The sequence below is a fragment of the Pedobacter hartonius genome, from assembly GCF_900107535.1.
In the GTDB taxonomy this organism is placed as follows: domain Bacteria; phylum Bacteroidota; class Bacteroidia; order Sphingobacteriales; family Sphingobacteriaceae; genus Pedobacter; species Pedobacter hartonius.
Genome location: NZ_FNRA01000001.1, coordinates 346,030 through 461,372, shown reverse-complemented (window position 1 = coordinate 461,372; position 115,343 = coordinate 346,030). Strand labels below are relative to the sequence as shown.

The following is a 115,343-nucleotide window of genomic DNA, read 5'->3' as shown; positions in this document are numbered from 1 at the left end:
ATCCCTTCCAATTTTTTAGTGGCTCGGACCGTTGCCATCCACACGTTTGATCTGGGCGCCTAAGGCACGCAAACGAGTGTCGATGTCCTGGTATCCGCGTTCAATCTGTTCGATGTTATAGATGGTAGAGGTTCCTTCTGCGGATAGGGCGGCGATCAGGAGTGATACACCTGCACGGATATCCGGGGAGGTCATGCTGATTCCTCTGAGTTTATATTGTTTATCTATTCCGTTTACGGTTGCCCTGTGGGGATCACACAAGATGATCTGGGCACCCATGTCGATCAGTTTATCAACGAAGAACAGGCGGCTTTCGAACATTTTCTGATGGATCAGAACGGATCCTTTGGCTTGTGTAGCAATCACCAGGACGATGCTCAGCAGGTCAGGAGTGAAGCCCGGCCATGGAGAATCTGCAATGGTGAGGATAGAACCGTCGATGAATGTATCGATGATATAGTGTTTCTGGGAAGGAATATAGATGTCGTCACCTCTCAGTTCGAAATTTATCCCGAGTTTCCTGAATACATCAGGGATCATTCCCAGCTCACTGTAACATACGTTTTTAATGGTGATCTCTGACTCGGTCATGGCAGCAAGGCCAATGAAGGAGCCGATTTCGATCATGTCAGGCAGCATTCTGTGTTCCGTTCCGCCCAGTTTGGTTACGCCTTCGATGGTTAGGAGGTTAGAGCCTATTCCGGAGATTTTGGCGCCCATGCGGTTCAGCATTTTGCAAAGTTGCTGCAGATAGGGTTCGCATGCAGCGTTGTATATGGTGGTAATGCCCTTTGCCAGTACGGCAGTCATTACGATATTTGCGGTACCTGTTACTGACGCTTCATCAAGCAGGATATAGGTACCCTGCAGGTTGGTGGCATCCACGTTGAAGAAGGATTCTTTGGCATCGTATACGAACTTTGCACCTAGTTTTTCAAATCCGAGAAAGTGGGTGTCCAGTCTGCGGCGGCCGATCTTGTCACCTCCCGGTTTAGGGATTGCAGCTTTACCGAAACGGCCTAAAAGGGGGCCTACGATCATGATTGAACCTCTCAGGCTTCCTCCTTTAGACTTAAAAGTATCTGATTTGAAGAATTCGAGGTTGATATCTTTGGCTTCAAAAGTATAGGTATCCTTTGATAAGCGCTCCACTATAACGCCGAGATCACCTAAAAGCTCTATCAGTTTGTTGACATCTTTGATGTCCGGGATATTGCTGACAGTGATTTTCTCTTCCGTAAGTAAAACGGCAGAAATGATCTGCAGGGCTTCATTTTTTGCACCCTGTGGATGGATTTCACCCTTTAACTTCTTCCCGCCTATAATTTCAAATGCGTTCATGTATGCTTAACCTGTAAATGTATGTGTAAATATGCCCTTAGTGTCTTTGCTTCGCGTTATTATTGTTACTGCGGGGGCGGTTGTTGTTACTGTTATTGTTTTGTCTTCCTTTGTTATTATTGTTATTATTGCGTCCGCGGTTGGCATTGGCAGCCGGCCTGTTTACAGGAGGCCTGAATTCAACTTTCGCCAGGTTGACGTTTTCTTCCAGTTCCAGCTGCCCGCCGGATAGCTCACGGAGGTTTTTGAAAATGGTTTCATCGGCTACGCTATCCTTATTCCAGGTAACATAGGCCATTTTCATAAAGTTGGCAATGCCCTGAACCATGGCAGCCCTGCGTTCAGGCTCGTCCACGGCCTTAGCCCTTTCAATCAGGACCTCAACCGTTTTACCATAATGTTTGTACTTGATCTTTTGCTGTGGATAGCCAATATGTGCAGGTTTTACCAGGGCAGCTTCAGGTGTTGGTTTTGGATATGGGCTGTCTACTTCTATCTTATATCCGGAGATAATATGTAAGTGATCCCATAATTTATGCTTAAAATCGGCAACATCTCTTAAATGTGGGTTCAGAAAACCCATCAGATCAATCACTGCCTGTGCATATTTATTACGCTCTTCCAGATCGGGAAGTTCAATAATATACTTCACCATGTTCTGTACATTACGTCCGTATTCTGCAAGAATTAGCTCGTTTCTTGTGGTGTTATAGTCGAAATTCATTCTATATTATTTCTAATGGCCTTCGCTGAAGGGGGATATAAAAGCGTTAATGGCCTGTTTTAGTATATTTTGGTTAAAGATAAACCTTATTTTACAATCCGCAATTTAGCAAATTTTAATAACAATTGTTTGTTTCCCAATCCCTGGAAAAAAACTGTAGCTTTTACATCAGGTAAAGTACCTTCCAGGTTGATGATTTTTCCAAAACCAAACTTCTCATGTTCTACTTCCATACCATTCTGAAATGCATTTGCAGCATCAGGCCTGAAACCGGGAGTAGGAATATGCGCTGTTGGTAACATCGTGTTCTTGGGCCTTGCGGAAACGGAAGTTGCCGTACCGGAAACTGAGGGTTTTGGCTTGCTGAAAGAATCTGAGTCCCGCTGCTGTGACCATGACCTGCGCTCACCGTCAAAACTATCCGAACCAATGCTGGTCTTGGGCGCCTTTACGGTTTCCAGTTCCAGGTATTTTGCATTGATCTCGCTGATAAAACGGCTTGGCTCACAGTTGGTGAGGGTTCCCCAGCGGTATCTTGAAGTGGCATAGGTAAGCGTTAGTTTTTTCTCGGCACGTGTGATGGCTACATAAAAGAGCCGGCGTTCCTCTTCAAGGTCTGTTCTCGAATTCAGTGACATTTGTGAAGGGAAAAGGTTCTCTTCCAGTCCTACCACAAATACATTCTTGAATTCAAGTCCTTTGGCGGAGTGGATGGTCATCATCGATACAGTATCTTTCAGCTTGTCATCTTCGCGGTCATCATTGGTGAGCAGTGCAATATCCTGCATAAAGATAGCCAGGCTACGGTCTTCAATATCTTCGCGCTCTGCGAATTCTTTGATACCGTTCAGTAACTCCTGGATATTTTCGTACCTGCTGCGGCCTTCAATACTGTCATCTGTATGGAGTTCTTTCAGAATGCCGGAATGTTGTGATATATATAAGGCGGTCTCATAGGCGTCCAGTTTTTTAGATTCTGCCTGGAAGCTTTTGATCAGCATCGCAAAATCGTTCAGCTGGTTAGCGATACGGCCTGCGATATATTTCTGCGGGTCCTGGATCACTTTCCACATCGTGATGTTGTGCTGATCTGCCGCAACGATGATCTTGTCAACGGTGGTATCCCCAAGTCCCCTGCGGGGGTAGTTGATGACCCTTTTAATAGCTTCCTCATCGCTTGGGTTAAAGGTTAAGCGGAAATAGGCGATCAGATCCTTGATCTCTTTCCTTTGGTAGAAGGATAAGCCGCCGTATATCTTATAAGGTACGCTTAATTTTCTTAAGGCTTCCTCCATTGCCCTCGACTGGGCATTTGTACGGTAAAGAATGGCGAAATCATTGTAGTTTAAGCCGTTTGAAGACCTGTCCTGTACGATGGCTTCGGCAACGATCTTACCTTCTTCATTGTCTGTAAAAGCACGTGAAACCTTAATCCTGTCACCGGATTCGTTTTCAGAGAAAACATTCTTCTCCAACTGGTTTTTGTTGTTGGCAATAATGCTGTTTGCCACCTCCACGATATTTTGTGTAGAGCGGTAGTTTTGTTCCAGTTTATAGACTTTCAGATCCGGATAATCTTTCTCGAAGTTCAGGATATTCTGGATGTTTGCCCCCCTGAAACCGTAGATACTTTGCGCATCATCACCCACCACGCAGATGTTCTGGTAAGCGGCAGCAAGTTTTTTTACGATGGTATATTGCGAAAAGTTAGTATCCTGGTACTCATCTACCATCAGGTATTTAAATTTCTGCTGGTACTTATTCAGTACATCAGGATGGTTCTTTAAAAGCACGTTGGTCTTGAACAGCAGATCATCAAAATCCATTGCCCCGGCCTTGAAACAGCGTTTGGTATAGGTTTCATAGATCACACCCAGCATCGGGCGTTTATTACTGAGGTCTTCAGCCTGGATCTCTGCACTCTGCATATATTCTACATGGCTGACCAGGTTATTTTTTGCAGAAGAAATGCGGTTATAAACGAAATTAGCATTATACAATTTATCATCCAGCTGCATCTCGCGCAGGATAGCCCTGATCAGGCTTTTACTGTCATCAGTATCGTAGATGGTAAAATTTGAAGGATAACCTATCTTTTCGGCCTCCACGCGCAGTATTTTTGCAAATACAGAGTGGAAAGTTCCCATCCAGAGGTTTTTCGCCTCGGGGCCAACTACCTTTGAGATACGCTCACGCATGTCTTTGGAGGCTTTGTTGGTAAAGGTTAATACCAATATATTAAATGCGTCTACACCCTTTTCAATCAAATGTGCCACCCGGTAAGTAATTACCCGGGTTTTACCTGATCCTGCACCTGCAACGATCATTGCTGGTCCCTGGGTGTTCTCTACTGCTGCACGTTGCTGAGGGTTTAATCCTGCTAAGTAATCCAAATTGAATCTGTTTTGCTTTAATAAAGCTACAAAAATAATAAAACTCCGGGTTCTTATGGTAAGATGTTAATAAATTGAACGAAGAACATTTTTCTTTAACCGGTGCTGGTTTTTCCGTTACGGGAAAGAGAGAACACAATGGCGTAGGTCTCAACAGTATCCTTAATATAGAGCGCTATAGCCTGGATCATCTTTTGAGCCGTTTCTATATCGAATACCCCTTCCAGGTAACTGATATTGCCTTTGAAATCCTGTTTGAACCCTGAAATGAGTTGCCTGGTCACCCTATTGACATCTCCATTATTCAGGTCCAGCTGTATTTTCAGCTCCTCGTTGCTGCAGGCCCAGCTCAAAGTTAACAGGATGTGTTTCTTTACATAGGATTCAAAACCTTCATTATACTGGTCAATCCAGACGTAAATTGCTGAGAATGATGCTTGTCGTACCATTCTCGTTTTGAGCATGTGATCTTCCATAATTGTTTGTACTTAACGGAACCTGATAACCGGAGAACAGAACAATGCGGAAAATGATCTCCCCAGGGTTTAATTAAATAATTATGACAATTCGTTCCTTAATTACACTTTACGTGTAAAATTTATTTATGGTTAAGTTATTCATAAACAGCTATTTGATATGTAAATATGATGAAAACTGTGCGTAATAGCGAATTGTGTATCAAATAATTTATAAAATGTAAAATATTTTCTCGGTTTAGTCCGTTTAGCGTATAACAGGGATGTGAGCATCTTTAAGTTGTCGCGAAAATAGAAGAAGGGTAGGGAATACAAAACAGATTTTCAATTATTATATATTTGTCCAAATTCAATTGTTATGCAAGAGATTAAAAGATATGTAGAAGAAAACAAGCAGCGTTTTCTGGATGAGTTGTTCGAACTGCTGCGCTTTCCATCGGTAAGTGCAGATCCAAAATACAAGGACGATGTGCTGAAAGCTGCTGATTTTGTGGCCGAAAAGCTAAGGGAAGCAGGTGCAGACCAGGTGGAAGTTTGCCAGACTGCAGGATATCCGATTGTATATGGTGAAAAGATCATTGACGCGGCACTGCCAACAATTTTGGTGTATGGTCATTATGATGTTCAGCCGGCAGATCCGCTGGAATTATGGCATACGCCTCCCTTTGAGCCAACCATTCGTGATGGAAAGATCTATGCAAGGGGTTCTGCAGATGATAAAGGGCAATTCTTTATGCATGTGAAAGCTTTTGAGCTGATGATGAAAACCAATACACTGGCCTGTAATGTTAAATTCATGATTGAAGGCGAAGAGGAAGTTGGATCGGTTAGCCTTGGCCCTTTTGTAAAGGAAAATGCAGCGCGTTTAATGGCTGACGTGATCCTGATCTCGGATACCTCGATGATCAGTATGGAAAACCCTTCAATAGAAACCGGCTTACGTGGTATGTCATACCTTGAAGTGGAAGTTACCGGGCCGAACAGGGACCTTCACTCGGGCATCTATGGCGGTGCAGTGGCCAACCCGATCACTATCCTCTGCCAGATGATCGCCTCTTTACATGATGAAAATAACCACATTACCATTCCTGAGTTTTATACTAAAGTAGTAGAACTGACTGAAACCGAAAGGACGGCTTTGAACTCTGCACCCTTTGATCTGGAGCAGTACAAGACTGAGCTGGGTATCGCTGAGGAATGGGGTGAAAAGGGTTATTCTACTTTGGAACGTAACGGTATAAGACCAACATTAGAAGTAAACGGCATTTGGGGCGGTTATACTGGTGAGGGTGCGAAAACGGTACTGCCGTCAAAAGCACATGCCAAAATCTCTTTGCGCCTGGTACCCAACCAGAGTTCTGCTGAAATTGCCGTCATCTTCCAGCAACATATGGAAAGGATCGCACCGGCATCAGTAAAGGTAAAAGTGATCAATCATCATGGGGGTGAGCCGGTGGTTACGCCAACAGACAGTCTGGCTTACCGTGCTGCTGAAAAAGCGATTGAAGATAGTTTTGGTAAAACACCTGTCCCTACAAGGGGTGGAGGCAGTATACCTATTGTAGCCTTGTTTGAAGATGTACTTGGTATCAAATCTGTATTAATGGGTTTTGGGCTGAACAGTGATGCACTGCATTCGCCAAATGAAAAGTACGACATTTTTAATTATTATAAAGGAATAGAGACCCTGCCGCTGTTCCACAAGTATTTTGCGGAACTGAATAAATAATTTTATTAATTTTATGATAAAGGGTGGCTGTTAAGCTGCCCTTTTGTATTTTTACGCCGTGCCTCCACCGATAAAGAAGAAACCTACAGAGCTGTTGAAAAGAGCAACAGCAGCAAAGACATCAGGTACGGCCAAACCGGCTGTAAGAAGAAAAAAAGCCCCTGTTAAGAAAAAAAGAGCAATGCCACTGCAGTTCAAGATGCTGATAGCGGCACTGTTGCTGATCCTGTTCTCCCCCTTGTATTACGGATATGTGCTGAAGCTCTTTAGTTCTTCGGTCAGCTGGATCAAAGACATCGGGGGAGATCCGAATTACCGTACCTATAAAAGTTATGCGATCCGTATTCCAAAGAATTTCAGTATCCATGGGATAGATGTGTCTTCCTATCAGGGAAAGATAGACTGGAAGAAGGTAAAGGTGATGAAAGAAGACAGCGTGCATGTCACATTTGCTTTCATCAAGGCTACTGAAGGCATCTCAAATGTAGATCCTTATTTCCAGAGAAACTGGAGGGAGGCACCCAAGGCGGGTATTGTTTGCGGGGCTTACCATTATTTTATCCCGAGGAAATCTGGCTTATGGCAGGCCCGGTTCTTCCTGCAGACCGTTAAGTTTGAGGAGGGTGACCTGCCCCCGGTGATAGATGTGGAGGACCTCAGCGGTCAGTCGCCCGAAAAAATGCGCAAAGAACTGACGGATTTCATCAGCCATGTAGAAAAGAAAACCGGGGTAAAGCCGATCATTTATTCCGGGCTGGTATTCTATAAAGATTACCTTAAAGGTCATTTTGATGGTTATCCGCTATGGATTGCGCATTATTACCAGGCAGAACTGAAGGCGGGGGTAGGTACCAAATGGCATTTCTGGCAGCATTCCGATAGAGCCAGAATTACTGGGATCAGCCATGTGGTAGACTTCAATGCTTTCAAGGGCGATAGCCTTGCTTTTCAGCAGATGCTGATCAAGTAAATTGATTGAGCGGAGCGGGATACCCGTTGTATCTCTGCGCGGGCTGTATCAAAGAGCTGCTTTTTAAGAAATTTGTAATAACAGGAACAAATTCCAATCTTCCTTTGTTAGGATAGGCGAAGCAATTGGAACAAAAAATCTATATTTGCCGAAATAAATCAAATCAGCTGTCTGTAATAACAGCTGAACAAGCAATAAATTATTTAACTTAATAAGATTCCAATGAGTATTAAACCCAATACAGTGGTTTCATTAACGTACGAACTGCATACGACTAATGAAGAAGGACAACAAGTTTTCGTAGAAAAAGCTGATGAGCAGAACGCCTTGGTTTTCTTATACGGTACCGGCATGATGTTGCCTAAATTTGAAGAGCATTTGGCTGGACTAAATGTTGGTGATGAGTATAAATTTGAGTTAAGCGCAGTTGACGGTTACGGTGAACAAGACCCGGGAGCTTTCGCTGATCTTCCAAAAGATATGTTCAAGGATGTTGACCTGCCAAACGTGGGCGATGTTATTCCTTTACAGGATAACGAGGGAAATCACTTCAGGGCTGGTGTTACCGGTGTTCATGAAGATACGATCTCTGTAGATTTAAACCACCCTATGGCTGGTAAAAACCTGATCTTTGGCGGAACGATTCTTGCTGTTCGTGATGCAACTGAAGACGAATTAAGTCATGGTCATGCACATGGTGCAGACGGACATTCAGGTCACTAGTCTGATAAATAAATTCATAAAAAAGGTGCAGAGATGATCTGCACCTTTTTTATTGTCTGAAATTCTTAATTTTCTTTAACCAGTTTGCTGCATTTTTCACAGATGCCATAGGCTGTGGTATTTATCGTTGACGCTTTAAAACCTTTGGGCATCGCCATTTTGGGTACTTTAACTTCGAGGCAGTAGATCTTGGCGCAGTTCGTACAGTTAAAGTGCACATGTTCATCATGGTGGTGTTTCTCTGAGCAGTCCGCAGAGCAGATGGCATAATTTGCGGTTCCGTTCATATCCATAATTCTGTGCAGGATTCCCTTGTCCTCATAGATATTCAATATCCTGTAAAGGGTAACCCTGTCTATTTCTTTTCCCAGTTTTTTCTCTAATTCGGGCTGCGATATCGCGACGGTGTCCAATGCAATCTCCTCTAAAACACGAACTCTTTGTTTCGTATGTTTCAACGAATGTTCTTTTAATATGTCGGCTGGATTGATTTTCATAGTTATCGGGTAATATACAAATATACCAATAGCCTGAGCCTGTAGCAAATAAATAAATACAGGATGAGTAAAGCAGAAAGCACGGTAGCTGGATGTATCACCTCGTTACCGTGCTTTCATTTTTATGAGAATAAGGGCAAACTTAGTTACTTTCGAGGTAGTCAAGGCCCTTTTGAGTGATGGTTACAGAGGGGTGCGCTTCATCGGGGTGATAGGCGATAAAACCCATTCTTTCCAGTTCGTCATAAGTTTCTTCCATTCCACCAAGAATAGAAGAGCTTACCTGTTTTTCGATTGACGCTAATAGCGTTTTAATTTCTTCTCTTTCCATGATTATAGCTTAATATAATATAAACAAAATGGGCATGATAAAGTTTAGCATGCCCATTCTTATTTATATTATAAATAAAACTATTTATACATTTCTGCTCTCAGCTGGGCTACATCTTCGCTATTGATATATTCGTCGTAGCTCATCATCTTGTCGATCGTTCCTTTTGGCGTGATCTCAATGACCCTTGTAGCTACGGATTCTGTCAGTGCATGATCTCTTGAAGTAAACAATATTGTTCCCTTGAAGTCTTTCATACCATTGTTCAGCGCGGTGATGGATTCCAGGTCAAGGTGATTGGTTGGCTCATCAAATAACAGGAGGTTTGCATGTTTCAGCATCATTTGGGAGAACATACACCGCATTTTCTCTCCTCCTGACAGTACTTTCACATTTTTCAGCACTTCCTCTCCAGAGAACAGCATCCGGCCCAGGAAGCTTCTTACAAATTGCTCATCCTTATCGGTATCAGAGTATTCCCTCAGCCAGTCTACCAGGTTCTCATCTTTACCCTCAAAATATAAGGAGTTATCATTAGGGATATCGGCGATATTGATCGTTATTCCATATTTATATTCTCCGGTATAATCTTTATCACGGCCGGTAAGTACTTCATAAAATGCGGCAGTGGCTAAACTGTTTTGTGATACGATGGCAATCTTATCCCCTTTATTTACCATAAAGTTGATGTTTTTGAACATCACTTCACCGTTGACGATTTTAGAAAGGTTTTCTACCTGCAGAATCTGGTCTCCGGCCTCCCTGCCCAGGTTATTGAACATAATTGCCGGGTATTTACGGCTGGAAGGTTTAATTTCTGTGAGGTCAATTTTATCCAGTGCTTTCTTACGTGAGGTAGCCTGTTTGGATTTGGAGGCATTTGCACTGAAACGCTGGATAAATTCCTGCAGTTCCTTTACTTTCTCTTCCAGCTTTTTATTCTGGTCGCCACGCTGTTTTAATGCCAGCTGGCTGGACTCATACCAGAAGGTATAGTTACCGGAATAGATATTCATTTTGCTGAAGTCGATATCCACAATATGGGTACATACGGCATCTAAAAAGTGCCTGTCGTGAGATACCACCAATACAATGCTCTGGTAATCGGCCAGGAAATTTTCCAGCCATGCGATGGTTTCAATGTCCAGGTCATTGGTAGGCTCATCCAGTAACAGGATATCAGGATTACCAAAAAGGGCCTGTGCAAGCAGTACGCGTACTTTTTGTTTTCCATCCAGTTCTTTCAGCTGTTTATAATGAAGTTCTTCTTTGATACCGAGGTTGCTGAGCATGGTTGCAGCATTACTTTCCATGTTCCATCCATCCATTTCTGCGAACCTGTTTTCGAGTTCACCGGCGCGCTCGCCGTCTTTATCGGTAAAATCCTCTTTCAGGTAGATCGCATCTTTCTCCTTCATGATGTCATATAATTCTTTATGACCAATCATTACGGTTTCCAGAACGGAAAATTCATCAAACTCATAATGGTTTTGTTTTAAAACCGCCATGCGCTCGCCGGGAGTGAAAGCTACGCTGCCTGAAGTCTGGTTGACTTCACCGGAAAGAATTTTTAAAAAGGTTGATTTACCTGCGCCATTCGCTCCAATTACACCATAACAGTTGCCATGGTTAAATTTTAGGTTAACATCTTCAAATAGGGTACGTTTTCCGTAACGCAGGGATAAATTAGATACTGAAATCATATTGCACAAAAATAAGCCGCAAAGGTAACGATTATTTAATAAAATGCCCGGAACAGATCGGATTCATTAGTTCGGCTTTAAATGTTATTTTTGTATTTTCAGATACTATGGCAAGCGAAATAGAGATACTCAGTTCAATCATACAGCGCCGGAGAAGTGTTTTTCCGCCGAGCTACACACAAGAGGAAATTCCTGATGAATTTATCCTTCAGGTTTTGGAAAGTGCCAATTACGCACCAACCCATAAATTAACGCAACCATGGCGTTTCATTGTCCTGCGGAAGGAGGCAAAACATAAATTCGGACTGGAGCTGGCCCGTTTGTACCAGGAGCAGACAGCGCCACAGCAGTTTCTGCAGAAGAAGTACGAAGCTCTGGTTGAAAAAGCAGATCAGTCCAGCTGCATTATTGTGCTCAATGCGCAGCTCCATCCGGACCTGATCCCGGAATGGGAAGAAATTGCGGCTTTTGCCTGTGCAGTGCAAAATATGGCACTGACCGCCGAAGCGCTGAACATTGGTGCATACTGGAGTTCGCCGGGGGGCATTAAACAGCTCCCCGAATATTTTAACATGGAAGCAAACGAAAAGTGCTTTGGCCTGTTCTTTATGGGTTTTCATCGGGAGCAGCCCCGCCCCGCCAGACGCAGTCCGATGGCAGATAAAGTGAGGTGGATAGAAGAATAAATATGGAAGATTTTAAATCCAGGTTATACCAACGCTGCATGGACTTTGTACTGCAGCGGATCGATACTGCTGAAACTGCATTGAAACAGGCACAGGAAGCGAGTAATGACGACACCAAGAGCAGTGCGGGAGACAAGTTTGAAACTACCCGCGAGATGATGCAGCAGGATATTGCCAGGAATAAGAACTTGCTTTTTGATGGTCAGCAGAATTTACAGCTACTGTCTTCTCTTGAAAACACGCCCTCTGCCGGTGATACGGTGCGGAACGGAAGTCTTGTGAATACTTCCAAAGGCATGTTTTATATCAGTATCAGTGCCGGGCAGTTGAATGTGGAGGACCGGCAGGTATTTGCCATTTCAGCGGCTTCACCTATAGGAAATCTGCTGATTGGGAAAAAGGCAGGGGAGTCATTCAGTTTTAATCAAAACGAGTATACTATCCAGGATATACTTTAGTCCTTAGATAGTTGCGCGGAAACTAATGATGGTGAGCTCAAAAAAAAGCCCTTCAAATCCATTGAGGGCCTTTTAAAAGAATTTTTTTTGTATAAATTGATAGCTTTTAAAAGCTATTTTTAATGCTGTTGCTCAGTGTTTTTGGGGTCCAGTATCCGCTTGCAATGATCCTCCTGATGGTAAATAGGGGATCGTGCTCGTCACGTTTTGTACCTAAGATAAAAGCACTTTTGAACCCTCTTTTCCTGAGTTCAGGAATAGCTTCCGGATTCCACAACCCGAAAGGATAGGCGAAATGGTGGATGTTTTTACCGGTAATTTCCTGCAGTGTTTTTGTTGGTTTGTCAATCTGGATCTCCCAGTCTTTACCCTGGTATTTTTTTACGTTGTGGTGGTCCCAGGTATGGGAACCGATATCGTTTCCTTTATCAGAAAGGTCTTTCACCTGGGCCCTGCTCATGTAGTGTGGTCTGCCTAGAGAAACCGTCATTATAAAATAGATGCCTTTGTAACCATATTTTGTAAGGGTAGGCTCTGCGATAGTGTATTGGTCTACATCTGTATCATCAAAAGTAAGTACAATAGGTTTACTAGGCAATGCGGTACCGTTGTTCAGGTAGTCATAAAGCTGATCGGCCAGGATGGTATGGTACCCGCTGTCTGCGAGCATTTTCATCTGGGCTTTAAATACTGCGATAGGTACGATATAATCTTTGGAAGTTTTTGAGTCTGTAGGTTTCCAGTCGCGGATCTGGTGGTAACACAGTACCGGAACCTGCTTGCGGGCCAGGATTGTCTTTGCATCAGCCACTTTAACGCCTGAAATATCTACAGCTTTAGCTGTTGACACCGGGGCAGCGGCAGGGGATTTTGATGTACTGTCTGCCGTGGCATCTGTAGTGCCGGTTTTTGACTTAGACTGGCAGCCGGCACTTAACAATAAGGCAGCCGCAGTAATGGATAGAATATAGTGTTTCATTCAGGTAATTGATATATTTTATATGTTGGCTGCAAAACTATGAAATCAGCAGTCAATATTCTGTATTAAATCACAGCAATAAACAAAACAAGACCCGGCAGCATACCGGGTCTTGTTTCAAAAACTAAAAAAATGTGTAAAGTGCCTACATATTATAAGTAGAACTGAACACCAATTTTTGGAGCAAAGAAGTTTGCACCGATGTTGAAGTTTTTGCTTCCGCCATTGTCGTTGTCATTGCCATCTTTTCTGCTGTAGTCATTGTAGCTGATTCCGTTCACAGAGAATTCAATACCGAATTTTTTGCTTGGGAAGAATGCGAAACCTGGTGATAATGCAACACCAACGTTATTGTCTTTGCTAACTTTTGCGAAGTTATCTCCGTTTACATCGCCAACTTTTGTGTTACCAAAAGACAATGGAACTGACAATTGTCCGAAAAATTTGAACTGGTCAGTGATACCTTTGTAAGCACGTGCAAAAGGGGAAATCACAAAAGCACTTGTTTTTGTAGAGAAACCAGTTGCAGGGTTGATCGTAGTATAAGTATAGTCTTTAGAGAATTGGTAACCGATACCAGTACCTACCGCGATATTATTTGCGATGAAATATCCTGCACTTGGAATTACAGAAAAATCAATGTTTGATTTTGGGTTTCCGTCAGTTTTACCTGAGTTGAACTCAACGTTACCGCCTAACATAAAGTTTCCTTTTTCAGTTTGTGCCTGGGTAGTAAATGCTAATGCAGAAACTGTTAATAATGATAATAGTAATTTTTTCATTTTGTTGCTTTTTTAATTTATAAAATGTCAGGCTTTTTTTGGTTAGTACCTGACTATGGTTCGCATATAGTCAAGACTGGTGCCAAAGAATAACCAGCGCAGTTTTCTGGAAACGCGGTTTTTTATAAATCGCTAATTGATAGACTGATAAATTGATTTAGTTTTGGCCTTATTATTTTAGGATGACAATTAACAAAATATTAACATGGAATTCACGCTGACAGGTTTTAGGACAGTTTGACTTTCTTTGTTGATGTGTCAGGTTTTCCTTGATAATATGTCAGATTTTTTAATCTTATTTTAATTTTCAATATTCGAAATAAATAATAATTAAGTGGTTTGTAACAAAAAAAATCTAAATTCATTAAACCTTTATGAGGCCTAAAAACGTTACTATAACATGAGATTATTAATTGAACGAAAACCAATAAAAGTATATCCTGATCCCAAGCGTGTAATCGCCAGATTCTTTTTTAACGGAGATGAAAGGGCTAGAGAAGTCATCAGGAGAGTTGTAGCTTTGCCGGCCAATGAAGTTTTTGGTCTCATTTCTCCTATCCTGCAGGAGTATTCAAAGCGGCACAGGAACATTACAAAGATTCTGGCCCGCAACTGTAAGAAGATTAAATATGCCCTTGATGAGCTGGATATTGATTATGAAGGACTCAGCAGGTATCAGCGCTTATTGTTAGGCTCGTATTTCACCCATGAGTATTCTATTGAATCAGCAGCCTTTTTTAATCCTTCAGTAGTGGAAGATCCAGATCAGTCCGAACTTGTAGAGGGCGAGAAAAGGCTTATTATCAGTTTCAGGGCAGTGGGAGAAGGCCACATTTCATCCGTAGTCTTCAGAAGGGCCCTGGTAGACAGTAAAGGAAACATTACCGTTCAGCCGGCAGGAAACTACATTGACGAGGCTGAGGTGGTACGTAACGCAGTGTACAATAAAAAGTTATTCCTTAAAAAAGCAGCAGATTCGAGGATCGACCTGAACATTCTTGATGAACTGGGTACCAAACTGGATGATAAATTCGACTATACCATCCTGCGAAGGATCATTCTCGATTCCAGGAACCTGCAGGAAAATGATTTGAAGAAGCTGGAGTATGACAAAGTACTTTGGTTGTCGGATACCTATCACGAGATCAGTTTCTCCAGGGATACCGATATATCAGACCGTGTAATCTTCCCCATTTCAGAGTTTGAGCGTAAAGGTATTGAAGATGCGCGTTTTGTACGTTTTGTAAAAGAGGACGGCAGTGTGATCTATTATGCCACTTATACTGCCTTTGACGGTGCGATGATCATGCCTAAGCTATTGCAGACTACAGATTTCTATGATTTTAAAATCAGTCCACTGCATGGCGCAGGCGCAGCAAATAAGAATCTCGCCTTATTCCCGCGAAAGATCAATGGTAAATATGCAATGATATCCCGTATCGACGGATGGAACAACTACCTGATGTATTCTGATAAACTTACAGTATGGGACCATCCTGTGAAATTGCAGCACCCGCAATTCCCCTGGGAATTTATCCAGATCGGTAATTGCGGCTCGCCGATTGAGACGGAAGCAGGCTGGCTGGTCATCACACATGGTGTGGGTCCTATGCGACGGTATTGCCTGGGTGCGAGCCTGCTTGACCTGGAAGATCCTTCTAAAGAGATCGGCCGGTTGACGGAGCCTTTGGTTATTCCCAATAATGATGAGCGAGAAGGGTATGTACCGAATGTGCTGTATTCCTGCGGGTCCATTATCCATAATGGAGAGCTGATTATTCCATACGGCCTATCCGACTACTGTTCTTCCTTCGCGACGGTCAAAATTGACCTCCTGCTGGAAAAACTCCTGAGTTCAGGAGCAGCTGCTCAGGAAGCTGAAGTTGTTCAGGAACCGGTAAAAGCGGAAAAATAAAAAATCAGCTCAGAAATGAGCTGATTAAATTATACTATCTGATGGTAGAGGGCGAGATAGTCTTCTACCATTTTTTCTTTCGAAAATTGTTGTTCTGCCCATTGGCGACAGTTTTTCCTGTTGATGTTGGCTAATGTGGCCACTGCAGCAGTAGCATCCTCCACGCCTTCCACCAAAAAACCTGTCTTGCCATTCTGTATCAGCTCTGGCATAGATCCCTTGTTAAAGGCAATCACAGGCGTTCCGCATAACATAGCTTCCGCTACGCTCAGGCCAAAAGGTTCCGCAAAGTTTATAGGGTGTAATAGGGCAGATGCGCCACCCAGCAGTTCGTTTCGCTGTTCAGGCCCTGCAGAGCCTATAAATACGATATCTTCATTCAGCAGGGGTTCTATCCGTTCCTTAAAATACTGCTCGTCCTGAATAATTCCTGCGATAATGAGTTTTCTTTTGCTATTCTGTGCAATCTGGATAGCCTCGGCCGTGCCTTTGTCCGGATGTATTCTGCCAAAGAACAGCAGGTATTCCCCGGCTATCGGGTTAAAACTGAAATTAGCGGTATCCAGCCCATTATAAACCGTCCCCAGATAATTTAACAGGGGATGGCGGTTGGCATCACTAATGGAAACATAATAACCCTGGCTGTTGTATTTCTGATAGACAGGGATGATCCTTTCCGAAGAAAAACCATGTATGGTAGTAATCACAGGGGTTTTGATCAGTCCGGAGTAGGTAAGCGGAAGAAAATCAAAATGGTTGTGAATGAGGTCGAAATCACCGGCCTGTTCCATCAGGTTACTGATATGCAGACATTCCAGTACTTTGGCATCCTGCCCGCGTTCATCTTCATATCCCTTTTTTACTACACTTTTGAGTACAGCGCTGGTCAGGGATTCTCCTGTAGCAAATAAAGTAACTTCCATACCTGCGGCCACCAACCCCTCTGTGAGGTTGGAAGCCATTTGTTCCCACGGGCCATAATGGCGTGGGGGAGTTCTCCATGCAACAGGCGATAAAACGGCTATCTTCATTAAACAGCCTGTTCTTTCAATGGTTGAGTTGTTTTATTTCCGCTGAATTCATATTCAAATTCCAGGGATTTAAGTACTGTAAGGTGTGATATCCAGTAGGCCAGCGTGCTTTCTGCTCCCTGGTTCCTATTGATGCCATAAGGCTGTATCCCGTCACCGCAACCTTTGGTTTCGTAGTCATACAAAGGCAGTCTCAGGCTGTTCTCTCCGAGGAACCACTGGTAACTCAGGTACATCTGGCTGATATATTTCAGGTCGTGCGTGATCTCATAGGCTTTGAAGTACATCAGCACCATGGCCATCGTTTCGATAGCCTGCTGATCGTAAATTGCCATATCCTTATCGCGGTGCAGCCATCCGTCATTTCCTACAGGGTTTAGGTAACCTTTATCCAGCGTTTTGGCCGTCAGGTATTCCATACTTTCAAGGCCGATGGCCAATGATTCCTGGTCTTGTGTAGTTTCATAATGAGATAACAGCGCCAATGGCAAGATCGCATTGTCGTAGGTCAGTTTTTCCTCAAACCAGTGCCAGTTGTCGCCTTTATTCGCGTGATAAGCTGCTTTTAATGGTTTTGCCAGCTTATTCAGTTCGTCAATAAAGTATTCATCAAAGGGCTGTGACTTCAGGTAGCTGCTTAGTCCTATCATCGTATTTGCCAGTCCTCTTAAGTGTCGTAACTTATCAAAGTGGGGTACCGACTTAATAAACAATTCTTTTGCAAACTCTCTGTAAGAGTTATTCGGGGCATTGTTGATGAGGTAACCTAAGGACCATATCGTTCTGCCGAAGGAGTCTTCAGTACCTACTTCATCCAGATACTCACGTCTGAAACTCAGGAAATTCCTGAAGTTACCGTCGTCAAGCTGCATATATTGAATGTAACTCAGGTATACAGGCAACAGTTCAAGCGCAACCTTACTTTTATTCTGCTGCCATGCCATGGTCACCATAAGCAATGCCCTGGCGTTATCATCTACACAGTATCCTTCTTTCAAATTAGGAATACCATATTTTGCGTGCTGCACAATCCCGGTATCATCTGTCAGGCGCTGCACATGTGCCATACTGAATGCAGGCATCATATCAGGATCTACGATTGGTTTGTTTTCATCTGGAATCAGCTGCGCATCAAGAATCGATTCCTGCAAGGTATTGATAAATACACTGCCGATATTTGGCCAGCGCAGGTGTAATCCATAGTTATAGGCATTGGCCTTCAATTCGCGTAACTGCTCTTCGTTCTCAAATAAATCGTTAACGATATCGGCAAGTCCGTCTGAATCTTTAAAGTCGAACAGTTTTCCCCTGTTTTCGGCCAGCAGTTCCTGTGCATGCCAGTATGGAGTAGAAATTACCGCTGCACCTGACCCCACTGCATAAGATAAAGTTCCGCTGGTAATCTGCGCTTCGTTGAGGTATGGCGTGATATACATATCGGCAGCTGTCAGATAATCGAACAGTTCCTCTTCAGAGACAAACTTGTTGATGAAGATCAGGTTTTTGTCAACATTCAGTTTTTTTGCCAGCCGTTTCAGGCTGTCCCTGTATTCCTCACCTGAGTTCTTAATTACTCCAGGGTGGGTAGTTCCGAGGATCACGTATAATACATCGGGGTTCTGTGCAACTATTTTAGGCAGTGCTTCAATGGCTGTTTCCAGTCCTTTGTTGCGGCTGATCAGTCCGAAAGTAAAGAGTACCTTCTTACCTTTAAATGCCAATGAGTTTCTAACCTCGTTGTGTGCTTTAGGCTCAAGATCCGGAACACCGTGTTCAATCAATTTGATCTTTTCTTCAGGAATACCATATATGCTGGTCAGGAAACCTACAGCACGGTGACTCATCACTACAATTTTTGAAGAATATTTAGCAATTTCCCTGATAATGGTCAATTGCATATAAGACGGGTCTTTTAATACAGTGTGCAGAATAGTGATCAGCGGTTTTTGCAAACGGGCGATCAGTGGTAAAATATATACACCGCTTTCGCCGCCATATATTCCGAACTCGTGTTCTAAAATGCATACATCTGTAAGGCTGGTATTGATATAATCTGCAGCCCTGATATAGTCTTTCTGGTTTTCCTGTCTGATGACATATTGAACTTCATCAGGAAACTCGTAAGTACTTAGATCTTCTGAATCTGTCATTGCCACCACAAAGCTATCTGCTGATACCGATTTTGTATCGTGGGCAATTGCTTTTAAAAGGTTGTTGTTAAATGTAGCAATACCGCATTCGCGAGGAGGGTAAGTTGATATATAAGCTATTTTCATTGGGATATATATTGTTTTTTAATTGAAATGAAGCTATCAGAAGTAGCATGGCCTAGAAAATACGATATGTAATCTCCTGATGGTTTCATCTTTTATATATTGTTTTTTATTTGGAATGAAGCTTTCAGAAGAGGTTCTTCTGATACGGAGGATGTGTAATCTTCTGGTGGTTTCATATACAAGATAAGTGAATTCTACAATCTAATCAATTATTCAGCCATATTGTTTTATATCTTCGTCTCCGCGTGAAAAAAAAGCTATTATAACGTTGCCGAGAGTCAGAATTAAGTAAATTATTTAAAAACGCATAAAAAATCCGGCTATTCTTTTGGAATAGCCGGATTTTCACGTATTTACTTATAATTCAGCCTTTTCAGCTGTTGTATTAAGGAATACAAAATGCTTGTCGAACATGTCCAGCCTGATCTTGCTGTCTTTGCTGATCTTTCCGGCAAGTATTTCTTTAGACAATTCGTTTAAAATACGTTTCTGTATCACTCTTTTCAGCGGCCTGGCGCCAAATTGCGGATCGTAGCCTAATTCCGCAAGCCAGTCCAATGCCTCCACAGATGCTTCAATTTCCACACCCATTTCTGCGAGTGTATCCTGAACATGCCTGAACTGAAGTGCTGCAATATTCCTCACTTCGCTGCGGTTCAGCGGGGTAAACATGATCAGTTCGTCTATCCTGTTTAAGAACTCCGGCCTGATCGTTTGTTTCAGCAGTTCGAAGAGTTCATTCTTGGTTTTGGCGATCACTTCATCCCTGTTATTGTCATCCAGTTCCTTAAAGTTATCCTGGATCAGGTGAGAACCAATGTTCGATGTCATGATGATGATCGAATTCTTAAAGTTCACGGTACGGCCTTTATTGTCTGTAAGGCGGCCATCGTCCAGCACCTGCAGCAAGATGTTGAACACATCGGGATGGGCTTTCTCAATTTCGTCCAGCAGCACCACAGAATATGGTTTTCGCCGTACTGCTTCGGTTAGTTGTCCGCCTTCATCGTATCCCACATATCCGGGAGGCGCACCGATCAGACGTGACACTGCATGTCTTTCCTGGTATTCACTCATGTCAATACGGGTCATTGCATTTTCATCATTGAACAGGAATTCGGCCAAAGCTTTTGCCAGTTCAGTTTTTCCTACTCCTGTTGTTCCCAGGAATATGAATGATCCTATAGGTTTGCGTTTGTCCTGTAACCCCGCTCTGGAGCGGCGGATTGCATCCGATATCGCTTCAATAGCCTCATCCTGACCTGCCACGCGTTTATGAAGCTCATCTTCAAGATGTAACAGCTTCTCGCGTTCACTGGATACCAGTTTGGTTACGGGGATGCCTGTCCAGCGTGCTACCACACCGGCAATATCGTCTGCTGTAACTTCTTCTTTCAGCATACGGCCTTCACCCTGCTGACTTTCCAATGTTACTTTCAGCTGCTCTACCTTATCCTGTGTTTCTTTTATCTTTCCGTAGCGGATCTCAGCTACCTTTCCATAATCACCCGCACGTTCTGCCTGGTCGGCCTCCAGCTTATAGTTCTCGATTTGTTCCAGTAGTGTGTTGATGCCGTCTACAACATCTTTTTCACCCTGCCATTTGGCTTTCAGTTCATCACGTTCAGCGGAGAGGTTTGCTATTTCTTCGCCCAGAGATTTTACTTTTTTATCGTCGTTTTCTCTTTTTATAGCTTCCCTTTCAATTTCCAGCTGCATGATCTTACGGTCAAGCTCATCCACATTCTCCGGTACGCTGTCCATTTCAAGGCGTAGTTTGGAGGCCGCTTCGTCCATAAGGTCAATTGCTTTATCCGGTAAGAACCTGTCGTTGATGTAACGCTGCGACATTTCCACTGCGGCTATGATCGCCTCGTCACGAATCCTGACTTTATGGTGCGTTTCATATCTTTCTTTCAATCCGCGCAGGATAGAAATTGCATCCTGGGTATCCGGTTCATCTACAATTACCTTTTGGAAACGGCGTTCCAGGGCTTTGTCTTTTTCCAGGTATTTTTGATACTCATCCAGGGTAGTGGCGCCGATTGCGCGTAATTCTCCGCGTGCCAGAGCCGGCTTCAGGATGTTTGCAGCATCCATTGCCCCCTCGCCGCCACCTGCACCTACCAGGGTGTGGATCTCATCTATAAAAAGAATGATGTCGCCATCACTTTGTGATACCTCTTTCACTACTGCTTTCAGGCGCTCTTCAAATTCACCTTTATATTTTGCTCCTGCAATCAGGGCTCCCATGTCAAGGGAATATACGGTCTTTGTTTTCAGGTTCTGAGGAATGTCACCTTTGATGATCCTGAAGGCTATACCTTCGGCGATGGCAGTTTTACCAACTCCGGGCTCACCGATCAGGATAGGATTGTTCTTCGTCCTGCGTGAAAGGATTTGTATCACGCGGCGGATTTCTTCATCCCGCCCGATTACGGGGTCTAGTTTTCCGGACTCGGCATATTCGTTTAAATTGCGGGCATATTTATTCAATGCATTATACGTTGCTTCGGCATTCTGGTCCGTCACTCTGTTATCTCCCCGCAGGGCTGCGATTGCTTTTTTGAGATCTTTTTCGGTCACGCCCTGATCTTTTAATAATTTCGAAGTATTGTCGTTCACTGCAAGCAGTCCTAACAAAACATGCTCTACTGAGACGAATTCATCCTTAAATTCTTTCAGATAAGATTGTGCCTTTTGCAGCGCGGAATTTGATCCCGAAGATAAATATCCGTTGCTTCCGCTTACTTTGGGGAACCTTGCAATCTGTTCATCCAGCTGCTGGTTTAAGTTATTCAGGTTCACGTTGAGTTTCTTTAATACATAAGAAACTACGTTTTCATCAACAGTAAGCAGTCCTTTAAGCAGGTGAGCTGTCTCAATAGCCTGTTGCTGGTTGCCCTGGGCTATTTCAGAAGCCTGTTGAATAGCTTCTTGTGCTTTTATGGTAAAGTTGTTGAAGTTCATGCCTGACTGAGATCAAATCAGATGCCATCTTATGTAATCGCGGCCTATCGGAAATTATGTCCTGAAATTTTTGGATCAACTGAATAAATGGCTGTTCCTAAGTATATTGAGCTGATTTTTTGTCTGGATTTGCTTTTTACTTTCGCAATTTTACAGATGAATCACCGGTTTGATAGGCAGGATATAAGTTAGGAGGGCTTTCTGCTGTATTATCCTCCTGGTGATCATGGACCAGCATAAGGTGTTTGAAGCAGAAAGCTTTTAAAGGTTATCCGAAGACTTCAGTCAGACGTTCGGTCTGATGATCTGCCAGTTTCTGTAAAGGACCTGAGGCCAGCATTTTCATCATCATGTTTAAATCTGCTGAAAGAATATGTTTGACGGTAGTGGTGCCATCACCATTATCTGCCACTGTCCATTTCAGTTCAATATCAAAGGGGGCTTTCTCGGACGGAATCGCTGTCACTTCCTGATTTTCTATACGGCTGGATATTTTGATCGACAGTTTTGCCATATTTTGAATGGTAAACGTAGCTTCGTCAGCAGTGGATGTCCAGTTATAAATATTCTCCGGCATCAGCTGCTGATGGTTGTTAAGGTCGGCTAAATACGTGTATACTTGTTCTACGGGCTTATTTACTACTGTGGCACTTTCAATAATGGTCATACTATACTGGGTTTTTATCTTAGTTTTGTCCCCATTCTGATGGGTTTCTGCGCCATTGGTTCAACACATCGACATCGCTTTGGGCGATAAAGCTGTTTTCCGCTGCGTATTCTATTAGGGTATTATAGTTAGATAAGGTTGCAAAGCGGCATTTCGCTTCTTTGAAGTTTTCATCGGCAATATCAAATCCATAAGTAAATATAGATACCAGGCCGGCAACAGACAACCCTGCTTCCTTCAATGCATTTACTGCCTGTAAACTGCTCTTTCCGGTAGAGATCAGATCTTCTACCACTACAACGCGCTGGCCTTCAACGATCTCTCCTTCAATCAGGCTACCTGTTCCATGTTCTTTGGCTTTAGCTCTTACATAGGCAAATGGCAATCCTAATTCCTGGGCAACCAGGACACCTTGCGGAATACCTGCCGTTGCAACGCCTGCGATCAGGTCTACAGATCCGAATTCTTCCTGTATCAGTTGTGTAAGTTTTTGCCGGATGTATGTTCTTATTGAGGGATGGGAGAGCGTTACTCGATTATCACAATAAATCGGAGATTTCCAGCCTGAAGCCCAGGTAAAGGGGTTATTTGGCTGTAATTTTATTGCTTTAATTTGAAGTAAAAATTCAGCTACCTTTAATTCAACATCACTTTTATTATACATGTTACAAAATTACTTAAAATAATGCCTTTCTTGTATAGACCAATTGTCCTTTTTTTGCCAACAATTGATACTCAATGCGATAAATAGAAAGTAGTGGGTTTAAAACTAAATAATCGTGTAATCCTCTTTGTAAAGCTGAGATTTTTTATACTTTTATTTCCGGAAATATTCGATAAAACCTGCTTGGGAGGATATTTTTAATAACGATCATACTGATGAAAATATACAGGATTTACATTAACGATAATACACTGATCATTGCGGATAAATTGCCCGGGCAAACGGAAACAATTCAGGGTATTGAAGAGAAAGGGTTTAACTTTAAGGCCTTTTACGAGAAACTGGGGAAGTTTTCTGCAACACCCTATGCGATCATCAGTGAAGATCCAAAAGCTCTTTTTCAAAAGATAAAAAAGACACTTACCATCATTAAGGCTTCCGGTGGCCTGGTGCAAAATGCAAAAGGGCAATACCTGTTTATTTTCAGGAATAAGAAATGGGACCTGCCAAAGGGTAAAGTTGAAAAGGGCGAGGGAATGAAGGAAGCCGGACTGCGTGAGGTAGAGGAAGAATGCGGTGTGAAGATCGCTACCAACGATGAAAGGTTGTGCAAAACCTATCATGTGTATGAAATGAGTGGTAAACTTGTACTGAAGCGGACGAACTGGTACAGTATGACCGTTAAGGGAGTGCCGAAGCTGATCCCTCAGAAGGAAGAGGGGATCACCAAAGCAGAGTGGTTAACAGCATCAGACCTGAAATCTGTGCTCAAAAATACCTATCCTTCTATCGTAGACGTACTGAAGGCAGGTAAACTCATCAGAGAAAAGGTTTAAAGGAAACGCAGCGCTTCCTTTGGAAGAAAGGGCGTAACATCACCATGGTTACGGAGAATATCCCGTACTATGGTGGAACTGATGGCTGAATATTCGGGTTTGCTCAGAATGAAGATGGTCTCCATTTCGGGCATCATGGTCTGGTTGATCTGCGCGATTGCCCTCTCATATTCAAAATCTCCCACGGAGCGGATCCCGCGGATCATGTAGGTGGCATTGATCTTTTTGCAGAAATCTATGGTTAATCCCTCGTATGATTGTACCGCGATGTTATTATAACCTGCAAACACAGACTTTACGATCTCTTCCCTTATTTCTAATGAGAGGAAGCTTTGCTTGGAGCTGTTCAGGCCTATGCCGATGATCACTCTGTCGAACAGAGGTAAGGCTCGTTTAAGGATATCTGCATGTGCGATGGTCAATGGATCGAAAGATCCCGGGAATAGAGCTATCTTCATGATTTAAGGGGTATAGTTAAAAAAGCTGAACGAAGAGTTTCCATATCTGCGTGTTTCGGAATATCCCGGCTGGTCATTTAACTTGAGGAGCGAGGGGTGTTCCACTACCAGAACTCCGTTTTCAGTCAGCAGCTTATTCTTTGCTACCAGCTGAGGGATAAGCGGGATCGTAGGGAGGTCATATGGAGGGTCTGCAAATATGATCTGGTAAGATTTGGTATGCTGCTCGAGGAATTTAAATACATCTGCCTTTTGCAGTTCTATTTCTGTCAGCTTGTATTTATCTACCACCGATTTGACCCAGTAGATACAGCCGGAGTGTTTATCTACTGAAGTAACGTGGCTGATGCCGCGGGAAGCAAATTCAATACTGATGTTCCCTGTTCCGCAAAACAGATCGAGCGCTTTACAGCTGTCGAAATCATAGGTATTATAAAGAATATTGAACAGCGCCTCTTTGGCCATATCCGTAGTAGGCCTTACAGGAAGGCTGGCAGGCGCATTCAAGCGGATACCTTTAAGTTTACCGCCAATTATACGCATAGGTCGAGGGCTAATAAGCTGCTGTAGTAATGAGCCGGCATATCATCAAGGATAGCGTGATCAATATCAACGGCAGGAGGAAGGTTAAAACGGATATTATCAAAATATTTGCAGAGGCAGTTATAGTAACTATCGTCCTGGTGAATAATTCCGCTAAGCAGTACCGTTGAGCAAGCAGGGGCAAGTTTTAATTCCTGAATCAGCAGCAGCAGGTAATAATTGAATTCGTCGGGTGTATCGATCTGAAAGCTGTTCTGAAAGATCACTTTATGGTTTTGCAGCAGCAGCGCATTGAAAGAGCCTGCAGTAAAATCCAGCAGGAGGGCAGTTCCTTCAGCATCAGATGCAAGGGCGAGCAAGGGAGCATGATGTTCGTACCTGGCAGCACTGGCCAGAGAAGTATTCAGGGTTTCCTCCGTAAATTGTTCCAGTTTAAATACTGAAGTAAATCCAAATTGGGCAAAAAGGGAGGTATTTACTTGGGTTGAAGTTGCGTCAGCAAAGAAATTGGCATAACTTTCCAACTCACTGCCATTGAAAATCCCGTTAGGAACGGCAATTGTATTTGGTGTATATACCGAGACTTTGATCTCGCGGAAAGGCAGCTGCAGATAACTATCCTTTTTCAGGGCAGAAGCCAGTTCAGCGGCTGTATCGTCACATTCCTGCTGGTCAAAAACAGCTTTCAGCTGCCTGCTGTTCTTGTCTATTACTGCATACGAAAAGCTGTCTGCGGTAATTTTCAATAACAAATTACAGTCTGCGGCAGTATTGGGATCAAACTCTGGATCCACTAATAGGATGCTGTTTTTACTATTGTTCATCTTAGCAAAATTAATTCTTTTTTCTATAACCACACCATTGCATATTTGTAAAATGGATAAAGCCGTAATAATTGCCCAGTCTTATCAGTTCCAGCCCACGGCTGAGCAGCTTGTTTTCTGCCGGCAGATGGCCGAATTTTTATCGGGCGACCTTGATAATGGCTGTTTTATTTTACGCGGATACGCCGGTACGGGGAAGACTACTTCGGTTGCTGCACTGGTAAAAGCGCTTCCGGGATTTAAACTTCGTGCTGTTTTGCTGGCTCCAACAGGGCGTGCGGCGAAAGTGATGACCAGCTATTCGGGCAGAATGGCCCTTACCATTCATAAAAAGATTTACAGAAAGCGGTCTGCCGTCTCCACAGATATGGCTTTCCAGCTGGCACCAAACCTGGCTGAGCGCACCCTTTTTATCATAGATGAGGCATCTATGATCGCAGATGAGTGGAATAGCCGGAACGGCTCATCTTTTTTGAAAGATGTCATGGAGTTCATTTACAATGGCAAGAATTGCGGCGTACTGTTCGTAGGCGATACGGCGCAGCTGCCACCTGTGGGCAGTCTTGACTCACCGGCATTAAACAAAACCTATATTGAGCAGAGCTTCGGGCTACGGGTAATGGAGACGGAGCTGCGGGAGGTTGTCAGACAGGGGCAGAAATCGGGTATACTTGCCAATGCCTCGATGCTGCGGGACCTGATCAATACCCATATAGAAAAGGTTGAAGAGGGGCTTGAAACAGAAAAAATGGCTTTGCCAAGATTTATCACGAAAGGATATAAGGATATTTTCCGCATGACGGGACTAAAGCTTGTGGAGGGGCTGGAATATGCTTACAGCAAATTTGATATCGAAAACTCGCTGGTGGTATGCCGCTCCAACAAATCGGCCAATGTGTACAACCAGCAAATCAGGGCGAGGTTATTATACCGTGAAGAAGAGCTGACGGGCGGAGATCAGATTATGGTGGTACGGAACAATTACTTCTGGCTGCCGGATAACGAAGCGACATCCTTTATTGCCAATGGTGATATGGCGCGGATCGTCAGGGTGAGAAATGAAGAGGAGCGTTATGGGTTCCGTTTCTCGGAAGTACAGCTGGAATTTTTGGATTACCCGGATGCGGGGCATGTTACCTGTAAGGTGATGCTTGATACGTTACAGGGAGAAACGCCAAACTTATCTTATGAAGATAGTAAAAAGCTGTTTGAAGGGGTATCAGAAGATTATATCCATATCGCTAATAAACGTGAGCGCATGCTGGCCATCAAGGAAGACCCCTACTATAATGCGTTGCAGATTAAATTCGCGTATGCAGTTACCTGTCACAAAGCCCAGGGCGGTCAATGGGATGCTGTATTTGTTGATCAGGGTTACCTGACTGATGAAATGATAGACCTTGAATTCTTAAGATGGTTGTATACTGCGGTGACGAGGTCCAAAATGGAACTTTTCCTGGTGAACTTTGCACCAAACCTGTTTGCCGAACCGGCGGAAGAAAGCTATTGATGAATAGCTTTCCCTTGATTGAATCTGTGGGAAAAATTGATGCATATCTTTTATTCCTCATGAGGAGCCATTTGTCAACGGTCTCATAAAGCATTTAAAAGAAATGAATAGTAGTGACGTGCTTTTAGTGGTTATCTTCTGTATTTTTCTTTTTGATTAAAAAAGAAAGAGAGTAAGCCGCTACCGCGATTATGATACAAAGAATAAGTATGATGGTGGTTACTTCAGTGTTGGACATATGATATGATTTTATTGGTATTTTGCTAATGAATGTATTTCGGATCAAAAGTAGTAAAATATGGGAAATTTAAGAACAATGTGGGTAACAAAATCAACAGTTTATCGATGTGGAAATTAATTCAGCACCCCCAGGTTCTCTTCTATTGCTTTACCGATAGATGTTAAAGGCAATTCTGCCGAGTGATCGGTTTGTACTAACAGCTTCCATTTTCCGCTAAATCTATTCCTTGTAATCTCGTAGAAACCCTTTGAGTGAATGATTTTATAGATATTGATGGTTGAAACAAGTTGTTCCACTTTATAGATTTCGTGGTTCACTCTGATATTTATACTTCTCATGATTCTTATTTTAATACGCGGATGTAGTTTACATATGCACTAATCCTGCCATTAAACAGGAAAGTTTTGCGCAGGAACACGCGGGGTTGTGCATCAGCATTCCGATAAAATAGGGTCTGATTTTTTTCACCGCCAGAAAGCATAAAAATACGGGAGATCATCTTTCCTCCTCCTAATATTTAAACACTGATGATGTTTTTTGGGGTATGATAAAAAATATATATTTGTTTATACGCAGTTATTAACGTTAAGCTGCGGTTTTCGGGTATGATCAAAAGAACAGGTGCTCTACTTTTTTATTTGTTTATGTTATGTTCAGCTAGTCTGCATGCGCAGCATTTGGATTACTCTTTTAAGGTAATTCCTCTGGGCACCATGGGAGGGCTTGATGAAAGCAACCTTTCGGCTTATATGATCGCAGCATCGGGAAGCGATAATTTTATTTGTGCAGATGCCGGCACCATCAGACATGGGATTGATGTGGCCATCGCTAACAAGGCAATAGAAGGTCCTGCTGAGATGGTGTTGAAAAAAAATATCAGAGGTTACCTGGTTTCACATCCACATCTCGACCATGTTGCGGGTCTGATCATGAATTCTCCCGAAGACTCACCAAAAAACATCTATGCGCTACCGTCTGTTGCGGCAGTATTGAAGGATAAATATTTCACCTGGAAAGCATGGGCAAATTTCACCAATGAGGGAGAGCTTCCCCACCTGGATAAATACACTTATGTATATCTCCGGGAAAAGGAAAAGATAGCGCTTATGGGCACTGAGATGGAGGTGATAGCCTTTCCGCTAAGTCATGGCCCTTCTTATGAGAGCACTGCTTTCCTCATCAGTCATGAGAACAAGTACCTGTTGTATCTTGGTGATACAGGTGCTGATCAGATTGAAAAGTCGGGCGACCTTCAAAAACTCTGGGAGCAGATTGCCCCTCTGGTAAAAGAAAACAGGCTGAAAGCAATATTTATAGAAACATCGTTTTTTGATAAGCAGCCTGAAAAACTGTTGTTCGGTCACCTGACCCCACATTTGCTGATACAGGAGCTGGAAAAACTGGGGAAACTGTCGGGGCTGGAAAAATTACAAAAGGTACCCATTGTGATTACCCATATGAAAGCTTTCGGCCAGGAAAAACAGGAATTGATCATGGAACTTAAAAAGGATGACCAGCTCCACCTTAATCTGGTATTTCCGGTTCAGGGGAAAAAAATGTTATTTTAATAGGTTTGGCTTATTGCCCGATGCAGAGATAATAGAATACACTATTATTAATCCGCTAAATCCCATACCGCGAAATGTAGGGGCAAAGCACCCGGGGTCGGGTAGTGGAACTCAGGTGTCGGCGGACAGGCAATTCCGTACAGATCAGCGTAAGAGATAAAGGTATCTGCATTCGTCCGCAGGATAAGGAAAAATTATATGGGCGCTTTTACAGGGTATAAATTGCTCATAATAAAGCATATTTCCGGATTTGGAAGCGGCTTGTATTTGTCTGCTGAAATCGTTCAGTATATGGCTGAAGGATCTGGCTTGAAAGTGAAAAAGGGGTGGGTTATACTTTCTTTTTCGGCTTGCTGGCCGGGTAAAAGGGACTGTATTTTCTTTTTTATGTCTGTTCTGGCATAATTTTCGTATTTTTGTAGCATAATGGTTGGAAAGGATTAGTTAGCCACAACCATTATGTGCGTACTGGGGCCGTTTTGGATTTGACAGGGTGGAGGTACGTATGTTAGCATGCAGTGCGTTGTACGGAGAGCACTTTAAAGAGAACGTTCACACTTTGATTGGCGAAAATAACTACGCCTTAGCTGCTTAATTTAGAATTAAATAGCTTTTGTCCCTCTGGTTGCTGCGTTTTTAGGCCAGAATCTGGGGCATCGAAATAATTACGCTGGCAATTGTAAGGTACGGTACAGTTGTGAGATAAAGTATCTAAGGAGAAAGGCAAGGTAGGTTTCCGGCCCGTCTGATCCCGAAAATAAAGTGGAAAATAAGCATGTAGAAGGCATAATTTGCCACACAACTGGACAAGGGTTCGAACCCCTTCGGCTCCACACAGGCCTTTGAGATCATCTCAAAGGCCTTTTTTTATGTTAATTATTTGATGATTTTAATTTAATAATGGTACTACGATAGATGTGTTACTGCTTCAATATTTCAAATAATCCAATGTTGATATAAATAGTCTCTTTCCAAATTTTCTTTGACTTTAGTAGTCCAGTTAGTTCTAATCCTTTTAAATATTTTGCCGCTGTCACCCTTGATATTTGTAACCTATCAACTAAAAATTCCACCTTACAATAAGGCTGTTCAAATAATAATTCAAGAAGTTCTTTGTTATATAATTTTGGTGCTTTTTCTCGTATTTCCGCCTTCATTGCATTAAAGAAGTAATTGATTTCTTCAATCTGTTTAATTGTCTCCTCAGCAGTTTCTTCTACAGCTTTTAACATGAAGATTATCCATTCTTCCCAGTTATTCTTTTCACGAACTTCCTGGAGTAACCTGTAGTAATCGGTTTTGTGCTTAATAATGTAATTACTTAAGTAGAGTATGGGGCTATTTAGCATTCCATTTAAAATCAAATACAATACATTTATGATTCTTCCTGTTCGCCCATTACCATCATAAAATGGATGAATACTTTCAAATTGGTAATGTTGAACGGCAAGCTTAATTAAAGGCGATAAATCATCCTGATCATTAATATAGTGCTCTAGGTTTTTCATTAAGTCCAGGATTTTGTCTTTGTCATCCGGAGGCGTATATATGACTTCACCTGTTAGTGCATTTTTTAAGGAAGTACCAGGTAGTTTCCTTAATCCTGCATTATTTTCTTCCAAGACCTCCTGAATATCAATAATTGAATTGGTATTCAAGAAGCCTTTTTTCTGAATCAGATTGTAGCCCATCAATATTGCTTCACGGTATCTTAAAACTTCCTTTGTAGCACTATTAACATTCAAATTATTTGTTGACAAGGCCTGATAAAGCTGATCATGTGTAGTTATTACATTTTCTATCTCTGAGCTGACACGAGCCTCTTTCAAAATAACAGCATTAAGGAGAATGTTTGGGTTTGGTAATGTTTGAGCAAGTCCTTTTAGTTCTGCCAGTCTTATAGACGATTTATTTACTTGTCGAAGTATCAATATGCTTTCAATATCCTCTATTGCTGGAGGTAGTAATGGTAAGTTATTATAAGGCTTTTCGTTAATCTGTTTTATCTGCTTTTTCATTCACGGCCTTTAAGTCTTCGTGGTTGTCATGTAAAGATAATCAATATTTTTGTACATGATAAGACTCTCATGTACAAATTCTTTACATGATGAATTTTGATGGTGCTTTTAGATGATATATGGTCTCATGTAAATATTTATGATTTTTTTATACATGATAAGGTTCTCATGTATAAATTCTTTACATGAGAAATCTAAGTGATCCTTTAAACAGATAGGGTTCGATACAATCCCTCTCATCTCTAAAAACCGATCAATATTCAATTTCTTCCTTCACCTCTTTTTCCAAAACATTTTCCTCATTAACCGCCCTAACCAGCATCAAAAGCTGCACGAGGGGTTCGTCTAAATCATCCCAATCTCCACAGAGGCCTTTGTTTATTAGGTTGGCTCACATTCTTACGACTAAATCTTATTAATCAGTTATTCGCCAATACCCTCCATTTGCAGGGCCAACTCTTTCGATCTTACCAGAGCTTTTTAACTTATTGAGCTGATATTCGACTCCTCTTATGGTTAGGTTTGTAGCTTCTGCCATCTCCCTGCTAGACGCTTTAGAATTCATTCTTATAAGTTGAAATATGATTTCTTCCACAGTTTTTACCACAGTATCATCTGGTTTTACCACAGTTTTTATCGGCCGCTTGAAAATTACTGTAAACATTCCTTTAATCCTGTATTCCGGTTGCGGCAATGCTGCCTCATTCATCAGTTTATTCATTCTGCTGATGCCCGAACCAATTTGCTCAACCATGTTCATTCTATTAAATAGACCAAATATAAGTGGGTTTCTGGAATGGCTGCGTGTACCAAAATCCGCCTGATCGATTGCGCTGACCAGCCCACCAGGATTACTGATCTCTACCCTGTCATCAAAAATTTCTACCGTTATAGTAGCCCCCTTGTCGTAATAGTCACGGTGAGATAGACTATTAATAATAGCTTCTTTGAACGCATTTTCAGGAATTTCCCATATTTCTTTTCTTGGACTTGAACCTTGTCCTTCTATATCGTAAGCAACATCAAGTTTACCTCTGACCCATTCCATAGCTTTAAGAAATTGGAGGTACAATGGTCCGCGGTAATTTTTATCGTCAGTAATGAATCTTTTGTCGGTACCACGGAACGCTACACAACGTATAATTGCTTTATCGAAATAATCTTCAGGTGCCTTACCAAAAAAGAGAACAGAGCCATTTTTAAAACTACCATTTCCTGCCAGCATTTTTAAGCTATTATAAATCTGGTGTGCTTGGTTCTAATTTTGCTGCATGCCTGAATTCACTCAGCATATGCTGGTCAATGTCATTAAGAGGGTTAAATTGCTTGCAAGGTATTTCATCGAAATGAATTTTGTCCGCCTGCTGAAAAAAATCGCGCATCTGCTCTGCTGTGGTCAGCTTCTGCGAGTTTGGCCCAACTCGAACATAGATGGCCCCAGATAATACATATGGTTTGTTCATTCCGGATGGAACCTCAATTACTGCTATAATTTTTCCATCAACTTCTACTAAAGAAAAACTAGTGTCCAGCATGGGTGTAATCTCACGTATACTATTTTGTATAGCAGACCGCTTCGCATTATCAATATGAACACCTTTAAGTTCATTATCATCATTCACCCCAATCAGTAAAGTGCCGCCTGCGGCATTAGCAAAAGCACAAATTTCCTCCGTAAGCTCTTTTACTTTAGAAGGTACAGATATTTTAAATTCTGCATTGTATCCTTCTCCGCCGGCAATAATGAGTTGTATATCTGAGGCTGTTAACATGTTTCTTTAGTGGTCGATAAGGACTTTTGACAAATATAGATTATATGCTTGTAAATTTGGTGAATAGGAAAGGTTAGGTGGCGTGTAATATTTATTGATCTGACGAATTCTGCCAGTATTCTGCACGGAAGCGCTTTTAGATCAATTTGATAATAGTCTTTTATCGAGTATAATTCGCTTCAAAAAGTTGGTCGAATAGTTCTGATTTAGTTATGATCAGTTGATCTAAGTAGGAAATACTATGATCCTTTTTACGCTCAATGGTTACAAGCCCAAACCAGTTTGCAAAACATTCAAAGAAACGAATGTTATAGGCACGTTGATAATCTTCAGTAGCTTTTTCTTCTTTGGCTTTCTGATGTGCATTCCATAAGTCTCTTTCAAATGCCTGAATCAGCTTAAAGCTATAGAAATCGCTTTTCCGGGGGCTATCTCCATATTTTGCCAAAAGTACCAATGAATATGCCCAGCCCATTTGACCGGATTTTCCGTCGTCTTGAAGACCATAGAAATTACCCCAATGGAAGCGTGTGACTACATAATTGAATATTTGGATAAAACGAGCAGCCGTAGACTCTTTGAGCATTTTCTCTCCGGTTTTTGTCAGAGACAAAGCATTGTTTCGTTTTTTCACCATCCCTGAATCCAATAGGTATTGCTTTAATGGCCAGAGATATGGTATCTCTTCTTCACGGATTCTTTTCACAAATTTCATGTAGGGCCAGTAGATCAGGTTTTGCTTACACAATAGTTCGCATATACGCACAGGGAGATTACCATTTACAGTTAGTTTTAAACTGCCTGCCTGTTGTATTTCATTTACGAGTATCTCTGAAAGCTTAAAAAAAGGTACTTTACCAAGATGGACATCTATATTTTTTCTAAACTGCAATAAACCTCCTGGGGAAAATGGGGCATACAGCAGAAAGTTCATCTGCTCCGGACTCAAACCATCGAAATCATCAAGCGGGCTCTTGTTTATCTTTTGTTGATGTTTTTCCATGAGCCCGTTAAGTTCTTCCATACTTAGCTTGCCGTCACCCGCTTGAGGATAGGCGGCAAGGAATGAATTCATGAAGTCATCTGCTATACCCATTTTAATTGTGTTGATATGTGATAATTTACAAATATAGAATTATGAATTCTACATAACTAGCTCCTGAAAGCACTCAATGGTACTTCTTATCCCAACTATCAGCGCTCCCAATTTTTGGACATTCATTTGTTGGAAAGTCGGTCGTGTTCCAAAACGCTGTATTATTACACTCAGCAATACACTGATCGTTCCCCCATCCACTGAATCATTTTTTGCCATTAAGTTGACATTGAACGTGTGCAAACGATCAAATTGTGATTCGGTAATCGCTGTAACTTTTGCCATAGGATCGGTCTTGAAGAACTCCCAAACAGCAACATATAATTTAAGTACTTCATCCATTTCTTGTGGTGGCAAATCAAATTTATAGCCTGCCATCATTGAGGCGAGAAAAGGCTGGTGAACCATCAATTCATCAGTAATCTGATTGGCCCATGCAAAATCATATTCAAGCCTATTCATTTTTTCAAAGATATTCATGATAAGTTTCAGGTCACGGAGCTGCAGATCGTGGCTGCTTTTATTATTTGCAAGTATCATTAAATGAAAAAAGTTAGTAGTACCAAAAATATATAATCTTAAGTAATTGTGGAAAACTAATCTTTGTCTTGAAAAGGGACAATTTGCTCTTGATAAATTTAGTTGGTGTTCGTTGGAATCCCTCTAACCTATCAAAACTGCTCAATATTCAATCCCCTCTTCAACCTCTTTTTCCAAAACATTTTCCTCATTTACCGCCCTAACAAGCATTAAAAGCCGTACAAAGGGTTCATTTAAGCCCTCCTCAGCTCCACAGAGGCCTTTGAGATACTTTCAAAGGCCTTTTTTATTAGAGAAAAATTTAGCTAAATTTGTTAAAGGCATAAAGAAAATATTATGATCGCAGTAGAATTATCATTTGGACAATTAAAAGATGCGGTGAAAAAATTATCACCTTCTGAAAAACTGGAACTTAGTGACGCAATCTGGGCTGAGGATATGAATATCATGTCCCTTATAGGTTCTTAAGGGCAGGCTGTAAAAGTTACTCTTTCAGCTGATGGTATTGTCTTTACGGACTGTATAGGGGATATAAGCCTCTTCTTCCATTTCCCTTGCGGGTATTCTTTATAGTGGTTCCGTGTGCCAAGGCATTCGCGGTACGTGCAAGCCAGGCATGAGCCTCCTGGTTGAGCGTTTCCAGATCTTTAAAAGACCTGCCTGCCAGAAAGTTTTGTTTTACATATTTGACCATATTCTCTGCTTTTCCCTTACTTTGAGGATCAGCGGCTCGGCAGAAATAGGTCTTGAAGCAGCGCTGGGAAACATAGCTTCGAAAGCGTTCGGTTAGCATCAGCTCTCCAAGATTCTCATTGACCAAAAAGAGCCGGTCCTGATCATACACCACTTCCTGCGGCATACCTCCAAGGTACTCAAATGCCTGTTCATGGGCTTTGAGTACTGTTTCACTGGTGTCACAGCATCAACTTGGAAATGGATGTCAATTAAATTTTCGTTTTTTTTAATGACAGAACTGAAATTCAACCCGATTAGTTATATTCGTTATCTATTCTGACAAAAATTGATGTACGCAGATAAATCATACGATGAAAACCTGGAAAAAGAACTATTGCACAAAGTTGCTTCAGGTAACCAAAAGTCTTTTACCGAACTATTTGAAAGGTATCAGACTTTGGTTTATGACTATGCGCTCAGGTTAACGCGTTCAAAATCCCAGGCTGAAGAGATCGTTCAGGATATTTTCATTAAAATATGGGTAAACCGCAGAGACATGGAGAACATTCAGAATTTTGGCGGATACATCAACCGGATGGCAAGAAACCAAAGTTATACTGCCTTAAGGAAGATTGCTGCAGAATCGCTGCGGATGGCAAAATTGACGCAGCCTGAACTAGTTGGGTCTAACAGTTCAGAACACAGGATCTTATACAATGAATCTACTAAAATATTAAAAGCAGCGGTAGATGTTCTGCCCCCTCAGCGCAAACTGGTATATGAGCTATGCCATGAGCAAGGGTTGAAGTATGATGAGGTTGCCGCAAAATTAAACATCTCTCCCGGGACAGTTCATACACACATGAAGCTGGCACTTAAATCCATCAGAACATATTTTCATTATATGGATGCCACAATCATAATTTTTATCTTCTTCATAAAGAGGTGATTACTCCTTTTGTAAATTTATTTATTTTTCCGTTACCCCTGTTTCCCATTCTATGCGTCAAGCAGTAGAATAGTGGAAATAACGTGCTCTAATGAATATTGATACAAGACTGAATTTTTTGTTTAAACAGTATGTAAGCGGATCCTCCACCCCGGAGGAAACTGCTGAGTTTATGATGATGATAAATAACCCGCAGTACAAAATTCTTTTGTATAAACTGATGGATCAGTATCTCGCGAAAACAAAATTTAACAACGGACTGGATGAAGAGCAGAAAACTAAAGTTCTAAGCCGGGTTTTTCAGTTTTCAGAACCCGAAATTTTAGCACCAGCGCCGCCGGTACAAAGCTCAGCGGCTGTCCGTTTGTTACCTTTATGGACAAAAATGATGGGGGCCGCAATCGTTCTGATTGCACTTTCCGTTGCCTTCTATTTCTCAAACAGACAGCAACAGGGAAAACGGATAGCGTATAGCAGTTACAAGGGAGAACTTAAACCTGGAGGGAACAAGGCAATTTTAATATTGGCAAATGGCACAAAATTATGCCTGACCGATGCAGCGAATGGTCAACTTGCAGAGGAAGAAAATGTACGTGTCAGTAAAACAGCAGATGGCCGTTTAGTCTATCAGGCCAAGGAAGGTACTCAGGAAACCAGGCCAGGAACAGATGCGAAAATCCAATACAATACGATCTCAACACCTGCCGGTGGTCAGTATCAGGTTCTTTTGCCGGACGGTACACATGTCTGGATGAATGCGGCTTCTTCTTTAAAATACCCCATCTCATTCGCTGATTTAAAAGAACGCAGGGTTGAACTAACAGGTGAAGCCTATTTTGAAGTTTCAAAAATACACAAGGCTGATGGCAGAATGCCTTTTATTGTGACCAGCAGGGGGCAGGAAGTAGAAGTGCTCGGTACTCATTTTAACGTCAACGCCTATAGAGAAGAAAAAACTTCAGTAACAACCCTATTGGAAGGAAGTGTACGCGTGCGCAGATCTGCTGTATCTGAAGAGATTATTGCTCCCGGTGAGCAGGCCGTAGTCAATGAGCATATAAAAGTAAGCAGAGTAGATACAGCCATTGCCGTAGCTTGGAAGAATGGCATCTTTAAATTTGATGATGCCGATATACATACCGTGATGAACCAGTTGTCAAGGTGGTACGATATAGATGTAGCATACCAGGGCAAATTGCCCGCTAATAAATTTAATGGTGAGGTGTACCGCAATATGGATGCTTCAAAAGCATTCAGAATTTTAAGCCTTGCCAAAATTAATTTCAGGATAGAAACGCCAGTAAATAACCAGGGAAGAAGGAGGATCGTCATCACACAGAACTAAGAATGCGCTTAAATTAAATAACACCACTCTCAATAACCAAATTATAAACTTAAAATCAGTATGAAAATGAAAATACGTCTACGATGTTGTAGTTGATGCTACACGGGACTTAAATGAAGCCGGACAATGTTGGAACCATTGCCCGGCGGAAGATTTGAGCTAACCCAATCCGATCATGAACCGGAAAAAATCTGAATTTCTGCATTAACCCAAACCCAATCAAAAGTATGAAAATAAATGCTTTCAACCCTGGTATGTCTAAACTAAAGATATGCCCTAAACTGCTATTGATCATGAAACTTACAACTTTCATTCTCATGATAGCCCTCGTACAGGCAAGCGCTTCCGTCGTGGCGCAAAGAATTAATTTAAAACAAAATAATCAGCCGCTTTCTGCGGTATTGAAGAGTATAAAAAATCAGACCGGCTATGTTTTTCTCAGCAGTGATTTCGACCCGGCTAGAGAAATGGTTTCGGTAGACTTACATAATGCAACGCTTGCAGAGGCGTTGACAGCTTGTTTAAGGAAACTCAATATTAATTACAACATAGTTGATAAAACGATTCTGCTGACCAAAAACAGCACATTTTCTGAACAACCGGCTCAGATTGTCATCCGTGGTCTCGTAAAAGATGAGAAAGGACTGGCGATTCCGGGAGCGAGTGTGAGGGTAAAAGGAACACAGATCATCGTTGCTACTGATGTAAACGGAAGTTTCAGCATCAATGTACCTTCCGAAGAGGCGGTACTGGTGATTACTTATGTTGGATACGATACCAGAGAAATCACAGTAGGTACCCAAAAGACGATTGCAATACAGCTCAAACCCAATGACAACGCGCTGGAAGAAGTTGCTGTAGTGGGATTTGGAACTCAGCGTAAAGTATCGCTGATCGGTGCACAATCTACCATCACCGGAACAGAACTCAAACAACCGGTAGGAAGTGTGACGCAATCGCTGGCGGGCAGGCTTGCAGGGGTAGTAGGGGTACAGAGAAGTGGTGAACCTGGCAGAACAACAGCTGATATATACATTCGTGGTATTGCAACTTTTGGCGGAAACTCAAGCAGCCCGCTGGTTCTAGTAGATGGGGTAGAAAGATCAATCGATAATATTGACCCGGAGGATATTGAATCCTTCACCGTATTGAAAGATGCGTCCGGTACAGCAGTATATGGCGTGAGGGGAGCAAACGGGGTAATCATTGTTAAAACTAAGGTAGGCAAAGTGGGAAAACCACAGATCCTGTTTGATTACAATGAAGGCGTCAGCACTTTTACACGCCGTCCTGAACTGGCTGACGGAATCACCTATCTGAACCTTGCCAATGAAGCAAGTTTAGGCAGGGGCCTGCCTGCTGCTTACACACAGGATTATATCAATAAAACTGCATCAGGTGCAGACCCGCTTCTGTATCCAAATGTAGACTGGATTGATGCGCTGTTCAATAAATACAGCCATACCAGAAGAGCGAACTTAAATGCTTCGGGCGGTGTAGACAATGCGCAATATTATGTTTCACTTGCTTATTACAATGAAACAGGTTACCTGAAGACTGATGACTTGTCACAGTACAATTCAGATCTCAATTTTAAACGGTACAATTTTACCAGTAACCTTAATCTGAAACTCACCGGCACTACAAAACTGGACCTGGGTATTCAGGGTTATGTCTCTACCGGAAATTACCCGTCGATCAATACCGCAGATATCTTCCGTTCTGCTTTGGATGCATCACCGGTGGCATACCCTATCATGTATCCCGGAGGCTTTGTTCCCGGACAATCATCTAACGGAGGTTTTAGAAATCCTTATGCAGATTTAACTACACGCGGTTACAGAACTGAATTCGAGAGCTTGCTCAATACAAATCTGAGAGTAACACAGGACCTGAAATTTATTACAGAAGGCTTAAGTGCAACAGCTATGGTAGCGTTTGATTCAAAAAACAGTAACGATGTGAACAGGTCCAAGCGACAGAGCACCTACTTCCCCGTCAACGTGCCTGGTACTGATTCACCTTATAAGCCCGATGGAAGTTTAAACCTGCAGGAAACTTTTACCAGTATGCAAAATTATCTGGGATATGATCCCTCAAGGGACGGAAACCGTCAGTTTTACAATGAGGCTGCGGTCAATTACGACCGGACGTATGGAAAACATCGCATCAGCGGACTGGCACTGGGCTATTCTATTGATCAGGTTTATCCTTTCGCTGGTGATTTTACGTCTTCCATTCCATTCCGCCAGATTGGTCTGGCTACCCGCGTTACCTACTCTTACAACGACCGCTACTTTGCGGAGCTTAACTTTGGGTACAACGGTGCGGAACTTTTTTCCCCGCAACACCGGTATGGGTCATTTCCGGCTTTTGGTCTGGGATGGGTGCCCTCTAATGAGAAATTCTTTGAGCCTGTAAAGAATGTAATTAACTTTCTGAAATTCAGGTATTCCAATGGAAAAACAGGGATAGGAAGAATTGCCAATGCCAGTTTGGTGGGCCGTCGCTTTGCCTATTTAACACTGGTCTCTGATGGTGCAACAGGTTATCAGCTGGGTAAGAATTTCAATAACCCGGGCGGAATCCAGGTAAGTGACTACGGCGTGGATATCCGCTGGGCCGAATCACGCAAGCAGGATTTGGGGATAGAAATTAAGGCACTGAATAGTAACCTGAGCCTGATCGTTGATCTGTTTAAGGAGAACAGGACCGGTATCTTCCTGCAGCGGCAATCCATTCCGGGATATGTCGGGCTGATCTCCCAGCCCTATGGCAACCTTGGGGTTGTTGATAACAGGGGTATTGACCTGACTTTAGACTATAATGCCAAACTGGGACAGGTAGACCTGGGTTTCCACGGAACTTTTACCTATAACCGGGATAAACTGATTGAGGACGATCTGCCTCCACAGCCCTACCCCTGGATGAACCACAAGGGCAATAATATCCTGGCAAGATATGGATATCAGGCTCTCGGGTTGTTTACCAGTCAGGCAGAAATTGATGCCAGTCCCGTTCCCGGATCTAAGTCGCTCGTGAAACCGGGGGACATCAAATATGCAGATCTGAACGGCGATGGCCTGATCAACTCGTTTGACCAGACGAAGATCGGAAGGGGAGATGTGCCCAATAAAGTTTATGGCTTTGGTGTAAACGTTGGTTATAAAGGATTGTCCCTCAGTACCTTTTTCCAGGGGATCAGCGGTGCTGACATTGCCCTGGGCGGGTCTGCCATACAGCCTTTTAACGGAAATGGCGGACTGAGTAACGCATACGCAATTATATCAGACCGCTGGACGCCTGAAAATCCCAGTCAGAATGTGTTTTATCCGCGTTTAGCTTTTGGACAGGACCAGAATTTCAACAATGTACAGAACAGTTCATGGTGGATTAAAAAAGTTGATTTCATCAGGTTGAAATCTGCCCAGCTCAGCTATAACCTGCCGAAAAGCCTGTCGAAAAAAATGCATGTGGGTAACACTGCGATCTACCTCATTGGTGCCAATTTATTCACCTGGAGTGGTTTCAAGTTGTGGGACCCTGAACTGAATACAAATAACAGTAACAATACGGCCGATGGTTCCAAATATCCTATCAATGCCACCTTGTCGCTTGGTCTGAATGTTAAATTTTAATAGAATTGAGATGAAAAGATATATTTATATTTTAGTGATCAGCTGTTTAACAATGGCTACCTCCTGTAAAAAGGGATTTCTGGATCAGGTTCCTGATGACAGGTTAACTTTAGACCAGACCTTTACAACACGGGCAACGGCCGAAAAATTTCTGAACAATGTCTATTCCAGTGTGCCAGATGAATTTGGCCAGCGTAATCCTGCTGGTGCCAGCAACGCAGGAATGTGGACAGGGGGATCAGATGAAGCCGAATTTCTGTGGAGTTTTGTGCAAAGCAATAATATGAACCTGGGCAGTTGGGATTCAAATTCTGATTTTGTCAATAATTACTGGAATAACTTCTACAGGGCAATCCGTTCTGCCAGTTTCTTTATGGCCAATATCGATAAGGTGAACCAGGATATCTCACCGGAACTTATCGTTCAGTACAAGGCAGAAGCCCGTGCTTTAAGAGCAATGTATTACTTTTATCTGGTGCGGTTATATGGGCCAGTAGTCATTGTTGGTGAAAATGTGATTGAGCCGGACGCATCTGCTGACAGCTTCCGTTTGCCACGTAATACCTTTGACGAATGTATCGATTACATCACCACAGAATTGCAAACCGCAGCGGCCAGCCTTCCGGTTGCGCCGGCTAATGATAATAATTACGGGCGTATCACCAAAGGAATTGCACTTGCTTTTAAAGCCCAGGCCCTGCTTTTAAGCGCAAGTCCGCTATATAATGGAAACGGCGACCTGGCTGCCCTCAAGAATAAAGATGGCAAGCCGCTGGTGAGCCAGACTTCTGACCTGAACAAATGGAAAAAAGCAAGTGATGCCTATAAAGATTTCCTGACGCAGTTTGGCGGTACCTATAGCCTCTATAAAGAAGCCAATGCTGATCCGGCCCTGGCAGCTTACCTGTCCTGCCGCAATGTATTCCTGGTTCAATGGAATTCTGAAGTGATTTTTGCACGTCCTGGCTCATCTGTAGGTCCGCGTCAGTATGAAATTACTCCGTACCATAGCGGCTCAAATTCTGATTCCAGGGCTTCAGGTGCGTTGGGCGCTACCCAGAGACAGGTTGATGCCTTTTTTATGGCGAATGGTAAAAGTATTGATGACGCGACCTCCGGTTATGTAACCTCAGGTTTTACGGATTATAAACCGGTGGGCGCTCCGGAAGCAAGGAGCGTGTATAACCAGTGGGTGAACCGTGAACCACGTTTTTATGTAAATATTACTTATGATAACAGCATCTGGTTAAACGTAAACAATGGTTTAATTACCACAAGGTTGTATAATACAGGTAATTCGGGTAAAAAAACCGGAGGTGGCGATTATTGCCCTACCGGTTATGTAGTACGTAAAGCCATGGGCTTAGGCAAATGGGACGAGAACAACCGCCCTGTTATTCTCTACCGCCTCGCCAATGTGTATCTGGATTATGCCGAAGCCCTCAATGAGTCCACACCTGGCGATCCGGATATCCTCCGGTATGTGAACTTGATCAGGGAGAGGGCAGGTATCCCGCAATATGGTTCGGCAAACCTTGCTGTTCCGCAAGACCAGTCAGCTATGCGCGAAGCGATCAGGAAGGAACGCAGGGTAGAGCTTTGTTTTGAGAATGTCCGCTTCTTTGATACACGCCGATGGAAAATCGCAGAACAGACCGACAACGGCCCGATGCCGGGACTGAATATTGGCGCAGACCTGCCAGATTTCCTGAGGGTTGTCCCGTTTGAAACCAGGGTATTTACTAAACGGCATTATTTGTTCCCGATACCATCAAAAGATGTGAACTCTGATAACCTGCTGGTTCAAAACCCAGGCTGGTAATAATAAACTGAATTGACTCCCGGAAGAAAGGATCTTCCGGGCCTTTAAACCATCTAAAATGTTAATGATGAATATGATCCATTTCTTCTTTTTACGTAAAAGATATTACATAATACTGGTGACAATGATGGCCTGCAGCATTTCCTCCTGCAGTAAAAAAGCAACAGAAGTAACTGAACCTTCAGCTCTGCTGACAAAAAAACAGCTATTTACGCCAGCCGATGCCACTGCAGCATTCCATTCTTTTAATAACATCTACTACAGCAGCACAGATAAATTATACTATGCAACTACAGAAAGGAATTCGATAGGAGCGATCTGGACCCAGGCAATTTACTGGGATATGGTCATGAATGCCTACCAGCGTACTAAAGATCCGGCTGATCTGAAAATGATAAACGATATCTATACCGGTGGTTTTAACAGGTATGACGGTTACAACTGGAACAATACCACTACCTGGTTTATATATGATGATATGATGTGGTGGGTCATTGCTTTAACCAATGCCTATCAGATCACCGGTAATACCGTTTATCTGGATAAAGCGAAAGCTGGATTCGACAGGGTGTGGAATGGCTCATATGATCCGGTAGCAGGAGGTATGTTCTGGGATTTTCAACATAGCGGAAAAAACTCCTGTATCAATTATCCTACTGTGATCGCAGCAATGAAGCTTTATGCAGTGACCAAAAATGAAGCATACTTTACCAAAGCCACAAGCATTTACGCCTGGTCCAGGGCCAATTTATTTGATACGAATAGCGGGAGAGTGGCCGACAATAAAATAGGAAACGTGCCTGGATATGCCGATTATACCTACAATTACGGAACCTGTATTGGTTCTGCAATGGCATTGTATAAAGCTACCGGTACACAGAGTTACCTGGCTGATGCAAAACTTTGTGCAAATTACGTGAAAAATACGATGAGCGATAGTAATGGTATCCTGCCGGCAGAAGGTGATTTTAATGAGCAGGGAGTCCTGAAAGCGATCCTGGCACAGTACCTGATCCAGCTGTTACCGGAAGACACCTCAGGACAATATGCCACATGGATAGACAACAATATCAATACTGCCTGGCAAAACCGCGACCAAAGCCGTGGTATCATGCACAGAAATTACAAAATTCCTTGCCCAACTGGTATTGTTCAATCCTACGAATCGAGTAGTGCAGTTGCTTTTATGCAATTATTTAACCCAATTTAAATTAACATACATACAAATGAAATTTAAATCAGTAATTTTTATCTTTTTATGGAGTTATGCTGCCTCTGCACAACATAAAGATCTTGTAAGCTATGTAAATACTTTGCAGGGCACAAACTCCAGGCATGAACTGACCAGGGGAAATACCTATCCTACTACTGCGCTGCCCTTTGGTATGCATACCTGGACCCCGCAAACCGGAAAAAATGGTGATGGCTGGAAATATCAATACCAAAAAGATCATATCCGTGGGTTTCAGCAGGCACATCAATGCAGTTCATGGACCCGCGATTACGCTGTGTTCTCATTTATGCCGATGACGGACCGGTTGACCCTGAACGAGAATGACCGCGAAGCTGAGTTCAGTCATGCTGATGAAATTGCTAAACCAAATTATTATAAGGTAAAATTTAAGAATAATATTACTACAGAAATCTCTCCTTCAGAACGTGGCGCACATTTGCGCTTCAGCTATCCTAAGGGAAGGAAAAGCTTCCTGGTTTTAGATGGTTATACAGGCATGAGTGGCATCAGGATCTATCCGAAAGAAAATAAAATCACTGGTTATGTACACAATGGAGAAGGATTTAAGGAAGGTTTCCGGAACTATTTTATCGCTGTATTTGATCATCCTTTTAAGTCTTATGGTACCTGGGAGAACAAAGTAAATACTGTTCAGGCCAATGCCACAGCAGCGGAAGGAGAGGGCAAAGGTGCTTATGTGGAGTTTGCGGCCGGATCCAAAGTCCAGGTAAAAGTGGCTTCTTCGTATATCAGTGAAGAACAGGCTGCCCTGAATCTGATCAATGAGCTGGGACAGGATCATACATTAGAAGACACCAAAGCGAAGGCGGCAGGGGTATGGAATAAGTCGCTCGGGAAAATAGTAGTGGAAGGTGGTTCAGAAGAAGACAAAGCAACGTTCTACTCCTGTTTTTTCAGGGCCAGTTTGTTTTCCAGGAAATATTATGAAATAGATAAGGATGGAAAACCTTATTATTTCAGTCCCTATGATGCCAAAATCCATCCTGGTTACATGTTTACAGATACCGGCTTCTGGGATACCTTCAGGGCCCAGTTCCCGTTGAACACGCTCATTCATCCGGAAATGCACGGCAGATATATGAATGCCCTGCTTGAAGCTTATCAGCAATGCGGCTGGCTGCCATCCTGGTCATTTCCAAGTGAGGCAGGCAGTATGATCGGCAACCATGCTATTTCCTTACTCGCAGATGCCTGGGCAAAGGGGATTCATACGTTTGATCCCGATCTCGCACTGAAAGCTTATTTACATGAGGCTACCCATAAAGGTCCCTGGGGGCCGGCAAATGGGCGCGACGGATGGAAGGAATATTATCAGCTGGGGTATGTACCCTATCCGCAATTCAGAGAGGCTACCGCAAAGACCATGGAATATGCCTATGATGATTTTTGCGGATATAACCTGGCAAAAATGACTGGAAGGGATTTTTACGCTGATATTTTTAAACGCCAGATGTATAACTATAAAAATGTCTATGATCCTTCAACGCGGTTTATGCGGGGGAAAGATGGTGCAGGTAACTGGAAACCGAATTTTGACCCTGCAGAATGGGGAGGCCCCTTTACAGAGGGGAATGCATGGCACTGGCAGTGGTCAGTATTGCAGGATATCCATGGGCTGATCAGCTTAATGGGTGGGAATCAGAATTTTACAGCGAAGCTGGATTCTGTTTTTTCTGAACCTAACAGGGTCAATGTTGGAAGTTATGGGGGCATGATCCACGAAATGACGGAGATGGTAATGGCAAATATGGGACAGTATGCGCATGGGAACCAGCCTATTCAGCATATGGCTTATCTTTACACTTATGCAGAACAGCCCTGGAAAACCCAGTATCATACCCGGGAGATCATGAGCAAATTGTACAATGCAACTGAAAACGGCTATCCTGGTGACGAAGATCAGGGGCAAACAAGTTCCTGGTATGTACTGAGTGCAATGGGTTTTTATAGTGTGACCCCGGGGACAGACCAGTACGTTCTGGGAAGCCCGATGTTTAAGAAGATCACGCTGAACCTGGAAAATGGGAAAAAATTCGTAATTGATGCCCCGGCAAATAATAAAGAAAACGTATATATTCAATCTGCAACGTTAAACGGCGAGCCGTTCACGCATAATTATTTGACACATGGGAACTTTCTCAAAGGGGGTGTCTTAAAACTTGAAATGTCAGCCAGTCCTGCACTTACCCGCGGACTGGCTCCGGCAGATCAACCGTTTTCACTCAGCGGAAAAGAGTAATTGAAATAAAAAAGGCACCGTATTGCGGTGCCTTAATTTTACACAACTTGCTTTATTCGTACTTCAGGGCTTCAACAGGGTTGGCTTTTGCAGCCTTGTAAGCCTGAAAACCCACCGTCAAAAATGCAATGACTATAATCCCCGCTATTGCTATCAATACAATTGCCAGTGATATGGTTGTCCTGAACTCAAAACTTGTGAGCCATCTGTTCATCAGGGAATAAGCCAGCGGTACACCAATACATACAGCGATGAACACCATTTTCAGAAAAGAAGTGGAGAGTAGTTTCATGATATTGCCAACTGAAGCACCCAGAACACGGCGTACGCCAAACTCTTTTGTACGCTGTTCTGCCGTGTATGCAGCCAGGCCATAAAGCCCCAGACAGGAGATCAGTATCGCGATGCCGCCAAATAGGTTGGCCAGAATGCCCAGTGTTTTTTCTGACTGCAGTTTATTGGCAAACAGATCATTTACAAACCTAACCTCTATCGGAAATTCCGGATTGATATTTCTGACAATACCTGAGATCATCTCCATATTTTTACTCAGACTGTTAACAGGATTTAGCCGCATATTAATGACTCCTCCGGGATTTTTATTGAAGATGATCACCATCTGGCGTCCGGAACGATACGGAGAATCCCAGATGAAATCTTTAAAAACACCGATAACCTTTAGTTGGCTGCCAAAGAGGGTTACGTTCATTCCTAAAGGATTTTTAAGCTTCATCGCCTTCACGGCAGTACTGCTCAGTAAAATTCCTGCGCTATCTGAGGCGAAATCCCTGGAGAAATCACGCCCTGATACCATCTCCACACCGTTTGTCTTCACAAAATCATAGTGGGTCTCCAGGCGGTTGAAAACAATTTCTTTCCCTGATTCTTCCATTCCGGGCCATTTAAAGCCATAAAACCAACTGCCTACGTCAGTCATGCTGCGGGACGACTTGTTGACGGATGTCACTGCACCGCTTTTGAGCACCTGCTCTTTAAACAGATCAAACTTATTGTTCAGTTCACCATCCTGAAGCACCTCCGCAAGGGAATGGATATTGTATCCCACCGGTTTGTTTTTTATAAACTGCACCTGTTTGTAGATCACAAGCGTGGCTATGATCAGCATAATGGCAAAGCTAAATTGTACGACCACCAGTACCTGCCTTAAATTAATAGGAATGAGATTTGCCCTAGCTGTTTTCTTTTTTAAGGTCTGGATAGGGTTAAAGGACGAAAGGAACAATGCCGGATAGGTTCCTGACAAAAGGCCGGTCAGCAATGCTACCGTCAGTATGCCCAGCCAATAGCTTGTGTTGTCATAAGCAATTGTAATCTCCATACCCAGCAGGTTCTTGAATGCAGGTAAACTGGCTTCAACGATGCAGACAGCTATCAGCACAGCCACCATAGTGAGCACTATAGTCTCGGTCAGGAACTGGATAATCAAAGAACTGCGTGTAGCACCGATAGTTTTTCTGATACCCACTTCCTTTGCCCGGCGCTCTGATTTGGCAGTAGCCATGTTGATGAAATTGATGCAGGCAACCAGCAAAATTCCGAATGCCAATGCCATAAAAAGATAAATACGCGCGATATCGCCGCCCACGCTCTTGCCGTTCATAAACTCACCATGCAGATGTTTGTCTGACAGAGGGAATAAGAAGTTCTCATTCCTTTGGTCGGTATAATTTGCATTGAACAGCTTTTTCACTTTAGCATTGACCAGGTCAATCTTGTCCGGATCATTAACCCTGGCCATTGCCAGGAAGTTGAAATTTCCCCAGCTCGGTTTTCTGACATATTCGTTGATGCTTTCAAAAAAAGACCAGGGCATCAAATAGTCAAACCTGATTGAAGTATTGGCAGGCAGATCTTTAATCACACCGGTAACTTTTAAATCATTAGAGTTTTTATACCTGACCGTTTTGTTCAGTACATCTGTAGTGCCGAATAAAAGCTTTGCAGTCGTCTCAGTCAACACAATAGCATCTGGTGTACTTAGCGCAGAATTGGGGTTGCCGGCTATGAACTCGTAATTGAAAACCTTCAGGATATCCGGGTCGGCAAAGAGATCTGTTTTCTTAAACCCTTTTTGCTGATTTGCTATGAGCGATTGATCAAAACCGCCAATCCGGGCAATGACGTCCACCTCAGGTATTTCAGCTTTAATGGCCATTGCAATCCCATCTCCCGGAGAGCCTCCCGTGCTCGTAATCTTTCCGGAAGCATCCTGAAAGTTGGTCATCACCTGATAAATTTTGTCTGCATCCCTGAAGTGACGGTCAAAATTCATTTCGTAATTGATATACAGGAGGAGAAGTAGGCAGGCCGACAAGCCAGCCGCAAGGCCAGCAATATTAATAACAGAAGATGTTTTGTTTCTCCAGAGGTTGCGCAACGCGATTTTAAGATTGAGTTTGAACATAGCAGCTTTTTTATCAATTGTGTAATACGATTGATCTGCAATTTACCAAGTTTATGCCAAGAGTAGATAATATTTTAACCAGTTGTTGTACAGTGAGTTAATTTTAACGAAGTAATAGGAGCGTTCGTTATCGGACGCTAAGCGTACACTGCCGGACAGTTGAGATCATCTCAGTGGCAATTGCTCAGGATCACTTTCGCCGACATGCTGCAATACAGGGTCAATGCGTTTTAAAAGGTATGACAAAATAGTTTCAAACACTACATAACCAACAAATATGAAATACCCGGGTTGCAGCGAGGTATCATTGACCGTGTTGGTGTTTAAGAAACTGTTATGGATATTCAAATTAGACAGCTGGCTTTGTAAAATGCCATTCAGGCCAATGTAAGTCATCAGGATACCTACTACCATAACATCGGCCATATCCCATTTGCCCGACTCAAAAGTTAGATATTTCACCACCTTATTTTCAGCCAGTTTTTTCCCGCTCAGGATATGAATGCCCTTCGCAATGATCCTTAAAACAGGTAGCACAATGATGAATACAAGAATCAGGACGCCTACCACGATGGCATCGGGCTTCGGCTGTTTCAGCAACGTTTCCACTATGCCCAGTATACTTTTACTCTGGAAAAATAATACCTGGTTCTCAAAGGCTATTTTTTCGCCCAGAAGCGTGAAACTAAGGGTTTGGATACGTGCATCAACCTCTATAATAGACGCTGTTATGCCTACCGCCAACAGGATAAATGCAAAGAATAGCGAGATGACAAACAGCGTCTTATGCAGCTGCACCTGTTTCCTCATCAGCCACCATAAACCAAGTGCTAGCGCAACGCAGCCCAGCATGGCGTAAGCGTAGTTGTAAGTGACTGTTCTAATGGAAGCCAACCGCGAATTGATCCGTTTATCAAATTCAGCTACACCAGAAACGTGGTATTTACGGTACAGGTATTTTGTAACGGCAGCATTGGCTACACTGGTACTGTCATAAGTTTCTTTTTCAAGCTGATCAATTTTACTGGTAACGATATTTTTCAGCCTTTTTGTACTGGTAGGACTGTTCACTTTGTCAATGATCGTTTTCGAAAAGGAGGGCACCTGTGCCTGTATCTGATCTGCATTCACAAGGTTGTTGAATGCGAATTTTTTCAGTTTACCGCTGAAAGATTCCTGAGGTTTATTGATTTCCTTAACCACATTATTGATCAGGCCATGAAGCTGCTGTTCCACCTGGGCCTGCAGGGCTTTCTTTTGTGCGCGGGTCATACTGAAGCCGTGTACCTGTCGATCTACCACTGCCGATATCCGGTCACGCCACTGATCCACAGAAAAAAGTCCGAATGTAATGTTATTCGACATACTATAGTCCTCTTTGATCTGCTCCTGCTCAGTGGAAAGTGCATCCAGACGGTAGCCGAAGTAAGCCTCGCCGCAAAGCAGGACGCTTAATCCAAGAATGAGTATGATCTTGGCCAGTCCGAATGTGTTAGGCGTTGTGGTGGTCTGCTGGGTTGTCAATGTCTTATGGATTAGATTGTAATTGAACTTTGGATTTGGCAGAATCTAATGCGAATCATGCGGTGTGATAAACTTCAGAATGGTAGACAAAATAAGTCCGTATAATACAAAACTGATGAATATGATAAAGCCGGGCTGCAAAGCCGTATTATTAGTGGTGATGATCGTTAAAAAATCACTGCGGATGTTCAGGCTGGATAACTGGTTTTCCAGTAATCCATTTAAGCCGATATAGGTCATCATGATGGCGATAACAATCACGTCCGCCATACTCCATTTACCTGATTGGAAGGCGAAGTATTTGATAAATTTATTTTCCGCCAGTTTCTTTTTGCCCAGTAAGTGTATACCGGTAGAACTCAGTTTCATGATCGGAAAGAGGATACTGAAAATGAGGATCAAAATACCGACAAGGATCGAATCCACCTCAGGCTGTTTCACCAGGATCTCAACGACGTCAAGGATGCTTTTACTTTGGAAGAATAACACCTGGTTTTTGAAAACCACATGTTCCCCCAATAATACAAAGTCGAGCGACCTGATACGCGCGTCCACTTCAATCATCGATGCGGTTAAACCGACTGCCAGTAGAATAAAGGCAAACATCAGCGACATCACAAAAAGTGTGGCGTGTAGCTCTACCCGTTTCCGGAATATCCACCACAGTGATAAAACAACCACGATACAGCCAAGCATCCCAAACGAGTAGTTATAGGTGGTCGTCCTGATGCTGCCCAGCGATGCGGTTATTTTACTGTTAAATTCATCGGGAGAGGAAGCGTGGTATTTGCGGTACATTTTACCGGTTATGGCGTTATTCACCGTCGCAGTACTGTCAAAATACCCACTATGTTCCATCGCTGTGAACTTACCCATGGCCATTGTGCTCAACTGCTTTTTATTCTCACCGTTATCAACCTTCGCAATTACAGTTTTCGCAAAAGCGGGGACCTGAGCTTTGATCTTATCGGTATTAACGAAAGTTTTGATGGCGAATTTTTTCAGCTTTCCGCCTACGGATGTCTGGGGTTTGTTGACCAGTGCTTCGGCTTTATTGATCAGTGCCAGGATAATTTGTTCCACTTCCAGCTGAAGCTGCCTTTTTTGTTTCCGGGTCATGGTGAAGTGACGAACCTGGTGGTTGATGATGCCGGCTACTTCGTCATGCCACTGGTCTACAGAAAAAAGTCCGAGCGTGATATTATTCACATCGGAGTAATCTTCCTTAATTTCCTTCTGCTGGTGTGAAAGCGTATATAAACGGAAGCCAAAATAGCCTTCCCCGGCTAACAGGATGCTCAGGCCGAGGATTAATAATAATTTCGTGACGTTAAATTCCTTAACGGCATAGGTGTGTTGTTCTTCGGCCAAATCAGTTTAGCATTAGTGGAATGCCATATAACCGGAAAATTCTGCAGATGTTTGGCCGCTTACAAAAAATACACGTTTTAAGAGTGCGATATCTCAGGGGAGCTGTATCTGCACCTGGTCAATGCCTTACAGGGTTATGTTCAGTTGTTTAAAGTTCGTAGGATGATTTGCGGCTGTTCTCGAGCACCAGCTCTTTGATCAGTTCGCGTCCGCTTTTCCATCGCTTTAACAAGTTACTGTGCTGGATGCCCGCTCTGTCCTTGATTTCCTGATCTGGCTGATAATAATCCTGCATGAGGTCTTTCATCGCATTATGGATATCGGCCGCGCTTCCGTTTAAAGGGAGTGCGGTATTGTTTTTCACTAAATCCGAAAGTGCATCTGCCATACTGGCCGCATAGTAAGGGCAATCCCAATCATGACGGTAAGGGGCATCACCTTTGATATTTACCTTCTGCAGCGGATGCGAAAGGTCCTCCACGATTTCCGTTACTGCATCACCAAACACATGCGAAAATTCCGCTATAAAGTGATTCCACCAGCGTGGATGCTGCGGCAGCTCCTTCAGCAGGGTATCACAAACCAGAACGCGCCTGGGAAATTCGGAGTTTGATGGGTCCATAATCACAAGGGAGGTCCCAAAATGTCCTTCCTGAAGTGAATGTCTGCTGTATATGACAAAAAATTGTGGCTGGGTCTCACCTGCCTCATGCATGGCGGCGGTAAGTACCTTTACATCATGCAGCCGGTCTTCCAGAAATCCGCGTTTGAAAAGCACGTGCAGGTTGCCTTCTGATTTTGCCGTGCAGTGCTTACTGTTTTCATCAAATACATTGCTATTGGCCGGGCAACTGATAAAATGATTGCCGCTATTGTACCTGATTTCTTCTGAATTAACCGGGTAGCTGCTGATGTCGGCCGTATCACCTGCATCAGTCTGTTTATTAGGATGAACCGAACGAAACGGAACGTGCATGCGCTCAGTATCCATCCTGCGGGTCAGGTTGTATATCCGCTGTTCCGTAGGCGCCAGTAAAGGATCTCCGCTAGCCGGATCAAAATACACGGCTCCCACACGCCTACCAAGGTGACAGGCTATGAAGCGGTTTTTCAACAGCTTCTGCATTGACTGTTGCGTATTCAAAAAGAAGTCCCGCAGGGCATCATTTTCAAGGTACTGCTCCAATGGCTGATCAAAACGGAGCAGTGTTTCGTCCTCATGATCGTGTACCCAAGTGTACAAAAAATTGTATACTTCCCTTTCGAAATGACGATTAGCCGCTTCCGCGATTTCTTTTGTACAAGCGTATTGTTTCATAAACTTTGTAAGGGAATAAATAGAGTGGGAGGTGTCAAATATAACAGTTGTCTGCAATTAAACGTAGAAATAAATAGATTAAATTTTATTTTGAGGCTAAAGTCTCTGTTTTTTTTAAATTGTGTCTTTATGAGGCTTATATGTCTGTTTTTAGTTTGATTATAGGGCTGATTTAATTTGAAAAATGAGTAATAAAATCGCTATTATGGTAAAATATATAGCAAAAGCTGATATATATTTATAATTGATGGAAGTAAAGGTTAAAATAATTGATCAATCAAATCTAAAAGTTTAGAGATCGACTTATTCTATTGAAAATACGAAAGGGCAAAAAGGAACTGATAAAATAAAAAAGGCACCGGACTCCGGTGCCTTAATGATATACTAATTTTTTATAGATATTATCTATAAATCAAAGATTGATGATTATTTTAAGTCAAACCTATCCAGGTTCATCACTTTAGTCCAGGCGGCAACAAAGTCATTGACAAACTTATCCTGGCCATCTGCGCTTGCATAAACTTCAGCAATAGCCCTCAACTCTGAATTAGAGCCAAATACAAGATCTGCACGGCTGCCTGTCCATTTTACGTTGCCGGTAGCGCGGTCGCTTCCCAAATAAACTTCTTTATCTCCGGAAACTTCCTTCCATTTCGTGCCCATGTCAAGCAGGTTTACAAAGAAATCGTTAGTGAGCACACCCGGGCGCGAGCTGAAAATACCATTTTGTGATCCGTCAAAATTCGTGTTCAATACCCGCAGGCCGCCAACCAGTACTGTCAGCTGAGGTGCGGTCAGTGTGAGCAAATGAGCTCTGTCTATCAGTAACTCTTCCGTAGATACTGGAGCTTTTGTGTTGCGGTAATTACGGAAACCATCAGCGGCGGGCTCCAGGTAACCGAATGATTGCACATCGGTCTGTTCCTGTGAGGCATCGGTACGTCCCGCTGTAAAAGGGACAGTAATGTCATGTCCGCCATCCTTCGCTGCCTTTTCTACGGCTGCCGAACCTGCCAGAACAATCAGGTCTGCCAGGGAAACTTTTTTACCGTTGGCCTGTGTACTATTAAATTCAGTTTGGATACCCTCCAATACATTCAATACCTTTTGCAGCTGCACCGGATTATTGACTTGCCAGTATTTCTGCGGCTCAAGGCGGATGCGTGCACCATTGGCACCACCACGCTTGTCAGAACCGCGGAAGGTAGATGCCGAAGCCCAGGCTGTAGAAACCAGTTCAGGTACACTTAATCCTGATTCCAGCACTTTTGCCTTCAATGCTGCGATATCTCCGTCATTGATCAGGGCCTGGTCAGCTGCCGGAAGAGGATCCTGCCAGACCAGTTCTTCCTGTGGTACATCCGGGCCCAGGTAACGTGCAAGAGGACCCATGTCGCGGTGTGTTAATTTAAACCAGGCACGTGCAAAGGCATCTGCAAATTCCTCCGGATGTTCCAGAAAGCGCCTTGATATCTTTTCATAAGCCGGGTCAACCCTTAAAGCAAGGTCGGTAGTCAGCATGGTTGGCAGATGCTTTTTTGTGCTGTCATACGCATCAGGAATGATGGCCTGTGCATCCTTGGCTACCCACTGGTGTGCGCCGCCAGGACTTTTAGACAGCTGCCATTCAAAGCCGAAAAGGTTTTCAAAAAAGTTATTGCTCCATTGGGTTGGGGTTGTGGTCCATGTCACTTCCAGTCCGCTGGTGATCGTATCCGCTCCCTTGCCGGAACCATAACTGTTGCTCCAGCCGAAGCCCTGAAGTTCTACGTCAGATGCTTCCGGCTCTTTGCCAACATGGTCAGCAGTGGAGGCACCGTGGGTTTTTCCAAAGCTGTGGCCACCGGCTATCAGTGCAACCGTTTCTTCGTCATTCATCGCCATACGGCCAAAGGTATCGCGGATATCTTTAGCAGAAGCAGCCGGGTCAGGATTCCCGTCAGGACCTTCAGGATTCACATAGATCAGCCCCATATTGGCAGCTGCAAGCGGTTTTTCCAGGTTACGGGAGTGGATGTCGCCACCGGCATCTTCGTCAGATACCAGTACGCCATGACCTTCCTGCACACCGGGCGAGCCGTGTGCGTAACGCAGATCGCTGCCCAGCCAGGTAGTTTCAGATCCCCAGTAAACAGATTCATCCGCTTCCCATACATCTTCACGCCCGCCGGCATAACCAAAAGTTTTGAAGCCCATTGATTCCAGTGCGATGTTTCCGGTTAGGATCATCAGGTCAGCCCATGAAATCTTGTTGCCGTATTTTTGTTTAATGGGCCAGAGCAACCTGCGGGCTTTATCAAGACTTACATTGTCAGGCCAGCTGTTCAGTGGTGCAAAACGCTGCAGCCCTGCACCGGCACCACCACGTCCGTCACCTACACGGTACGTTCCGGCACTGTGCCATGCCATACGGATGAACAAACCACCATAGTGTCCAAAGTCTGCAGGCCACCAATCCTGTGAATCAGTCATCAGTGCATGAAGGTCTGCTTTTACAGCTGCAAGGTCGAGACTTTTAAAAGCCTCTGCATAATTAAAATCTTCACCCATCGGATTTGATAAAGAGGAGTGCTGACGCAAAATGTTCAGCTTCAGGTGGTTCGGCCACCAATCGTGGTTGCGGGTTCCGCCACCGCCAACATTGTGTTTCATACTGCCGTTATGAAATGGGCATTTACTGATGTCATTTGATTCTGTTTCCATCGTTGTGAGTTTTATATTCAATTCTTATTTGAGCCTCGCTAATTGTAAAACATTATAAATTTATGATATTGGATGTGATAATCATAATCAATTAATTCTATACTTAATAGTTAAAGTCTATTGGTCCATCACCTGCCTGAACGTTTCACAACAATAAACCTGAACGTCTGGATAAAATATCGGCAATAAGGATACCACATGACCAATCCATAACAAGTTATACTTTGCTGGCAGCAGAGCAGGACATTGATCTTGCCGTTGCTGCCGCCCGTGATGCATTTGATCATGGGCCCTGGCCTAAAACAAGCCCGGAAGATAGAATTGCAGTGATAGAGAAGTTCAATAGTATACATCGCAGCCATGCCACCGAACTGGCCGGGTTAATTACAGCAGAGAACGGAGCACCCATTTGGTTTACAGGAATGCTGCAACATGCAGTTACCGAGCAGACAAATGCTTTTCTACGTGCAGCTAAGTCCTTTACCTGGGAATCGCGGCAGCCTTCAGCAACAGGTGGTACCAATTTGATACGCCGTGAATCAGTAGGGGTAGTGGCTGCAATTATTCCCTGGAGTGCACCTCAGCAATCTGCACTGGTCAAGATGATCCCCGCTCTTCTTGCCGGCTGCACGGTGGTGTTCAAGCCTATGCCGGCTACTGCCTTAGATGGCATTGCCCTCGGAGAACTGTTCAAAGAGGCAGGTCTGCCTGATGGCGCGCTGAATATCGTTCCTGCTGAACGCGAAGTGAGCGAATACCTGGTACGCCATCCGGGTATAGATGAGATCTCATTTACCGGTTCCACCCGTGCCGGACAGTAAATTGCTGCGATCGCCGGACAACAGATGAAACGCCTCAGCCTGGAGCTGGGCGGTAAGTCGGCCGCCATTATTCTCGAAGATGCTGATCTGGCGGATACCGTAGAAAAGTTAAAGTTCCTGTCATTTGCTAACAACGGGCAGATGTGCGTAGGGCAAACCCGTATTCTTGCACCGGAAAGCAGATATGAAGAAATCAGTAATGCGCTGGCCGAAATGGTGGCCGCAATCAGGGTAGGTGACCGGGCAGACCCGGAAACCTTTCAGGGTCCGATCTTTAACAAGACACAATACGAGAGCGTCAATTCTTACCTCGAACTGGGTCTGCAGGAAGGTGCTGCTATTGCTACAGGTGGTTTAGGTAAACCCCTGGGCGCTGAATTTGAGAATGGATGGTACGTAAAACCTACAGTAGATTATCCTTATGGCCTTTCGGGTTCTGTATGGACGGCTGACAAAGAAAAAGGCCTGGAGATTGCAAGGCAGATCCGGACAGGGGTTTTCAGCATCAACGGTGCGCAGGCAGGCTTTGACACCCCATTCGGTGGTTACAAACAAAGTGGTGTAGGACGGGAGTATGGCTCCGCCGGCCTGGAAGTTTTTACGGAAACTAAATCCATAGCGATGTAGCCAGCCGGAAATTGAAATAAAAAAAGCGTTATTCTATGCATCAGCATGGTGGATAGAATAACGCTTTTTCAGTCATGAATACTTTATGCCAGATGCGCAGTGAAAAAATCTATGCTGCGTTTCCAGGCAAGTTCTGCTGCGGCTTTGTCATATCTGGGAGTGGTATCATTATGAAATCCATGGTTTACGTTTTCATAAACGAAGGCCTCGTATTTTTTGCCGTTTTCTTTTAATGCAGCTTCATAGGCAGGCCATCCTTCTGTAATCCTGGTATCCAGGGATGCATAGTGCAGCATCAGGGGTGCTTTAATTTCAGGTACGTCTGTCAGGGCAGGCTGGCTTCCGTAAAAAGGTACTGCTGCTGCCAGGTCAGGTATACGAACGGCCATCATATTGGCGATGCCGCCGCCAAAACAAAAACCTACTACACCCACCTTGCCGTTACAGTCCTTGTGGTGTTTAAGGTACTCGTATGCGGCAATAAAATCTTCTTCCATCTCGCCCTTGTCCCTTTTGCTTTGCAGGGTACGTCCTTCGTCGTCATTACCGGGATAACCGCCCAGTGGTGTCAGTGCATCCGGCGCAAGCGAGATAAATCCGGCAAGGGCAGCTCTTCTGGCCACATCTTCGATATATGGGTTCAGCCCCCGGTTTTCATGGACCACGATGATGCCGCCAAGTTTCTTGTTAGCATCTTTAGGTTTTGATAACAATCCTTTGATCGTTCCGCCGCCTTTTGCTGAAGAGTAATTGATATAATCAGATTTTAAGCGGGGATCATCTGGCTTGATCTGCATGTTGCCCTGGTAGTCGGGCATCAGGAAACTCATTAGTGCAGGTACCGTTAACCCGCCAACTGCATATGCAGACAACTTTTGCACAAAGGAACGCCTGTTCAGACGGTTGTGTGCGTAGTCATCATACAGATCAAACACTTCCTGTTTGATGTCTTCTTTATTAATCTGGCTCATATTAATAGACTTTATTCAAAAATAATAATTCATGGCAAATGCTTGTCAGCCACAGCGTAACAGTCTCGCTACGTCTGAAAATCAGCCAATGCTCTGCCACTCTTCTTTCCTGGCAGAAACAGCCGCCGCGATAGTCTCTTCAGTTACTCCTGACCGCCTGTTGTAGGCTGCTCTGTACAGATCTAAGTGTTCATTGATGATTTGGACGCGCTGCGTAAAATCTACGAAATCCCTGATCATCCGGTCACCATCTTCTTCAGCAGCAGCAGTCAGGTCGTTGCATCTGAAATACCTGTTTGCCAGATCATTTTTAGTGGACAGCAGACTTCTCAGTTCTTCCATATCGTTCTCATCAATCTGATAGGCCTGCTGCAGTAAATTTGTCATTATCCCCATCATCATTTTACCGATATCATACTTGGCCCATATCGTGTCATAAGCATTTTCAGAATCCGCCTGAGAGCTGACAATTTCATCGATGGCAACCATATTGATGGTCTGCTGCTCCAATACCTGGGCAACATATATGGCCCTGCCATAATGGGCAAACAGCAGGCTGAGCTGTTCGTTTTTTTTGGTGTTATTTTCCTGTAGTTCGTCCTGATGCGTCATATTAGGTAATTATGGTTTATCCCTAACAATTTACAGACCATTGATCTCCTCTCGTATCTTTATCACTGCATTCTTTACAATTATGCCAATTTCTTATATTGCAGTATGGAACAATATGATAGCCGCGTTGATGCATATATCGCTAAGAGTGCAGATTTTGCAAAACCTATTCTTACCCATCTTCGTGACCTTGTGCACCAGGCTTCACCTGAACTGAAGGAGACGATCAAATGGAGCTGTCCGTTTTTTGATCATGAAGGACCCGTATGTCAGCTGGCGGCATTCAAGCAGCATTGCGCCTTCGGTTTCTGGAAAGCAGGGCTGATGGATGACCCCTATAAAATATTAAATCAGCAGGCTGACACTGCGGGCAGCCTTGGGCGTATCACCAGCCTTGCAGATCTTCCTGCCGATGATATTCTTATTCAGTATATCCGGCAGGCCCTGTCACTGAATCTGCAGGGGATTAAAACGCCTCCCCGCCCCAAAGTACCCGCGGACAAAGGCGCAGTGGTTGTCCCTGTTTATTTTGCTGAAATACTTGACAAAAATCTGCTCCTGAAGGAACAATTTGAAAAATTCAGCCCCTCGCAAAAGAAAGAATACATCAGCTGGTTTGAAGAGGCTAAAACTGAAGCCACACGAAATAAACGACTGGAAACTGCCATTGAATGGATAAGCGAAGGGAAAATAAGGAACTGGAAATACAAGTAATATCACGTTGCGGTTAAAAGTTCGGGTCGAAGTTGAAGCAGATAGGGTTGGACAATCCGATCATGTTTCCGCTTAAGGATGCTGACCCTGGAACCTGCGGGTAGGCTGTCGCCGGCCCTTCAACTACAATGCGGTAATAGCTGCGGCCAATTGCCTCCGGCGTATCTGAGAACTCAACCACAGGTGTTTTTCCGCCGGCCTGTAAGGTTTGGAATGGATTGCCATTTTTTACTACATTAACCGTGTAAGCTGCTCCCGCTGCTGTGTTTCCGGTTAGCTGAATACGGAATTTGACAGGTTTGCCCGTTGCTTTGGCATTATCTCCCATCATCATATCCATCTTTCCATCCTGGTTAAGGTCTGCATAGAACTCTACACGCGGCGCATAAGGGTTTGCGCTGACTGCAACGCGTCCGTTGGTAAGGGCATCTACTACAGCCTGTGTTGTCCGCGAGGTAGCAAATACCCAGGTGGTAGGGGTACCTACATAGTTCACTTTATTTTGGTAGCTGTTTTTCGTTGCTTTATCCGGTGAATCCGGCGCCCCGTGGTGTGAGTCGCTTCCGCCCCTGCCGGTAAGTTTACGGCCCGAGGAGAGCATGTCGTCCCAGATCATGATGGCATCGGCATTTTTTGGCCATACCGCGGAATTCCAGACTTCAATTGAGTTAATCATATCATAGGAGTAGCCGAAGTGATCTTTTCCACTGGGATGATTGGCCGACAGGTGTATGCCAAGTTCTTTTTTTACAGCCCCTACAGCCACATCACGCTGATCACGGACATCATATAAACGCTGGTTGTCATATGGTTTAGCAGAAAAAACATTGCCATGGCCGCGGGTAGTTGTCCATTCTGCACCGTAAAGCAGCAGGAGGGAGTCTGATTTGAATTCCGGGTCTGCCCAGGTGTTGCTGGCTACATCGCCGTTGACATGATTGTCGTGATCTGTAATGCAGATATAATCCATGCCTACTGACTCAGAAAAGGCGACAATCTTTGCCACCGGATTGTTTGAGGCATCTTTGCTGTGGTTGGAATGGAGGTGAAGATCGCCCTTCAGCCATACGCCTTTGGTAAGGCTGGCAACAGGTGGAAATGCCTTGATTTTCTTAGGTGCCCATGGGTTAACGTGTGCCTGTTGGGCCGACGCCGGAAGCGTCATGCAGCCTGCAATTGTTGCCAGTAATCCGCTATAGACCATGCCGGTGATCTGCTTCGTCCTGCTGTTATTCTTAAACATCATTTATTGAATTATTTTTTGTTCAAATTACGTCTGAGCAATCGGATAATCACTGTTGATCGGTGTTAACAAATTGTTAAGGGGGAGGTTTGGCGTCAAAACAAAAATGTACAAAACCTCCATGCATGACCACCTGGTACCTGCGGAAAAAATAGAAGGAAATCTGGACTAATATTCAATATTTTTGCATAATGTAGACATTAAGGTCAATCTGTGTCATGTATCTACATTTCATGGCAGGGCTATCAGGCTGTACTGATTGGCTTATTACCCATATCTTACAATTGTTATTTAATGTTCAATAGTGTTCATATTACAATATCTAAATACGTTCATAACTAATCACATAGCGTCATATTTGTGATTTTTAGTTTTTTATCTGATTATTATTCCCCGCAACCGCTTATTACTGTTTATTTATACCATTCTGGCATAATTTTAGTCAAAGCATAATTATTGTAAAGCATTATTTGCGGGGAAAGATATCTAAGGCATTGGCAGCCTGTTTTTAGCAGATTTAAAGTAAAATAAAGCTTTACTGTCTTGTTTACTGGATTATTTGGCTTGTCTTTTTAATGTTTGCAATAAATTAACTCATCATACTTATTAAAATGTATTTGTTTGAATATTTTTTAATAAAGAAAATTATATTTTAATCTGCCGAATTTATGAAGATCCTGCTAAGTTACCTCAAGAAGCATCGATGGACAGTTTTGCTCGCATTATTAATGACCGCCATTAATCAAAGCTTTTCTCTGGTCGAACCGCTGATCACTGGTAAAATTGTCGATGAATATATTAATAAACGTGAGTTGCTATCCAGGCATGAGTATTTTTCCGGAATTTTAACGCTGATCGGATTAGGAATAGGGGCGGCTTTTCTGTCGCGTATTGCCAATAACTTCCAGGATTTTTTCACCATCACAGTTGCACAAAAGACCGGTGCAGAAATGTATGCTGATGGAATGAAACATTCCCTGGCAATGCCTTATTATGTGTTTGAGGAACAGCGCAGCGGGGAAAAGCTGGATACCTTGCAGCGTGTAAGAAGCGATTCCGAGAATTTTATCAAATCATCTATCAACGTGACGTTCATGGCCTTATTCGGCATCATATTCGTTAGTGTTTATTCATATTTTATCAGTTATAAAGTAACCATTGTATTTGTGCTGTCAGTTCCGATTATTACTTATCTGAGCTGGGTACTATCAAAAAAGGTGAAGGTAATACACCGTGCGATCATCCTGAAGACATCCGTACTTGCAGGCCGCTCTACGGAATCATTAAGAAATATTGAACTGGTAAAAAGTCATGGACTGGGCGATCAGGAGATCGAACGTTTAAATATGGCTACCTATAAGATCCTGAACCTGGAGATCGTCAAAACCAAGATCCTGCGAATGTTAAGTTTTATACAGGGCAGTACGGTAAACATTGTACGCAGTACAATGGTGGTAGTCATGCTGATGCTGATTTTTGACAAGGAAATATCTGCCGGTCAGTATTTCAGTTTCCTGTTGTATTCTTACTTCTTATTTGGTCCATTGCAGGAATTTGGCCATATGGCCCTTACCTGGAGGGAAGCCCAGATCTCTTTGGGTAATTTCAAAAGGATCATGAACATGCCGGTAGAGCACATACCTGATGACCCTACCGAGTTGAATAAAATTGTACACGTCAAGTTTGAAAATGTATTTTTCAAGTATAAAAACAGTAACCGTAATGCCCTGAACGGAATCAGCTTCCATGCAGAAGAAGGAGAGACCGTTGCATTTGTAGGACCTTCCGGATCGGGTAAAACTACCCTGATTAAATTACTGGTAGGTTTATACAAACCGTTTAAAGGTGATATTCTGTACAATCATACACATACCGATGATATCCATCTGGATGAACTGCGCCGGAAAATAGGTTTTGTAACCCAGGATACCCAACTCTTCTCCGGTAACATCAGGGATAACCTGAGGTTTGTTAAACCCAATGCGACGGATGAGGAATGTATGGCTGCGCTGAATAAGGCGGCATGTCAGTCGCTTTTATCAAGGGCATCTGATGGCTTGGATACGCTAATCGGTGAAAGCGGCGTAAAGGTGTCTGGCGGTGAGAAACAACGTTTGTCCATTGCAAGAGCGCTGCTGCGCAATCCGAATATTCTGCTGTTTGATGAAGCTACTTCATCCCTTGATTCACTGACGGAAGAAGAGATCACTAAGACGGTGAATAAGCTGTCAGACCTGAAAGACCATATCACGCTGATCATTGCACACAGGTTGTCTACGATTATGCATGCCAACCGCATATATGTGCTTGAAAACGGGCATATCATTGAAAGTGGTAACCATGAGCAGCTACTGGATCAGAAAGGCCTTTATTATGCTATGTGGCGTCAGCAGGTTGGTAAACGTAAGTTAGTGGAAGAACTCAATAAACTGGATGCCTTAATTGAGAATTAAGCGGCTCCTCCTCCATAAGGGGATGAGCAGAACAACCAGTATCATACAGGAAATAGCCGTCGAATAACTTAAAATATGGAATTTATGGTCGGTTATTCCTGTATGAAAAAGTACCTTTAACTGCGAGCTGGATAGGATTGCACCGAGGTAAGCAAAAGTCCGGTACAGGCCAAAAGAAACACCTTTTCGGGCTAAAGGTGCTTCGGCGTTCAGCAAGGCCTGGTTGGCAATCAGGTTCAGTCCTTCAGCTACCCCCATCACGATCGTCACAGCAACAATGACGAACATCCCTACACTTTCGTTCAGCATAAACATCCCGGCACAGGTTGCCGCCATGAAGAGTACGCCAAGAAAGTTCTGTCTGAACAGTTTTGTGCTTTTAGAGATGAGTAGTCCCACAGCTATCGCCACGATGGAGTCTGGCAGCATGAACAAGCCTGTTTCTGCCGGATTAAAATGCCTGACACCTTCCAGCCATTGCGGAAATCCATATAACATCGCATACAGAATATAACTTGTAGCAAGGGCCCGGATATATACCAGTAACAGGGCAGGTTTATTTGCCAGAAGCCTGACATCGATAAAGGGGCTGTCCTGACCGCGTTCCCAAACCACCAGTAAAACGAGCAGCAGTATGGCCGGCAGGGTGAGCTGCCAGGAGAACGAATGCTGGATCAGCGGGAACAGGAGTGACAGTAAGAACAGGCTGAAAATAAGAATGCCCGGAACATCCAGCTTTTTAAACAGATTGACTGCATTTGCCGTTTTCGGTACCGGATCAGCCGGAATAGCCTTAGAGAGGTAGAGGGCTATCAGTACCCAGGGGATATTGATAAAAAATATACCTTTCCATCCCAGCCATTGCGTAAGTAACCCACCCAATACCGGCCCCAGGATCATGCTGACCTGTGCAGAGATGCCCACTATCCCCAATACATTACCTGGAACGGGCCGCTGTGCCTGTGCATATTTTTTATTGATCAATGCCATTGCCGATGGGTAAGCTGCTGAGGTGCCCAGTCCGAGCATAATCCTGGAGACTATCAGCCAGGAAAAGCCCGGTGCGAACATACCGATCAGTGCTGCCGCCAGGCTTAAGATAAAACCAAAGGTATTGATCTTTTTTGCACTAAAGATGTCTGCCAACCTCCCCATCAGCGGCTGGGCGATAGTAGAAGTCATGTAAAGGGAAGTAACCAGTATTGCCCCTGATCCTACGCTGATCTTAAATGAATTGCATAAGGGGATCAATGCTGTTGCGAGCATAGTGGAATTCAGGGGGTTCATCATGGTGCCCAATACAATAGGCAACATGAATTGGTAGGGAACCGGCTCTTTCTCTGCCTGGTTGCCCATCTAAACTGCCTCTGTAAGTTTTTTGATGATGGCAGCGGTATTGTCAACTTCTCCTATGCGTGGAAAAATAAATTGCATGCTGTTTTCATGGGCGGAGAGGTGCATATCCGTCATGGCATCTTTTGCAAAAGTGATGTTATAGCCCAGCTGGCTGGCTTCTCTTGCCGTGCCTTCAACACCAATTGAGGTGGCCACCCCGGCCAGTACGATGCTCGTGATATTCAGGCGCTGAAGCTTTTCGTGTAAACCTGTATTGTAAAAGGCATTCCAGCTGTCTTTCGTAATAAAGATATCTTCAGTTGTGGTTTTGATTTCAGGAACGATGGTGAAAAAGCCGCCTTTTTCCATCGCCTCTCTCGCTTGTTTAATAGATTCTTCATCCTTTGGCGTAGTTGAGCTTTCTACCCGGGTTAGTGTCCATTTTGCGCCAAGCGGGTTTACATGGACCACAACCACCGGCATATTCCTGGCGTGAAAGGCATCTGTCAGCTGAGCTGCCTTTCCAATAACCTCTGCCACAGGGTGGGCAACAGGAAGTGATACGATTCCTTTTTGCAGGTCAATGAGTACTAAAGCTGTGGTGGGGTCTATTTGAGTGATCATAATTTTGTGTGTTTCTTATTTGTATTCTGCCAGTTTTTCCATTAACGCAACCGCTTCCTGAAGCAGCTTTTTATCTGCTACTGATAGATGATGCTCTATCGCTTCATTCAGCCATTCATCACGCTCAAACCTTGTTTTATCTACCATTTCTTTTCCAAAACCGCTCAGTGAAACAGAGACTTTTCTTTTGTCTGTTTCCGAAGGTGTTTTGAGAATGAGGTTTGCTTCTTCCAGCTTGTTGATGATCTGCGACATGGACTGGGCTTTAATTTTCACCATTTCTGCCATTTGCGAAGGAAACAGCGGCTGATGATTGTATAAGTTGGAGAGCGTGCTGATCTCCGTTATTGACAGGTTATCAATCGTATTGATCTGTTGTCTGAGCCTTTTAAATAATTTAGAGGTCACGTTTCTCAGTGAGGAAGCCAGATGTGTATCTTTCATGATCTTTGTAAGGTAAACTTATAAGTTTACCTTACAAAGGTAGATGTTATACCAGAAATAAAATCAAAAATATGTCATTTAATTAACCTGTTGGAATTGAGGAGGTTTTCAGTTTTTTCAATGTAAATTCAAAATAGAAGTTATGTAAATTGAAAATATAATCTATGTAAATTTAAAATATAGGATATGTAAATTGAAAATAGAATTTATGTAAATTGAAAATAGAAGTTATGTAATTTCAAAATGAAAGAGTAAATTTGCTGATATATAATATATTACGGCGATGTTTATTTTCAGGCAACTCACTCACCTCATTCAATCTCAGAGTTTAAAATTCCCAGTAATTGCCTTAACCGGACCACGGCAATCGGGTAAAACTACGCTGTTAAAAGAATTATTTAAGGATTACAGGTATGTCTCGCTCGAAGATCCCAATGTTCGTTCGTTCGCACTTGAAGACCCTGTTGCCTTTCTGAATGTTTATAACGAAAAAGTTATTTTTGATGAGGTTCAACGTGTACCGGCATTGTTTTCATACATCCAGACCCGGGTTGATGCTTCAGGGCAAATGGGGCAGTTTATATTATCCGGATCACAAAATTTTCACTTGTTAAAAAGTATTACACAGATGCTGGCAGGCAGGGTTGCATTGTTCAAATTACTGCCGTTGGATTTTTCAGAAATGAAGACGCAATCTTTACTGGGCAGTTCCTATCAGCGAACGCTGGTAAGAGGATTTTATCCGGCTATTTTTGACAGGGAAATAGACCCAGTTATATTCTACGCAAATTATGTCCAGACCTATATAGAGAAAGATGTTACTGAATTATTGAATATAAAGGACCTTAGGGCATTCAGAACGTTTTTGGGATTATGCGCAGGACGGTCGGGACAGCTGTTGAATATCACTACTTTAGCAAACGAATGTAATATATCCCAACCTACTGCGAAAGCATGGCTTTCGATCCTGGAAAGTAGTTATGTCATCTTTCTGCTTCAGCCCTATCACGAGAACTTTAACAAGCGGCTGGTAAAAAGTCCTAAGCTCTATTTTTACGATACCGGTTTATTAAGTTACCTGCTCGGAATCAGAAACCCTGATGAGCTGCTGGAAAACAGGTTGAAAGGCGCCCTGTTCGAAAATATGATCATGGCGGAATTTCAGAAAAGAAATGAGCATTTATACCTGCACCAGGAGTACTATTTCTGGCAGGACAGCAATGCCAATGAAGTTGATATTCTGTTTAAAACCCATCAGGGATTTGATATCTATGAAGTAAAAGCGACAGAGACCATCAAAACTTCTTTATTTAAGGAAATGGATCATTTCGAAGAATTAGCGAAGCCTGCCAAAGTAAATAAAACACTGATCTATGGGGGTACTGAAGATCAGCAGAGGAATAAGTACACTGTTTTAAGCTGGAACAATATTACATAGCCGATATGATAGTTCAGTACTGCAGGCAAAGCTGTTCAGCTGCTGAACCGTCATATCGGTTATATTCAGCGATTCCGGCAATCTGAACAGACTACCCGGAACACCTAATCTGTCCTTCCCGGATATTGCTCCAGCGCAACTGTCAAACAATCCATTGCCGCATTCAGGTCATTAACGTTCAGTACATAAGCCATCCTGACCTCATTTTTTCCTGATCCCGGTGTAGAGTAAAAACCGGTTGCAGGTGCCATCATTACGGTTCTGCCCTGGTAGTCAAAGCTCTCCAGTATCCACTGACAAAATTTATCGGCATCATCAATGGGTAATTTGGCAACTACATAAAATGCGCCGCCCGGGTTAGGGCAAAATACTCCCTCAATACTATTCAGCCTTGAAACCAATGTGTTTCTGCGGAGTGTATATTCCTTATTTACCGCTTCAAAGTAACTGTCCGGTGTATCTACAGCTGCAGACCCTGCAATTTGTTCTACCAATCCGGGGCTTAGCCTTGCCTGTGCAAATTTTAATGCTGATTTGATCACTTCCTTATTTTTGGTGATCAGGCAGCCCAAACGTGCGCCGCATGCGCTGTATCTTTTAGAGACAGTATCAAGCATCACTACATTTTCATCCAGGCCATCCAGGTGCATAGGAGAAATAAAGTCCTTACCGTCATAACAGAATTCCCTGTAAGCCTCATCACAGAACAGAAAAAGGTCATATTTAAGACATAATTCTTTTAGCGCCTGCAGCTCTTCTTTTGAATACAGATAGCCGGTTGGATTATTTGGGTTACAGATGATGATAGCCTTGGTCTTGTCGGTGATCACTTTCTCAAATTCTGCTATCGGAGGGAGTGCGAAACCAGTTTCAATATAAGAAAGAATAGGCTTAACCACCACATTGCTCATACAGGCAAATCCGTTATAATTTGCATAAAAAGGTTCCGGAATAATAATCTCGTCACCTTCATTCACGCAGGTTTGCATAGCAATGGTGATTGCCTCAGAGCCGCCAAGCGTAACGAGGATGTCTTCAGGCCTGATATTGTAGCCCAGTTTGTTATAATATTCGGTCAGTTTAATTCTGTAACTTAAGGTGCCTTCAGATTCAGTATAGGCCCATACATCAAAATCGATATTTTTAATCGCGTTTAACATCCCCTCGGGCGTGGCTATATCAGGCTGTCCGATATTTAAATGGTAAACTTTTTTACCGTCCTTTTTCGCCTGTATGGCAAATGGACTGAGCTTTCTAATAGGTGAAGCCGGCATTTCAACCCCTTTTTCTGATATATATGGCATGCTGCAAAAATAAAAAACCTCGCTGACTAACGAGGTTTTTATTAAATAAATATTTTTTTGATAAAATTATTTGCTGCTAGCTGCTACAGTCTCTCCTTTAATGTACAACACTTTAGTGGTTGTTTTAGCATTTGAAGTGATTGTAATGCTTTTGCTGAATGGCAACGGCGTGCCGGCAGGAGTATAAGTTACTTTGATCAATCCTGACTGTCCTTTCTGAACAGGAGTTTGTGTATAAGTAGGAACTGTACATCCGCAGGTAGTTTCAACCTTGGTTAAAATCAGCGGCTCTTCACCAACATTCGTGAATTTAAAATCTACAGAAACAGGTTTGCCCATTGGAATTTTTCCAAAATCATATGTTTCTTTTTCGAACTTAAATTCCGCCGGTTTACTTTGTGCAAATGAGGCAACGCTTATGCCTAAGACAAAGGTTAATAGTACAATTAGCTTTTTCATGTTTGTATGTTTTAAACAAATTTACTGATTTACTTCATAATTCAAAGCCCCGAACAAATTTATATATTGCGCCTGTTGTCCGAGCATATTTTATAAAATATGTATCTTTACCCAATAAACTTTTGTTTCTATGATGCTAAATAACAAACTTACAACGAACCCCATCGATGCTTCAGAATTAAGTTTTGAGGCCTTTAAAACGATTGTGATCGAGGATTATAAGATTGCCTTCGAAAGCAGGCAAGCAAGTTTATTGGGCCGTAAGGAAGTTTTAACAGGCAAGGCGAAGTTTGGTATTTTTGGCGATGGAAAAGAACTTCCGCAGATTGCCATGGCTAAAGCTTTTAAAAATGGCGACTGGCGTTCGGGGTACTACCGCGATCAGACGTTCGCCTTTGCTACCGGTATTTGTACCATGAAGGAGTTTTTTGCACAGTTATATGCAAATCCTGATGTGCAGGCCGATCCCGCTTCTGCCGGCCGTCAGATGAACTGCCATTTTTCTACCCGTTCTTTAAATGAAGACGGATCCTGGAAGGACCTTACCGCAATGAAGAATTCATCATCTGACATTGCGCCTACAGGCGGACAGATGGCACGTCTCGTAGGACTGGCCTATGCTTCTAAATTATATAGAAAAAACCCTGAACTGGATTACCTGAAGAACTTTTCCGTCAAAGGAAATGAGGTGGCCTTTGGTACTATTGGCAATGCCTCAACTTCTGAAGGTGTGTTCTTTGAGGCTATAAATGCTGCCGGAGTATTACAGATCCCTATGGCTATTTCCATCTGGGACGACGCCTATGGCATCTCCGTGCCCGCAAAGTACCAGACTACCAAAGAGGATATCTCTGAAGTGCTGAAAGGCTTTCAGCGTGATGATCAGAACGCCGGATTTGAGATCTATAAGGTAAGGGGATGGGATTATCCGGCTTTATGCGAAACCTATCAGCAGGCCATCCAGGTTTGCAGGAATGAGCATGTACCGGTGATGATCCATGTCACTGAAGTTACACAACCCCAGGGCCATTCTACTTCAGGATCCCATGAAAGATATAAAGACAAGGGCAGGCTGGCCTGGGAGAAGGAATATGACTGCCTTCGCCAGATGCGTAACTGGATGCTGGAATCTGCCATCGTTGATGAAGAGCAGCTGGGCATCCTGGAAGACAAGGCCAGGAAATTTGTACGTGATGCCCAGAAAGAAGCATGGAATGAGTTCCTGGCTGATATTAAGATAGAAAAAGATGAGGCAATCGCCCTGATCAATAACCTGGCGGTTTCCAATCCCCTCCTTACCCGGATTACCGGCACACTGGTAAACACTCCTGACGCACAGCGGAAAGAGATCATCTCTTCAGCAAGAAGGGCCCTCCGTATCACACGCGGCCATACTTCTGAAGAAAGGGAACGCTTGATGGACTGGTACCAAAAGGAGAAGCTCCGTAATGAAGAGCGTTACAACTCAAAATTGTTCACTGATGGTAAGGAAAGCATCTCCATGGTGGAGATGACTGCCGCTACTTATCAGGAGAACAGCAAAATGGTTGACGGCCGTGAAGTGCTGAACGCCTGTTTTGATGCCAACTTTGCGCGTGACGAGCGCCTGGTGGCCTTCGGTGAAGACCTGGGCGCTATTGGCGACGTAAACCAGGGATTTGCAGGCCTGCAGGCCAAATATGGCGACCTGCGGATCACTGATACCGGTATCAGGGAAATGACCATCATAGGCCAGGGTATAGGCCTGGCGCTGCGCGGACTAAAACCGATAGCTGAAATACAATACCTGGATTACCTGCTGTACGCACTCAACATCTTAAGTGATGACCTGGCAAGCCTGTCTTACCGTACCAAAGCAGGGCAGAAGGCACCGGTGATCATCCGCACCCGCGGTCACCGCCTTGAAGGCGTATGGCACTCCGGCTCTCCGATTGCAATGATCCTGGGCTCTCTGAGGGGCTTGCACCTCTGTGTGCCGCGCGACATGACGCGGGCGGCCGGAATGTATAATACTCTGCTCAGATCAGATGAACCTGCCCTGGTGATTGAATGCCTGAACGGCTACCGCCTGAAAGAGATGATGCCCGATAACGTAGGTGATTTTACTGTTCCCCTGGGCAAGGCCGAAATGATCAGGGAAGGAGCAGATATTACCGTTGTCTCCTACGGTTCCACGCTCCGCATTGTCGAAGAAGCTGCTGAAGAACTGGCCCTGATGGGAATTTCTTTGGAGATTATTGATCCGCAAACGCTGCTGCCTTTTGACACAGATCACCTGTGTGCTGCCTCTTTACAGAAAACCAGCAAACTCCTCATCGTAGACGAAGATGTACCTGGAGGCGGTTCAGCATACCTGCTACAGCAGATACTTGAAGTACAGGGCGGTTATTATCACCTGGACGCACAGCCGCAAACCTTATCTGCAAAGGCACACCGCACCCCATATGGTACTGATGGTGATTATTTCACAAAACCGTCAGTAGACGACATAGTAGAAACGGTGTACCGCATGATGAATGAACATAATTCAACAAAATATCCGGCTATTTATTAACTGGATATCTTGCATTGCAGCATAAGGTCTAAGGGATTTTCTGGCTTCGCTGAAATAAATGTGTACTGTATTCCGGCTGCATTAATTCGCTGCGCGAAAGAACGCTGAGGCCGTCATACAGCACACATTTATTTTAAAAGTTTATCCGGTGGATTTTCTAAACGTCCGCTTTAAACCTATTGCAGACCGGGGAATCCGGCCGTCATGTTACATCTATTTATCCGGTGGATTTTCTAAACGTCCGCTTTAAACCTATTGCAGACCGGGGAATCCGGCCATCATGTTACATCTATTTATCCGGTGGATTTTTTAAACGGAGGCTTTAAGCCTATTGCAGACCGGGGAATCCGGCCGTCATGCTACAGACCGTCCAAAGGATCAGCTATAAAAAAAAGGGACCTCTCTTTCGATGCCTTCTCTGCTGCGCTTCAGCAGCAGGCAGCATCGAAAGAGAGGTCCCTTTTTTTCAGCAAAGCCCGGATATCTATAGAATAGAGAAAATCTTAAGCTACAGATAAAGATATCAATAGAACTGAACATCTAATTGATGATCTAAAATATCCCTTACAGCTGGCTGGCCCTGTGTCTCAGCAACTGATCTGCCAGTACCAACGCCGCCATTGCCTCAACAATAACTACTGCCCTTGGTACCACACAGGGGTCATGCCTTCCTTTTCCACTGATCTCTGCAGCTTCACCAGCGGCATTCACCGTTTGCTGATTATGCATAATCGTAGCTACCGGTTTAAAGGCTACAGTGAAACCGATCTCCATACCATTTGAAATGCCCCCTTGTATCCCGCCGGAAAAGTTGGTCAGCGTTTTTGGCCCCTTGTCGCCATTTGTTAAAAAGATATCGTTATGTTCCGATCCTTTCATCTCACTACCGGAGAATCCAGAGCCGTATTCATATCCATGGACTGCGTTGATGCTTAACATCGCCTTTCCAAGATCGGCATGTAATTTATCGAACACCGGTTCCCCCAGTCCCGGAGGACAATTCTGGATCACACAGCTGATCTTTCCGCCTACCGTATCGCCGTCTTTCCGGATCTGATCAATAAATTCAATCATTTCCTTTGCTGTAGCCGGATCTGCGCAACGCACGATATTCTCTTCACGCTGGGCCAGCAGTTCTTCAACGGGCAGCGGTTGCAGGTGAGGTGCATTGATTGTTCCTACTGCCGAAACATGGGCGAAAACACTGATTCCGTAATGCTGAAGCAGCAGTTTGGCAATGGCACCTGCGGCAACACGTGCAGCAGTCTCCCTTGCCGAAGAGCGGCCTCCGCCACGGTGATCGCGGATACCATATTTGGCATCATAAGTATAATCGGCATGTGAGGGACGGTAAACAGTCTTGTTGTGCTCATAATCCTTGGAGCGGTGGTCTTCGTTGGGGATCAGCAACGCGATGGGCGTGCCTGTGCTTTTCCCTTCAAAGGTGCCTGAAAGGATCTGTACGGTATCACTCTCCTTACGCTGGGTAGTGATCTTTGACTGACCGGGACGGCGTTTGTCCAGTTCTGACTGGATAAACTCAATAGCTATAGGGAGCTGCGCAGGGCATCCGTCAACGATAACGCCAATGGCTTCCCCATGTGATTCTCCAAAAGTGGAAATCCTGAATAAATGCCCAAATGTATTACCTGCCATTATATTTTTATGTTAAAGTTCTTGTACTGTAAAACCGGCTTGCTGCAGATCTTTCCAGAAATCAGGATAAGATTTTTCAACTACCTGGTAATCTTCTATTTCAACCTCTTTGATCAGCAGGCTCAGCGGAGCAAAGGCCATGGCCATACGGTGATCATCGTATGTAGCGATGCTGATCTTCTCAGGGAAGTTCAGTCCTTCACAGTTCAGTGTGTATACCTCGTTATCCTCATTCAGGGTCACCCCGATTTTTGCCAGTTCAGTTTGCAAAGCAAGGATCCTGTTTGTTTCCTTGATCTTTAGCGTTTCCAAACCGGTGAACGACAGGTTTAATCCCTTTGCTGCTGCGCAAACGATGATTGTTTGTGCCAGGTCAGGACAGTCTTTCAAATTCATGACCCCGATGATCGGCTGTTCTGCTGCTGAGATCAGCTGAATGCCGTCTTTGCTGCGGGAGCTGCTTACACCAAGGGGAATCATGATCTGCTGGATCGCGCTGTCTCCCTGAAGGCTTTCTTCCCTCAGGTTAGGCAGGATGATGTCAGCCTGAACGGCTAGGGCAGCAATGCTGTACCAGTAAGAGGCAGCACTCCAGTCGGGCTCTACAACTAATATGGCTTCCTGATGCACCTGCTGTGCAATGTGGATGGTATCGCCTTCCCAGCTGTGTCTGATCCCTGCAGAGGCCAGCATGTTCAGCGTCATTTCCAGGTAAGGTCTGGAAGTTAATCCGCCCAGGATATGCAGTGACAGGCCCGAGGGCAGTGTAGGTGCAATGATCAGCAAAGCCGACAGGTACTGGCTGCTCACATTTCCCCGGATGGAAACTTCCGAAGGGGTATCCTGCAGTCCGCCGTTGATCAGCAGGGGAGGATAACCTTCATTTTTCTCATAGGAGATATCTGCACCGAGGCTTTTCAACGCATCAACCAGGATTCCGATAGGGCGTTCCTGCATCCTGCCGGAGCCTGTAAGTTTAAACTTTTCAGGAATGGTAGAAAGAAAGGCAGTCAGAAAACGCATGGCTGTGCCGGCATGGCCAACATCTACCGTTCTTCTTTCTTCCAGGGCTGCAGTAGTCAGGCCGATCAGGATCCTGTTGAGAATAACCGTATCAGCGGCATCGGACAGGTTTTTTACCATGACCATTCCTTTGCTCAGGGCTGCGATGATCAGGGCCCTGTTGCTTTCACTTTTAGAACCAGTCAGATGAATAGTTGTATGGATATCCTTTAGTCCTGTAAAGGAAACAACTGCATTTTGTTTCTTAACCATATTTTTATAAAGGTAAAGCGTGCAGGAACCGCTTGAGCAATCCCTGCAGGTTTTCCTGTTTGTTATGCTTTTGTGCCAGATGTAGCTTCAACTATTTCCTCTTCGGTTTTGCCTTCATTCATGATCTCAGTTTGTTTTCTGATAGATTCTCCATGAACAAGCTCCAGGAACTTCTCTGTAAAGTTCAGGTCCAGTTTTAAGGCTTTTGCGAATGCACTTCCTTTTTTAAGGATCTCATCCCAGCGGTTAACCTGAAGGATAGTGACTTTGTTATCTCTTTTGTATTCACCGATTTTCTCAACGATAGCCATACGCTCACCTAATTTCTGGATCAGAAGATCATCTATCTTATCAATTTTCTGACGTAATTCTACCAGTTTATCTGTGAAATCTGCATTGTTTGATTCAGGGTCACGAACGCTCAGTCTTGAAACCAGTTCTTCCAGAGCAGATGGCGTAACCTGTTGTTTGGCGTCAGTCCATGCTACAGAAGGATCGATATGTGATTCGATCATTAGTCCCTGCATATCCAGATCCAGTGCTTTTTGTGCGATGTAAGGGATGAGTTCGCGGTTTCCGCAGATATGTGAAGGATCATTGATGATCGGTAAAGTAGGGCATAAAGTTTTCAGCTGAATAGCCAGTTCCCACATGGGTTCATTACGGAACGAGCTTTTTTCGTATGAAGAGAAGCCACGGTGAATCGCGCCGATTTTAGTGATTCCTGCATTGTTGATACGTTCTAAGGCGCCAATCCACAGGGAAATATCAGGGTTTACCGGATTTTTGATCAATACAGGGATATCTGTACCTTTCAGGGCATCAGCAATTTCCTGTACGGTGAAAGGGTTAGCTGTAGATCTTGCGCCGATCCAAAGGATATCTACTCCTGCTGCCAGGGCTTCTTCCACATGTTTTGCTGTAGCAACTTCTACTGCTGTAGGCAGGCCGGTTTCAGCTTTTGCCCTTTTCAACCATTCCAGGCCGATGCTTCCGATTCCTTCGAATTCTCCCGGACGGGTACGCGGTTTCCAGATACCAGCTCTTAATACAGACACTTTACCTGTAGCGGCCAGCAAATGAGCGGTAGATAGCAGTTGTTCTTCAGTTTCAGCGCTGCAGGGTCCGGAGATAATGAGCGGCTCGTTTTTAATGTTCAACCAGCTCTCTAAAGGCTGGATATTAAGATTTAATTTCATGATATGGATAATTAATAGGGGGTTTGCGATTTTATGTTTGTTGTGCTGATATACTTTTTGTTGCTTATACTTTGTCGTTTTTCAGGTATTCGCCCATGATGTTAAAGTTCACGGTATACTTCAGGGCCCGGCGAATGGCGATATCATATTTTTCCATGTCCGACCATTCCAGATCGACGTAGAAATAATAGTCGTTTCTTTTGCCCAGTACGGGCATTGACTGGATTTTGCTCAGGTTTACGTTTTGTTCTGCAAAGATGGTCAGCACCTGTGACAATGCACCTACATGATTGCCTACCTGGAAAACGATCGAAGCTTTGCTGATCTCTTTCAGGGTTTCATTTTTTTCCTTTTGCAGGATCAGGAAACGTGTATAGTTCTTGCTGTTGGATTCAATTCTTCTTTCCAGGATATTCAGGCCGTAAAGTTTGGCTGCAAGTGTATTGGCGACCGCCAGCGTATCCGTTAATCCTTCATCTTTAATCTTTTTAGCACAGGCAGCTGTGTCTGTACCTTCTACAATTTTAAGGTGCGGGAAATCATCAAAAAAGTCGATGCACTGGCGCAGGGCGATAGGGTGTGACGTTACAAACTGTGCATCTTCCAGTTTTACGCCCGGCAGTCCCATCAGGTGCAGTTGTATCGGCAGGTAGACTTCGCCGGTTACGGCAAAATTGTATTCCCTGATCAGGGTGTAGTTAGGTAAAAGACTGCCGGCAATTGAGTTTTCAATAGCCATGACCACATAGTCGGCCTCATTTGCTTCCAATACCTCACAAGTCTTTTTAAAGGAGTTACATTCAATGGTTTGAATGTCATTGCCAAAGAACTTGAAAGCAGCTTCTTCATGAAATGATGCTTTGATACCCTGAATTGCTACTTTTACTGATGTGTTCATTTTCTTATTGATCTCTGTGTTATTTTGGTAAAAAGAAGCTTGAAATTTTGCATTAAAAAAAAAGTCCCGGCTTTAGGCCGGGACTTTTCATATACAATTTATCTTGTTTCTTTTGATTGCATATCAGTCCCGGCTCTTACTAAAATAGTAGAAGTAACCAAACCAATATGTAGTGATGTTTCTCATTTTTTATTGTTGGGGCTTAAGATCAGCACCCGTTTTTTATTGTTTTATTTTTCCAAATGTACTAACAAAATTTAATTTGTCAATAGTAAAATAAAAAAAATTATTTTTTGTGTGTTTTGACCTGCGATGAAAAAAGAATAACCAGCTTTTGAGGGCCGGTTATCCGGGAGAGCTATATGTGGGCTGCCGGCAGACTCAGCACCTGATGCAGGGCGTTTTGTGTTTTTCTTTTTCTTGAATTTACGGCCGTACCATACCAGAAAACCAGTGATCGGTAAGCTGGCACCTATCAGTGCAGCCAGGAAGGCCAGTACTTTACCGGGAAAGCCGAGAATGCTGCCTACGTGAATGTCATAGTTCATTTTACGCAGTTTGCCGCCAAAGCCAGAGGCTGCATAGGAGATTGCGTATACGCCGTTACCTTTCAGTTCTTTCAGTGAATGCTGGCCAAATGTGTAGCTCTGGTTATTGTAAAACTGCCCGGCGGTAGGGTACACAGTGATGCTGATCGTAGCCATCGCTTTTGAAGTATCTGGAAACGAATAGTAAAATCCTTCCGAACGCGGGTGTTTTGCTGTCACTTTTGTCCAGGCAATATCCATGGCCTGCTGCGGTGTATACAAATGTTTTGCATTTACCGTATCTGATTTCACTGGCCTGAACTCCCGAAGTTTTTCGCCGCCGCTGGTTGCCCAGTACAGGCCTTCGCTGTACCAGCTGATTCCATATACCATTCCTGTCAGCGCAATTGCCAGCAGGAACAGCAGCGAGTAAAACCCCAGTACATTGTGCAGGTCAAGGTTTACCCTTTTGAAAGAGGCGCCCCATTTGATTTTAAAGCTTTTGTCAACCGTTCCTTTATTCCATTTTTTTGGATACCACCAGATCATACCTGTGACCAGCAATACTACAAAAACCAGGGTACCGTAATTTACGACCGGCCTGCCAATTCCATAAGGAAGCCATAAGAAGCGGTGACCGTTAAGGATAAACCTGAAAAAGTCTACATCGCCCTTTTTGCGGACTTGCCGGCCAACTACCTGCCCGGTATACGGATTGATCTTTAGGGTAGTTCCGCCGCCGTGTCTTCCTTTTTCCTGTGGGTTTCTCAGCGACAGGTCAATTGTTCTGCCCTGGATATATTGTGCATAGCCAACTACCTTACCTGGATAAAGACGGGCGGCAATAACACTAAGCTGCGAAGGTGTAAGTACAGGTTTGTCCTGCTTTTCAACTTTCGTTTCAGGCTCAAGGAGGGCGGTAATTTCTTCGTTAAATACCCAGATACAGCCAGTGATGCACACAATTAGAACAATGATTCCAGAAGCCAGTCCCAGCCATAAATGCAGCCATTTGTTAATACGGTTAAAAAGAGAAACTTTTGGTTTCTTTTTGGGGTTGTGTTGAGTTCCTGTAATCATTGCGCTAATCTATTATACGTGTGTGCTTCTATTATTTTAAGTGCTGAATGGCAGCAATTACCCCACCTTCAACTTTCAGGCCCTGCGTAGCAGTAGCAGTTGACGCATCGATTTTATATACATAGTTCAAACCGCTGTTTAAGTTCACACCGAAATAAGCCACTTTGCCATCTTTAGGCGTATAGTTGTTAGAAGTAACAGATTTTATGTCTTTCACATCAGGCATTCCAGACACGAGTTTAAATGTTTTGTTGGCCACGTTTACGATTGCCAGGGCTGTTCCTGTAGTATAAGCGCCCCTGTTAGCTTTCAGTATTACATTTGCAACAAAGTTATTGCTGCCTAAATACAACCAGTCCGTAATTACATAACCATTAGAAGCAGCTTCAAAGTCCATGAAGTAAGTCTGGTCAAATTCTGTAGTACCTGATTTAATCCTGGTAATAGCAGATGGTTTGGTAGAAGTAAGTGTAGTACCACTGCTTACGGCAACTGAAGAAGAGAAAGCGTAAGTATCGCCGTTTTCAACTACTGCCAGTCCGTCTGTAAAATATCTTCCGATAAAGCTGGTCCTGTTGTCATTGATTACTTTTTCAAGTTTCATGTCAGGGTAAGAGAATACGGCTATCCATGCATTGTCAGGAAATGCAGTTCCAAAAGCAGCACCGCAGCAGGCCTTGATAGAGAAGATAGGGGCGTAAACCTTTGTACCTACCTGTTTGATCCAGCTGAAGAATGCCGTTTCGCCGTTATTCAATATCGTCTGGGTGTTGATGGTACCTTCACCGGCGATCAGCAGGCTGTTTGTGTTCACGCGGTAGAAGTTTGCCAGTGGGTTGGTGATCGCCCTTGGGATCTTCAGCATTAAGATATCGTCATTTACAGGGGCGAAGGCCTGCACTGTTTCAGACTGGAAGTTGGAAAGCTTGTTTAGCTTGCCGTTTAAAATGTTGTAAGTAGTAACGGCACCCGGATTTCCCTGTCCGTATAACATGCTGAAAAACTTGTCGTTTGCCGTTACGTAATACCTGTAAGAGCCATCCTGCTCTATTCCGTTTCCTACGGCAGAGATTGTACCTTTTTCAAGGTCACTTGCAGTCAGTAAATAATCTGCAACACCAGTAAGGGAAGTAGGTGTTACGGCAAGAATATAATTTCCCGGATCAGCAGCAATTGTATCGGCATTATTTTTTTTTGAGCAGGAAGCAAGTGCAGCTGTAAATGCCAGCATGATCAATACTTTTGTAAAGTTTGTTTTCATTTTTTTTATTGGTTTTTTTGTGTTTGAATATTCGTCTTTGAGTTGGCTTCAGGAAGATGTTTTGCCTCCTGTGCGAGTCTCTACTGGTTGTTGATGAAGTAGCGTAAATTCAGGTAGAAGCCGCGTCCTGGTTTTTGAAGACTGAAATTGTCATACAGGTACGCATTGGTAATATTTTTAGCCTCCACGCCAATGTTGTAGCGGCCATTTTTGATGCTGTATACAAAATTCACATCGTGTGATAACTGTTGCGGAACTACATATTTGCCATCACTTGCCGCTCTGCTGCCCAGACTTGGCCAGTATAACCAGAAGGCATGTACATACAATAAATTATAGCCGATGTTCAGTGTATTTCCTTTTCTCACTACGTCTTTCAGCGTTACAGAAACATCTGTATTTCCGAAGAGATAGGGAATGTTAGGCAGTTGGTCTAAATACACAGGGCTTACTCCTGAAACTCCGGGCTCATACATCTGCAGGTTTCTGAGGAACTGATAAGTAACCGTTGTTCCTGCACTTAACCAGTTTTTATACGAATACCTGATTTCTGCATCTCCTCCCCAAGTCCTTACGCCCTCCCTGTTATCTGCAATGAGTTTCGATTGGTTGGCGTTGAGCCTGTTGTAAATAAAATTATCGGAGTGTCTGTAAATTGCATTCGCATTAACTGCGAAATTGCTGATGGTGTTGATACTGAAGTTATAGCTTATTCCCAGGTTTATATTGTTACTTTTTTCAGGTTTCAATGAAGGATTTCCTTCCTGGTTTTCAACGTCCCCGAAGATCTCCTGCGCATCCGGCATGCGGTTGGTCAGCTCATAAGATGTTTTTAGCTGTACATTTTTATTGAGGAAATAAGTGGCTGCGGTACCATATCCGAATTTGGTGGTGGTTGCTTTTGCAGAGCCGCCATTGCCGCTGATATTGGTTTGTGAGATATATTTACCAAATATCGTGGTGCTCCATCTGTCTTTTACGTCAAAATTGTAGCCCAGACCCAAAACGTTCTTATTGGTCTTTTTTGGTCTTTCATACTCGGCATTTGTAGGGTTCAGCGGATCGCTGCCTTTTCTGTCAAATGTTGAGAAAACATTGCTCAGTGCTACAGATTGTTTTTCACTGATCTTGTAGTTGAACATACCTGTGGCCAGCCCGTTGTTGTTTTTGTATTTATACATACTTCTGGAGCGTTCGCCGCCGGAGCCGGTTGGTTTTGAATTGCCATACCAGTCGTACCTTGCATTTACGGTATCAATGTTTTGCTCGGTACCGAGGTTGTAATTTGCATTAACAGTTACGTCCAGGCCTTTGATCAGGTTTGTTTTTTTGTATTTCAGGGTAGGCATGAGGATGGTACCCCTTCTGTGCCATGCGCCAAATACCTGCGTCATGCGGGCGCCTGTCTGGATTTCCTTGTAGTTTTTACCCATAGTGATACCGAACAGGAGTTTGTCGGCATAACTTTTACCCACAACGCCCACATTGGCAATCACAGTTTCATTGTGGTATTTATCGTTAAACCTTTTTAGCAGGGCTTCCGGGGCATAGGCTCCGGTAAAGATATCTGCAGCTTCAATTTTAACTTTATAATCGTTATCTGAATAGTTCTGGAATGCGTTCAGCTGGACAGTAAGTCCGTTTTTGCTTGTTGCAGCCGCATTGATCACGCTCCTGTGCGTGTTGAAGGATCCATAAGAATAAGAAACATCCGCATAGTTCCGGTACCTATCGCCCGTAACGATATTGATTGCGCCGCCCAATGCATCAGAGCCCAGCCACATTGGGACTACGCCTTTGTAAACTTCAATCCTGTCTGCAATATTGATCGGGATGTTATTGATCTGGAATGAAGTACCGAAGTTATCCATCGGGATACCATCGATAAAATACTTTACGTGATTTCCTGAAAAACCGTTTAGTGAAAGGTTAAAGTTTGATCCTACACCTCCGGACTCCCTTACACGTATCCCTGCAACCCTGTCCAGCGCGCCGGAAATATCAAGCGTTGTGTTGTAGAGTTTTTTTGCATCAATGGATGTTACGTTAAATGCCTGTCTGTTGGTTTCCTGGGCTGCAGTGCGTCCTAAAACGTTAACTGTTTCCATTTGTTCAACACTTTCTGTTACTTTAAAATCAAGGTTACGGTTTTCTCCGGCTGCAAGTTTAATTTCCTTTTTCTGGTCTTTAAATCCAACGGCCCTGATCAATATGTTATAAGTGCCTGGTTTAACGTTTTTAATCAGATAGTGACCCTGCTGGTCGGAAACAGTTCCATATGAAGTATTCTGGAGCCTGATGGTTGCTGCATGGACAGGCTCACCATAATTTCCCTTCAGACTTCCGCTGATGCTGGAGGGCGGCGTTTGAGCCTCCGCGAAAAATACATTAGCGCATAATATGGCCAATGGCAAAATTTGTTTAAATTGCATTACTTTTAACTACGATTAAAGGTTAGCGGGATAATCCCGTTACGCCACACGGGTCCGAACCGTGTGGCATTTTTATAACGCAAATATATGGTTATTTAGATCCAATCCAAATTAGAAGAGGTGTTGTGTCAGGGGGTGTATGGTTGGCAAACTAATCAAGTAGCTGAACTAAAACGGTTTATGATATTAAAATGGGATTAAAATAAATTTTTAATCCAACAACTAACCGGAATAAATACAATTATTTCTTAATACTGACGTTATTCATGGTCTGCTAATCTACGGTTAGCGCTCATTTGTTATCTGGCGGGCTTCACGCAATTCCTGTTGCATCACACTGGCGATCTGCGTACTTCCATCGTGGCTCCATCCGGGAGGATAAAACATGTATCTGAATTTGTTCTTCAGGCCGGGCGCACGTTTTACGTCGGCCACTAAGGCCCTGAATTCATGGAACACGATGTTTACCGGTCCTGTATCTTCAGGCTGGTGTGTTAATCCGTAAACAATTTCTTCCTCCGGAAGTTCTTCCTGGAAGGTGCCAAACATCCGGTCCCAGATGATCAGGATCATGCCCATATTTTTATCCAGGTAAACGACATTACTGGCATGATGAACGCGGTGATGGGAGGGGGTGACCAGGATATATTCCAGTATGGGGTGTAATTTTTTAACAGTCTGCGTATGCACCATATTGCCATACAGCTGGGTAATCAGGTATGCAAGGATGATATCCAGGGCTGAAAAACCCATAAATGCAAGTGGCAAATAAAAGAATACCCTGTACAGCGGTTCGAAAACCGTGGAGCGGAATCCCGTGGTCAGGTTAAAAAGGGTTGATGAGTGGTGGGTAACGTGCATTGCCCAGAAGAACCTTACATAATGTCCCGAAGTATGCAGGCACCAGTACAACAGGTCCTGAATAAGCACCAGAAGGATCCAGTATACCCATACATTGTGAATGTGAAAGAGCCTGAACTGATAACAGCAATCCAGGATGAACAGGGTGACCGCTTTTGTTCCCAGATTAATGAAAAATGCGAGCCCCATCAGGTAAACATTATTCCATGTATCCCTTTTTTCGTACAGGTGCCTGTCATGCACATAACTGAAATACATTTCCAGCAGGCATGACAGTACGAGGAATACAACTAAGAATGCAGCCGTTAAATCTTCAGTCTCACTTAGCATAAGTTAAATTGTAATATTCCATACTTTCACGGATATCACTTTCTGAAACTCTGCAATTGTAGGTGCATTGGCCTATGTTTTGCAACAGCGAGAAGAGGATATTCCCGTGTTCATTTTTTTTATCGCTTTGCATCAGTGCTGAAAGCTGAGCAAAAGATTTTTCTTTAATTTTATAGGCAGGGTAAACGCCGGATATATACGTTCTGATCTCTGCAAGTTCATCGGCGCTGAGTGTACTGTTTTTATGGGACAGCCAAGCTTCACAGATTATCCCGATAGCAATGGCCTCTCCATGGGTAAGCGGTTTTTTATCTTTGCTCAGGGAATAACTTTCAACTGCATGCCCGACGGTATGCCCGAAGTTCAGGATTTTGCGTAATCCTTTTTCAAGGGGGTCTTCGGTCACTACAGTGTTTTTGATCTCAACAGAGCGGTGGATTGCTGCGGTAGTGATATTTTGATAATTTGCTGCTTTGAGCTCATGGTAATAGCTGTTGTCAGCGATCAGCCCATGTTTGATCATCTCTGCGAAACCCGACAGTAATTCCCTTTTAGGAACAGTTTTCAGGAATTCAGCTTCAATAAATACAGCCTGGGGCAAAGTGAAAGTGCCCACCATATTTTTTACGTTGTCGATATCTATCCCCGTTTTTCCACCCACAGAGGCATCTACCTGTGAGAGCAGCGTGGTAGGGATATTGATGAAATCGATCCCGCGTTTATAGGTAGAAGCTACAAATCCGCCCATATCGGTGATGACGCCGCCGCCCAGGTTAATCATCAGACATTTGCGGTCGGCCTCAAAATCAAGTAAGGTCTTCCAGATACCGATACAAAAATCGATATTTTTGTTTTCCTCTCCCGGATCAGTTTCGATGAGGTCAAATCCGCTGAAATCATCCAGCATCTCCCTGAATACAGGTAAGCAGGCTTCAGCCGTATTGCGGTCTGCAAAAACGAAGATATTGCTATACGTTCCTTTTTCGATGATCTCCGCGAGGGGAGCTAACCTGGTATCAAAATATATATTGTGTCCTGAACTCTCAATCGTATCCATTAAACTACTTTAATTTGGTTTCCCATAAAATCAATCAGATCACCCTGACGTACTTTCAGACGTTTGCGGTAATCTACGCTGCCATTATATTTCACCAGGCCGTCTTCCACAACAGTCTGGGCTTCACCGCCACTTTGCACGAGTCCGGTTGCTTTCAGCAGCTGGATCATAGGGATAAATTCACCTTCTAATTTAAATTCTATCATTATGCAGCAAATTTACAATTAATTACAAAGGGTTTTACCTTTGATAGTCGGGGAATTTATATTTTTGCAGCAGTTTGACTAACTTATTCATCCAAATGCAGGTATCCCCGGGGAAAAAATTAAATTTTGACAATACTGAAATCGCTTTCCGAAGTAAATCAAAATCAGAACTAAACAGCGCTTATTGGTTATTTAAAGTAATGAGCAGCAATTTTTTAACCCAGGTGGGGCCACCGGTGACCAATTTATTCCTGAATATCGGGCTGCCGATACAGGGACTGATCAAATCCACCATCTTTAAGCAGTTTTGCGGCGGCGAAACCATTGCTGAATGTGAAAATACGATTGAACACCTCTCGGTCGGTAAAGTAGGTACCATTCTGGACTATTCCGTAGAGGGAGAAGAGGAAGAGCACGTTTTTGACTTTACCTGTGCCGAGATCATCCGCACGATAGACCGCGGGGCGGGGGATAAACGCATTCCGATTACGGTATTTAAGATCACCGGTATTGCCCGTTTTGCCCTGCTGGAGAAACTGGATGCCAAATTACAGCTTACAGCAGAGGAGACGGCCGAATTTGGCAGGGTGAAAAACCGCTGTGAAAGGATCTGCAGAACGGCCTTTGAAAAAAATGTACCTGTGATGATCGATGCTGAAGAAAGCTGGATACAGAAAACCATCGATGCGCTGGCGATAGATATGATGATATTGTTCAATAAGGAAAAACTGATTGTTTATAACACGTATCAGCTATACCGCCATGATAAGCTTGCCCATATCAAAGCAGATCACCTGATTGCTAAAGAAGCAGGATTTGTTTTGGGTGCCAAGATCGTTCGCGGCGCATATATGGAAAAAGAGCGCAGGAGAGCAGCGGAAAAAGGATATACTTCGCCTATACAGCCGGACAAAGCGGCTACAGACAAAGATTATAACGCCGCCATTACCTACTGTGTAGAAAATATCGGGCAGGTCGGTATTGTTTGCGGTACGCACAATGAAGCCAGCTGTAAAGTACTGGCCGAGCTGCTGGATACCCATGCCATTCAGCACAGCCATTCCCATGTTTACTTTTCACAGTTGCTGGGAATGAGCGATAACCTGAGTTTCAACCTGTCTGACGCCGGATATAATGTAGCCAAATATGTTCCCTATGGCCCGGTTAAAGCGGTAATGCCGTACTTGTTCAGACGCGCCCAGGAGAATACTTCCATTGCGGGGCAAACCAGCAGAGAGCTGGATCTGATTGCGAGGGAGAAAAACCGGAGGAACTCGTAAAACATCATTTTTCAGGAAAAAGGCGCCGGACAGTTCATTAACTGCCGGATCATACCAATTGCAGCGGTAAAGAGCTTCTGTAAGTACAGATATATGCGTAATGTTTAAGACTAGCTGTGTGATTTAACGGATAGTATTACGGTCTGACCGGGCATAGCCCGGCGATACGTCCATCATACGCTGGCTATACCCCGGCTATACCCAGATGGGTAATGCTGAGGTATAGCCGGGGCGCTTTCAGCCTATGCCCGGGGTATGCCCGGGCAGAGCAAAATAACAGCAAATTATAATTTATGAACGAGTTCAGAACGAGCTGTGGTACGGACTGATATAATGTGATTGTCTATTGTGCCGGTATGCTGATATTCAGCGGCATTAAAAAAATTCTTAAAATAAATTTTTCTTTATCAAAATCAACAATTAACTTTAGGTCAATGGAAAGAGTCAGTGTTTGTTTACAAATTAACAAATGATAATTTTCGCTTTCAAAAGATATGTTGTTGTTTTACTTCAGGTAATTTTTAAACCATTTTGATATTAAGCGAGGTTATCATTTCAAAAAAATAATGAATTGAAATGTCTAATTATAAACTTAAATTATCAGAAAATGGGAATTGTAAAAAGTGGAATTGCGCAAGGCTTTTCCGGAAAAGTTGGAAACATGGTGTTTTCACAGCATGAAGACAGGGAAACAACTGTCAGTTTAGCACCTGCTCCAAGTACCAAAGCACCAACAACAGATCAGCTTTCCACCCGGCAGGACACGTCAGTATGTACTGCATTTGTCAGACCGCTGGCGGAATTCGCGAAAATCGGATTCAGGCTTCAGGGTAAACTGGAAAGGCAAACCGGCTATAATGCTATGCTTTCCTATGTCAGGAAAAATGCGTTGACCGGGATCTATCCAAACCGTATCGTTGATGTTTCCGGTGTACTGATGACAAGGGGAAATATGCGGCCCCCTGAAGACGCGGCAGTACAGCTAACCGGATCAGGACTGGCTTTCAGCTGGAACCCGGAGATTAAAGTAGAGGGTCTTCATTTTAGCGACCAGGTGGTCATGATGGCTTATTTCCCGGAACTCAAAATGGCGCGTTATATGATTGGCGGTGCCCAGAGGCATGCTGGTAAAGACGTATTGATGCTGACTGGAATTAAACAGGGATATGCGGCAGCGGTGTATTTGTCTTTCATTACAGATAACCGTGAAGCCATATCCGACAGTGTTTACCTCGGACAATTTATCTGGTAGTTATGGGAAAAGTAGGAGCAGGCTCAGTCTTAGGAGACATGAGCGGAGTAGTGGGGCCTATTGTCGTCACCAGATGGAAAAAAACAGGAGTTGTTAAAATACGGCCGAAAAAACCGAAAAAAGGCAAAAAAACTCCAAAACAGGCAAAACAAAGAGATTTGTTTAGCGTCGTAACAGATTTTTTATCACAGATAGGAGAACGAACCCTCAATGACGGTTATCAGCTTTCCAGGAGGGCGAAAATGACGCCCGGAAATGCTGCGCTTTCTTATCATATCATGAATGCGCTTACAGGGGAAAGTACTGATTACAAGATTGATTTCAGCCGGGTGAAACTCAGCCGGCCCCTCCAATCAACGGAGCAGGCCTGGAATGCCAGGTTTACTGTCGCAGAAGAAAGGAAGCTTTCCATAGATTGGGAGCTCAATTCCTTTCCGCAGAAATCTACGCGCCAGGATGATATTGGCATTATTGTTTTTTTCAATATCACGGAAAATACGGTTGTTGCCCGGACTTCATCTAAAAGCGGTCCGTTGAGAAGTGTGCTGAAATTTAGTTATACGGCAGCCGAGAGACATGTTGGTCATGATTTTTGTGGCTGGATGTTCTTTATTTCTGCCGATGGCAAAAGAGTTTCTGAAACCGAATACCTCGGAACGCTGAAACTAATGGATTAGACCAAATAAAACCCCGCCTTTTGAGCGGGGTTTTAAAAATCAAATTTTAATTAACGGTTTTTAATTACCCAGGATGGCTTTCATGCTGCATGGCTTGTGCGGCATCTACGCCTAAGCCGCTGGCGACAGCCATCCCCAGGCTAATATCTGCCCTGAACCAGTGGCAAAGCTGCAGGTTGATGATCTGGGTCCTTTTTGGTCCGCTGATTCCGCTCATGGCACCAACAATGTTGTTGATCAGGTTTTTGCGGTCAGCATCAGTCATTACCTTACGGTACAGCTCACCCGGTTGTGTATAATGGTCATTGTCGCCTTCGCCGCCATTTCTATCGTACCAATCGGCAATGTTTGATTCCAGTTCCTGTGCAGGCTCTTTGTAACTTTCATCCGGAACTACATCTCCAAAACTGTTAGGGAAGTAGTTAGGGCTGTCTTCGCCATTGTCATCAAATCTCATCGCCCCGTCACGGTGATAGTTATTGGTCATGAAAGGGCAGGCATTAACAGACAGCTGCTCATAATTCACACCTAAGCGGTGACGGGCGGCATCAGGATAAGATAAGATCCGTCCCTGTAACATCCTGTCCGGAGAGAAACCGATTCCGTCCACCTGGTTGGTAGGGGCGAAGGCTGCCTGCTCAACGTTGGCAAAGTAATTTTTAGGAATATGGTTCAATTCAATTTCTCCAACGTCGATCAGCGGGAATTTGCCATGTGGCCAAACCTTTGAAAGGTCAAATGGATTCCATTTAAAAGTTTTAGCTTCTTCTTCAGTCATCACCTGGATCTTTACGCTCCATTTCGGAAATTCTCCGTTATCGATGGCCTCTACCAGGTCGCGTTGTGAGTGGTCCATATCCTGGGTACGCATCGCATCAGCTTCAGGGCCTGTAAAGTTTTTTATTCCCTGTTGTGTTTTGAAATGGAATTTCACCCATACACGCTCATTTTCGGTGTTGATCATGGAGAAAGTATGGCTTCCGAACCCGTCCATATGGCGGTACGAATAGGGAGTTCCCCTGTCGCTCATCAGGATCATGACCTGGTGAAGGCTTTCCGGGTTCAGCGACCAGAAGTCCCACATCATTGCCGGGCTTTTCAGGTTGGTTCTTGGATCACGTTTCTGCGTGTGGATAAAATCACTGAACTTCTTGGGGTCTTTGATAAAGAATACCGGAGTGTTGTTCCCTACGATATCCCAGTTGCCATCCTCCGTGTATAACCTCAATGCAAATCCGCGCGGGTCCCTTTCTGAATCGGCACTTCCTTTTTCACCGCCTACAGTAGAGAAACGAAGGAATATTTTGCATTCTTTGCCAATCTGATTGAATATTTTGGCTTTAGTATATTTTGAGATATCATGGGTAACGGTAAATGTACCATAAGCGCCGGTCCCTTTTGCGTGTACTACCCGTTCAGGGATACGTTCGCGGTTAAAGTGCGCCATTTTCTCATGCAAGACGAAGTCCTGTAATAAAAGGGGGCCTCTTTTACCTACAGATTGTGTGTTTTCATGTTCAGCGTAAGGTCTGCCAGAGGCAGTTGTTAATTTGCGGTTAGGCTTGTTTGTCTCTTCCATGTGATGTGTTGCTCTTCTATTTGATGATGCTGCATAAGTTTTTTATTTGTGCTAATCTTATGCAGCCTGCTTCGCTAAAAGTATACACTATCCAGGGAGTAACCTAACACCTATTTTCTATACTGATATAGAGGTTATCTATCGTGTTTGTAAACTATATCAATATCAGCTATTTCGTTTTAAAAGACTGTCTTCCCATGATGATATCACCAAATAAAAGAAAATCAGATGCGAGACTGAAGAACGGATATTTTAAAGTGGAGGGTTTGTTTCTTTCAAAAAACTGGTGCCCTATCCAGGAAAAACCGAATCCCACCAATGGGATTGCCATGAAAAAGTAAACGTTATGAAACAACACCGAGGCAATAAAGCAGAGGCATAAAAGTGATATGCCTGTAAAATGCAAAGCCCTGTTTATGGTGTTTTGATGTTCGGTTAAATAGAAATAATAAAATTCTTTCAAAGAGTTGTATTTCTTTGGCTGGATCTTATGGTTATTGTTGATCATACCAGCAGGCCTTTACTTTTTAAAAAGGTGCCGAGGTCTTTAGGGTGTTTTGTCATCAGTAATGTTTGCAGGCCGGCTTCCTTTGCACCTACTAAATGCTGCGGGCTGTCATCAATGAAAAGTGTTTCTGCCGGGTTGAGGTTATTTTCCCTGATCACGCGTTCAAAGATTTCCACATTTGGTTTTCTTAACAGCATTTCGTGCGAATAATAGGTTTTTTCAAACAGGTGGTCGTTACCGTCTACCTGGAATTCTTTTTGAAGATAATCAGTGAAATAGTCGAAATGGATCTGATTGGTATTACTGAGCAGGAAAGTTCTGTAGTGTTTTTTGGCTTCGGCCAGTACATCCAGCGTTTCGGGTGTGATACCGATGAGCAAACTGTTCCATGCAGCATCAATCTCTGCGTCTGTTAAGGCAGGATTTTTTGTTTCAAGCCTGATTCCTTCGCGGAACTGGGCAGGAGTGATGCTGCCGGTCTCTAATTCATCAAATAGTGTATTGTGTCCTTTATGTCCGAAAAAATCCTCTATATTGGAGATACCGATTTGTGTAAGAGTCTTTTGTGCTATTCTGAAATCGATAGCAAAGATGACGTTTCCGTAGTCGAAGATTATATTTTTAATTTTTTCCATAAACCGTTTTTAAAATTCGATACAAATATGTAACATTGCACTCGCAAAATCTAATTTGCATGTGATTAGCTTAGTTGGTTAGCGCATAGGATTATGAATCCTGTGATCATTGGTTCCGGAGAGCGTGATGTTATTGCTCAATAGTTGTGCGGAACTTTAAAATGCTGACAGTAAAATACAAAAGTGGTGTTTAAAGCACTGAAAATATATAAGCGCCTATAGCTCAGTTGGTTAGAGCGCCGGACTCATAATCCGTAGGTCCCTGGTTCAAGCCCAGGTGGGCGCACCTCAATGGGCAAGCACGAATTTTCGTTGCTTGCCTTTCTTTTTTTTATCAGATAATTTATTGTTAATCAGGTAGATAAGTGACGCTGCCTCGTTCATGCGAGCGGTTCGATGTTGCTAGTATTGAGCTCATATTTTGATGGGATGGCAAAAGAAGTTTAATTGGCGGCATTTGCAATCGACCAATTACAATTGCTAATTTTTCTCACTTCTTAATCGCAGGGCCCGCCATTGGAAAAGCGCTTATCTCCGGTCCCAGACTACCACAAATATTTTGGATAGCTGGCTTAGTTGATGTAGTGTTGGCTTTACTATTTATCATCATATTGTTTCGTCATCCAATTGGTTCAACCGATGATAAATGAAAGAATGATTGCAAGATAAACCAGGGTAAAGCTGAAGTATTATTTTTTATTAGTCCCGGCAATACATAACCAATCTTAGTATTGCAAGTCAGCAATTGATGCAGCGGTAGAAACCAGCATTAAGCATATCGTAAAAATATTAACCGGAGATTGTAATCTTGACTCTCATATCGCATGGGCGAAAGCAAGTGCTGAAAGTGACTATTATTTACAAAGTAAATCGATTGATTGGGCCATACTTCGTCCGACAGGCTTTATGCTGAATATGTTTGAAGCAAAAGCAACTATTTCAAAAGTTTTTTTGCCAAACCCGACAGAGAACGGAAAAGTAAGTTGGATCGACCATCGTCATATTGCATTTGTGGCAAAACATATTCTAACCGGAAAAAACCATAAAAGTCAATTCCTTGCCGTCTAATTATCAATTAATCGATTTTTAATCATCTTCTGCCAGGATTTACCGACATCCGCTAACCGGGCTTAAAACCAATGCTTAACACCATTGAAAATAATTAAAAAATAAGCTGTTTTTTATTTGGACTATTCAGTCCGTAATTTATATATTTGTGGACTGAATAGTTCAGAATAATATAAAGATTTATAAAAACTAAAACAAAATGCTAAAATTACAAAACAAAATCGCCTTAATAACAGGTGGAACAAGTGGAATCGGTAAAGCTACAGCAATTGATTTTATCGAACAAGGTGCAACTGTAATCATAACAGGAAGAAATCAAATCTCCGTTGATGCAACCGTAAAAATGCTTGGAGAAAATGCACACGGAATTGTAGCTGACTCCGCTAATATTGAAGAATTAAAACAACTTGCTATTAAAGTTAAAGCTTTGACAGGGAAGGTTGATGTACTTTATGTAAATGCAGGTTATGGCAGATTTTTGATGATTGAGGAAGTTGATGAACCGCATTTTGACGAAATATTTAATGTAATCGTTAAGGGAACGTTATTTACAGTTCAGTCAATTTTGCCATTAATGAGTGAAGGTGGTTCAATAATTTTGAATACTTCTTCTGCTACAGAACAAGGGTTGCATGGTGCGTCTGTTTACTCTGCTGCAAAATCAGCAGTTCAATCTTTTGTAAAAACCTTTGCTGCTGAGCTTTCAACAAGAAAAATCAGGTTAAATGCTGTAAGTCCAGGACCGATTGAAAGTGATTTTTTTATCAACACAGGTATGAATCAAGAGGAAATTGATAATTTTACCAGTGTTTTATTGCCTAAAGTACCAATGGCACGATTTGGAAAATCATCAGAAGTTGCTAAAGCAGTGACTTTTCTGGCCTCGGATGATTCCTCATATATGCACGGAACAGAAATTTTTGTTGACGGGGGACAGGTTCAATTTTAAAAAAAATAAAATAACTATATCAATATAGCCCGGATGATGTGTTGTTTTTTAGTACCAGTGTTGAGCAAATAACAAACTTTTCAGGGACATGGAATATTATAAAGTCAAAGAATTCAGTTTGGATTATTAAAACAATAATTGTTTCAGGACAAATAGTCCATAATTTGTATTTTTGTGGGATGACATGGTCATCCCACCTTTAATTAAATCAAATGGCACGGAATAGAGAGTTTAACGAACAGTTTGTTATTGAAACAGCAACAGAGCTTTTTTGGACTAAAGGTTATAATGCAGTATCAACACAAGATTTGATTAATGCCTTCGGTATAAGCCGCTCAAGTATGTATGCTGCATATAAAGACAAAAAGAATCTTTTTATTATAGCATTACAACATTACATACAAACATCTGCAAAAGCAGTGATAGATGAATTGGCTAAAGACAAACCTTTTATGGAAATAATAAGCACAATTCTAAATTTAATTGCGGATGAAACTATAGTTGACACGAAATCAAAAGGGTGTTTTATTATAAATACGACTATAGAACTTGCACCACATGACAATGAAATTCTTTCAATTATTGAGAAACAGAGAGAAAATCTAGTTGATGCATTAACATTAGCAATTCAAAAAGGAATAGAAAATGAAGAGTTATCAAAAAGTAATAATCCCAAATTTCTCGCAAATTATTTTTATAGTATAATTAATGGATTACGAGTTGATGCAAAAGTTTCAAAAGACAAACAAAGTTATGATCAAACAATAAAACTAGCTTTAAAAGTTATTGAAACTGCCTAATATTCAGTGTGTTAAAAGCATTTTGCCTGAAGCCCACCTAGGTTTTCGATCCATTATTGTACAGCAATGAATGAGGTGGGGTGTTTAATGGGTTGCCGCTTTATTAATGTTCCTCAAAGACTACCCGCTCTTGTCCACTCTTGCTTTCAAATTTACTGAGCCTGCGTTTGCGTGGGGATGCAATTTCTGGCAAAGTCAGTGCAAAAAAATAAGCCGGCTGTGTACGTTAGCCAATGTATGAATTCGATTACTTAGATTTAAAAAGATGGGAATGGGGAGTTTTGTCCTGGTATTTCTCCAAAATGGCCTAAACATTCTCTGTGTTAAACACAACCTTTGTAGCATTGAAATTTAAAACAAATAAAATGTCGAAAACAGTTTTTATCACAGGTGCTTCCAAAGGATTCGGAAGATTATGGACGGAAGCATTATTGGAACGTGGCGACCAGCAGCTGAATAATTGCGATTATCTTTTACTTTTAATATCGTAAAGGTAGCCACGGGACATTCCAAGGTAGGATGCGATAACCTCGCTTTTAAACTTTGAGACTATCTTTTTCTTGATTTTTACAAGTTTGTTCAGCCTCTGATTTGCGGTCATAGATTGCGCTTCTTTATCCCGCTCCCTGTGATGACGGGTATACTGTAAAAGAATGCTGTTTAAAAATAATAATGATTCCGGAAATTGGTTGATGATCCTGTCGAGCGAGCGTCTGGGGATGGCGAGCATATCCGCATCCTCACATACTTCAATGTAAAGATCGGAAGGTACTTTTTCCATGTAGTTTACAATGTCAGTCACAATTGAAAATTCATCCCACAAATAGAAAGTACATTGTTTTCCTTCCTCATTGTAATAATACGCCCGTACCGAGCCTCTGAGAAGAAAAAAAATCTGATCAGGAACCTGCCCCAGGGTAAGTAAAAGCTGATCTTTCCTGAATTTTATATCCAGTATAACATCATCTAAATATTTTATCCATTCTCCGGAGCCAGCCTGTTCGTTCAGTAATTGAGAGAGCGTATCTGAAGAAAAAACAAAATTAAATAATTCATGATGTATCATAATATTAAGTTTTAAAAATTCTTCCGGTTTTGCGGCTGTGCTTTGGTTCTAATCTGTATGGCTCATGATAGTAGATTGTCTTTTTTAATAAAGATGAGCATACCATAGTTTTTGATCAATCACCAATACTAGTGATACTGTTTTCCAGGCCTTTGGCAACGAACCAACAGGCGGTTCTATAGGGTTTACGGAGTTCGCATTGTAGAAGACCCGTGATGGAAAATTCACCGAGATGTGGTATCTGCTGGATGTTGCCAAAATAACGGAGTAACTTAAAAGTCAAATTTGAATTACCTGACATTCATGTTATCGTACGGTAAGCAAAAAGCAGACAAGACCAATGCATCAGTGTAATCAGGTGTATTGGTTTAATTTAATATGTAGCTTTTAAAAAAGCTAAACCTGTTTTTCACGAACGAATATCATTCCGATGTGGTGAAGTATGTCGTCTCCTTCAAAGTCCCCATCAGCCTCGAAACCGGTATCATCCCAATAATGTATATGGGTTTCTTTGATTTCGTATCTTCCCTGATACGCACTTTTCTTATCACCTCTGGCTTCGTCATACCTTCCATCTGGCAACAGTTCCTGCCTGATATAGCCATCTGTTGTAACCCACATTCCTGTATACTTTTCCATATGTTGTTATTTGATGTAAAATAAGATATCCCCTGGGGCATATAGAGGTGTCCCATGGGGATATCCATGCTTTAACGAGTAACGAATGATTATGATTTTTAGTGCGAATTTAAACCTGAAAATAAGGTGTATTTTACTTCTACATATTCCTCAATGCCGTAGTAACTTCCTTCCCTGCCATAACCAGATTCTTTAACACCGCCAAAAGGTACTGATGCTGTACCTACCGATCCGCTGTTCAATATGACCATGCCGGATTGAATCTGCCGGGAAAGTCTGAAAGCACGGCCAAGATTTTCTGTGTAAGCATACGATACCAGGCCATATTCAGTGTCATTTGCACGTGCTATTGCTTCTTCTTCTGTTGTGAAGGAATAAATCGCAAATACTGGCCCGAATATCTCTACATTATGAATTTCCATATCGTCTGTCAAATCAGTTATTATGGTTGGCTCATAGAAAAGGCCTCCCTGATCATGGATCTTTCCTCCCAGCTGAACTTTTCCGCCTTTTTCAACAGTGGTATTCACAAGCTTCAGCACCTTGTCAAGCGCTTTTTGATTAATCAGCGGCCCTACTACAAACTCATCACGTAATCCATCTCCTACTTCTATTTTTGATACAGCATCGATAAGTAGCCCAACTACCTGATCAAAACAGGTGTCTTGTACATAAATACGGTTAGGTGAAATACAAACCTGGCCTGAGTTTCGCAACTTGGCGCTTACCAGGCCCTTCACTGCATTCTCAATATTGGCATCATCGAAAATAAGAAAGGGAGCATTGCCGCCGAGTTCCATAGTCAGCTTTTTTAAGGTTTTTGCACTTTGTTCCACTAAAAGCTTACCTATTTGGGTGGAACCTGTAAATGAGATTTTTCTAATGTTTGGATCTGCGGTAAACAGGCTGCCAATCATCTTAGGGTCACCGGTTACCAGTTCAAAAACACCTTCAGGAATACCAGCAGTACGGGCATATTCCAATAGTTTTATAGCGGTTAACGGAGTATCTTCTGCAGGTTTAATGATCATGGTGCAGCCAGCTGCCAGTGCAGTGGCAATTTTGCGGGTGATCATCATGAAAGGGAAGTTCCATGGGGTAATTGATGCGGTTGGTCCGATAGGCTCTTTAGTAACGATTACAGCACCATTGGGATCGTGGGTAGGAATGGTATCTCCATAAACACGTTTACCTTCTTCAGCATACCACTCAATAAAACCTAAACCGTAGTCGATCTCAGCACGGGATTCAGCTAAACATTTTCCGTTTTCTTCGGTCATCAACCTGGCGAACACCTCTTTATCTGCCTTTACAAGATCGTGCCATTTACGTAATAATGCTGACCGCTCTAAGGCCAATTTTCCTGACCAGGATGGAAATGCATTTACTGTACGCTCAATAGCAGTTTTCACTTCCGATTCAGTCATGTCTGCGCATTCATCAATCAGGCTGCCTGTTGATGGATTATAAACTTTAATTGTTTTCATTTTTTCTTTTGTTTAATAACTCAAAAGTAGTGCTGTCAGGAACCAGGCGTTAGCCGAAATCAAACCAATTTTGGTAAAAATCAAACCATATCCTCCTGGTGTGCATTTATTGAACACTAAACACTAACTTATTTTTAGTATTCGCTCAAAAGTTTCTACTTTTATAAATTGAAACCTGATATTTATTTACAATGGAGTCAATTGAAGAATTTTATAATTATAAATTTGGTGATTTTCCAAATCGCCTGAGTCAGTCGATCGGGCAATTTAATGTCTTTCGTATTGAAGACCGTTTGCGCCCTGAACAATTGCTGCCACCGCACGTAAGGCGGAACTTTTATAAAATTATGCTGTATGACGGGGAAAATATATTCCACTACGGGGATCAGAGTATAACGGTGAAAGGCAAGACCCTGCTGTTTTTTCAACCCCGGATCCCTTACTCATATGACGTTGTCAGCACTGATACCAAAGGCTATTTCTGTGTCTTTAAAGAAGAGTTTTATAAAGAAAACATTAGGCTGAATTTGAGTGAACTGCCTTTGTTTGATCCTGGTGTGATACCGGTTTATGAACTTGGTGATGAGGAATATGATGAAGTGAAAGCCATCTTTGAGCGAATGTCCAAAGAAATTAATACCTCATATGTATTTAAATATGAACTGATTAGAAGTTATATCAGCCAATTGTTGTTTCTGGCTATGAAAACGGGACAAAACAAAAATCAATTTAAGCCTGCTGATGCTGGTACCAGAATAACTTCAAAGTTTATTGAAATGCTGGAACAACAATTTCTGGTCGAATTCAGCTCTGAAAGATTATTGCTGCGCACTCCGAAAGACTTTGCAGACAGGCTTGCCGTTCATGTAAACTATTTAAACAGAATCATCAAAATATCGACCGGTAGAACAACCAGTGAGATCATATATGACCGGATAAACTCGGAAGCAAAAATCCTACTTAAATATACCAGATGGAACATTTCCGAAATAGGATACGCACTTGGTTTTGATGATCAGGCCCACTTTAATAAGTTCTTTAAAAAACAGGAGGGGATAAGTCCTTCTTCCTACAGATTGGTTTGATTATTACAAGAATCGGTTTGATTTCGTCTAATTTTTCATTCGGTAACTAAATACATTTGTACCTGTATTTGCAGTAGACGGAAATTCTACTTAGCAAAATCATCACAATAGTGTTTGGTTATCAAATGGAAAATGAATACAATAAATAAAAAACATAGTGGCATCGCTACATTACTGGCTTTTGGTTTAATCCCATTATCCGGTTTTACTACAGACATTTACTTACCCTCTTTACCTAATATGGCAGCTGACCTGCATGTCAGCAGTATACAGGTACAGCTTACCTTTAGCATTTATTTAATCAGCTATGGAATTTCACAGCTTTTTATCGGGAGTATTTTGGATAGTTTTGGCCGGTACAAAATTGGGTTGATCTGTTTATTAATTCTTACGGTTTCAAGTGCGCTGATTGCATTGATTCACAATATTTATGTGATCTACCTGATGCGTGTTATACAGGGGCTGGCTGTTGGTGCCGTTGTAGTAGCCAAAAGAGCATATTTTGTTGACCTGTTTAGTGGCGAAAAACTGAAAAGCTATCTGAGTTTGTTTTCTATTATCTGGTCTACCGGCCCAATTGTTGCCCCATTTGTTGGAGGATACCTGCAATCAGTGTTTGGATGGCAATCCAATTTTTATTTTTTGGCTTGCTTTGCATTTTCATTTGCCGTACTCGAATTCTTTTTTAGCGGCGAAACCCTGGTTCAGGGTACACCGTTTAATATCCGGAAAATTGCAGGCATCTATCTCGGTATGATCAAAACACCCATCTTTACGCTTAGTATTGTAATGCTCGGCCTGGCGTATTGCATGATTCTGATTTACAATTTGACAGGAGCATTTATTATTGAACATCATTTGAATTTTTCCCCTGTTGTTGCCGGGTACAGTTCTTTAATATCAGGCATTGCCTGGATGATAGGAGGGTTCATCGGTAAAGCGACTATCAACCTGCATTTCTTTAAAAAAATAGCAGTTAATTTAACGCTTCAATTTTTCTTCGTATTAGCCATGATAATTAGTACTCATTATTTAGCTAACTTATATACACTGATTTTTTTCGCTTTTATCATCCATATCTGCGCAGGATTTACCTTCAACAACTATTTTGCCTTTTGCCTGGGCTTATTTCCCAGGAATGCTGGCATTGCAGGTGGTTTAACAGGAGGGGTGAGTTATATGATAATTTCATTGCTTAGTTATGAAATCGTAAATTATATTCCGGCAAAAGATGAACTAAACCTGGGCTACGGTTATGGAGTACTTGTCTTAATTTCTTTCGTTGTCCTATTGGCCATCTCTAAAATTAAAAAAAAAAGATATATCCGCTTCATTGTAAATTGTTTGTAAGTTAAATAATGCCTTTTGTATTACCACTAAAGTCATTTCGTCCAAGGCTAACCACCTGCTCGTTATTCTGCGTAACGTTGTTTGTTTTCCAAATTGTAGTATTTGACAGATCTGATCCTAAACCGGCTATTATGAAAGAGACGCAGTCAGATCCGGCGCTCCGGTAACAGATACAGTCAATTTAACGTTTTTACCTTTAGCTGTCTCCGGGATGCCTGAGTCGTCATTCTTTTTGCTGCATGATGATAAGCTCGTTGCAAGGGTAAAACAAATAAGTGCAGTTGAAATTTTTCCTGAAAATGATGTTTTCTTCATAGTGTTTTTAAGTATTATGGATTAATTAAATAGGTATGAAATAGATTGACAGCAAAACTATTTCAAGTCCCGGAGAAATGAAATACCCCGGTTTAAGTGTTTTTTTCCTACTGATATTTTGGTATTTGGCGGAATGTTATAATGAAGTAAAGATTCGGCAGGATATGCTGTTTCTCGGCATGAGTGATATTTTCAAAAATAAAATGAAAATTTCATTGCTATTTTCACTTAGGTGAAAATTTTAAGATGAATATCCAGAGAAATTTGGAGCGGTAAATAAATATCCAAATTAAAAAATAATGCTATGAAAATTAAATTCAAAAAATCCGCACTAGCGGCAATGGCTGTCATCCTTTGCACTGTAACTTTTAGCGCATCCAAAGTGGCTGCTCAGGAAACATTAAAAAAAGGCGATAAAGCGCCTGATTTCTCATTGAAAGATCAGGATGGGAAAGATTTCCAGTTAGCTGATCATCTTGGAAAACAAAAAGTAGTTATCTTTTTCTACCCTAAAGACGAAAGTGCGGTTTGTACCAAAGAAGCTTGCGCTTTCCGCGATGCATATGCAAAATACAACGATGCCAACGCACTTGTTATAGGTATTAACGGTGGTACTGTAGAAAGCCACAAAGCTTTTCAAACTAAAGAACATCTTCCGTTCCAACTGTTAAGTGACCCTGGTAACAAGGTACTTCAGATGTTCGGAGTTAAAGAGCAGGCTTTCGGCGAAATGAAAGTAAGCGGTCGTGAAACATTCGTGATCGGCAAAGACGGAAAAATAGTTTACAGTTTCCGTGACTTCATGAAAGGTGATGAACATTCAAAACAGGTGTTGACTTACCTGAGCAGTAAATAGTCTGAATTTAGGTAATGAGAGGGCCGTGTACAGGATTGTACCGGCTTTTTTCATTTAATGTCATTTTTCTGCGGAATTTAACCTTAGTGAAAATTTGCCGATCCGATACTCAGCAGTTTTGTGTCAGCGGCTAAAGTCCGTCGTGAAAAAATAATGAGAATGAAAAAAATAATTTTAATGCTATTTTGCCTGCTCAGTCTGCAGGCATTTGCAAAGATCGATACACCAGTACACTGGAAATTTAAATCAACCAATATTGCAAAGGATCAATATGCAGTGACTTTCACAGCTCAGATTGACAAGGGATGGCATCTGTATTCCCAGTTTCTGAAGAGCGGCGGGCCGATCCCGACTTCCTTTAAGTTTGATAATTTACCATCTGCCTCGCTGGTTGGTAAGGTGACCGAAAAACCTGCTGCATTGAAAGGTTTTGATCAATCCTTCGGAATGACCATTGAATACCATGAGCACGAGGTAACTTTCACACAGCTTGTCCATACAACGGACCCACAAGCCCACCTCACAGGCGCGCTAACCTTTATGGTGTGCAGTGGTCAAAAATGTTTACCTCCCAGCGATGTCAGCTTTGATATTCCCGTATCTGGAGCTGTAACTGCAAGCGGGAGTAGCAGCAAACAGCTCAATTCTCAAAAGGTAACAGCAGCGGTTGCAAAACCGGTGGCTGCCCATGCATCTGCAGCAGGAGATCATTCTCTTCTGGGCATATTTATTGCCGGTTTCATTGGCGGACTTGCGGCATTCTTTCTCCCGTGTATCTATCCAATGGTTCCGCTGACCGTTTCCTTTTTCACAAAAAGATCCGGAACGCGTGCCCAGGGCATCAGGGCTGCGGCGATTTACGGCCTGTCAATCATTGCCATCTATGTTGGCCTGGGGCTGCTGATCACCGCAATCTTCGGTGCATCTGCCTTGAATGAAGCAGCAAGCAGTGCCTCTTTTAACCTGTTGTTTTTTGCCATTCTATTGGTCTTTGCCTTTTCATTTCTCGGCGCGTTTGAGATCACACTACCCTCTTTCTTCGTTAACAAAATGGATGAAAAGTCAGATAGCGGTGGCTGGATCGGGTTATTCTTTATGGCCTTTACGCTTTCACTGGTTTCATTTTCATGCACCGGCCCCCTGATTGGTACATTGCTGGTAGAAGCAGTAAGCAAAGGCAGTTACCTGGGCCCTGCGCTGGGCATGTTCGGTTTCTCATTTGCCCTGGCTTTACCCTTCACGCTGTTCGCCATATTTCCTTCCTGGCTCAAAGGCCTGCCTAAATCCGGCGGCTGGCTGAACTCGGTTAAGGTATGTCTGGGCCTGCTGGAACTGGCGCTTGCGTTCAAATATCTAACCAACGTTGATCTGGCCTACCACTGGGGACTGATTAGCCGCGACCTTTTCCTGGTGATCTGGATCATCATCTTCAGCATACTCGCTCTTTACCTCCTTGGAAAGATCAGATTAAGTCACGACAGCGAAGTAAGTTCATTGTCTTTACCAAGACTGGTCCTGGCTATGGTCACACTGATATTTACATTATACCTGGTTCCGGGGCTTTTCGGCGCACCGCTTAAAGGTATCAGCGGATGGTTGCCGCCACAGAGTACGCAGCAGTTTACGATGTCTGGCAATGGCACAGGGTCAGATACAAAACCATCAACAGGTCATAAATACGCCGGTCTGTTCCATGCTCCCGATAATATTGATGCCTTCTATGATTACGATGAAGGGCTGGCCTATGCGAAAAAGGTGAACAAACCGGTATTACTGGATTTCACCGGCTGGAGCTGTACCAATTGCCGAAAAATGGAAGCCTCGGTATGGTCAGATCCGGAAGTACTGAAACGACTCAAAAACGACTATGTGCTGATCTCCCTGTATGTGGATGACAGGACCGGGCTCAGCGAATCAGAAAAATATGTGTCCAAGGTTTCAGCTAAAGCCATTGGGACAATCGGACAAAAATGGAGTGACCTTCAGGAAACCCGTTTCGATACCAATGCACAGCCATTCTATGTGGTGCTTGGGCCTGACGGGCAACCGGCTGCCGAACCAAGGGCTTTCGACCTTAATGTGCAAGCCTACACGAATTTTCTGGATAAAGGTATTAACGCTGCCAAAAAATCACTCATAGTTCAAAATTTAAATTAAGCACAGATATGAAAAATCAATTTTTTAAATACCACCTGCTGGTGGTTTGTACAATGGTTGTTACTATAATTTCTTCTTTTAATGCAAATGCGCAGCAAAGCACTTCAGGCCAGGAAATTAAGTTTACTACAAAGACCTATAAGGAGGTTTTGGCCGCGGCTAAAACCAGTCATAAAAAAATATTTGTTGATGCTTTTGCAACCTGGTGTTCGCCATGTAAGGAACTCCATAAAACCACTTTTAAGGACGCTAAAGCAGCACCATATTTCAATAAGCGTTTTATCAATTACACCGTGGATGTAGAGAAAGGAGAGGGGATAGGCCTGGCAAAAACGTGGCAGGTAGAAAGTTTGCCAACCTTGCTTATTATTGACGAAAATGGTAAAGTGATTGCCAATCACACCGGTTATATTGACGGTAAAGGACTGATGCAATTTGCACAGGAAGCAGCAGAAAGCGCCCAGCCAAAAAACAGGAAGGGTGCTTCAAACAAATAATCTGATGAAAATAAAATCTTTGTTATCTATACTGCTGCTGGCTTTAAGTGTTTCTGTCTTTGCAGCAGGTCTCGTAAATAAAACGCAGGCGGTAACCAGAAGCGAAGCAACCGGTCATATCGATACGGCGACCTTCGCTTCCGGCTGCTTCTGGTGTGCCGAGGCAAAGTTTTCGCAATTGAAAGGTGTGCTGAAAGTAACGGCGGGATACACGGGCGGCCATGTGGCTCATCCTGACTATGAACTGGTTTGTACCGGCACAACCGGTCATGCTGAAGCATTTAATGTGGTTTATGACAGCGCTGTCATTACTTATGACGAACTGCTGGAAGCATTCTTCTTATCCCACGACCCTACAGAGCTGAACCGCCAGGGAAACGACTTTGGTACGCAGTACCGTTCGGCCATTTTCTATCATAACAAAACGCAGGAACAAAGAGCATTGTATTATATCCGCCAGTTTACCGAACAAAGGATCTATTCCAGAAAGATCGTGACCGAGGTGACAGCTCTTACGGTTTTTTACGAAGCTGAAAAAAGCCAGCAGGATTATTATAAAAAGCACCCGGAGCAGGGGTACTGCCGTTACGTGATCCAGCCAGAGCTGGAAAAGTTTAAACAAATCTTTAAAGAAAAACTAAAATAATGAAAAAGATCCTGATTTATTGCAGTGTATTGCTGCTGACCAGTCTCAGCAGTTTTGCACAGAATGAAAAATCTGACCATGGCCATGAGGGCAATCCATGGTACTCCAATACAGCTACGACCAAACTGAACGTTAGCAACGAAGAATGGAAGAAAGTATTGTCCCCTAATCTGTACGCGGTAGCACGCGAAAAAGATACGGAGCGTGCCTTCACTGGCAAATATTGGAAAAGCACAACAAAGGGCACCTACTATTGCGCTGTTTGCGGTAACCTGTTGTTCAGATCGGATGCCAAGTTTGCAAGCAGTTGCGGCTGGCCCAGCTTCTTTGAACCGAGTAGAAAAGCAGCTGTCCGCTATCAGGCTGATGATTCCGTTGGAGACCACCGGACCGAAGTGCTGTGCGGGCGCTGCGATTCTCACCTTGGCCACATTTTTGACGATGGCCCGCCACCTACCCATAAACGTTTTTGCATGAATTCGGTATCACTTGATTTTGAGCCGGATAGTAAGAAATAACCGATAAAAATTTACCCTTAATTCGCCCGTTTTTAACTTAAGTTAAAAACGGGCGAATTATTAAGACTGAACTTGGCCGCAGAAGTTATAAATCATCACATCGTGATATCAAATAATTATTTACAACATTTATGAAAATCAATCTTTTTGTGGCCGGCATGCTCCTTTGCAGCGCTGGCGCCCATGCCCAAAATATGTTCAGTACCTCCAGCTCCCACCCGGCAGACACCGTCATGAGCGAGCCACATGAACAGGCGTTACGTTACCCCTTTCTCCGCCAGGCTTCGGTGACGGCAAGTGTTTTCGGATCAGGACACTTTGATTCAAAGCTGAACGGAAAAGATTTCGCCAGCGGAAAGAGCAGCAATGCGAGGATCAGTTCTTTTTTTTCCATACCGATCAGCAGCTGGGACGGTAACACGATCGGCGCTACCATCTATCATAACGAACAGTTCTTTAATATCAAGGAGGCGAATAACCAATTGGCTGAGCCGCGGGTAGACGAAGGCGACATCGCCAAAAGCACCCTCGGGCTGTCCCTGAACTTCTCTAGGATAGATGCTATATTTCATACCCCTGTGATATATTCTGCCGTATTCACGGGAATGTCTGACGACCTGAAAGCGCTGAGAAGGTTCAATTTTAATGGTAGCGTTTCCTTTCCTTTGAAGCGCAGCCGCGATGTTTACTTCTCGTTAGGGGCACTGGTGCTCATCGATCCGTCTGCACCTTTTCCGGTATTGCCACTCGTGAATTATTTCCGCAAACTGAATAGCAGCGGGCTGGAACTGACATTGGTTCTTCCGCAGAGCGTATCGCTGAAACAATCACTTTCCCGTAACGCCTGGATTTATGTGGGAACGACTGCCAATACCTATGCTTCATTTTATAAAACTTCCAATCCGGCTTTGCCCGCACGCTATAGCTACAACACTTCGGAGTTAAAAAGCGGACCGGGCTTTGAATATCTGCTTGGCAAATACGTTCTACTGGGAGTTAGCGGCGGCGTTAATAGCATTATAACTGCCAGAACTATAGCAAAGGGCAGCAGCTACAATGATGCATTTATCAAAACGACGGCTAAATCTACTCCTTATGGTGAATTTCACATCTCGCTTTTGCCTTTTTGATAAGCGCAATTCTTGATGGAAGGCCAGGACTTTACGGTTCCTGGCCTTTTTTATTTGCGGATCATTTAAATCACCGGGAGCTGCAAAGGAACGCTTGCTTCCCGGGCAGCAAGAAAGCGTTCGGCATCCAATGCCGCCATGCAGCCTGTTCCGGCCGCTGTGATCGCCTGCCGGTAGATGGGGTCCTGAGCGTCACCACAGCAAAATACACCTTCAATAGCCGTAGACGTTGTACCTGGTACCGTTTTGATATAGCCGGTTTCATCCATGTCCAGCAGACCCTTGAAGATCTCTGTATTGGGTTGGTGGCCAATGGCAATGAACAGCCCTGATACAGGGACTTGCATTTCTTCCCGTGTCTTGTTATTTAATACGCTAAGGGCTGTGACATTCGTACCGTCGCCAAGCACCTCAACGACTTCTGTGTTATACCATACTTCGATATTTGGCGTATTAAGAACGCGGTTGATCATGGACCTGGAAGCCCTCAGTTCGCCCTTACGGACGAACATAGTCACTTTGTTTACCAGTTTGGAAAGATAAGTTGCTTCTTCGGCAGCGGTGTCACCACCGCCTACCAGTGCCACGTTCTGGCCCCTGAAAAAATAGCCGTCGCATACTGCGCAGCCTGAAACGCCGAAGCCGCTGTACCTGGCTTCGGATTCGAGTCCCAGCCATTTAGCGGAAGCACCGGTTGAAATGATAACACTTTCGGCCACAACCGTTTTGACGTCGTCAATGATCACCTGATAAGGATAATTGCTGAAGTCAACCTTGCTGACATAGCCAAACCGGACGTCGGTTCCAAAACGTTGGGCCTGTTTCAGGAAATCTTCCATCATTTCAGGACCGGCTACTCCTGTTGGATATCCGGGGAAGTTCTCGACTTCAGTTGTCTGGGTGAGCTGTCCGCCAGGGTTCATTCCGGTGTACATAACCGGTTGGAGGCCGGCGCGGGCGGCATATATAGCTGCTGTGTAGCCGGCTGGGCCTGAACCTATGATCAGGCACCTGATATGTTCTATTGTTGTTTTCATGATAAATAAAATTGAATTGATTAAAGCGATGGCTTTTTAGCGCCACCGCTTAGAAAATCCGGATACAGTGGGTTGTTACTGATAGTGTACAGTCAATTCGATCTGCACTCCGGTTAATACTTTGGAGATTAGGCAATTTGACTTGGCCTGTAAGGCGGTCTCCTGGAATTTTTCTGCTGAAAGGCCCTCAACCGGTGTTGCAAAAATCTCAAGCTCAATCATGCTGATGGAACTTGTTGCCATATCCAGTGAAACTGTAGCAGTAGTGTTCAGGTCGCCCGGATAAAATTCCTGCTGAGATAACGCGTAGGCGACAGCCATAGTAAAACAAGCTGCATGTGAAGCTCCAAGTAATTCTTCCGGATTGGTACCTATGCCATCGGCAAAACGGGTGTTAAACGAATATTGTGCCTGATCAAGTACCTGGCTTTGAGTAGATACTGAACCATGACCTGTTTTAAGATCTCCCTGCCAAAAGGCTTTTGCTGTTCTTTTCATAATTTTAAACTTTTGTTGAATCAAAAGTCTGATGATTACAGAGGATTTTTTTTCACCTAAGTTAAATCGCACGTAAAAACCATAGATTACTGCATTATATTTAACAGTTAAATGGTGCTATTTGCAGGGGTTCATTATTTACAAATTGCAGGATGTTCTTTACAGGCAGGTGATCACCCAGGTACTGATTATAATAAGGGTATTTAACAATACCAGCTTCGTCAATCAGGAAATCACCTCCCAATAAATTGATATGCCCTTCCGGCTCAAACTTTTCCTTAAATTTCTTATGCCCCTCTTTTGCTTTGGCATAGGCACCTTTATACATGGAATAGAGAATCTTTAACGTATTGAGCTCGATGTCATATAAGGTATAAAGGTCAAATTCAGGATTGGCGATGATCCGGGCATAAAAGGATTCTCCAAGACTGAATCGTCTCAGGTTGTCCGGGCTGCTTTCGTAAACTGCCAGCACAACCAAACCCATGTCCCTGAAAGATTTATCCATCTTCTGAAGCTCCAGGAAACGGAGATTGGTAAAGGGGCAGGCTACATGACGGTAAAACGAAAGGAGCACTTTACTCCCTTTAAAGGCGCTTAATTGTACTGTGTTCCCTGAAATGTCCATAGTCTGGAAATCAGGAGCGGGTTGGTTTGCAAATATTGACATATGAAAGTCCATTAGGCCGGTAGGTATTTCCTACAGGTTCTTGTGATTTTTATTTTATGATCTGTAAAAGGATTGCTGTCACCTTATCAGGGACAGAAAGAAACGGACAATGGCCGGAATCAAGGGTAAATACATTTGTGATACCGGCTGTGGCTACGATTTTCTTTTGAAGCTCAAACGGTGCAACAAGATCTTTCGTGGTATGAATATAGTATTTAGGGAGTGCGGCAGCTGCCGGGTTGTTCTTTAAAACTATCTTCTCCATTTGCGGTTTGATGGGTTCAGGCCTGTTATTGGCGATCAACAGTTGTCTCACTTCTTCCGAACCGTCCTGACAGAAAATAGAGAAAACTTTATCGTTAGGTATACTGCCGGTAAGGCCGTCTGCAGAGGGAGTCACATTAGGAAACAATTGTGAGTTGGGATCCATTCCTACGATATCATCCAATGACTGACCGTTTTGGGGAATTGCAGCGGCAATATACACCAACTTTTCAATGCGGTCTGGAATGGTGTCTGCTACGGCAGTAGCTACAGAGCCTCCGGCGCTGTGTGCAACAAGAATTACTTTACCGGTTAAAGGGCTGATGGCAGAGATGACTTTATCACGATATGCTTTGAGCGTAAGCGTTCCAGGGGGCGTTTGGTCTGATCCATGTCCGGGTAATTCAACAACGACCACTTTTTGTCCTGCGGCCTCCAGTTGGGATTTTACAAATTTCCAGGCATAAGCTCCCTGGAAAGCGCCATGTACGAGAACAAACGTTTTTGACTGTGGAGAAGAAGAGTTGTGATCATCATCTTTTGAGCATCCCGTCATGGAAAGCAGGAAGGCAAATGCCAGAGCTAATGCAGTCATAACGGGAGCTGTGAGTTTTCTTTTTTCTTGTGTTTTCATGATATTTATTTTTGATTGTACAAACATCGGCGGTTTCCGGATTTTCGTTTTTCACTTAAGTTAAACCTGTGCATTTTTAGCTGTAGCCTGGTTTCAGAACAGAAACTATTGACATATTTTCTTTACTATATAGTTATCAGTATATTTGCATCATTCATTAAATGTTTTTTACAAGTTTAAGCCGCGAATTAACTTAAGTTAAAATCCTATAGAACCAGGTTGCTGAATTTTGGCCGTGTTGCCGGAGGCGACCTATAGTTAAAGGCGGTTTTTTATCTAATTAATACCTATTATGAATGACAAAAATGAAATCATAGCCCAGCATCTGCGGAATTTTGCTTCTCTGACAGATAAAGATATTGCTGAGGGCCAGCCATTCTGGAAACCACGGACAATTAAAAAGGGGGATTTTTTCAACATGCAGATGATGGTTTGCAATGACCTCGGCTTAATAGTAAAAGGAATCTTTCGTATATATTACCACGATCCCAAAACTGATACAGATAAAAACCTGTTTTTCTTTTCGGAAAATCAGTTTGTTGTTTCTTTCAGAAGCTTCATTTCCCAAAATCCATGCTGGTATTATATAGAGGCAATGGAAGATTCTGAAATCGTCTTTATTTCCTATAAGGATCTCAATAATTTATATGAAACTAACGCAAATTGGGCAAAATTCGGCAGGCTCCTGGCGGAATTGTTTTTTGCTTATGCGCAGACGCGCACAGAGGAATTTGTCTTTTTCTCACATGAGGAACGATACCTGAGGTTACTGGAAGAGCACCCGAATATCGTAGAGCGTATTCCTTCGTATCACATTTCCTCTTTTTTAGGCATAACAAATCCATCATTAAGCAGGATAAGAAAACGCATAAAGAAATAATGAAAAAGACGGTGTAAATTACCGTCTCATCATCCAGGAATCGTTAAACAACCTATACTTATCATCTTCCGGTCTGAAATCATTTTCTTTATATTCTGCAAATTGTTTTCCATCGGTTGCATAACAGGGGTAAATATGGTGAATAATATTACATGTCTTTTAGCGGCAGCAAGGAGATCAATGATCGTTACTTAAGGGGTTTATTTTCGAACGAATAATGATTAAGTATACTCTTTTTGTAGATTTTATTCTTCTACATTTGTGCATTATTTAATAACCGACCGAATGAAACTTATAAAGTTACTGTTATGTGCCTGTGTGGTGAATTGTACGACCCTTGTTTATGGTCAGCAGAAAGCTGAGCGCCCAAACATTGTTTTATTTTGGCAGATGACCTGGGTTACGGTGATGTAGGGGCATATGGGCAGAAACTAATACTTACGCCCAATATCGACCAGATGGCCAAAGAAGGACTGAGGTTTACTGATTTTTATGCTGGAGCACCGGTATGCTCGCCGTCGAGAGGCTCGTTGTTAACAGGGCTGAATACCGGGCATGCAACCATTCGCGGAAACAATACGATAACCGGAGGTATCGCCGGCAAAAAAGGCAAGCAGACCATAAACAGGACAAACTTAAGTCCTCAGGATTATACCATTGGAAGTTTGATGCATGATGCCGGATATACTACTTCACTGGTAGGGAAGTGGCACGTGGACGGCTATGATACACTGGCAACACCTTTACAGCATGGCTTCGATAAATTTTCCGGCTGGCTTGTGAGTTATCCGGAAACATATGCGAGCACTTACTGGCCTGAAAAACGTTATATTGATGGTAAATTGGTTACGATAAATGAAAACGTAAAAGGAAAAAGAGGATACTATGAGACCAATTTATGCACTGATGAAGCTATCGAATTTCTATCCACACAGAAGGACGCCAGCAAACCATTTTTCCTGATGCTAAATTTCAACAATCCCCATTCACCTCTTGAGGTACCTGATCAGGCTATTTTTGCAAATAAAGACTGGCCTGAAGATATGAAAACATATGCTGCCATGGTTTATTACATGGATAAGTCGGTTGCCAGGGTTAAAGATTATCTTATTAAAAGTGGTCTGTCAAAAAATACAATCGTATTTTTTGCATCAGATAACGGCCCGAGATCTGAACCTTCTACCCAGTTAACTGCGGTTTCAAATTTCTTTGATTCAAATGGCCTTTTGAAAGGACATAAAAGAGATATGTATGATGGCGGAATCCGCGTACCTCTTATCATATGGTCGCCATACCTGAAAAAATTGCCTAAGATGTCCAATGTTCCGGGATATTTTGCAGATATCATGCCCACCTTTGCCGAAATTGCGGGTAAGGTGTTAGACCATAAAACGGACGGTGCAAGTCTTTATTCGGCCATCAAGGGCACGAAAACTGCTGGTAAGGACAGGTTCTTGTACTGGGAGTTTTTTGAAAATGGTTTTGAGCAGGCCGTTCGTTACGGGAAATGGAAAGCGGTGGTACGCAAAAGTAAGCTGGAGCTTTATAACCTGCAGGATGATATTGGTGAAAAGAATGATATAGCCACCCTGCATCCGGATATTGTTAAACAAATAGAAACTTATCTGCTTACCGCAAGAACAGATTCTCCGTATTGGCCTGTAAGGTAACCGAGGATTCAGGTGCTAACAAACAAGTTCATGATTTAATAGCAAGTTAATCTGCGAAGGCTATGTTTGTCGCTCGCAGAACGATGTTTTTAAACATGGAAAAATGAAACAGCAAGGTGCTGTTTTAGAAAAAATCAGTCTTTAGTTGGAACCGCCAGACTTAAACACTATTTTCCTGAGCTGGATGAACCCGTTGGTGAGTCTCTTCTTTTTATTCAATATTGGAATGCTCAATACTGCCAGCAGGGCAATAGAAGCAGAAATACCAAGTGCGCCCCCGTAGCCATTAAAGAATTTACTTGTGTTGAGATATATTAAGCAGAAAATAACCCCTGCGGTTCCTATCAAAAGATAATTGGATAATAGCCGGACAGATACCATTCCTATGAAAGATGCGCCAATAAATACAATTGGTATATTTTTTACCAGGTAGCTGTTTATTGAATGCGAAAAAAAATAAAAACAAACGCCCACGATGAGCGAAAGGACGGCAGATGAACGCACCGGCCCCTGTTTTAGATCCTCGTTGACATAAAATGTAGCCACTGAACTTAGGAAGCTCGTGATAAGGAGAATACTGAGATTAAACATAGGAGGAGATCAGAAAATACAGGAATGACGTAATGGCAACGCCAGCAAAGGCGAGTGTACCCAATTTACCTCCTACACCAGCAAACAGGTTTTTAGATAGAAAGAGCAGGATGGCAGTGAAAAAACTGGCTGTAATAATAAACAGGAGACCGGAAGCTACATGTTCACTTGACATGCCAATAAATGCACCACAATAGATTGCAGCAGGCAATTGCTGCAGGTAATGTGAATGTTTCCTGATGTTTGGAATGAATGATCCTAAACTGCCAACGCTGGCAGCAGATATTACAGGACCCAGTTTTAAAAAATGGTTGAGATAAAAAGATGCCAGTGCAGCAGCAGGTATCCACAATACCACTAATATATGTTCGTATGCATGATCTTTATGATGGATCTGGCCTCTTAATGTGGTCACCAGAACTAATATACAGAGTATGATCATCAATGCCACTACACCCAGCGACCCCGCATTCTCTTTGAAAATGGCTAATAAAAAGATGACCTGAATAATTGACACAAAGACTATAAAAAAATTTCTTGTGGATTTATTCAGGTTCATTTATAAGGCTAATTACTACTTTTCCAACTGTTCTGCCGCTTTCCAGCTGTTCGTGTGCTATAGCCATTTCCTCAAAACTGAGTGTTTCTGAGACATGTGCTTTGATAATACCTTGTTTCAGATAGTCCGCAATGACCTGCATATCCTTACCGTTTGAGGCAACCTTAAAGGTGTAACCACTGACACCTTTGGCTTTCGACTTTTCGCCCACGGAATCATTTAACCCGGAGGGGATGCTGATGAGGATGCCTCCCTGTTTAATCACAGTCAGGGAACGGTCTATGTTATCTCCGCCAATAGTATCCAATACCATATCAAAATCTTTGGCATGCTCTTCAAGCTGGGTAGTATGGTAATCTATGTGTTCGTCTGCACCCAGGTTAAGAACGAAATCTTTATTTTTGGCTGATGATGTACCTGCTACATATGCTCCGAAGTGTTTTGCGATCTGCACCGCAAAATGGCCTACACCACCTGCGGCTGCGTGTATCAATATTTTTTGTCCGGCCTGTATGCGGGCAGTATTCACGAGCGATTGATAGGCAGTGAGTGCGGCAAGCGTCGCCGCTGCAGCTTCCTCATGAGATATTTCCCCGGGCTTCAGTGCCAGATGTGTAGCCGGTGACGCGACAAATTCAGCATAGGCCTTTCCGTGACCAGGGAAATTGACCATTCCAAATACCTCATCGCCAACGTTAAACAAATCGGATTTTGACTGAGAAACAACACCGGAGACATCCCAGCCTAGTATAATGGGATGGTCATCTTTGATCTGGCTATACTGGCCGTTACCCTTACGGGTTTTGGTGTCAACGGGATTAATACTGATGGCTTTCACCTGAATTAGCACCTCTCCATTTTGAATATGCGGAACAGGGATCTCTCTGATCTGCAGCTCAGCGGTTCCGCCGGCCTGCGCTATAATAATTGCTTTCATTAGCATATAATTATTTTTTATAGGTCAGGGAGCTGTCATGACCTATCATTACTGTTAGTGATCTGTAAGCGCATTTCATTTGAACCTGATAAAGCAAAAATATGTACTATTTCTTTCCAACCCTGTAAAATCTTCCGCTATCTGTTACTGCATATAATGCACCGTCTTTACCAACAGCAAGCGCGCGGACACGTTCGCCTTCATCCTTCAATAATCTTTCTTCACCTACCACCTTATTGTTTTTAATGACCAGTCTGACGATATGCATACTGCTGAGGCCGCCCACAAAGAGGTTCCCTTTCCATTCGGGGATCACATTACTGTTATAAAAAACAATTCCTGCAGGTGAAATTACCGGATCCCAGTAATAAACAGGTTGTTCCACGCCTTCTTTTTGCTGGATACCTGCACCAACTTTTTCTCCGCTGTATTCTATGCCATAAGTAACAACAGGCCATCCATAATTTTTTCCGGGACGGATGATATTGATCTCATCTCCACCTCTTGGCCCGAATTCTGCTTCCCATAATTCACCGGTAACAGGGTTCATTGCCAATCCTTCAGGACTGCGGAAACCATAAGCATAGATTTCCGGTCTCGCATTTGGTGTTTTGGCGAAAGGGCCGCCCGGTACCGGTTTCCCACTTTTAGTGATATGAATAAGCTTCCCGATCGCGGCATCCAGTGCCTGTGCTTTCATACGGATGTCTGATCCGGAGCGTTCACCTGTACTTACAAAGAGGTTCCCACTCTTGTCAAATACAATGCGGGAGCCAAACTGCAGGCTTCCCTTGTAAGCCGGTGTTGCGCGGTAGATTACCTGGATATTTTCTATTTTACTTTCATCTGCCGATAATTTTCCTTTGGCGATGGCCAGCAAACTGCCGCCTGATACCTGCTCTGAATAATCCCAGTATACCATTCTGTTTGTGGCAAACTGCGGATCAATATTTACGTCGAGCAGGCCTCCCTGTCCGTCTGGCACAACGGCGGGCAATCCGGTTATATGTTTTACTATTTTTCCTGCAGTGGTTACAATACACATGGTACCCAGCTTCTCAGAGATCAAAAAGCGTCCGTCAGGCAAAAGGCAGATACCCCAGGGGTGCTCCAGATCTTTGCTTAAAAGGCTGACACTGACAGGCGTTTTTGTTTTTACACCGGCAATGCGTGTTTGCCCGGCAAATGCAGGCTTATATTTTGAATTGGCCGGCTGCGTTTCTACAGGTAGGTAGGTATCTCTACCGGCACTATTTTTTACAGCCTGCGCATAACTACCGCTAAAGGCAAATATCGAAGTTAGAAGAGCAACACAAAGAGCCGGAGCTTTTTTACAAATAGATCGCATCATGATATTAAATGTTGAATAATTACAGTTAAATCTACAGCTTTTTTTATCTCTAAATGAAATAGTGCCAAAGCTTATTTTAGTAAAATATCTGAAACATTGCCTAAGCCTCTGATCCCTTGGTCACCATAAATCAATGCAGGATAAACTCCGGAGATGTAATTTTGAATAAAATCATATATTCGTTGTCATTTAATTCTTATGCTTAAATATACATTTACAAAAACCATATTATTTATATGCCTTTCATTTGTCAGTTTTCTGGCCTCCGCTCAAAAAATAAACGAGCCTCAGGACACACCTCCCGAATGGTCTAAGCCTTACCCGCCTTTTCAAATTGCCGGGAACCTGTATTATGTGGGTACCTACGACCTGGCCTGCTACCTCGTTACGACGCCGCAGAGAAACATTCTGATCAATACCGGACTCGCAAGCTCGGCGGCCATCATCAGGGCTAATGTTGAAACCCTGGGATTTAAATTTGCCGATACCAGAATTCTGCTGACAACGCAGGCTCATTATGATCACATGGGGGCAATGGCCGCAATAAAAAAAGTGACGGGCGCTAAAATGATGGTGGATGAAAAAGATGCCGCAGTAATGGCAGACGGGGGCAGGTCGGATTATGCACTGGGAGGAAACGGCAGCACTTATAAACCAGTGAAGGCAGACCGTCTGTTACAGAACGGTGATACCATCAGTTTAGGCGATATGCGGCTTGTAATGCTTCACCATCCGGGGCATACCAAAGGTTCCTGCAGCTTTCTGTTTGATGTTAAAGATGAAAACAAGTCTTATCATGTGCTGATTGCCAATATGCCGAGTATTGTCACAGAGAAAAGTTTCTCCGAAATCCCAGGCTACCCGGATATTGCTAAAGATTATGCATATACGCTGGACGCCATGAAAAAACTATCGTTTGATATCTGGCTTTCCTCTCACGCCAGCCAGTTCGGGCTGCATACGAAACATCAGCAGGGCGAGGGTTATAACCCTCAGGCATTTATCGGTAGAAAAGGATATGATGAGGTGCTTGCCGACTTACAAAATAAATTTTCTGAAAAGACCGGAAAGAAACAGCCCTAGCTGCCTGAGGTCAGAATGATTCCATAAAATAATTCAAAAGGATGTAATAATAAACTTTTTATTAAGTTATTTATATATGAATTATCTTCTTAACTGATATGATGAGATTAAGTTGAATTCATTTTTTGTTAAACATTATAACTTAATTAAAAAAGAAAATATGAATGAAAGAGTAGTAGGTATTATTGGCGCAATGCATGAGGAAATCAATAGCATTTTGCAGCTCATGACTGATGTAAAGGAGTCTTCCTATGGGATGAGAACCTATTATACGGGTATAATAAACGGGGTCAATACTGTTCTGGTTTT

Annotated in this window: 99 protein-coding genes, 1 tRNA gene, 1 other RNA gene and 1 pseudogene (1 of these 102 running past the window's edge); 40 read left to right on the top strand and 62 right to left on the bottom strand. The window is 43.1% G+C overall.

Annotated elements, in window-relative coordinates; genetic code table 11:
• Positions 1 to 15 precede the first annotated feature (15 nt).
• The 4 genes from murA to BLW16_RS02060 form a co-directional block, all read right to left on the bottom strand.
• Entirely contained in the window at positions 16 to 1,341 is a 1,326-nt protein-coding gene (gene murA, locus BLW16_RS02075) for a UDP-N-acetylglucosamine 1-carboxyvinyltransferase (RefSeq protein WP_090554649.1), read from the bottom strand.
• A gap of 37 nt (positions 1,342 to 1,378) precedes the next feature.
• Positions 1,379 to 2,065 carry a DUF4290 domain-containing protein gene (locus tag BLW16_RS02070; protein WP_090554647.1) on the bottom strand — a complete coding sequence of 229 codons (687 nt, stop codon included), beginning with the start codon at positions 2,063 to 2,065 and terminating at the stop codon, positions 1,379 to 1,381.
• Positions 2,066 to 2,151: 86 nt separating this feature from the next.
• Positions 2,152 to 4,458 (bottom strand): ATP-dependent helicase, encoded by a 2,307-nt coding sequence (locus tag BLW16_RS02065; protein ID WP_090554643.1) that lies wholly within the window; start codon positions 4,456 to 4,458, stop codon positions 2,152 to 2,154.
• 95 nt (positions 4,459 to 4,553) lie between these two features.
• Complete coding sequence (locus tag BLW16_RS02060) at positions 4,554 to 4,907, bottom strand: hypothetical protein (protein ID WP_139298237.1); 354 nt, start codon at positions 4,905 to 4,907, stop codon at positions 4,554 to 4,556.
• 385 nt (positions 4,908 to 5,292) lie between these two features.
• Here BLW16_RS02060 and BLW16_RS02055 point away from each other — a divergent pair, with 385 nt between their 5' ends.
• The 3 genes from BLW16_RS02055 (at position 5,293) to BLW16_RS02045 (ending at position 8,356) form a co-directional block, all read left to right on the top strand.
• Positions 5,293 to 6,663, top strand: coding sequence for a dipeptidase (locus tag BLW16_RS02055; protein ID WP_090554639.1), 1,371 nt, complete (start codon positions 5,293 to 5,295; stop codon positions 6,661 to 6,663).
• A 58-nt stretch (positions 6,664 to 6,721) separates the two neighbouring features.
• Complete coding sequence (locus tag BLW16_RS02050) at positions 6,722 to 7,633, top strand: glycoside hydrolase family 25 protein (RefSeq protein ID WP_245735101.1); 912 nt, start codon at positions 6,722 to 6,724, stop codon at positions 7,631 to 7,633.
• A 222-nt stretch (positions 7,634 to 7,855) separates the two neighbouring features.
• Positions 7,856 to 8,356 carry an FKBP-type peptidyl-prolyl cis-trans isomerase gene (locus BLW16_RS02045; protein ID WP_090554637.1) on the top strand — a complete coding sequence of 167 codons (501 nt, stop codon included), beginning with the start codon at positions 7,856 to 7,858 and terminating at the stop codon, positions 8,354 to 8,356.
• A 65-nt stretch (positions 8,357 to 8,421) separates the two neighbouring features.
• Here BLW16_RS02045 and BLW16_RS02040 read toward each other — a convergent pair whose 3' ends face one another.
• The 3 genes from BLW16_RS02040 to BLW16_RS02030 all read right to left on the bottom strand — a co-directional run bounded on the left by BLW16_RS02040 (position 8,422) and on the right by BLW16_RS02030 (position 10,887).
• Positions 8,422 to 8,853, bottom strand: coding sequence for a Fur family transcriptional regulator (locus BLW16_RS02040; RefSeq protein WP_090554634.1), 432 nt, complete (start codon positions 8,851 to 8,853; stop codon positions 8,422 to 8,424).
• A 142-nt stretch (positions 8,854 to 8,995) separates the two neighbouring features.
• Entirely contained in the window at positions 8,996 to 9,184 is a 189-nt protein-coding gene (locus BLW16_RS02035; protein WP_090554632.1) for a hypothetical protein, read from the bottom strand.
• An 80-nt stretch (positions 9,185 to 9,264) separates the two neighbouring features.
• Entirely contained in the window at positions 9,265 to 10,887 is a 1,623-nt protein-coding gene (locus BLW16_RS02030) for an ABC-F family ATP-binding cassette domain-containing protein (RefSeq protein ID WP_090554630.1), read from the bottom strand.
• Between the two features lie 107 nt (positions 10,888 to 10,994).
• On the opposite strand from BLW16_RS02030, the gene BLW16_RS02025 reads away from it, so the two are divergent.
• The gene (locus BLW16_RS02025; protein WP_090554627.1) at positions 10,995 to 11,573 is read left to right on the top strand and encodes a nitroreductase family protein; all 579 of its coding nucleotides are present in this window, start codon (positions 10,995 to 10,997) and stop codon (positions 11,571 to 11,573) included.
• Positions 11,574 to 11,575: 2 nt separating this feature from the next.
• Complete coding sequence (locus tag BLW16_RS02020) at positions 11,576 to 12,031, top strand: 3-oxoacyl-ACP synthase (RefSeq protein ID WP_090554624.1); 456 nt, start codon at positions 11,576 to 11,578, stop codon at positions 12,029 to 12,031.
• 106 nt (positions 12,032 to 12,137) lie between these two features.
• Here BLW16_RS02020 and BLW16_RS02015 read toward each other — a convergent pair whose 3' ends face one another.
• Together BLW16_RS02015 and BLW16_RS02010 are read right to left on the bottom strand one after the other, a co-directional pair.
• The gene (locus BLW16_RS02015; protein ID WP_090554622.1) at positions 12,138 to 13,010 is read right to left on the bottom strand and encodes a polysaccharide deacetylase family protein; all 873 of its coding nucleotides are present in this window, start codon (positions 13,008 to 13,010) and stop codon (positions 12,138 to 12,140) included.
• A 152-nt stretch (positions 13,011 to 13,162) separates the two neighbouring features.
• Entirely contained in the window at positions 13,163 to 13,792 is a 630-nt protein-coding gene (locus BLW16_RS02010; RefSeq protein ID WP_090554620.1) for an outer membrane beta-barrel protein, read from the bottom strand.
• Positions 13,793 to 14,192: 400 nt separating this feature from the next.
• Here BLW16_RS02010 and BLW16_RS02005 point away from each other — a divergent pair, with 400 nt between their 5' ends.
• Positions 14,193 to 15,707: a glycoside hydrolase family 130 protein gene (locus BLW16_RS02005; RefSeq protein ID WP_090554618.1), complete on the top strand. Its 1,515-nt coding sequence runs from the start codon at positions 14,193 to 14,195 to the stop codon at positions 15,705 to 15,707.
• Positions 15,708 to 15,736: 29 nt separating this feature from the next.
• Here BLW16_RS02005 and BLW16_RS02000 read toward each other — a convergent pair whose 3' ends face one another.
• The 5 genes from BLW16_RS02000 to pyrE all read right to left on the bottom strand — a co-directional run bounded on the left by BLW16_RS02000 (position 15,737) and on the right by pyrE (position 23,315).
• Positions 15,737 to 16,738, bottom strand: coding sequence for a glycosyltransferase family 4 protein (locus tag BLW16_RS02000; RefSeq protein ID WP_090554616.1), 1,002 nt, complete (start codon positions 16,736 to 16,738; stop codon positions 15,737 to 15,739).
• Positions 16,738 to 19,014: a glycosyltransferase family 4 protein gene (locus BLW16_RS01995; protein ID WP_090554614.1), complete on the bottom strand. Its 2,277-nt coding sequence runs from the start codon at positions 19,012 to 19,014 to the stop codon at positions 16,738 to 16,740. The genes BLW16_RS02000 and BLW16_RS01995 overlap by 1 nt, the downstream gene beginning before the upstream one ends.
• A gap of 357 nt (positions 19,015 to 19,371) precedes the next feature.
• Positions 19,372 to 21,984, bottom strand: coding sequence for an ATP-dependent chaperone ClpB (gene clpB, locus BLW16_RS01990; protein WP_090554612.1), 2,613 nt, complete (start codon positions 21,982 to 21,984; stop codon positions 19,372 to 19,374).
• Positions 21,985 to 22,252: 268 nt separating this feature from the next.
• Positions 22,253 to 22,651, bottom strand: a complete 399-nt coding sequence (locus BLW16_RS01985; protein WP_090554611.1) for an SRPBCC family protein — start codon at positions 22,649 to 22,651, stop codon at positions 22,253 to 22,255.
• A 19-nt stretch (positions 22,652 to 22,670) separates the two neighbouring features.
• Entirely contained in the window at positions 22,671 to 23,315 is a 645-nt protein-coding gene (gene pyrE / locus BLW16_RS01980; protein ID WP_090554609.1) for an orotate phosphoribosyltransferase, read from the bottom strand.
• Between the two features lie 215 nt (positions 23,316 to 23,530).
• On the opposite strand from pyrE, the gene BLW16_RS01975 reads away from it, so the two are divergent.
• Positions 23,531 to 24,151 (top strand): NUDIX hydrolase, encoded by a 621-nt coding sequence (locus tag BLW16_RS01975; RefSeq protein WP_175470454.1) that lies wholly within the window; start codon positions 23,531 to 23,533, stop codon positions 24,149 to 24,151.
• On the opposite strand, the gene coaD is transcribed toward BLW16_RS01975, so the two are convergent.
• From coaD to BLW16_RS01960, 3 genes are read right to left on the bottom strand one after another with little or no spacing between them, the layout of a single operon-like run.
• On the bottom strand, positions 24,148 to 24,609 hold the full coding sequence (gene coaD, locus BLW16_RS01970) for a pantetheine-phosphate adenylyltransferase (RefSeq protein ID WP_090554607.1): 462 nt from the start codon (positions 24,607 to 24,609) through the stop codon (positions 24,148 to 24,150). The genes BLW16_RS01975 and coaD overlap by 4 nt on opposite strands.
• 3 nt (positions 24,610 to 24,612) lie before the next feature.
• Positions 24,613 to 25,152 (bottom strand): RsmD family RNA methyltransferase, encoded by a 540-nt coding sequence (locus BLW16_RS01965; RefSeq protein ID WP_090554605.1) that lies wholly within the window; start codon positions 25,150 to 25,152, stop codon positions 24,613 to 24,615.
• Positions 25,143 to 25,976 (bottom strand): DUF3822 family protein, encoded by an 834-nt coding sequence (locus BLW16_RS01960; protein ID WP_090554604.1) that lies wholly within the window; start codon positions 25,974 to 25,976, stop codon positions 25,143 to 25,145. The genes BLW16_RS01965 and BLW16_RS01960 overlap by 10 nt, the downstream gene beginning before the upstream one ends.
• Positions 25,977 to 26,028: 52 nt before the next feature.
• On the opposite strand from BLW16_RS01960, the gene BLW16_RS01955 reads away from it, so the two are divergent.
• Positions 26,029 to 27,486, top strand: coding sequence for an ATP-dependent DNA helicase (locus BLW16_RS01955; protein ID WP_090554602.1), 1,458 nt, complete (start codon positions 26,029 to 26,031; stop codon positions 27,484 to 27,486).
• A 354-nt stretch (positions 27,487 to 27,840) separates the two neighbouring features.
• Here the strand turns inward: BLW16_RS01955 and BLW16_RS01950 are convergent, their stop codons facing one another.
• On the bottom strand, positions 27,841 to 28,065 hold the full coding sequence (locus tag BLW16_RS01950) for a hypothetical protein (protein ID WP_090554600.1): 225 nt from the start codon (positions 28,063 to 28,065) through the stop codon (positions 27,841 to 27,843).
• A gap of 306 nt (positions 28,066 to 28,371) precedes the next feature.
• Between BLW16_RS01950 and BLW16_RS01945 the strand changes: the two genes are divergently transcribed.
• Entirely contained in the window at positions 28,372 to 29,295 is a 924-nt protein-coding gene (locus BLW16_RS01945) for an MBL fold metallo-hydrolase (protein ID WP_090555176.1), read from the top strand.
• A 470-nt stretch (positions 29,296 to 29,765) separates the two neighbouring features.
• Positions 29,766 to 30,131: a transfer-messenger RNA gene (gene ssrA, locus BLW16_RS01935) on the top strand.
• Between the two features lie 84 nt (positions 30,132 to 30,215).
• Here ssrA and BLW16_RS01930 read toward each other — a convergent pair.
• The 5 genes from BLW16_RS01930 to BLW16_RS01915 form a co-directional block, all read right to left on the bottom strand.
• Positions 30,216 to 31,313, bottom strand: a complete 1,098-nt coding sequence (locus BLW16_RS01930; protein ID WP_090554596.1) for a Fic family protein — start codon at positions 31,311 to 31,313, stop codon at positions 30,216 to 30,218.
• Positions 31,314 to 31,728: 415 nt separating this feature from the next.
• The gene (locus tag BLW16_RS23450) at positions 31,729 to 32,538 is read right to left on the bottom strand and encodes an ATP-binding protein (protein ID WP_217631501.1); all 810 of its coding nucleotides are present in this window, start codon (positions 32,536 to 32,538) and stop codon (positions 31,729 to 31,731) included.
• A gap of 10 nt (positions 32,539 to 32,548) precedes the next feature.
• On the bottom strand, positions 32,549 to 33,085 hold the full coding sequence (locus tag BLW16_RS23445) for an AlbA family DNA-binding domain-containing protein (protein ID WP_217631500.1): 537 nt from the start codon (positions 33,083 to 33,085) through the stop codon (positions 32,549 to 32,551).
• A gap of 160 nt (positions 33,086 to 33,245) precedes the next feature.
• Positions 33,246 to 34,181, bottom strand: coding sequence for a hypothetical protein (locus BLW16_RS01920; protein ID WP_090554593.1), 936 nt, complete (start codon positions 34,179 to 34,181; stop codon positions 33,246 to 33,248).
• A 48-nt stretch (positions 34,182 to 34,229) separates the two neighbouring features.
• Positions 34,230 to 34,721 carry a hypothetical protein gene (locus BLW16_RS01915; protein ID WP_090554591.1) on the bottom strand — a complete coding sequence of 164 codons (492 nt, stop codon included), beginning with the start codon at positions 34,719 to 34,721 and terminating at the stop codon, positions 34,230 to 34,232.
• Between the two features lie 336 nt (positions 34,722 to 35,057).
• Between BLW16_RS01915 and BLW16_RS23820 the strand changes: the two genes are divergently transcribed.
• Entirely contained in the window at positions 35,058 to 35,189 is a 132-nt protein-coding gene (locus BLW16_RS23820) for a hypothetical protein (RefSeq protein WP_262497140.1), read from the top strand.
• A 43-nt stretch (positions 35,190 to 35,232) separates the two neighbouring features.
• On the opposite strand, the gene BLW16_RS01910 is transcribed toward BLW16_RS23820, so the two are convergent.
• Entirely contained in the window at positions 35,233 to 35,580 is a 348-nt protein-coding gene (locus BLW16_RS01910) for a hypothetical protein (RefSeq protein ID WP_090554590.1), read from the bottom strand.
• A 165-nt stretch (positions 35,581 to 35,745) separates the two neighbouring features.
• Between BLW16_RS01910 and BLW16_RS01905 the strand changes: the two genes are divergently transcribed.
• The 6 genes from BLW16_RS01905 to BLW16_RS01880 all read left to right on the top strand — a co-directional run bounded on the left by BLW16_RS01905 (position 35,746) and on the right by BLW16_RS01880 (position 46,644).
• Complete coding sequence (locus BLW16_RS01905; RefSeq protein ID WP_090554588.1) at positions 35,746 to 36,345, top strand: RNA polymerase sigma factor; 600 nt, start codon at positions 35,746 to 35,748, stop codon at positions 36,343 to 36,345.
• Positions 36,346 to 36,436: 91 nt separating this feature from the next.
• Positions 36,437 to 37,690, top strand: coding sequence for a FecR family protein (locus BLW16_RS01900; protein ID WP_090554587.1), 1,254 nt, complete (start codon positions 36,437 to 36,439; stop codon positions 37,688 to 37,690).
• 293 nt (positions 37,691 to 37,983) lie between these two features.
• The gene (locus tag BLW16_RS01895; protein ID WP_217631499.1) at positions 37,984 to 41,328 is read left to right on the top strand and encodes a SusC/RagA family TonB-linked outer membrane protein; all 3,345 of its coding nucleotides are present in this window, start codon (positions 37,984 to 37,986) and stop codon (positions 41,326 to 41,328) included.
• 10 nt (positions 41,329 to 41,338) lie between these two features.
• The gene (locus BLW16_RS01890) at positions 41,339 to 43,150 is read left to right on the top strand and encodes a RagB/SusD family nutrient uptake outer membrane protein (RefSeq protein WP_090555175.1); all 1,812 of its coding nucleotides are present in this window, start codon (positions 41,339 to 41,341) and stop codon (positions 43,148 to 43,150) included.
• Positions 43,151 to 43,214: 64 nt separating this feature from the next.
• Positions 43,215 to 44,360, top strand: a complete 1,146-nt coding sequence (locus BLW16_RS01885) for a glycoside hydrolase family 76 protein (protein ID WP_217631498.1) — start codon at positions 43,215 to 43,217, stop codon at positions 44,358 to 44,360.
• 16 nt (positions 44,361 to 44,376) lie between these two features.
• Positions 44,377 to 46,644: a GH92 family glycosyl hydrolase gene (locus BLW16_RS01880; RefSeq protein WP_090554584.1), complete on the top strand. Its 2,268-nt coding sequence runs from the start codon at positions 44,377 to 44,379 to the stop codon at positions 46,642 to 46,644.
• 52 nt (positions 46,645 to 46,696) lie between these two features.
• Here the strand turns inward: BLW16_RS01880 and BLW16_RS01875 are convergent, their stop codons facing one another.
• From BLW16_RS01875 to katG, 5 genes are all read right to left on the bottom strand, one after another.
• Positions 46,697 to 49,069, bottom strand: a complete 2,373-nt coding sequence (locus BLW16_RS01875) for an ABC transporter permease (protein ID WP_090554582.1) — start codon at positions 49,067 to 49,069, stop codon at positions 46,697 to 46,699.
• A gap of 165 nt (positions 49,070 to 49,234) precedes the next feature.
• Positions 49,235 to 50,593, bottom strand: a complete 1,359-nt coding sequence (locus BLW16_RS01870) for a paraquat-inducible protein A (RefSeq protein ID WP_090554581.1) — start codon at positions 50,591 to 50,593, stop codon at positions 49,235 to 49,237.
• A 45-nt stretch (positions 50,594 to 50,638) separates the two neighbouring features.
• Positions 50,639 to 51,964 carry a paraquat-inducible protein A gene (locus BLW16_RS01865; RefSeq protein WP_090554579.1) on the bottom strand — a complete coding sequence of 442 codons (1,326 nt, stop codon included), beginning with the start codon at positions 51,962 to 51,964 and terminating at the stop codon, positions 50,639 to 50,641.
• A gap of 148 nt (positions 51,965 to 52,112) precedes the next feature.
• Positions 52,113 to 53,282, bottom strand: coding sequence for a hypothetical protein (locus BLW16_RS01860; protein WP_090554578.1), 1,170 nt, complete (start codon positions 53,280 to 53,282; stop codon positions 52,113 to 52,115).
• 426 nt (positions 53,283 to 53,708) lie between these two features.
• A complete protein-coding gene (gene katG, locus BLW16_RS01855; RefSeq protein ID WP_090554576.1) occupies positions 53,709 to 55,985 on the bottom strand; it encodes a catalase/peroxidase HPI in 2,277 nt (758 codons plus the stop codon).
• Between the two features lie 167 nt (positions 55,986 to 56,152).
• On the opposite strand from katG, the pseudogene BLW16_RS23615 reads away from it, so the two are divergent.
• A pseudogene (locus BLW16_RS23615) lies at positions 56,153 to 57,433 on the top strand (aldehyde dehydrogenase family protein).
• A gap of 83 nt (positions 57,434 to 57,516) precedes the next feature.
• Here the strand turns inward: BLW16_RS23615 and BLW16_RS01845 are convergent.
• Both BLW16_RS01845 and BLW16_RS01840 read right to left on the bottom strand, forming a co-directional pair.
• A complete protein-coding gene (locus BLW16_RS01845) occupies positions 57,517 to 58,404 on the bottom strand; it encodes a dienelactone hydrolase family protein (RefSeq protein ID WP_090554575.1) in 888 nt (295 codons plus the stop codon).
• An 81-nt stretch (positions 58,405 to 58,485) separates the two neighbouring features.
• A complete protein-coding gene (locus BLW16_RS01840; protein WP_090554573.1) occupies positions 58,486 to 59,016 on the bottom strand; it encodes a hypothetical protein in 531 nt (176 codons plus the stop codon).
• A 105-nt stretch (positions 59,017 to 59,121) separates the two neighbouring features.
• Here BLW16_RS01840 and BLW16_RS01835 point away from each other — a divergent pair, with 105 nt between their 5' ends.
• Entirely contained in the window at positions 59,122 to 59,730 is a 609-nt protein-coding gene (locus BLW16_RS01835) for a YdeI/OmpD-associated family protein (RefSeq protein WP_090554571.1), read from the top strand.
• Between the two features lie 13 nt (positions 59,731 to 59,743).
• Here the strand turns inward: BLW16_RS01835 and BLW16_RS01830 are convergent, their stop codons facing one another.
• A complete protein-coding gene (locus BLW16_RS01830) occupies positions 59,744 to 60,976 on the bottom strand; it encodes a CehA/McbA family metallohydrolase (RefSeq protein WP_217631495.1) in 1,233 nt (410 codons plus the stop codon).
• A 665-nt stretch (positions 60,977 to 61,641) separates the two neighbouring features.
• Here BLW16_RS01830 and BLW16_RS01825 point away from each other — a divergent pair.
• Positions 61,642 to 63,426: an ABC transporter ATP-binding protein gene (locus BLW16_RS01825; protein ID WP_090554569.1), complete on the top strand. Its 1,785-nt coding sequence runs from the start codon at positions 61,642 to 61,644 to the stop codon at positions 63,424 to 63,426.
• Here BLW16_RS01825 and BLW16_RS01820 read toward each other — a convergent pair.
• Genes BLW16_RS01820 through BLW16_RS01810 form a run of 3 tightly spaced genes read right to left on the bottom strand, consistent with a single transcriptional unit; the run spans position 63,412 to position 65,829 of the window.
• Entirely contained in the window at positions 63,412 to 64,782 is a 1,371-nt protein-coding gene (locus BLW16_RS01820) for an MFS transporter (protein WP_090554568.1), read from the bottom strand. The genes BLW16_RS01825 and BLW16_RS01820 overlap by 15 nt on opposite strands.
• Positions 64,783 to 65,385, bottom strand: coding sequence for an isochorismatase family protein (locus BLW16_RS01815; protein ID WP_217631494.1), 603 nt, complete (start codon positions 65,383 to 65,385; stop codon positions 64,783 to 64,785). It lies immediately after the preceding gene.
• Positions 65,386 to 65,400: 15 nt separating this feature from the next.
• Positions 65,401 to 65,829, bottom strand: a complete 429-nt coding sequence (locus BLW16_RS01810; RefSeq protein WP_090554565.1) for a MarR family winged helix-turn-helix transcriptional regulator — start codon at positions 65,827 to 65,829, stop codon at positions 65,401 to 65,403.
• Between the two features lie 283 nt (positions 65,830 to 66,112).
• On the opposite strand from BLW16_RS01810, the gene BLW16_RS01805 reads away from it, so the two are divergent.
• Complete coding sequence (locus BLW16_RS01805) at positions 66,113 to 67,267, top strand: ATP-binding protein (protein WP_090554563.1); 1,155 nt, start codon at positions 66,113 to 66,115, stop codon at positions 67,265 to 67,267.
• A 104-nt stretch (positions 67,268 to 67,371) separates the two neighbouring features.
• On the opposite strand, the gene BLW16_RS01800 is transcribed toward BLW16_RS01805, so the two are convergent.
• Both BLW16_RS01800 and BLW16_RS01795 read right to left on the bottom strand, forming a co-directional pair.
• Entirely contained in the window at positions 67,372 to 68,571 is a 1,200-nt protein-coding gene (locus BLW16_RS01800; RefSeq protein WP_090554562.1) for a pyridoxal phosphate-dependent aminotransferase, read from the bottom strand.
• 66 nt (positions 68,572 to 68,637) lie between these two features.
• Entirely contained in the window at positions 68,638 to 69,030 is a 393-nt protein-coding gene (locus tag BLW16_RS01795) for a DUF1573 domain-containing protein (protein WP_090554561.1), read from the bottom strand.
• 130 nt (positions 69,031 to 69,160) lie between these two features.
• Between BLW16_RS01795 and BLW16_RS01790 the strand changes: the two genes are divergently transcribed.
• Positions 69,161 to 71,584 carry an alpha-ketoacid dehydrogenase subunit alpha/beta gene (locus BLW16_RS01790; RefSeq protein WP_090554559.1) on the top strand — a complete coding sequence of 808 codons (2,424 nt, stop codon included), beginning with the start codon at positions 69,161 to 69,163 and terminating at the stop codon, positions 71,582 to 71,584.
• Positions 71,585 to 72,148: 564 nt separating this feature from the next.
• Here BLW16_RS01790 and aroC read toward each other — a convergent pair.
• The 10 genes from aroC to BLW16_RS01735 form a co-directional block, all read right to left on the bottom strand.
• Positions 72,149 to 73,240, bottom strand: coding sequence for a chorismate synthase (gene aroC / locus BLW16_RS01780; RefSeq protein ID WP_090554555.1), 1,092 nt, complete (start codon positions 73,238 to 73,240; stop codon positions 72,149 to 72,151).
• A 12-nt stretch (positions 73,241 to 73,252) separates the two neighbouring features.
• Positions 73,253 to 74,515, bottom strand: a complete 1,263-nt coding sequence (gene aroA / locus BLW16_RS01775; protein WP_090554553.1) for a 3-phosphoshikimate 1-carboxyvinyltransferase — start codon at positions 74,513 to 74,515, stop codon at positions 73,253 to 73,255.
• A 62-nt stretch (positions 74,516 to 74,577) separates the two neighbouring features.
• Entirely contained in the window at positions 74,578 to 75,714 is a 1,137-nt protein-coding gene (locus tag BLW16_RS01770; RefSeq protein ID WP_090554552.1) for a chorismate mutase, read from the bottom strand.
• 64 nt (positions 75,715 to 75,778) lie between these two features.
• A complete protein-coding gene (locus BLW16_RS01765; protein WP_090554550.1) occupies positions 75,779 to 76,612 on the bottom strand; it encodes a prephenate dehydratase in 834 nt (277 codons plus the stop codon).
• A 257-nt stretch (positions 76,613 to 76,869) separates the two neighbouring features.
• On the bottom strand, positions 76,870 to 78,219 hold the full coding sequence (locus BLW16_RS01760; protein WP_090554548.1) for a PepSY-associated TM helix domain-containing protein: 1,350 nt from the start codon (positions 78,217 to 78,219) through the stop codon (positions 76,870 to 76,872).
• A 31-nt stretch (positions 78,220 to 78,250) separates the two neighbouring features.
• Positions 78,251 to 79,480: a DUF4374 domain-containing protein gene (locus BLW16_RS01755; RefSeq protein WP_090554547.1), complete on the bottom strand. Its 1,230-nt coding sequence runs from the start codon at positions 79,478 to 79,480 to the stop codon at positions 78,251 to 78,253.
• Between the two features lie 80 nt (positions 79,481 to 79,560).
• Positions 79,561 to 81,912: a TonB-dependent receptor gene (locus tag BLW16_RS01750; protein WP_090554545.1), complete on the bottom strand. Its 2,352-nt coding sequence runs from the start codon at positions 81,910 to 81,912 to the stop codon at positions 79,561 to 79,563.
• A 285-nt stretch (positions 81,913 to 82,197) separates the two neighbouring features.
• Positions 82,198 to 83,103, bottom strand: coding sequence for a sterol desaturase family protein (locus BLW16_RS01745; RefSeq protein ID WP_090554543.1), 906 nt, complete (start codon positions 83,101 to 83,103; stop codon positions 82,198 to 82,200).
• On the bottom strand, positions 83,093 to 84,160 hold the full coding sequence (gene aroB, locus BLW16_RS01740; protein ID WP_090554541.1) for a 3-dehydroquinate synthase: 1,068 nt from the start codon (positions 84,158 to 84,160) through the stop codon (positions 83,093 to 83,095). The genes BLW16_RS01745 and aroB overlap by 11 nt, the downstream gene beginning before the upstream one ends.
• The gene (locus BLW16_RS01735) at positions 84,160 to 84,366 is read right to left on the bottom strand and encodes an RNA-binding S4 domain-containing protein (RefSeq protein ID WP_090554540.1); all 207 of its coding nucleotides are present in this window, start codon (positions 84,364 to 84,366) and stop codon (positions 84,160 to 84,162) included. Before BLW16_RS01735 ends, aroB begins: the two co-directional genes overlap by 1 nt.
• A 95-nt stretch (positions 84,367 to 84,461) precedes the next feature.
• Here BLW16_RS01735 and BLW16_RS01730 point away from each other — a divergent pair, with 95 nt between their 5' ends.
• The 3 genes from BLW16_RS01730 to BLW16_RS01720 all read left to right on the top strand — a co-directional run bounded on the left by BLW16_RS01730 (position 84,462) and on the right by BLW16_RS01720 (position 87,575).
• Positions 84,462 to 85,646 (top strand): proline dehydrogenase family protein, encoded by a 1,185-nt coding sequence (locus BLW16_RS01730; RefSeq protein ID WP_090554537.1) that lies wholly within the window; start codon positions 84,462 to 84,464, stop codon positions 85,644 to 85,646.
• A gap of 607 nt (positions 85,647 to 86,253) precedes the next feature.
• The gene (locus BLW16_RS01725; protein WP_090554535.1) at positions 86,254 to 86,898 is read left to right on the top strand and encodes a DUF6266 family protein; all 645 of its coding nucleotides are present in this window, start codon (positions 86,254 to 86,256) and stop codon (positions 86,896 to 86,898) included.
• Between the two features lie 2 nt (positions 86,899 to 86,900).
• Positions 86,901 to 87,575, top strand: coding sequence for a DUF6266 family protein (locus BLW16_RS01720; RefSeq protein ID WP_090554534.1), 675 nt, complete (start codon positions 86,901 to 86,903; stop codon positions 87,573 to 87,575).
• Positions 87,576 to 87,639: 64 nt separating this feature from the next.
• On the opposite strand, the gene BLW16_RS01715 is transcribed toward BLW16_RS01720, so the two are convergent.
• The 3 genes from BLW16_RS01715 to BLW16_RS01705 all read right to left on the bottom strand — a co-directional run bounded on the left by BLW16_RS01715 (position 87,640) and on the right by BLW16_RS01705 (position 90,297).
• Positions 87,640 to 89,154, bottom strand: a complete 1,515-nt coding sequence (locus tag BLW16_RS01715) for a catalase (RefSeq protein ID WP_090554532.1) — start codon at positions 89,152 to 89,154, stop codon at positions 87,640 to 87,642.
• A gap of 169 nt (positions 89,155 to 89,323) precedes the next feature.
• Positions 89,324 to 89,662 carry an Mpo1-like protein gene (locus BLW16_RS01710; protein WP_090554531.1) on the bottom strand — a complete coding sequence of 113 codons (339 nt, stop codon included), beginning with the start codon at positions 89,660 to 89,662 and terminating at the stop codon, positions 89,324 to 89,326.
• Positions 89,659 to 90,297 carry an HAD family hydrolase gene (locus BLW16_RS01705; protein ID WP_090554529.1) on the bottom strand — a complete coding sequence of 213 codons (639 nt, stop codon included), beginning with the start codon at positions 90,295 to 90,297 and terminating at the stop codon, positions 89,659 to 89,661. Before BLW16_RS01705 ends, BLW16_RS01710 begins: the two co-directional genes overlap by 4 nt.
• Positions 90,298 to 90,509: 212 nt before the next feature.
• Here BLW16_RS01705 and BLW16_RS01700 point away from each other — a divergent pair.
• The 3 genes from BLW16_RS01700 (at position 90,510) to BLW16_RS01690 (ending at position 93,114) form a co-directional block, all read left to right on the top strand.
• Positions 90,510 to 90,583: transfer RNA gene (locus tag BLW16_RS01700), tRNA-Ile, on the top strand.
• 981 nt (positions 90,584 to 91,564) lie between these two features.
• Positions 91,565 to 92,314, top strand: a complete 750-nt coding sequence (locus BLW16_RS01695; protein ID WP_090554527.1) for an SDR family oxidoreductase — start codon at positions 91,565 to 91,567, stop codon at positions 92,312 to 92,314.
• Between the two features lie 212 nt (positions 92,315 to 92,526).
• Positions 92,527 to 93,114 (top strand): TetR/AcrR family transcriptional regulator, encoded by a 588-nt coding sequence (locus tag BLW16_RS01690; RefSeq protein WP_090554525.1) that lies wholly within the window; start codon positions 92,527 to 92,529, stop codon positions 93,112 to 93,114.
• Positions 93,115 to 93,580: 466 nt separating this feature from the next.
• Here BLW16_RS01690 and BLW16_RS01685 read toward each other — a convergent pair whose 3' ends face one another.
• The 3 genes from BLW16_RS01685 to BLW16_RS01670 all read right to left on the bottom strand — a co-directional run bounded on the left by BLW16_RS01685 (position 93,581) and on the right by BLW16_RS01670 (position 96,306).
• Positions 93,581 to 94,180, bottom strand: a complete 600-nt coding sequence (locus BLW16_RS01685; protein ID WP_090554523.1) for a Crp/Fnr family transcriptional regulator — start codon at positions 94,178 to 94,180, stop codon at positions 93,581 to 93,583.
• A gap of 396 nt (positions 94,181 to 94,576) precedes the next feature.
• Positions 94,577 to 94,819 carry an Atu4866 domain-containing protein gene (locus BLW16_RS01675; RefSeq protein WP_090554520.1) on the bottom strand — a complete coding sequence of 81 codons (243 nt, stop codon included), beginning with the start codon at positions 94,817 to 94,819 and terminating at the stop codon, positions 94,577 to 94,579.
• Between the two features lie 98 nt (positions 94,820 to 94,917).
• The gene (locus BLW16_RS01670; RefSeq protein WP_090554519.1) at positions 94,918 to 96,306 is read right to left on the bottom strand and encodes an NAD-dependent succinate-semialdehyde dehydrogenase; all 1,389 of its coding nucleotides are present in this window, start codon (positions 96,304 to 96,306) and stop codon (positions 94,918 to 94,920) included.
• A gap of 191 nt (positions 96,307 to 96,497) precedes the next feature.
• On the opposite strand from BLW16_RS01670, the gene BLW16_RS01665 reads away from it, so the two are divergent.
• Positions 96,498 to 97,391 carry a helix-turn-helix domain-containing protein gene (locus tag BLW16_RS01665; RefSeq protein WP_090554517.1) on the top strand — a complete coding sequence of 298 codons (894 nt, stop codon included), beginning with the start codon at positions 96,498 to 96,500 and terminating at the stop codon, positions 97,389 to 97,391.
• A gap of 132 nt (positions 97,392 to 97,523) precedes the next feature.
• Positions 97,524 to 98,741: an MFS transporter gene (locus BLW16_RS01660; RefSeq protein ID WP_090554516.1), complete on the top strand. Its 1,218-nt coding sequence runs from the start codon at positions 97,524 to 97,526 to the stop codon at positions 98,739 to 98,741.
• A 129-nt stretch (positions 98,742 to 98,870) separates the two neighbouring features.
• Here BLW16_RS01660 and BLW16_RS22910 read toward each other — a convergent pair whose 3' ends face one another.
• Positions 98,871 to 99,056: a hypothetical protein gene (locus BLW16_RS22910; protein ID WP_139298236.1), complete on the bottom strand. Its 186-nt coding sequence runs from the start codon at positions 99,054 to 99,056 to the stop codon at positions 98,871 to 98,873.
• A 304-nt stretch (positions 99,057 to 99,360) separates the two neighbouring features.
• On the opposite strand from BLW16_RS22910, the gene BLW16_RS01655 reads away from it, so the two are divergent.
• The 6 genes from BLW16_RS01655 (at position 99,361) to BLW16_RS01630 (ending at position 104,860) form a co-directional block, all read left to right on the top strand.
• Positions 99,361 to 99,912: a peroxiredoxin gene (locus BLW16_RS01655; protein WP_090554514.1), complete on the top strand. Its 552-nt coding sequence runs from the start codon at positions 99,361 to 99,363 to the stop codon at positions 99,910 to 99,912.
• A gap of 159 nt (positions 99,913 to 100,071) precedes the next feature.
• Positions 100,072 to 102,069, top strand: a complete 1,998-nt coding sequence (locus tag BLW16_RS01650) for a protein-disulfide reductase DsbD family protein (RefSeq protein WP_090555172.1) — start codon at positions 100,072 to 100,074, stop codon at positions 102,067 to 102,069.
• Between the two features lie 8 nt (positions 102,070 to 102,077).
• Positions 102,078 to 102,566: a thioredoxin family protein gene (locus BLW16_RS01645; protein WP_090554513.1), complete on the top strand. Its 489-nt coding sequence runs from the start codon at positions 102,078 to 102,080 to the stop codon at positions 102,564 to 102,566.
• A 4-nt stretch (positions 102,567 to 102,570) separates the two neighbouring features.
• Complete coding sequence (gene msrA, locus BLW16_RS01640) at positions 102,571 to 103,212, top strand: peptide-methionine (S)-S-oxide reductase MsrA (RefSeq protein WP_090554511.1); 642 nt, start codon at positions 102,571 to 102,573, stop codon at positions 103,210 to 103,212.
• Positions 103,212 to 103,730 (top strand): peptide-methionine (R)-S-oxide reductase MsrB, encoded by a 519-nt coding sequence (msrB, locus tag BLW16_RS01635; RefSeq protein ID WP_090554509.1) that lies wholly within the window; start codon positions 103,212 to 103,214, stop codon positions 103,728 to 103,730. The genes msrA and msrB overlap by 1 nt, the downstream gene beginning before the upstream one ends.
• 131 nt (positions 103,731 to 103,861) lie before the next feature.
• Positions 103,862 to 104,860 (top strand): hypothetical protein, encoded by a 999-nt coding sequence (locus BLW16_RS01630; protein WP_090554507.1) that lies wholly within the window; start codon positions 103,862 to 103,864, stop codon positions 104,858 to 104,860.
• 65 nt (positions 104,861 to 104,925) lie between these two features.
• Here BLW16_RS01630 and trxB read toward each other — a convergent pair whose 3' ends face one another.
• The 4 genes from trxB to BLW16_RS01610 all read right to left on the bottom strand — a co-directional run bounded on the left by trxB (position 104,926) and on the right by BLW16_RS01610 (position 107,963).
• Positions 104,926 to 105,897: a thioredoxin-disulfide reductase gene (gene trxB / locus BLW16_RS01625; RefSeq protein ID WP_090554505.1), complete on the bottom strand. Its 972-nt coding sequence runs from the start codon at positions 105,895 to 105,897 to the stop codon at positions 104,926 to 104,928.
• A 75-nt stretch (positions 105,898 to 105,972) separates the two neighbouring features.
• A complete protein-coding gene (locus BLW16_RS01620) occupies positions 105,973 to 106,395 on the bottom strand; it encodes an OsmC family peroxiredoxin (protein WP_090554503.1) in 423 nt (140 codons plus the stop codon).
• A gap of 100 nt (positions 106,396 to 106,495) precedes the next feature.
• Entirely contained in the window at positions 106,496 to 107,065 is a 570-nt protein-coding gene (locus BLW16_RS01615; protein WP_175470453.1) for a redoxin domain-containing protein, read from the bottom strand.
• A 49-nt stretch (positions 107,066 to 107,114) separates the two neighbouring features.
• Positions 107,115 to 107,963, bottom strand: coding sequence for an alpha/beta fold hydrolase (locus BLW16_RS01610; RefSeq protein ID WP_090555171.1), 849 nt, complete (start codon positions 107,961 to 107,963; stop codon positions 107,115 to 107,117).
• Positions 107,964 to 108,255: 292 nt separating this feature from the next.
• Between BLW16_RS01610 and BLW16_RS01605 the strand changes: the two genes are divergently transcribed.
• Positions 108,256 to 108,843 carry a Crp/Fnr family transcriptional regulator gene (locus BLW16_RS01605; protein WP_090554499.1) on the top strand — a complete coding sequence of 196 codons (588 nt, stop codon included), beginning with the start codon at positions 108,256 to 108,258 and terminating at the stop codon, positions 108,841 to 108,843.
• Between the two features lie 383 nt (positions 108,844 to 109,226).
• The gene (locus BLW16_RS01600; protein WP_217631493.1) at positions 109,227 to 110,513 is read left to right on the top strand and encodes a sulfatase-like hydrolase/transferase; all 1,287 of its coding nucleotides are present in this window, start codon (positions 109,227 to 109,229) and stop codon (positions 110,511 to 110,513) included.
• A 141-nt stretch (positions 110,514 to 110,654) separates the two neighbouring features.
• Here the strand turns inward: BLW16_RS01600 and BLW16_RS01595 are convergent, their stop codons facing one another.
• The 4 genes from BLW16_RS01595 to BLW16_RS01580 form a co-directional block, all read right to left on the bottom strand.
• Positions 110,655 to 111,104, bottom strand: coding sequence for a hypothetical protein (locus BLW16_RS01595; RefSeq protein ID WP_090554496.1), 450 nt, complete (start codon positions 111,102 to 111,104; stop codon positions 110,655 to 110,657).
• Positions 111,097 to 111,663 (bottom strand): hypothetical protein, encoded by a 567-nt coding sequence (locus BLW16_RS01590; RefSeq protein ID WP_090554494.1) that lies wholly within the window; start codon positions 111,661 to 111,663, stop codon positions 111,097 to 111,099. Before BLW16_RS01590 ends, BLW16_RS01595 begins: the two co-directional genes overlap by 8 nt.
• Positions 111,650 to 112,600, bottom strand: a complete 951-nt coding sequence (locus BLW16_RS01585) for an NADP-dependent oxidoreductase (protein WP_090554492.1) — start codon at positions 112,598 to 112,600, stop codon at positions 111,650 to 111,652. The genes BLW16_RS01590 and BLW16_RS01585 overlap by 14 nt, the downstream gene beginning before the upstream one ends.
• 106 nt (positions 112,601 to 112,706) lie before the next feature.
• Positions 112,707 to 113,951 (bottom strand): PQQ-dependent sugar dehydrogenase, encoded by a 1,245-nt coding sequence (locus BLW16_RS01580; RefSeq protein WP_245735100.1) that lies wholly within the window; start codon positions 113,949 to 113,951, stop codon positions 112,707 to 112,709.
• A gap of 198 nt (positions 113,952 to 114,149) precedes the next feature.
• Here BLW16_RS01580 and bla point away from each other — a divergent pair, with 198 nt between their 5' ends.
• Positions 114,150 to 115,034: a subclass B3 metallo-beta-lactamase gene (gene bla / locus BLW16_RS01575; RefSeq protein ID WP_090554490.1), complete on the top strand. Its 885-nt coding sequence runs from the start codon at positions 114,150 to 114,152 to the stop codon at positions 115,032 to 115,034.
• A 160-nt stretch (positions 115,035 to 115,194) separates the two neighbouring features.
• Positions 115,195 to 115,343, top strand: the beginning of a protein-coding gene (locus tag BLW16_RS01570; protein WP_090554488.1) for a 5'-methylthioadenosine/adenosylhomocysteine nucleosidase. The gene runs 613 nt beyond the window's last position; only the first 149 of its 762 coding nucleotides appear in the window; the start codon lies at positions 115,195 to 115,197; its stop codon lies beyond the right edge, outside the window.

What these genes read in the sequence shown, in the direction of transcription:
- murA (WP_090554649.1), bottom strand. Translation starts at nt 1,341, where the DNA reads ATGAACGCATTTGAAATTATAGGCGGGAAGAAGTTAAAGGGTGAAATC.
- BLW16_RS02070 (WP_090554647.1), bottom strand. Translation starts at nt 2,065, where the DNA reads ATGAATTTCGACTATAACACCACAAGAAACGAGCTAATTCTTGCAGAA.
- BLW16_RS02060 (WP_139298237.1), bottom strand. Translation starts at nt 4,907, where the DNA reads ATGGTACGACAAGCATCATTCTCAGCAATTTACGTCTGGATTGACCAG.
- BLW16_RS02055 (WP_090554639.1), top strand. Translation starts at nt 5,293, where the DNA reads ATGCAAGAGATTAAAAGATATGTAGAAGAAAACAAGCAGCGTTTTCTG.
- BLW16_RS02045 (WP_090554637.1), top strand. Translation starts at nt 7,856, where the DNA reads ATGAGTATTAAACCCAATACAGTGGTTTCATTAACGTACGAACTGCAT.
- BLW16_RS02040 (WP_090554634.1), bottom strand. Translation starts at nt 8,853, where the DNA reads ATGAAAATCAATCCAGCCGACATATTAAAAGAACATTCGTTGAAACAT.
- BLW16_RS02035 (WP_090554632.1), bottom strand. Translation starts at nt 9,184, where the DNA reads ATGGAAAGAGAAGAAATTAAAACGCTATTAGCGTCAATCGAAAAACAG.
- BLW16_RS02030 (WP_090554630.1), bottom strand. Translation starts at nt 10,887, where the DNA reads ATGATTTCAGTATCTAATTTATCCCTGCGTTACGGAAAACGTACCCTA.
- BLW16_RS02025 (WP_090554627.1), top strand. Translation starts at nt 10,995, where the DNA reads ATGGCAAGCGAAATAGAGATACTCAGTTCAATCATACAGCGCCGGAGA.
- BLW16_RS02020 (WP_090554624.1), top strand. Translation starts at nt 11,576, where the DNA reads ATGGAAGATTTTAAATCCAGGTTATACCAACGCTGCATGGACTTTGTA.
- BLW16_RS02015 (WP_090554622.1), bottom strand. Translation starts at nt 13,010, where the DNA reads ATGAAACACTATATTCTATCCATTACTGCGGCTGCCTTATTGTTAAGT.
- BLW16_RS02010 (WP_090554620.1), bottom strand. Translation starts at nt 13,792, where the DNA reads ATGAAAAAATTACTATTATCATTATTAACAGTTTCTGCATTAGCATTT.
- BLW16_RS02005 (WP_090554618.1), top strand. Translation starts at nt 14,193, where the DNA reads ATGAGATTATTAATTGAACGAAAACCAATAAAAGTATATCCTGATCCC.
- BLW16_RS02000 (WP_090554616.1), bottom strand. Translation starts at nt 16,738, where the DNA reads ATGAAGATAGCCGTTTTATCGCCTGTTGCATGGAGAACTCCCCCACGC.
- BLW16_RS01995 (WP_090554614.1), bottom strand. Translation starts at nt 19,014, where the DNA reads ATGAAAATAGCTTATATATCAACTTACCCTCCTCGCGAATGCGGTATT.
- clpB (WP_090554612.1), bottom strand. Translation starts at nt 21,984, where the DNA reads ATGAACTTCAACAACTTTACCATAAAAGCACAAGAAGCTATTCAACAG.
- BLW16_RS01985 (WP_090554611.1), bottom strand. Translation starts at nt 22,651, where the DNA reads ATGACCATTATTGAAAGTGCCACAGTAGTAAATAAGCCCGTAGAACAA.
- pyrE (WP_090554609.1), bottom strand. Translation starts at nt 23,315, where the DNA reads ATGTATAATAAAAGTGATGTTGAATTAAAGGTAGCTGAATTTTTACTT.
- BLW16_RS01975 (WP_175470454.1), top strand. Translation starts at nt 23,531, where the DNA reads ATGAAAATATACAGGATTTACATTAACGATAATACACTGATCATTGCG.
- coaD (WP_090554607.1), bottom strand. Translation starts at nt 24,609, where the DNA reads ATGAAGATAGCTCTATTCCCGGGATCTTTCGATCCATTGACCATCGCA.
- BLW16_RS01965 (WP_090554605.1), bottom strand. Translation starts at nt 25,152, where the DNA reads ATGCGTATAATTGGCGGTAAACTTAAAGGTATCCGCTTGAATGCGCCT.
- BLW16_RS01960 (WP_090554604.1), bottom strand. Translation starts at nt 25,976, where the DNA reads ATGAACAATAGTAAAAACAGCATCCTATTAGTGGATCCAGAGTTTGAT.
- BLW16_RS01955 (WP_090554602.1), top strand. Translation starts at nt 26,029, where the DNA reads ATGGATAAAGCCGTAATAATTGCCCAGTCTTATCAGTTCCAGCCCACG.
- BLW16_RS01950 (WP_090554600.1), bottom strand. Translation starts at nt 28,065, where the DNA reads ATGAGAAGTATAAATATCAGAGTGAACCACGAAATCTATAAAGTGGAA.
- BLW16_RS01945 (WP_090555176.1), top strand. Translation starts at nt 28,372, where the DNA reads ATGTTATGTTCAGCTAGTCTGCATGCGCAGCATTTGGATTACTCTTTT.
- BLW16_RS01930 (WP_090554596.1), bottom strand. Translation starts at nt 31,313, where the DNA reads ATGAAAAAGCAGATAAAACAGATTAACGAAAAGCCTTATAATAACTTA.
- BLW16_RS23450 (WP_217631501.1), bottom strand. Translation starts at nt 32,538, where the DNA reads ATGCTGGCAGGAAATGGTAGTTTTAAAAATGGCTCTGTTCTCTTTTTT.
- BLW16_RS23445 (WP_217631500.1), bottom strand. Translation starts at nt 33,085, where the DNA reads ATGTTAACAGCCTCAGATATACAACTCATTATTGCCGGCGGAGAAGGA.
- BLW16_RS01920 (WP_090554593.1), bottom strand. Translation starts at nt 34,181, where the DNA reads ATGGGTATAGCAGATGACTTCATGAATTCATTCCTTGCCGCCTATCCT.
- BLW16_RS01915 (WP_090554591.1), bottom strand. Translation starts at nt 34,721, where the DNA reads ATGATACTTGCAAATAATAAAAGCAGCCACGATCTGCAGCTCCGTGAC.
- BLW16_RS23820 (WP_262497140.1), top strand. Translation starts at nt 35,058, where the DNA reads ATGATCGCAGTAGAATTATCATTTGGACAATTAAAAGATGCGGTGAAA.
- BLW16_RS01910 (WP_090554590.1), bottom strand. Translation starts at nt 35,580, where the DNA reads ATGCCGCAGGAAGTGGTGTATGATCAGGACCGGCTCTTTTTGGTCAAT.
- BLW16_RS01905 (WP_090554588.1), top strand. Translation starts at nt 35,746, where the DNA reads ATGTACGCAGATAAATCATACGATGAAAACCTGGAAAAAGAACTATTG.
- BLW16_RS01900 (WP_090554587.1), top strand. Translation starts at nt 36,437, where the DNA reads ATGAATATTGATACAAGACTGAATTTTTTGTTTAAACAGTATGTAAGC.
- BLW16_RS01895 (WP_217631499.1), top strand. Translation starts at nt 37,984, where the DNA reads ATGAAACTTACAACTTTCATTCTCATGATAGCCCTCGTACAGGCAAGC.
- BLW16_RS01890 (WP_090555175.1), top strand. Translation starts at nt 41,339, where the DNA reads ATGAAAAGATATATTTATATTTTAGTGATCAGCTGTTTAACAATGGCT.
- BLW16_RS01885 (WP_217631498.1), top strand. Translation starts at nt 43,215, where the DNA reads ATGATGAATATGATCCATTTCTTCTTTTTACGTAAAAGATATTACATA.
- BLW16_RS01880 (WP_090554584.1), top strand. Translation starts at nt 44,377, where the DNA reads ATGAAATTTAAATCAGTAATTTTTATCTTTTTATGGAGTTATGCTGCC.
- BLW16_RS01875 (WP_090554582.1), bottom strand. Translation starts at nt 49,069, where the DNA reads ATGTTCAAACTCAATCTTAAAATCGCGTTGCGCAACCTCTGGAGAAAC.
- BLW16_RS01860 (WP_090554578.1), bottom strand. Translation starts at nt 53,282, where the DNA reads ATGAAACAATACGCTTGTACAAAAGAAATCGCGGAAGCGGCTAATCGT.
- katG (WP_090554576.1), bottom strand. Translation starts at nt 55,985, where the DNA reads ATGGAAACAGAATCAAATGACATCAGTAAATGCCCATTTCATAACGGC.
- BLW16_RS01845 (WP_090554575.1), bottom strand. Translation starts at nt 58,404, where the DNA reads ATGAGCCAGATTAATAAAGAAGACATCAAACAGGAAGTGTTTGATCTG.
- BLW16_RS01840 (WP_090554573.1), bottom strand. Translation starts at nt 59,016, where the DNA reads ATGACGCATCAGGACGAACTACAGGAAAATAACACCAAAAAAAACGAA.
- BLW16_RS01835 (WP_090554571.1), top strand. Translation starts at nt 59,122, where the DNA reads ATGGAACAATATGATAGCCGCGTTGATGCATATATCGCTAAGAGTGCA.
- BLW16_RS01830 (WP_217631495.1), bottom strand. Translation starts at nt 60,976, where the DNA reads ATGATGTTTAAGAATAACAGCAGGACGAAGCAGATCACCGGCATGGTC.
- BLW16_RS01825 (WP_090554569.1), top strand. Translation starts at nt 61,642, where the DNA reads ATGAAGATCCTGCTAAGTTACCTCAAGAAGCATCGATGGACAGTTTTG.
- BLW16_RS01820 (WP_090554568.1), bottom strand. Translation starts at nt 64,782, where the DNA reads ATGGGCAACCAGGCAGAGAAAGAGCCGGTTCCCTACCAATTCATGTTG.
- BLW16_RS01815 (WP_217631494.1), bottom strand. Translation starts at nt 65,385, where the DNA reads ATGATCACTCAAATAGACCCCACCACAGCTTTAGTACTCATTGACCTG.
- BLW16_RS01810 (WP_090554565.1), bottom strand. Translation starts at nt 65,829, where the DNA reads ATGAAAGATACACATCTGGCTTCCTCACTGAGAAACGTGACCTCTAAA.
- BLW16_RS01805 (WP_090554563.1), top strand. Translation starts at nt 66,113, where the DNA reads ATGTTTATTTTCAGGCAACTCACTCACCTCATTCAATCTCAGAGTTTA.
- BLW16_RS01800 (WP_090554562.1), bottom strand. Translation starts at nt 68,571, where the DNA reads ATGCCATATATATCAGAAAAAGGGGTTGAAATGCCGGCTTCACCTATT.
- BLW16_RS01795 (WP_090554561.1), bottom strand. Translation starts at nt 69,030, where the DNA reads ATGAAAAAGCTAATTGTACTATTAACCTTTGTCTTAGGCATAAGCGTT.
- BLW16_RS01790 (WP_090554559.1), top strand. Translation starts at nt 69,161, where the DNA reads ATGATGCTAAATAACAAACTTACAACGAACCCCATCGATGCTTCAGAA.
- aroC (WP_090554555.1), bottom strand. Translation starts at nt 73,240, where the DNA reads ATGGCAGGTAATACATTTGGGCATTTATTCAGGATTTCCACTTTTGGA.
- aroA (WP_090554553.1), bottom strand. Translation starts at nt 74,515, where the DNA reads ATGGTTAAGAAACAAAATGCAGTTGTTTCCTTTACAGGACTAAAGGAT.
- BLW16_RS01770 (WP_090554552.1), bottom strand. Translation starts at nt 75,714, where the DNA reads ATGAAATTAAATCTTAATATCCAGCCTTTAGAGAGCTGGTTGAACATT.
- BLW16_RS01765 (WP_090554550.1), bottom strand. Translation starts at nt 76,612, where the DNA reads ATGAACACATCAGTAAAAGTAGCAATTCAGGGTATCAAAGCATCATTT.
- BLW16_RS01760 (WP_090554548.1), bottom strand. Translation starts at nt 78,219, where the DNA reads ATGATTACAGGAACTCAACACAACCCCAAAAAGAAACCAAAAGTTTCT.
- BLW16_RS01755 (WP_090554547.1), bottom strand. Translation starts at nt 79,480, where the DNA reads ATGAAAACAAACTTTACAAAAGTATTGATCATGCTGGCATTTACAGCT.
- BLW16_RS01750 (WP_090554545.1), bottom strand. Translation starts at nt 81,912, where the DNA reads ATGCAATTTAAACAAATTTTGCCATTGGCCATATTATGCGCTAATGTA.
- BLW16_RS01745 (WP_090554543.1), bottom strand. Translation starts at nt 83,103, where the DNA reads ATGCTAAGTGAGACTGAAGATTTAACGGCTGCATTCTTAGTTGTATTC.
- aroB (WP_090554541.1), bottom strand. Translation starts at nt 84,160, where the DNA reads ATGGATACGATTGAGAGTTCAGGACACAATATATATTTTGATACCAGG.
- BLW16_RS01735 (WP_090554540.1), bottom strand. Translation starts at nt 84,366, where the DNA reads ATGATAGAATTTAAATTAGAAGGTGAATTTATCCCTATGATCCAGCTG.
- BLW16_RS01730 (WP_090554537.1), top strand. Translation starts at nt 84,462, where the DNA reads ATGCAGGTATCCCCGGGGAAAAAATTAAATTTTGACAATACTGAAATC.
- BLW16_RS01725 (WP_090554535.1), top strand. Translation starts at nt 86,254, where the DNA reads ATGGGAATTGTAAAAAGTGGAATTGCGCAAGGCTTTTCCGGAAAAGTT.
- BLW16_RS01720 (WP_090554534.1), top strand. Translation starts at nt 86,901, where the DNA reads ATGGGAAAAGTAGGAGCAGGCTCAGTCTTAGGAGACATGAGCGGAGTA.
- BLW16_RS01715 (WP_090554532.1), bottom strand. Translation starts at nt 89,154, where the DNA reads ATGGAAGAGACAAACAAGCCTAACCGCAAATTAACAACTGCCTCTGGC.
- BLW16_RS01710 (WP_090554531.1), bottom strand. Translation starts at nt 89,662, where the DNA reads ATGATCAACAATAACCATAAGATCCAGCCAAAGAAATACAACTCTTTG.
- BLW16_RS01705 (WP_090554529.1), bottom strand. Translation starts at nt 90,297, where the DNA reads ATGGAAAAAATTAAAAATATAATCTTCGACTACGGAAACGTCATCTTT.
- BLW16_RS01695 (WP_090554527.1), top strand. Translation starts at nt 91,565, where the DNA reads ATGCTAAAATTACAAAACAAAATCGCCTTAATAACAGGTGGAACAAGT.
- BLW16_RS01690 (WP_090554525.1), top strand. Translation starts at nt 92,527, where the DNA reads ATGGCACGGAATAGAGAGTTTAACGAACAGTTTGTTATTGAAACAGCA.
- BLW16_RS01685 (WP_090554523.1), bottom strand. Translation starts at nt 94,180, where the DNA reads ATGATACATCATGAATTATTTAATTTTGTTTTTTCTTCAGATACGCTC.
- BLW16_RS01675 (WP_090554520.1), bottom strand. Translation starts at nt 94,819, where the DNA reads ATGGAAAAGTATACAGGAATGTGGGTTACAACAGATGGCTATATCAGG.
- BLW16_RS01670 (WP_090554519.1), bottom strand. Translation starts at nt 96,306, where the DNA reads ATGAAAACAATTAAAGTTTATAATCCATCAACAGGCAGCCTGATTGAT.
- BLW16_RS01665 (WP_090554517.1), top strand. Translation starts at nt 96,498, where the DNA reads ATGGAGTCAATTGAAGAATTTTATAATTATAAATTTGGTGATTTTCCA.
- BLW16_RS01660 (WP_090554516.1), top strand. Translation starts at nt 97,524, where the DNA reads ATGAATACAATAAATAAAAAACATAGTGGCATCGCTACATTACTGGCT.
- BLW16_RS22910 (WP_139298236.1), bottom strand. Translation starts at nt 99,056, where the DNA reads ATGAAGAAAACATCATTTTCAGGAAAAATTTCAACTGCACTTATTTGT.
- BLW16_RS01655 (WP_090554514.1), top strand. Translation starts at nt 99,361, where the DNA reads ATGAAAATTAAATTCAAAAAATCCGCACTAGCGGCAATGGCTGTCATC.
- BLW16_RS01650 (WP_090555172.1), top strand. Translation starts at nt 100,072, where the DNA reads ATGAAAAAAATAATTTTAATGCTATTTTGCCTGCTCAGTCTGCAGGCA.
- BLW16_RS01645 (WP_090554513.1), top strand. Translation starts at nt 102,078, where the DNA reads ATGAAAAATCAATTTTTTAAATACCACCTGCTGGTGGTTTGTACAATG.
- msrA (WP_090554511.1), top strand. Translation starts at nt 102,571, where the DNA reads ATGAAAATAAAATCTTTGTTATCTATACTGCTGCTGGCTTTAAGTGTT.
- msrB (WP_090554509.1), top strand. Translation starts at nt 103,212, where the DNA reads ATGAAAAAGATCCTGATTTATTGCAGTGTATTGCTGCTGACCAGTCTC.
- BLW16_RS01630 (WP_090554507.1), top strand. Translation starts at nt 103,862, where the DNA reads ATGAAAATCAATCTTTTTGTGGCCGGCATGCTCCTTTGCAGCGCTGGC.
- trxB (WP_090554505.1), bottom strand. Translation starts at nt 105,897, where the DNA reads ATGAAAACAACAATAGAACATATCAGGTGCCTGATCATAGGTTCAGGC.
- BLW16_RS01620 (WP_090554503.1), bottom strand. Translation starts at nt 106,395, where the DNA reads ATGAAAAGAACAGCAAAAGCCTTTTGGCAGGGAGATCTTAAAACAGGT.
- BLW16_RS01615 (WP_175470453.1), bottom strand. Translation starts at nt 107,065, where the DNA reads ATGTCAATATTTGCAAACCAACCCGCTCCTGATTTCCAGACTATGGAC.
- BLW16_RS01610 (WP_090555171.1), bottom strand. Translation starts at nt 107,963, where the DNA reads ATGAAAACACAAGAAAAAAGAAAACTCACAGCTCCCGTTATGACTGCA.
- BLW16_RS01605 (WP_090554499.1), top strand. Translation starts at nt 108,256, where the DNA reads ATGAATGACAAAAATGAAATCATAGCCCAGCATCTGCGGAATTTTGCT.
- BLW16_RS01595 (WP_090554496.1), bottom strand. Translation starts at nt 111,104, where the DNA reads ATGTTTAATCTCAGTATTCTCCTTATCACGAGCTTCCTAAGTTCAGTG.
- BLW16_RS01590 (WP_090554494.1), bottom strand. Translation starts at nt 111,663, where the DNA reads ATGAACCTGAATAAATCCACAAGAAATTTTTTTATAGTCTTTGTGTCA.
- BLW16_RS01585 (WP_090554492.1), bottom strand. Translation starts at nt 112,600, where the DNA reads ATGAAAGCAATTATTATAGCGCAGGCCGGCGGAACCGCTGAGCTGCAG.
- BLW16_RS01580 (WP_245735100.1), bottom strand. Translation starts at nt 113,951, where the DNA reads ATGATGCGATCTATTTGTAAAAAAGCTCCGGCTCTTTGTGTTGCTCTT.
- bla (WP_090554490.1), top strand. Translation starts at nt 114,150, where the DNA reads ATGCTTAAATATACATTTACAAAAACCATATTATTTATATGCCTTTCA.